We start from the raw sequence: 112,027 nt of genomic DNA, 5'->3' as shown, positions 1-112,027 counted from the left end.
GGCCGCGGTAGCCCTCGCGCTTGGCGCGCACCACGTAGGGGTCGTTGAGCTGGCGCTCCAGCCAGAGCTTGGAGGAGAGCTTGCGGCCCTTCGCGGTCTTCACCCGCACCTTCAGGTCGCGCTGTCCGCGGCCGGAGGTGTTGCCGCTCGAGGCGCCGGGGGTCTTCTTCTTGCCGTCGGTCATCGGGTCCCGTCCTCGAGAATGCCGTCTTCGTTCATCATGGCGTAGAGCAGCCCCTCGCGCAGCCCCCGGTCGGCGACGCGCAGGCGCTCCACCGGCCAGATGCGCAGCAGGGTCTGCAGGATCGCCGTGCCGGAAATGATCAGGTTCGCCCGGCTCTGGCCGATGGCGGGGTGGCGGCAGCGCTCCTGGTGGGAGAGGCCGAGGAACTGGTCGACCAGCCGCTCCACCTCCGCGGTGCGCAGCCAGGCGCCGTCCACCTTCTCGCGGTTGTAGCGCACCAGCCCCTGCTGGGCGGCGGCGAGGGTGGTGATGGTGCCGGAGGTGCCGATGATCTGCAGGCCTTCGGGCAGGGTCTCGCCCCAGTCCGCCGGTCGGAAGTTCTCCAGCATCTCCTCGAAGTACCAGGACATGAGCGCGAAGCGCGCCCGGTCGCCGTCGACGTCGGAGAAACGCTGCAGCAGCGTGGCCACACCCAGCGGCACCGAGATCCAGTCCACGATGCGCGCGCCGAGCGGGCTTGCGGCATGCAGCTTGCCGCGCAGGGGGGCGAGGCCCAGCAGCGCCTCGCGCTCCTGCCCCGGCGCCACCTGCGAAAGGTCGATCCAGATCAGCTCGGTCGAGCCGCCGCCGATGTCGAACACGAGAAGCTGCCGCGCCCCCGGCTCGACCAGCGGCGCGCAGGAGATCAGCGCCAGCCGCGCCTCCAGCTCCGCCGGGATGATCTCGAGGGTGAGCCCGGTCTCGCGGCGCACGGCGCGGATCAGCTCGCGCCCGTTGCGCGCCTGCCGGCAGGCCTCAGTGGCCACGAGATGCATGCGCTCCACCCGGTGGCGGCGCAGGCGCCCCGCGCAGAGATGCAGCGTGCGCAGCACCCGGTTCATGCCGGCGTTGGAGAGCGCGCCGGTCTCCTCCAGCTCGGGCCCCAGCGCGACGGAGCGCGAGATGCTCTCCATGATGGAAAAACCGCGGCCCGAGGGCTTGGCGATCAGCATGCGGCAATTGTTGGTGCCGAGGTCGAGCGCCGCGTAGGGCCGCTCACGGCGTCGGGCATCGGGAGGCGCGGACTCCTCCGCGCTGCGGGAGCCGTAATCGACCTCCCTCCCCGAAATGCCAGACCTCAGTCCCATCAGAAATATCCCCGGCCGGGCGGCGTGCCCGGTCTTCCTCGGTATCCGAGCCGGCCGGCAGGATCAAGCCGGGTCGCGCCGCGGCGCGGGCCCGGCCGGCCCTGCGCGGCGTCAGTTTCCGCCCTGCGCGGCCATGGAAAGCGGCTGCACTTCCACCCCGATCGCCCGGCAGATGTCGAAGGTGAGATCGGGGTTGTTGAGGGTGTAGAAGTGGAAATGCTCCACCCCCTCGGCCCGCAGCCGGTCACACTGGTCGGTGGCGATGGCGGTGGCGAGCACGGCCTTTTCCTCCGGCGTTCCGGCATTGCCGAAGGCGCGGTGCATGAACTCGGGCACCGAGGCGCCGCAGCGGCCGGCGAAGTTCACCAGCCGGTCGAAATTCTCCACCGGCAGGATGCCGGGGTGGATGGGCGCGGTGATGCCCGCGGCGGTGCAGCGGTCGCGGAAGCGCAGGAACAGCTCGCTGTCGAAGAAGAACTGCGTGAGCGCCGCGGTGGCCCCGGCGTCGAGCTTGCGCTTGAGATTGTCGATATCGGCCTCCGGCGAGGCGGCTTCGGGATGCACCTCCGGATAGGCGGCGACATAGATGTTCTGCACCCCGTCGGCGGCGAGCGCGGTCACCAGCTCGGCGGCGGAGGTGAAGCCGTCGGGATGCGGCACGAACCTGTCGGCCCCCTTCGGCGGGTCGCCGCGCAGCGCCACGACCGAGCGCGCACCGAGCTTGGCATAGCCGCGCGCCACGTCGAGCGTCTCCTCCCGGCTGGCGCCGACGCAGGTGAGATGCCCCGCCACGTCGAGCCGCGCACGGTCACGGATCGCGAGGATCGCGGCCATGGTGCGCTCGCGCGTGGTGCCGCCGGCACCGTAGGTCACCGAGACAAAGCTGGGCGCGAGCGGGGCGAGCCGCTCCACCGAGCGCCACAGGCGCAGCGAGGCCTCCGGGGAATGCGGCGGGAAAAACTCGAAAGAGATCGTCTGCCTGGGTCCGGCAACGGTCGGATCGGTCATGGGGCGATCTTTCTGAAAAGGGCTCAAACGACGCCTTATTTTACGGCCCTTGCCCCGGAGCTTCAACCGCATTTCCGTTGCCCTGCCCGCGCCGGGCCGCCCCGCTTGTTCAAATGCGACGCAAACCGGGCCCGCGTGTCGCAAATCCTGCCCCTTCGGTCGCGGCGGGAAGATGGCGGCCCGCGCGCAGGCGCTAGAATGGCCGGGCAACGGGGAGGCAGGATTGGCCGAGGTCACCATCGTCTACTGGCGGGACATCCCGGCGCAGGTCATCGCCGGCCGCGGCCGCCGGGGCGCCAAGCGCCCGCTCGCCGAGCGCTTCGAGCAGGCGATCGACCGCTGCGCGATGAAGACGGGTGCGGTGGGCACCGAGGCCTATCTCGCCGAATGGCGCCGCGCCACCCCCTACACGGTGGAGGGCGAGGACGCAGCTGCGGCCGAGGCGGAGGCGCAGCGGCTGGAGGCGGAATACGACACGGCGCGCATCCGGGCGCTGATCGCCAACGACGGCCGGGAACCCGCCCCCGGCGGCTGACGGAAAGACGCAGCCCCTGAGGGGCGCGAGAACACCGCCCCTGAGGGGCGCGAGAACACCGCCCCTGAGGGGCGCGATACGCCCGCCCCGAAGGGGCACCAGACGCCCGCCCCGGAGGGGCGCCAGACGGAGAACAGGCATGGCACGCATCCTTGGATTTCCGCGCCGCGGCGTGACGCCGAAGGGCTCCGCCGCCCTCGCCGGCTTCCTGCGCGGCTTCTCCATGGAGGTGATGCCGCGCACCGCGGCGAAGGTGCCCGATTTCCGCGAGGTGGTGCCCGAGGGCACCCGGCTCTACATCGCCCATGTCGACGGCACGCCCATCGAGGACATGGTGGCGACCGCGGCCCGCCTGCGCGCCGAGGGCTTCCCGGTGATGCCGCATGTCCCGGCCCGTGTCGTGGCCTCCCGCGCCCGGCTCGAGGACTGGCTGGCGCGCTACGGCGATGCCGGCGTGACCGAGGCGCTGCTGCTCGCGGGCGGCGTGTCGGAGCTGCGCGGCGAGCTGCACCATTCCATGCACCTGCTCGAGACCGGGCTCTTCGACGCCCGCGGCTTCACCCGCCTGCATGTCGCCGGCCACCCGGAGGGCAACCGCGACATTTCCCCCGACGGCTCCGACGAGAGCCTGATGCAGGCGCTGCGCTGGAAGGCCGCCTTCGCCGAGCGCACGGGGGCGGAGATGGCCGTGGTCACCCAGTTCGGCTTCGAGGCCGCCCCGATGATCGCCTGGGCCGGGCGGCTGCGCGCCGAGGGCATCCGCCTGCCGGTGCATATCGGCGTGGCGGGGCCCGCCAAGCTGCAGACGCTGGTGAAATTCGCCCTCTCCTGCGGCGTCGGCCCCTCCGTGCGGGTGCTCACCCGGCGGGCAGCGGATGTCTCGAAGCTGCTCCTGCCCTTCACCCCGCTCGAGCTGCTCACCGAGCTGGCCGAACACCGGGCCGCGAACCCGGGCTTTGCCATCGAGAGCGTGCATTTCTTCCCCCTCGGCGGCATCACCGCCACGGGGGCCTTCGTGGACGCGCACGGCCGGACGGCGGGCGGCGCCGCGGCCACCGCCTGACCCCCGCCGCCTGAGGGAGGGCGCCATGACCCGCACCATCGTCGAATCGCGCAGCGGCGCTGCGATCATCGGCTTCGACCAGCCCTTCTGCGTGATCGGCGAGCGGATAAACCCCACCGGGCGCAAGGCGCTGGCGGCGGAGCTGGAGGCCGGCGATTTCTCCACCGTCGAGCGTGACGCGCTCGAACAGGTGGCCTGCGGGGCCACCATGCTCGATGTGAACGCCGGCGTGGTCTACAACTCGAACCCCAATCCCAACGAGACCGAACCGCCGCTGATGCGCGCGATGATCTCGCTCGTGCAGGGGCTCGTCGACGTGCCGCTGTGCATCGACTCGAGCGTGCCGGCGGCGCTGGAGGCCGGGCTCGAGACCGCCCACGGCCGGCCGCTGGTGAACTCGGTCACCGGCGAGGAGGAGCGGCTGGAGCGCGTGCTGCCGCTGGTGGCGAAATACAACGTGCCGGTGGTGGCGATCTCGAACGACGATACCGGCATCTCGGAAGACCCCGACGTGCGCTTCGCCGTGGCGCGCAAGATCGTGCAGCGCGCGGCGGATTTCGGCATTCCCGCGCATGACATCGTGGTCGACCCGCTGATGATGCCGGTGGGGGCGATGGCCACCGCCGGGCTGCAGGTGTTCGCGCTGGTGCGGCGGCTGCGCGAGGAACTGGGGGTGAACACCACCTGCGGCGCCTCCAACGTCTCCTTCGGCCTGCCGAACCGCCACGCCATCAACGCCGCCTTCCTGCCCATGGCCATCGCCGCCGGCATGACCTCGGCGATCATGAACCCCGTGCGCCCGGCCGAGATGATGGCCGTGCGCGCCGCCAACCTGCTGATGAACAACGACCCCCACGGCGCCGCCTGGATCCGGGCCAACCGCGCCCCCGGCGCGGAGGAGGCCGGCACCGGCCGCCGCCGCGAGGGCCGCCGCCGGCGCGGCTGAAGCTTCCGGGGGAGCCACAGGATGAGCGAGACAGACCCGCTGGTCATCTTCACCCCATCGGGCAAGCGCGGCCGCGTGCCCGCAGGCACCCCGGTTCTCGCCGCCGCGCGCAGCCTCGGTGTCGACCTCGACTCGGTCTGCGGCGGCCGCGGCATCTGCTCGCGCTGCCAGGTGAGCCCGGGCACCGGCGCCTTCCCCAGGCACGGGATCACCGTGACGCAGGACGCGCTGTCCCCCTGGAACGCGGTGGAGGAGCGCTACCGCGAGAAGCGCGGCCTCGCCGCGGGCCGCCGCCTCGGCTGCCAGGCGCGCATCGAGGCCGACGTGGTGATCGACGTGCCCCCCGAGAGCCAGGTGCACCGCCAGGTGGTGCGCAAGCGCGCCGAGGCCCGCGCCATCACCCTCGACCCCGCCACGCGCCTGCAGCTCGTCGAGGTGGCGGAGCCCGACATGCACGAGCCCTCGGGCGATTTCGAGCGCCTCGCCGCCGCGCTTGCCGCGCAATGGGGCGTGGAGGGGCTCGTTGCCGGCCCTGCGGTGCTCGCCGCCCTGCAGGGCGCGCTGCGCAAGGGGGGCTGGAGCGTGACCTGCGCGGTGCATTCCGCCGGGGCGGCGCCGGAGCTCACCGCCGTCTGGCCGGGGTATTTCGCCGGGCCGGTCTACGGGCTTGCCATCGACCTCGGCTCCACCACCATCGCCGCCCACCTGTGCGACCTGCACTCGGGCGAGGTACGCGCCTCCGCCGGGCTGATGAACCCGCAGATCCGCTTTGGCGAGGACCTGATGAGCCGGGTCTCCTACGCGATGATGAACGCGGGCGGTGCGGCGGAGATGACCCGCGCCGTGCGCACGGCGCTGGGCACGCTCACGGCCGAAATCGCGGCCGAGGCGGAGATCGATCCCGCGCTGATCCTCGAGGCGGTGCTGGTGTGCAACCCGGTGATGCATCATCTCGCCCTCGGGATCGACCCGGCGGAGCTCGGCCAGGCGCCCTTCGCGCTCGCCGTCTCCGGGGCGCTGAACCTCGCGGCATCGGAGATCGGCCTGCCGCTCGCCCCCGCCGCGCCGCTCTACGTGCTGCCCTGCATCGCCGGCCACGTGGGGGCGGACGCCGCCGCCGTGGCGCTCTCCGAGGCGCCGGACCGCTCGGACGAGCTGATGCTGGTGGTCGACGTGGGCACCAATGCCGAGATCCTGCTGGGCAACCGGAGCCGCGTGCTCGCCTGCTCCTCGCCCACCGGGCCGGCCTTCGAGGGCGCGCAGATCTCCTCGGGCCAGCGCGCCGCCCCGGGCGCCATCGAGCGGGTGGAGATCGACCCCGCCACGAAGGAGCCGCGCTTCCGCGTCATCGGCTGCGATCTGTGGTCCGACGAGCCGGGCTTTGCCGAGGCCACCGCGGGCACGGGCATCACCGGCATCTGCGGCTCGGGCATCATCGAGGCGATCGCGGAGATGCGCATGGCCGGGCTGGTGGACGCGGGCGGGCTGATCGGGTCGGCCGAACAGGCCGGCACCGCGCGCCTGCTGCCGGAGGGCCGCACCCATGCCTACCTGCTGCATGACGGCAGCGCCTCGGGCGGGCCGCGCATCACGGTCACGCAATCCGACGTGCGGGCGATCCAGCTCGCGAAATCCGCGCTCTACGCCGGCGCGCGGCTGCTGATGGACCAGATGGGCGTGGAGCGGGTGGAGCGGGTGGTGCTTGCCGGGGCCTTCGGCGCCCACATCTCGCCGCGCCACGCCATGGTGCTGGGCATGATCCCCGATTGCCCGCTCGACAAGGTGACCAGCGCGGGCAATGCCGCGGGCACCGGCGCGCGCATCGCGCTGCACAATGTCGCCGCCCGGCGCGAGGTGGAGGCGCTGGTGCGCCGCATCGTGAAGGTGGAGACCGCGGTGGAGCCGCGCTTCCAGGAGCATTTCGTGGCGGCAAACGCCATCCCCCACGCGACCGACGCCTTCCCCAGCCTCGCCGCCGCCGTCACCCTGCCCGCCCCCTCCTTCAACGCCGCGCGCGGCGGCGCGGAGGGCGGCCGCCGGCGGCGGCGGGGCTGAGCCCCCGGCTTGCGCCCGCCCCTGCGCTGGCGCACACTGCGGCCCGTGAGGAGACCTGCCGCATGAGCCATGACCACGCACACGACCACCCCCGTGAGCGCAAGGACGCCCACGGCCAAGAGCATGATCACGATATGCCCGGGCGCGCGCACGGCCATGGCCGCGGGCACGGCCATCACCACGGGCATCACCACCTGAGCGCCGACGCGGGCGACAGGCGGGTGATCCTCGCCATTCTCGTCAACCTCGGCCTCACGCTGGTGCAGATCATCGGCGGCGTGGTCTCCGGTTCGCTCGCGCTGGTGGCCGACGCGATCCACAACCTGTCGGACGCGGTGTCGCTGGGCATCGCGCTGCTGGCGCGGCGGGTGGCCAAGCGGCCCTCGGATGCGCAGATGACCTTCGGGTATCGCCGGGCGGAGGTGGTGGCGGCACTGGTGAACTACACCACGCTCGTCGTGATCGGCGTCTGGCTGGCGGCGGAGGCGGTGTCACGCCTCTTCGACCCCCGCCCGGTGGAGGGCTGGACCGTGGTCTGGATCGCCGGCGTGGCGCTGGTGATCGACCTCGTGACCGCCCTGCTCACCTGGTCGATGTCCAAGGACAGCATGAACATCCGCGCCGCCTTCCTGCACAACGTCGCCGACGCGCTGGGCTCGGTGGCGGTGATCGTCGCCGGCACCCTGATCCTGCTCTACGACTGGCAGCTCGCCGATCCGGTCATCACCCTGTTCATCTCCGCTTACATCCTGTGGCACGCAGCGGTGGAGACCGGGCCCGTCATCCGCATCCTGATGCTCGGCTCGCCGCCGGAAGTCGATTCCGACGAGGTGCTGGCGGCGATGAACGAGGTCGGGGGGGTGGTCTCGGTCCACCACCTGCACCTGTGGCAGATGGACGAGAAGCGCAGCTCGGTCGACGCGCATGTCTGCCTGGCCGAGGGCGCCTGGGCGGAGGCGGACGCGATCAAGACCAGCATCCGCGAGGTGCTGCGCAGCCGCTTCGACATCACCCACAGCACGCTGGAGCTCGAATGCAGCCGCCACGGCTGTGTCGACCCCCAGCTGATCGGCCACAGCGACGCGGCGGCCTGAAGGCCCCGGGCCGGGGGCGTTGCGCGGGCGCGACAGGCGGCCGCTTAGTTGATCGGCGGAAATTGGCCGATTAACTCTCTCCGCCTGATCGTCTAGTCTCCGGTCGAGGATCGGACGAGAGGGGCGAAATGACTGACCTGACAGTACAACGCATGCAGTTCGTCTTTGCCCTCCGCTCCGCCGGGGTGACGGATGCCGCCGTGCTCACCGCCATGGAACAGACCCCGCGCGACGCCTTCCTCGACGGCACCTTCGTGGAGCGCGCCTACGAGGACGTGCCCCTGCCCATCCCCTGCGGCCAGACCATCAGCCAGCCCTCGGTGGTCGGGCTGATGACCCAGGCGCTGGAGGTGACGCCGCGCGCGAAGGTGCTGGAGATCGGCACCGGCTCGGGCTACCAGGCCGCGATCCTGGCCCGGCTGGCGCGGCGCGTCTACTCGGTCGAGCGGCATCGCCCGCTCGCACGCCGCGCCCGCGAGACCATCGACCGGCTGGGCATCAACAACGTCACCATCCTCATCGAGGACGGCACCCGCGGCGTGGAACTGCAGGCGCCCTTCGACCGCATCCTGCTCACCGCCGCGGCGGAAGACCCGCCGGTGACACTGGTCGAGCAGCTCCGCGTGGGCGGCATCATGGTTCTGCCGGTCGGCCAGTCCGACCGCATCCAGCAGCTCATAAAACTGGTCAAGACGCCGAACGGGCTGGAATATTCGGAGCTTGGCGATGTAAGGTTCGTCCCGCTGATCGAAGGGCTGGCCGAAGACATGACCGAGCGTTGAACCGCGCTTCCGCCGCCACTGACAGAAAGACGGATAAATGTTTGCAAACCATAGTAGAATTCGTTCTGTCCTGCTGACCGGCATCGCGTCTGTCGCCCTTGCCGCCTGCGGCGGCGGCGACCGCGACCAGCCTCCGGCGGATGTCACCTACCAGGGCAGTGCGCCGGGCTCCGCGGCGCCCGCTCCCGCAACCGGCGGGCAGCCGGATGCGCGCGGGGTGATCACCTACCCCGATTACCAGGTCGTCATCGCCCGCGACGGCGATACGCTCGACGCCATCGCCGCCCGCATCGGCCTGCCGGTGACCAGCCTCGCCTCCTACAACGGCCTGCCGACGAGCTGGCGCCCCCGCCGGGGCGACACGCTGGTCATCCCGCCCGATTCCCGGGTGCAGGCCGCGCCCGCGCCCGCCACCTCCTATGCCGGTACCTCGCCCGCCGTGGCGCCGCTGAGCGGTGGCAGCCCCTCGCCGAACCCCGGCCAGGGCGATCTCTACTCGGCCGCCCCGCTCACCGGGGCAAGCCCGCAGCCCGCCGCCCCGGCCGCCAGCGGCTCCGCCTGGTCGCCGGAACTGGCCGAGAGCGCCATCGAGCGGGCCGGCAGCGGGGCGACCCCCGTGCCCGGGCTCGCGCCCGCCGGCGCACCGGCCTCGCAGCTTCAGGCAGGGCTCCAGCCGGTCACCCACACGGTCACCCCCGGCGAGACGGTCTATTCCATCTCGCGGCTCTACAACGTGCCGGTGAACGCCATCGCCGACAGCAACAACCTCGGGCGGGACTTCACGGTGCGCCCGGGACAGCAGCTCAGCATCCCGCTCGCCAGCGCCGCGGCGCCGGGCGACGCGGTGAACCCGCCGGGCCAGCCGCAGGCGATCACCTCGCCCCCCAGCGGCGCCGACCCGTTGCCCGAACCCCTGCCCCAGGCCGAGACCCCGGCCTCGCCGCAGCTCGACCAGTATCGCAGCACCGCCACCGCCTCGGGGCGGCTGGTGACCCCGGTGCAGGGCAACGTGGTGAAGGCCTACGCCCCGTCGGGCGCCGACCGCAACGACGGCATCGACATCGCCGCCCCGGCCGGAAGCCCGGTCGTGGCCGCCGATGACGGCGAGGTGGCGCTGATCTCCAATTCGCTCGGCGGGTTCGGCAAGATCCTGCTGATCCGCCACGCCGGCGGACTCACCACCGTCTACGGCCGGGTCGACGACGTGCAGGTGTCCAAGGGCGACATCGTCGGCCGCGGCCAGGTGATCGGCAGCGTCGCCGCGTCCGACTCGCCCTCGCTGCATTTCGAGGTGCGCCGCGGCGCCGAGAGCGTCGATCCCGGCGGCTATCTCTGAACCGGACCGCACCGCCGCATGACCAGCGCGCGCCCCCCGGGCGCGCGTTCTGGTTTGTGCCTCCGACGCGCATTTCGCACCGGAAATGCGCGTCACCCGGCGCCAGAAAAGAGGGCCGGCCCCGCGCGGGGACCGGCCCTTCCGATGTCCTGGTGTCGGGGCCTCAGCCCAGGCGCACGCCGCGCCGGCCCGCGAGGTCGGTCACGTACTGCCAGGCCACGCGGCCCGAGCGCCCGCCCCGGGTCTGCTGCCACTCGATGGCCTCGGCGCGCAGGGCCTCGGGCGCGATCTCGATGCCGGCGGCGCGCACGTAGCCCTCGATCATGCCGAGATACTGCTCCTGCGAGCACGGGTGGAAGCCGAGCCACAGGCCGAACCGGTCGGAGAGCGAGACCTTCTCCTCCACCGCCTCGCCGGGGTTGATCGCGGTGGAGCGCTCGTTCTCGATCATGTCGCGCGGCATCAGGTGGCGGCGGTTCGAGGTGGCGTAGAACAGCACGTTCTCCGGTCGGCCCTCGATGCCGCCGTCGAGCACCGCCTTGAGCGACTTGTAATGCGCGTCGTCATGGCTGAACGACAGGTCGTCGCAGAACAGCAGGAAGCGCCGGTCGGAGCGGCGCAGGATGCCCAGCAGGCGGGAGATCGACGGGATGTCGTCGCGCTGGATCTCCACCAGAACCAGAGATCCGGGGTGGCGGCGCAGGATCTCGGCATGCGCGGCCTTCACCAGGCTCGACTTGCCCATCCCGCGCGCGCCCCAGAGCAGGGTGTTGTTGGCGGGATGGCCGAGGGCGAACTGCTCGGTGTTCTCCAGCAGCGTGTCGCGCGAGCGGTCGATGCCCACCAGCAGGCCGATGTCGACCCGGTTCACCACCGGCACCGGCTGCAGCCGGTCCGGGGCGGTGTGCCAGACATAGGCATCCGCCTCGGTGAAGCCCGGCTCCGGCGCGGGCGGCGGCGACATCCGCTCCAGCGCCTCAGCGATGCGCTTCAGCGCCTTGGTGGAGGAACTCACTTGCGGGCCTCTTCCTCGTCGTCCTCGTCCTCCAGCTCCTCGTCATCGACCCAGAGCCCCTCGGCGCGCAGGCGCTGCTCCTCCTTGCGCTCGATACCGGCCACGAGCCAGATCGAGATCTCGTAGAGCAGGTAGATCGGCAGCGCGAGGCCAAGCTGGCTGATCGGGTCCGGCGGGGTGAGCACGGCTGCGGCCGCGGCGATGCCGACGATGGCATACTTGCGCATGCGCTTCAGGCCGCCCGACGAGGTGAGCCCCACCCGCCCCATGAGCGTGAGCAGCACCGGAAGCTGGAAGCAGATGCCGAAGGCCAGGATGAAGGTCATCACCAGGCTGAGGTACTCGTTCACCTTGCCGAGGAACTCGATCTGCGTGCCCTCGCCGTCGCCCGTGCTCTGGAAGTCGAGGAAGAAGCTGATCGCCATCGGCATGATGAGGAAATACACCAGCGAGGCACCGGCGATGAACAGCACCGGCGTGGCGACGAGAAACGGCAGGAAGGCGCCGCGCTCGTTCTTGTAGAGGCCCGGCGCCACGAAGCGCCACACCTGCCAGGCGATCACCGGGAAGGCGAGGAACACGCCGCCGAACAGCGCGATCTTCAGGTGAACGAAGAACTTCTCGTAGAGCTGGGTGTAGATGAGCTGGGCCGGCTGGCCGCGGGCGAGCAGCTCGTCGCGCAGCGGGTGGGTGAGGAAATCGAAGATCTCGCGCGCGAAGAACGCGCAGAACACCACGGCGATCGCGAGGCCGATGAGGGCGTTGATGAGGCGCGAGCGCAGCTCGATCAGGTGCTCGATCAGCGGCGCCCGGCTGTCATCAAGGTTTTCTTCTGTCATTCTCGGGGGTCTCGCCTGGGCCCGGACGGGCCGCGATTATGCCTGTCCACCGGAAGCGGAGGGCTTCTGCGATGGCGCCTCCCCGGCCGAAGCGTCTGCGGGGGCTGCTGCAGGCGCAGGAGCGGAGACGGGAGCAGCGTCGGGCATGGGAGCCGCGGCGGCCGGCTCCGGCTCGGGGGCCGGTTCCTGGGTCGTCTTGGCGGTGGTGGCGGCGGTGACCGGCTTGTTGGTCTTGTCGAGACCGAATTTCGCCAGCCCGGCGGTGCCGCCCTTGGCGACGCGGCCCACGTCCTGCACCGAGCGCGCGGCCTTGGCCACGTCCTCCATGCCGGCCTCGCGTGCCGCGTCCTCCATGCTGCGCTGGAACTCCCGCGCCATGCCCCGGGCCCGCCCGACATACTGCCCGACGGTGTGGAACATGCGGGGAAGGTCCTTCGGTCCCACGACGAGGAGTGCCAGCACTCCGATCACGAGAAGCTCGGACCAGCCGATATCGAACATGGGCGCGGTCTCCCGACGGGGGTTCGGTTCAGACCTTGTCCTTCGCGGGGGTCACGTCGACGGCCTTGTCGGAGCGCTCGACCTGCTGGTGCTGGGGCTGCTCGTCCGGGTCTTCGGCCATGCCCTTCTTGAAGCTCTTGATGCCCTTCGCGACATCCCCCATCAGCCCGGAAATCTTGCCCCGGCCGAAGAGGAGCACCGCGAGGATCACGACGATCAGAATTTGCCAGATGCTCGGGCTCATTGTGTGTTCCTTCTGCTACGGGACGGGGGCCTACCCTGTCAGGCCCAAACCCGCTCCGCTCAACATCTATGGGATTTGAGGGCCGGGTTCAAACCCCAAACACCGCTTTGCGCGTTCAAATTTTCGCAGCCTGCGCCCGCGGCGCCTGCGGGGGCACCACGGGGAATACGAAACAGCGGTCGCGGCGCAGGGCGAGCCAGAGCGGCACGCCCGGGCGGGGCAGGAACACGCCGGGGATGGTGGCGCGCAGCGGGGTGCCGTCAAGGTCCATCGCGAGCTCCACGAGGCTCTCCGAGCCCATGAACCGCGCCCGCACCACCCGGCCACGCGCCCAGGAGCCGTGCTCGGTCGTCGGCGCCGGGCCCTGGCCCGCGCGGTCGAAGTCGATGCGCAGGTGCTGGGGGCGGATGACGATCTCCACCTCCTGCCCGTCGGCCAGCGCAGGCGTGAGGAACAGGCCGAAGGGAGTTTCCGTGCGCCCCTGCGCAACACGGCCGCGGATCACGTTCACGTCCGAGAAAAACCTTGCTGCGGCAAGATCATGCGGGGCGTTGTAGATGTTGTAGGGCGAGGCTTCCTGCACGATGCGCCCGCCGCGCATCAGCGCGATCGTGTCGGCCATGCGCATCGCCTCTTCCGGCTCGTGGGTGACCAGCAGCACCGCCGCGCCCTCGTCCTTGAGGATGGCGAGGGTCTCGTCGCGGATGCCGTCGCGCAGGCGGTTGTCGAGGCCGGAGAAGGGCTCGTCCATCAGCATCACCCGCGGCCGGGGGGCGAGCGCCCGGGCCAGTGCCACGCGCTGCTGTTCGCCGCCCGAGAGCTGGTGGGGGAACTTGTCGCCGAAGCTGCCGAGGCCCACGCGCTCGAGCAGCTCGCCCACCCGCGCACGGCCGGCGGCGCCCTTGTCGCGCAGCCCGAAGGCCACGTTCGCCGCCACGTCGAGATGCGGGAACAGCGCGAAATCCTGGAACATCAGGCCGATGGAGCGTCGCTCCGGCGGCAGGTGGCGCCGCGCGTCGGAGATGGTCACCCCGTCCACCGCCACGGTGCCGGTGCTCTGCCGCTCCACGCCCGCGGCGATGCGCAGCGTGGTGGACTTGCCGCAGCCCGAGGGGCCGAGCAGGCAGGTCACCTGCCCCTCCGACAGGCTCAGGGACAGGTCGTCGACCACGGTTGCGCCGTCGTAGACGCGGGAGATGTTGCCGAGGGCGAGCCTCGGGGCCGGGTTCGGCGGCAGGTCTGGCACGGGAGGCTATATCCGATCTGTTCCCTCAGCTATTGCCTGAGGTATCACCGCCGCCGCGGGCGGGCAAGCGGCGGCCCCCCGCGCGGGGGGCCGCCCAATGCTCAGGGAATAGCGCTCAGAGCATCATGTTGTTGGCGCCACCGTCGAGCAGCACGTTCTGCCCGATGATGAAGCCCGCGTGCTGCGAGCACAGGAAGGCGCAGGTCTGGCCGAACTCCTCGGCCGTGCCGTAGCGGCCGGCGGGCACCGTGGCGGCACGGCGGGCGCGGGCCTCCTCGATGGAGATGCCGGCGCTCTCGGCCACCTTGATGTCCAGCGCGTCGGCGCGGTCGGTGGCGTGGATGCCGGGCAGCAGGTTGTTGATGCACACGCCCGAGGAGGCCACCTGCCGCGCCGTGCCCGCCACGTAGCCGGTGAGGCCGGCGCGCGCGCCGTTCGACAGGCCGAGGTTGGCGATCGGCGCCTTCACCGCCTGGGAGGTGATGTTCACGATGCGGCCCCAGCCGCGCTCCATCATCCCCGGCAGCACCGCCTTGATGAGCATGATCGGGGTGATCATGTTGCCCTCGACGGCCTTCAGCCAGTCCTCGCGCTCCCAGTCCGACCACACGCCCGGGGGCGGGCCGCCGGCGTTGTTCACCAGGATGTCGGGGGTCTCGCAGGCGGCCAGAACCTTGTCGCGCCCGGCCTCGGTGGTGATGTCGCAGGCCACCGTGGTGACCGGCACCTGGAAGCGGGCGCGGATGCTTTCGGCCGTCGCCTCCAGCGGGCCCTCGCTGCGCGCGTTCAGCACCAGCCCCACGCCGGCTTCCGCCAGCGCCTCCGCACAGCCGCGCCCAAGCCCCTTCGAGCCGGCGCAGACGATCGCCGTCCTGCCCCTGATTCCGAGATCCATCGGTTCTGTCCTTTCCGTCGCGCGGCCCGTGATGGCCACGGAAGAATGTGTTTCAGAATTGTTCACAGAGGTCGATACCCGGAGCAATTGCCCCAGATTTATGCACAGGACTGCAAAAGCGCCCGTAGCTGACCTGGATCAATGTCATTCCGCCGCCGTCGGGGTGACACTGGCACCAGCAAGGCGCCCCGGTGCGCGCGAATCATCCGACCCGCGAAAGGAGCCCAGACATGGAAACCGCCCCCTTCCCGGACCTGCCCGGCCGCCCACTGATGCGGGTCGATCACGTCACCCTGCACGAGGGCAATGTCACGCCGCTGCGCGCGGTCTGCCTCTCGCTGCGCGCAGGCGAGTGCCTGTCGCTGATCGGGCCCAAGGGTGCGGGCAAATCCGAGCTTCTCGCCCTGCTCGGCCGCCGCCTCGCCGACAGTCCGGACTGCCGGCTGGAGGGCAGCGTGCGCCTCGACGGGCGCGACCTCATGGCCGACGGCCCTGCCCGCCCGGACCAGATTGCCTGGGTACAGGAGGCGGCTGCGCCGCTCGAGGGCTCGGTGCACGAGTGCATCGCCAGGGGCCTGCGCGCGGCCGGGCGCGCGCGCAACGAGGCGGAGGTCGATGTCGCCGTCACCGCCGCGCTGCGCCGTGCCGGGCTCTGGCCCGAGCTCACCGGCCGGCTGCAGAGCTTCGGCGCCGATCTCACCTTCGGCCAGCAGCGCCGCCTCGCCCTCGCGATGGCACTGGCCTGCCGGCCGGAGATCCTGGTGATGGGCGAGCCCTTCGTGAGCGACCCCGCCGAGGCCGACGCCATGCTCGGCGTGCTCGAGGGCTTGCGCGGCCGGCTCACCATCGTGTTCCAGAGCCGCGATCTGCCCCGCGCCCGCCGGCTGGCAGACCGCACGGCCTACATGCAGGCCGGCAAGCTGCTGGAGATCGGCGAGACGCGGCAGGTGTTCGACGCGCCCCGCAGCCCCGCCTGCGGCGCCTTCATCGCCCGCGCCTGGGGCTGAGGGGTCGGCCCCGGGCGCGCAGATAGGGCATTCCCTTCGCGCGCCCGCTCGCCTATATCCCGGCCATGCTGGACCGAGCCGACAACCAACCCGCCCTGCCGCCCGAGATCGGGCGCCGTCGCACCTTCGCGATCATCTCGCATCCCGATGCGGGCAAGACCACGCTGACCGAGAAGTTCCTGCTCTACGGGGGCGCCATCCAGATGGCCGGCCAGGTGCGCGCCAAGGGCGAGGCCCGGCGCACCCGCTCCGACTTCATGAAGATGGAGCAGGACCGCGGCATCTCGGTCTCGGCCTCGGCCATGTCCTTCGAGTTCGACCGCTGGTGGTTCAACCTCGTCGACACGCCGGGCCACTCCGACTTCTCGGAGGACACCTACCGCACCCTCACCGCCGTGGACGCCGCGATCATGGTGATCGACGGCGCGAAGGGCGTGGAGAGCCAGACCCGCAAGCTCTTCGAGGTCTGCCGCCTGCGCGACCTGCCGATCCTGACCTTCTGCAACAAGATGGACCGGGAGAGCCGCGACACGTTCGAGATCATCGACGAGATCCAGGAGATGCTGGCGCTCGACGTGGCCCCGGCAAGCTGGCCCATCGGCATGGGGCGCGAGTTCCTCGGCTGCTACGACATGATCAACGACCGGCTCGAGCTGATGGACCGGGCGGACCGCAACGTGAAGGCCGCCTCGATCGAGATGAAGGGCCTGGACGACCCGAGACTTGATGAGAAGATCCCCGCCCATCTGCTTGAAAAGCTTCGCGAAGAAGTGGAGATGGCGCGTGAGCTGCTGCCGCGCTTCGACGAGCAGGCCTTCCGCGACGGCGCGATGACCCCGATCTGGTTCGGCTCGGCGATCAACTCCTTCGGCGTGCGCGAGCTGATGGCCGGCATCGGCAATTACGGCCCGCCGCCGCAGGTGCGCCCGGCCGAGCCGCGCCAGGTTTCCGCCGACGAGACAAAGGTTTCCGGCTTTGTCTTCAAGGTCCAGGCGAACATGGACCCCAAGCACCGCGACCGCGTGGCCTTCCTGCGCATCTGCTCGGGCCATTTCACCCGGGGCATGAAGCTGCATCACGTGCGCTCGAAAAAGCCGATGGCGGTGTCGAACCCGGTGATGTTCCTCGCCGCCGAGCGCGAGATCGCCGAGGACGCCTGGGCCGGCGACATCATCGGCATCCCCAACCACGGCCAGCTGCGCATCGGCGACGCGCTCACCGAGGGCGAGGCGCTGCGCTTCACCGGCATCCCCTCCTTCGCGCCGGAGCTGCTGCAATCGGTGCGCGCGGCCGACCCGATGAAGGCCAAGCATCTCGACAAGGCCCTCACCCAGTTCGCCGAGGAAGGCGCTGCCAAGCTCTTCAAGCCGATGATCGGCTCGGGCTGGATCGTGGGCGTGGTGGGTGCGCTGCAGTTCGAGGTGCTGGCGAGCCGCATCGAGCTGGAATACGGCCTGCCGGTGCGCTTCGAGCCCAGCCAGTTCACCTCCGCGCGCTGGATCTCCGGGCCGAAGGACAAGCTCGAGGCCTTCACGAAGGTCAACAAGGGCCACATGGCCGAGGATCACGACGGCGACCCGGTCTACCTCACCCGCCTGCAGTGGGACATCGACCGGGTGGAGCGCGACTATCCGGAGCTGCGCCTCACCGCCACCAAGGAAATGCATACCTGATGCACTGCGGCGCGGGGTTGCACCTCGCGCCGCGATCCGTCAGGCTGCCCCCGTCCGGAGCCGGCCCGCAGTCCCTGCCAGCCCTTGCCCGGACATGACAGCGCCCCAACTGAAAATCCCGCGCGGGCGGCGCTTTCGCCGTGCCGCCGTTGCAAGGAAGGGTCCCGGACATGTGGGCTGACATCGGCGTTTTCTTCGGCATCTGGGCGGCGGTGTATCTCGTCACCCTCGCGCTCTACTTCGGCCAGGGCGGCCTGCTGATGTGGATCAACCGCCGCTTCCCGGACAGGCGCATCCAGCCCAACCGCCGCGGCGAGGACCGGGCGCGCGCCGAGATCATCCAGTCGGTGAAATCGCTGGTGGTCACCTGCGGCTGTCTCGCCGGGGGATTGTGGCTGCAGTACATGGGCTGGACCATCTGGGCGCCGCTCGAGCTCACCTGGGTGAGCGCCATCGGCATGTTCCTCGTCTCCATCCTGCTCTACGACACCTGGTTCTACTGGGGTCACCGGCTGATGCACACGAAGAAGCTCTACAAGCACCATTTCTGGCACCACCGCTCGGTGGCGCCCACCGTGTGGTCGAACTACTCCGACACGCTGACCGACGCCTTCGCCATGCAGTCCTACTACCTGATCGTGCCGATCTTCGTGCCGATCCCGCCGCTGGTGCTCATCGCCCACCGGGTCTGGGACCATATCAACGGCCAGATAGGCCATTCCGGCTTCGAGTATTTCGCCGACAAAAGCACCCGCTTCCCCTCGCCCATGGTCTGCGTGACCTTCCACGACCAGCACCACGAGCACTTCCGCTACAACTACGCGAATTTCTTCAGCTTCTGGGACCGGGTCTGCGGCACGCTGCACCCGAAATACGACGAGAAGGTGGAGAGCTACTCCCTGCCCGCCCCGGCGCCGGAGAAGACGCCGGCCGAGTGACGCTCAGCGCGCAGGACAGGAACAGGGGCGCCCCGGAGCGCCCCTTTTTCATGCCCGCCGCCCGCGCAGCAAAAAGGGCCCCGCAGGGCCCCTCGCGTGTCGCGCTTGCGGAAGGCTTCAGTCCACGAAGGCCTTCTCGATCACGAAATCGCCGGGCTCGGAGTTCGAGCCCTCCTTCATGCCGGCGGCCTCGCAGAGCTCCTTGTGCTCCTGCAGCATGCCCATCGAGCCGCAGATCATCACCCGGTCGGTCTCCGGCGAGAGCGGCGCGCCGGTGGCGGTGGCGAAGCGGCCGTCGCGGATCCAGTCGGTCATGCGGCCCATCTCCGGCGAGGGCTCACGGGTGGTGGTGGTGATCAGGCGCAGCTTGTCGCCCACCAGCTCGGCGAGCAGCTCGTCGTTGCGGATCGCCTCGACCAGCGCCTTGCCGAAATCGAGCTCGCCCACGTCGCGGCAGGTCTGGGTGAGGATCACCTCGTCGAATTTCTCGTAGGTCTCCGGGTCGCGGATCACGCTGGCGAAGGGCGCGATGCCGGTGCCGGTGGAGAACATGATCAGCCGCTTGCCGGGGGTGAGCGCGTCATGCACCAGCGTGCCGACCGGCTTGGGGCGCATCACGATATGATCGCCCGGCTTGAGGTGCTGCAGCCGCGAGGTGAGCGGGCCGTCCTGCACCTTGATGGAGTAGAACTCCAGCTCCTCGTCCCAGGAGGGCGAGGCGATGGAATAGGCGCGCACCAGCGGCTTGCCGTCGACCACGAGGCCGATCATCGCGAACTCGCCGGAGCGGAAGCGGAAGCTTTGCGGGCGGTCACAGGTAAAGGAGAAGGTGCTGTCGGTCCAGTGCCGCACGGCATGGACCTTGAGGGACACGAATCCTTTCGGGGCGGCCGGGGCCGCGTCGGCGATCGTCTGGGCGTCTTCGCTCATGTTGCACCTGCTCCATCACACGGGTTTCGGGGCATATAGCGCCTTGTGCCGGGCTGTGAAACCCCCGTGCGGTACATTTACGCGAAAAATTTCGGGGATAGCCATAAACCACACCTGAAAAATGTTTATATTGCGATGCAACCGGATCGGCCAGAATCCTTGACTTTTCCGCACTATCGCGCGATATGGGGCGCATCAGATGAGGGGACGGGCCAATCCGGGCTGCCCCGGGGCCGCATGGATCTTTCGCGGCCATTCCTGCCGCAACAGCCCCGAAGCGGGCCTGGATGAAAGAACCATGACCAGTTTTTCCGATCTCGACCTTGACCCCAAGGTACTCGAAGCCATTTCCGAAGCCGGCTACACCAGCCCCACGCCCATCCAGGAGCAGGCCATCCCGCACGCCCTCGTGGGGCGCGACGTGCTCGGCATCGCCCAGACCGGCACCGGCAAGACCGCCAGCTTCACCCTGCCGATGATCACCATTCTCGCCCAGGGCCGGGCCAAGGCGCGCATGCCGCGCAGCCTCATCCTCTGCCCCACGCGTGAGCTCGCCGCCCAGGTGGCGGAGAATTTCGAGATCTACGGCAAGCACCACCGCCTCTCCATGGCCCTGCTGATCGGCGGCGTGTCCTTCAAGGACCAGGACAAGCTGATCGACCGCGGCGTGGACGTGCTGATCGCCACCCCCGGCCGCCTGCTCGACCATTTCGAGCGTGGCAAGCTGATGCTCACCGGCGTGCAGATCATGGTGGTCGACGAAGCCGACCGCATGCTCGACATGGGTTTCATCCCCGACATCGAGCGCATCTTCGGCCTCACCCCCTTCACCCGACAGACGCTGTTCTTCTCCGCCACCATGGCGCCGGAGATCACCCGCCTCACGGAAACCTTCCTGCACAACCCGGTGCGCGTGGAAGTGGCCCGGCAGGCCACCGCCTCTGCCACCATCGAGCAGTCGGTGTGCAAGCACGCCCCCTCCCGCAAGGACCGCTCCGAGACCGAGAAGCGCGAGGTTCTGCGCCGGCTGATGGAGGCCGAGGGCGAGGAGCTGCGCAACGCCATCATCTTCTGCAACCGCAAGCGCGACGTGGACGTGCTGTTCAAGAGCCTGCAGAAGCACGGGTTCAACGTGGGCGCCCTGCACGGCGACCTCGACCAGGCGGTGCGCATGCGCGTGCTCTCCGGCTTCCGCGACGGCTCGATCCGGTTCCTCGTGGCGTCCGACGTGGCGGCCCGCGGCCTCGACATCCCGAACGTGAGCCACGTGTTCAACTTCGACGTGCCGATCCACTCGGAAGATTATGTCCATCGCATCGGCCGCACCGGCCGGGCCGGCCGGAAAGGGCGCGCCATCACCATCTGCCTGCCGCATGAAGCGAAATACCTCGCCCAGATCGAAGACCTGGTGAAGGCCGAGATCCCGGTTGTCGAAAGCCCGCTCGGCGGCGGCGAGGCCGAGGCCTTCCGCCCCGAGGCGACCGACCGTCGCGAGAAGGAGGGCAAGCCCTCCCGCTCCCGCCGTGGCGAGCGCAAGCCGCGCGCCCGCAAGGCCGACCGCGAGGAGGCCCAGGCCACCGAGCCCGTCACCGCCGAGGCCGCGACTCCCGAGCCGGAGGAGGCCGTGGCCGCCCCCGCGCCGGCGCCGGTCCCCGCGAAGCAGGAGGCCGAGGAGCGCAGCTCCGAGGGCCGCTCCTCGCGCGGCGGGCGTGGCGGCTCCTCCAAGGGCCGTGGCGGCAAGGGTGGCGGGCGCGAGGCGCCGGTCATCGGGCTGGGCGACCATGTGCCGGCCTTCCTGCTGCGTGAATTCAAGGTGAAGCCCTCCCGCTCGCGCTCCGAGGCCGAGCAGGAAGAGGAAGACGCCACCGCCTGATCCCCCCGCGGGGCACGAGAGAACAGGGCCGCAGTCCGGGCGCCGGGCTGCGGCCTTTTCGTGTCCGCCACCTGCCCTTGCGGCAGGCGCTTCACATGTTCACGAAACTGCTTGCCTGCCAACGATCCCCGCAGCACTGTCGCCGGCATCATGCAAGGCACGAATCCCATCAAGGCGGCCCTGTGGATGCTCGGGGCCATCGCATCCTTCTCGGCCATGGCGGTCGCCGGTCGCGAGATCGCGGCGGAGCTCGATACGTTCGAGCTGATGATGTACCGCTCGGCCATCGGCTTTCTCGTGGTGCTGGGGCTGCTCGCCCTGCCCCGCGGCGGCGGCTACGCGCAGGTGCGCACCGCCCATCCGGGCCAGCACCTCGCCCGCAACGTGGTGCATTTCGCCGGGCAGAACCTGTGGTTCTTCGGCGTCGCCACCATCCCGCTCAGCCAGCTGGTGGCGCTGGAGTTCACCAACCCGATCTGGGTGGCGCTGCTCGCGCCGCTGTTCCTCGGCGAGCAGATGACCCGGGTGCGGGTGCTCGCGGCCGGCATCGGCTTCATCGGCATCCTCATCGTGGCCCAGCCCGGGGTGGCGCCGCTGGAATGGGGCCATGCGGCGGGGCTGGGCGCGGCGGTGGGCTTTGCGCTCAACACGCTCTTCACCAAGCGCATCATGCGCCATGACACCGTGCTCTGCGTGCTGTTCTGGATGACCCTGCTGCAGGGGCTCTTCGGCCTCGCCCTCGCCCTTCCGGGCGGCATCGCCGTGCCCTCGCAGGCCATGCTGCCCTGGGTGCTCATCGTGTCGGTCTGCGGGCTCACGGCGCATTTCTGCCTCACCTCGGCGCTGCAGTTCGCGCCGGCCTCGGTGGTGGCGCCGATGGAGTTCCTGCGCCTGCCGGTGATCGCGCTGCTGGGCATGTGGGTGTACCACGAGCCGCTGATGGCGCCGGTGTTCGTCGGGGCGGCGCTGATCCTCGCGGGCAACGTGATCTCCGTGCGGGCCGAGCGCCGCCGCGCGGGGCGGGAGGCCGCCGGGGCAGTTCCACATTGACCATCTGGTAAATCTCTGGTTGTACCCGTGTCACAGCGAACACGACGAAAGAGGACCATCGGATGATTTCCCGAACCACGCTGGCCAGCCTTGCCTGCCTCTCTGCCATGGCGCTCACCCTCGGCGCCGGAGCGGCCTCGGCCGAAGGCTCCTGGCGCCGCGACGCGCTGCGCGCCCTCGGCTCGGCCGCCAACTCAGGGGGCAACCACAGCGGCCCGGCCGCCGAGGGCACAGTCTCCGCCGCCGATCCGCAGAGCCTGGTGGACGCGATCCTTGCCGAGGGCTACCGCGCCGAACTGAGCACGGATTCCGAGGGCGACCCGCATATCAAGAGCGGTGCGGCCGGCGTGAACTACGACATCGACTTCTACGGCTGCACCGAGGGCGAGAGCTGCGACACGATCTGCTTCACCGCCGGCTTCGACCTCGAGAACGGATCGACCCCGGACGTGGTGAACGACTGGAATTCCAACGAGTTCATCGGCCCGGCCTATCTCGATTCCGAGCTCGACCCCTACCTCGACTACTGCGTGGTGGGCGTGAACGGCATGCAGGCCGAAGGCTTTTCCTCCGTGCTCGACAACTGGTCGCGCGCGCTGGGGGATTTCCAGGGCAAGATCGGCTTCTGAGCCGCCTGCCCCGCGCCGCAGCCTCGGGTTGCGGCGCGGGGGCATGCTGCACCTGCACATTGAAGGGCTTGGAAGGGCGCGCGCGCCGTGCTAAGCGCGCCCGTGGAACCAACCGGACAGTGCGAGGAGCACAACCATGAACATCGACAAGATCCCGGCGGGCAAGAACCCCCCCTCCGACATCAACGTGGTCATCGAGATCACCGGTGGCGCGAACGGCGGCCAGCCGGTCAAGTACGAGCTCGACAAGGACTCCGGCGCCGTCTTCGTCGACCGCATCGTGAACACCCCGATGTTCTACCCCTGCAACTACGGCTTCGTGCCCAACACCCTGCATGACGACGGCGACCCGACCGACGTGCTGGTGCTGTGCGACTTCGCCCTGCAGCCCGGTGTCGTGATCCGCTGCCGCCCGGTCGGCGTGCTGAAGATGGAAGACGACGGCGGCATGGACGACAAGCTCATCGCCGTGCCCCACGTGAAGACCGACCCGTTCCAGGCCCATATCAACGACCTGGAAGACATCCCGGCCAAGACCCGCGACCGCATCAAGCACTTCTTCGAGCACTACAAGGACCTCGAGGCCGGCAAGTGGGTGAAGGTGATCGGCTGGGGCGACAAGGCCGAGGCCGAGACCATCCTGCAGAAATCCGTGGACGCCGTCGCCAAGGCCTGAGGCCCGGCCGACCCCACGATCCGGAGGGAGGCGGCGCGCCCGCCTCTCTCCCCGCCCCCCACGCCTCCACGGAGCGCCCCCGCATGATCTACTCCACCGGCCGTGACTGGCTCGGCGCCCGCCACAAGGCCGTGGCGCTCATCGGCATGTCGGGCGTGGGCAAGACCCGCATCAGCCAGTTGCTGCGCGATGACGGGGACTGGTTTCACTACTCGGTCGATTTCCGCATCGGCACGCGCTACCTCGGCGAATACATCGCCGACGATTTCAAGCGCGAGGCGATGAAGGTGCCGCTGCTGCGCGAGATGCTGCGCTCGGATTCGATCTACATCGGCTCGAACCTCTCGTTCCACAATCTCGCGCCGCTCTCGCACTGGCTGGGCAAGCCGGGCAACGCCGAGGCCGGCGGCATCCCCTTCGAGGAATATTGCCGCCGCCAGCGCCTGCACCGCGCCGCCGAGGCCGCCTCCATGCTTGATGCGGGCGAGTTCATCGAGCGTGCCGGCACGCTCTACGGTTACCCGCATTTCGTCTGCGACACTTCCGGCTCGATCTGCGAGGTGGTCGACCCGGCCGACCCCGAAGACCGCGTGCTGCGCGGCGTGAGCGAGGCGATGCTCATCGTCTACATCCGCGGCTCGGAGGCGCATGAGGACGCGCTGAAGGCCCGCTTCGACCGCGCGCCCAAGCCGATGTACTACCGCGAGGATTTCCTGCGCGCGCAGTGGAGCCGCTATCTCGCGGAGCGCGGCGTGGAGGAAGACGCGGTCGACCCCGACGATTTCATCCGCTTCGGCTTCGCCCAGCTTCTCGGCCACCGCCGCCCGCTCTACCAGGCCATCGCCGACAACTGGGGTGTCACGGTGGAGGCCGACGACATCGCCGAAGTCACCACCGCGGCCGAGTTCGACACCCTCGTCGCCCGGGCGCTCGACGCGCGCGGCTGAGCGCCCCGTCAAGCTTCCGTAAGGGAAAACCGTGCGCGGCATTTGCAATGCGCGCGCCGCTGGCCTATCTCCCTGCTCCTGACTGAAGGGAGCAAACGCGATGCCGATCAAGATCCCCGGAGACCTGCCCGCCTACGACGTGCTCAGCCGCGAGGGTGTGATGGTCATGTCCGAGGAGATGGCACTGCGCCAGGACATCCGGCCTTTGCAGATCGCGCTCCTGAACCTGATGCCCAAGAAGGTGCAGACCGAGACGCAGTTCGTCCGCCTCATCGGCTCCACCGCGCTGCAGGTGGAATTCAGCCTGATCCGGATGACCGAGCACCAGTCGCGCCACACCGCGCCCGCGCATATGGAGAGCTTCTACGCCACCTTCGAGGAGGCCCGGCACCGCAAGTTCGACGGGCTCATCATCACCGGCGCGCCGATCGAGCTGCTGGAATACGACCAGGTCACCTACTGGGACGAGCTGCGCCGCATCTTCGACTGGACCCAGACCAACGTGCACCGCACCCTCGGGGTGTGCTGGGGCGCGCAGGCGATGCTCAACCACTTCCACGACGTGCCCAAGCACACGCTGGACACCAAGAGCTTCGGCTGTTTCGAGCACCGGGTGCGGGTGCCCACCGCGCCCTGCCTGCGCGGCTTCGACGACAGTTTCATCGTGCCGGTGAGCCGCTGGACCGAGATCCGCGAGGCTGACCTGCCGCCCGGGCTCGAGGTGCTGGCGGATTCGGAGGAGAGCGGCCCCTGCCTGGTCGACGACCCCGCCCACAAGGCGCTCTACATGTTCAACCACCTCGAATACGAGACCGGCACCCTCAAGGAGGAGTACGACCGCGACGTGGCCGGCGGCAAGCCCATCCACGTGCCGGTGAACTACTACCCCAAGGACGACCCCTCCCGCCCGCCGCGCAACGGCTGGCGCAGCCATGCCCACCTGTTCTACGGCAACTGGGTGAATGACATCTACCAATCCTGCCCGTACGATCTGAACGACATCGGCCGCTGAAACCCGGCCCCGCTCCCGGGCGTTGCCCGGGCTGCGGCGGCCCCCCGGCCGCCTGACAGCATAGGGACGCAGCCGATGGCCGATACCAGCGCGACACAGGACACCCCGACCCCCGATGGCGTCGAGCCCGGGGCCATCGGCCGCTTCTTCCGCGAGGAGGCGCCGAAGGAAATCCGCCGGGCCATCGAGGAGGGGTCGAAGAAGGACATCCTCTCGCCCAGCTATCCCTACGACACCACCATCGACGGCGAGAGCTACGGCAAGCAGCTCGAGGCCCTGCAGATCGAGCTTGTGCGCATGCACGAGTGGGTGCGCCGCTCGGGGGCACGCGTCGTGGTGCTGTTCGAGGGCCGCGACGCCGCCGGCAAGGGCAGCACCATCAAGCGCTTCGCGGCAAACCTGAACCCGCGCACCGCCCGGGTCGTCGCCCTCGGCAAGCCCTCGGACGTGGAGGCGGGCGAGTGGTATTTCCAGCGCTACATCCGCCACCTGCCCACCGCCGGCGAGATCGCCTTCTTCGACCGCTCCTGGTACAACCGCGCCGTGGTCGAGCATGTCTTCGGCTTCTGCACGTCCCGGCAGCGGGCGCATTTCTTCGCCCAGGCGCCGCAGTTCGAGTCGATGCTCGTCGAGGATGGCATCCACCTCATCAAGATCTGGCTCACCGTGGGCCGGGCCGAGCAGCTCCGCCGCTTCCTCGCCCGCGAGGACGACCCGCTGAAGCACTGGAAGCTCTCGCCCATCGACGTGGAGGGCCTGTCGCGCTGGGACGCCTATTCCGCCGCCATCCGCGAGATGTTCGAGGCGACGCACAATCCCGTCACCCCCTGGACCGTGGTGCGCTCCGACGACAAGAAGCGCGCCCGCCTGCAGGCCATCCGCCACGTGCTGCGCGCCCTGCCCTACGACGGGCGCGACGAGGCCGCCATCGGCGAGAGCGACCCGGCGCTGTGCGGCGGCCCGGAGATCATGCCCGACGAGAACGTCTGAGCATGCCGGCCCCGCTTCCCTCCGCGCGCGCGCTCGGGTAGAGGGGGGCATGGCAGAGGATGAGAAGACCGGCCGGCGCGGCTATCACCACGGCAACCTGCGCGAGGCGCTGGTCGAGGCCGCCATCGCCCTGATCGAGGAGCGCGGGCCCCAGGGCTTCACCATCGCCGAGGCGGCGCGCGCCGCGGGCGTGAGCCCCGCAGCCCCCTACCGCCACTTCAAGGGCCGCGAGGAGCTGATCGCCGAGGTGGCCCGCCGCGGCTTCCTCATCTTCGCCGAGAAGCTCGAGGCCGCGCGCGCCCGTGCCCCCGGCTCGCCCCTGCGCGCCTTCGAGGCGGTGGGCCGGGCCTATCTCGACTTCGCCCGCACCCACCCCGGGCATTACATCGCCATGTTCGAATCCGGCCTCTCCATCGCCGGCAGCGCCGAGCTCAACGATGCCGCGGGCCGGGCCATCGGGGTGCTCAACCGCTCGGCGGAGGAGCTCTTCGCCCATCTGCCGCCCGAGAAGCGCCCGCCCACCAGCATGGTGAGCCACCATATCTGGGCGCTCTCGCACGGGGTGGTGGAGCTGTTCACCCGCGGCGGGCCCGGCCGCCGGGCGCCCTTCTCGCCCGAGGAGCTGCTCGAATCCGGCTCCGCCATCTACCTGCGCGGCCTCGGCCTGCTGCCGGATTTCGACTGACCCCCACCTTGCGTGATTTTTCGCCGGCCCCCTCTTGCGCGGCGCCTTGCGCTTCCCAAGTATGTAAATGTGATTAACATTCACATCGGAGCAAAGAGGACATGATCGACACACTCACCAACAGGTTGAAGGCCGTGGAAGACTGGCTCGACGCCAGGGGCAAGCCTGCATGGATCGCCAGCATGGTGCTGGGGTTCGTGGTGTTCTGGCCGCTGGGCCTCTTCCTTCTCGCATACATGATCTGGAGCAATCGCATGGGCTGCAAACGCAACGCCAAATCCTTCTGGGCCAACCGCCGCGCCGGGCATGAGAGCACCGGCAACGTCGCCTTCGACGAGTACCGCGCCGAGACCCTGCGCCGCCTCGAGGAGGAGCAGACCGCCTTCCGCGGCTTCATGGAGCGGCTGCGCCGCGCCAAGGACCAGGCCGAGTTCGAGCGCTTCATGGACGAGCGCCGCCGCGGCCGCGACGATGCCTCCGACGCCGAGGTGGTCGCCTGATCCCTCCCGCGCCCTCCTCCCGCTCGCCGGGCGGAGGACCCCGCGATGGACAGCCGGGGGCACCGCGTGCCACTGTGCCCCCGAATATTGCCCCTCGAGAGGATGACATGAACGGCCTGCCCGACCCCGACCGCGACCCCCAGTTCTACGACGGCGTGCCCCTGCGCCGCTTCATCGCCTGGATCATCGACATCGTGCTGGTGGGCATCTTCACCGCGCTGGTGCTGTTCATCCTCGCCCTGCCCAGCCTCGGCCTGGTGTTCTTCATCACCGCCGGTGTCTGGGCCGTGATCGACGTGCTCTACCGGGTGATGACCCTGTCGGGCGGCTCGGCCACGCTGGGCATGCGGATGATGGGCATCGAGATCCGCGCCGTCACCGGCGACCGGCTCACCACCGGGCTCGCGGCGGCGCACACCGTGCTCTACCTCATCTGCTACGCCTTCGTGCTGGTGCAGGTGGCCAGCGTCGTGCTGATGATCGCCGCCCGCCCGGGCCGCGGCATCCCCGACTTCATCCTCGGCACCGCCGCCATCAACCGCCCCGTCTGAGCCGCGCCCCCGCCTTACGCCACGTAGCCCGGCCCCGGCGGGTCCGGGCCGCCGGGAAAGCGGTTGTTCGGGCGGGGAATTTGCTGTTAGGCTTTTCTCAATCGAGATGCTGCACAACAGGGTCGCATGCGCCACACCGGTACTCTCACTCCGCAGTTCTTCGTCACGGCTCCCCAGCCCTGTCCTTACCTTGCCGGCCGGCAGGAGCGGAAACTGTTCACCGCGCTTTACGGTGACAACTCGGTGGCGCTGAACGACACGCTGTCGCGCAAGGGCTTCCGGCGCAGCCAGAACGTGCTCTACCGCCCCTCCTGCGCCGATTGTGCCGCCTGCCTCTCCGCCCGCCTGCCGGTGGCCGATTTCCGGCCCTCGCGCTCGCAGGCCAAGGTGCTGCGCCGCAATTCCGACATCGTGCGCCGCTCCAACGCCCCCTGGGCGACGGAGGAACAGTTCGAGCTGTTCCGCGCCTATCTCGACGCCCGCCATGCCGATGGCGGCATGGCCGAGATGGACGAGATCGAGTTCGCCGCCATGATCGAGGAGAGTCCGGTGCGCACCCGCGTGGTGGAATACCGGCTGCCGGAGGAGAACGACCGCCTCATCGCCGTCTGCCTCACCGACCTGCTGGCCGATGGCGTGTCGATGGTCTACTCCTTCTTCGACACCACGCTGGAGCGCCGCAGCCTCGGCGCCTTCATGATCCTCGACCACGTGCGCATCGCGAGCGATGCGCAGTTGCCCTACGTCTACCTCGGTTACTGGGTGCCCGGCAGCCCGAAGATGGCCTACAAGGCGCGCTACCGCCCCTTCGAGATCTACCAGGCCGGCCGCTGGCTGCGGGTGGACCGTCCCGAGGCCGTGCGGACCGACGAGCATCCGCTCTCCTCCACCCCCATCCTCGAACAGGTGGCCGAGATCACCTCGCGCGAGCTGCTCGACGACCGCTGAGCCGCCCGGCCGCCCCTCGCTTCCTGACAGTCTCCGGGCCCCGTGCACCCCTCCGGCGCATGGCGGACCCACCGGCAACGGGCCGCCGGCTTCGCGCGCGGCCCCGCGCCGGCCGGTTCGGCTTGACACCGCCGCGCGGTTGCGCATTTGTGGCGCTCCCACAAACCGGGCGTTTCGTAGGCGCCGAACCTGAAGGAGTCTCCCATGACCTCCCCGATCACGATCACCCTGCCCGATGGCGCCGCGCGCGAATACGAGGCCGGCGTGACCGGCATGGACGTGGCCGCCGACATCTCCAAGTCGCTCGCCAGGAACGCCATCGCCTGCACCGTGAACGGCACCTTCAGCGATCTCTCCCGCCCCATCGAGGCCGACGCCACCCTCGCCATCCACACGATGAAGGACGAGGCGCAGGCGCTTGAGCTCATCCGCCACGACGCCGCCCACATCATGGCCCGCGCCGTGCAGGAGCTCTGGCCCGACACGAAGGTCACCATCGGCCCGGTGATCGAGAACGGCTGGTACTACGATTTCGACCGCGACGAGCCCTTCTCCGCCGAGGACCTCGAGGCGATCGAGCAGCGCATGTGCAAGATCATCGACGCGCGCGACCCCGTGCGCACCGAGGTCTGGCCGCGCGACCGCGCCATCGCCTATTACGAGGAGCGCGGCGAGCCCTTCAAGGTGGAGCTGGTGAACGCCATTCCCGAGGGCCAGGCCATCCGCATGTACTGGCACGGCGACTGGCAGGACCTCTGCCGCGGCCCGCATCTCGTGCACACCGGCCAGGTGCCGCGCGACGCCTTCAAGCTGATGAGTGTCGCCGGCGCCTACTGGCGCGGTGACAGCCGCAACAAGATGCTCCAGCGCATCTACGGTGTCGCCTTCCGCAGCAAGGCCGACCTCACCGCCTATCTCACCATGCTCGAGGAGGCCGCCAAGCGCGACCACCGCCGCCTGGGCCGCGAGATGGACCTGTTCCACCTCCAGGAAGAAGCCCCCGGCATGGTGTTCTGGCACCCCAACGGCTGGTCGCTCTACTGCACGCTGGAAGACTACATGCGCCGCCGCCTCACCGCGGCGGACTACCGCGAGGTGCGCACCCCCCAGGTGGTGGACCGCAAGCTCTGGGAGGCCTCCGGCCACTGGGACAAGTACCGCGAGAACATGTTCATCACCGAGATCGATGAGGAACATGCCAACGAGAAGCGCGTGAACGCCCTGAAGCCGATGAACTGCCCCTGCCACGTGCAGATCTACAACCAGGGCCTGAAGAGCTACCGCGACCTGCCGCTGCGCATGGCCGAGTTCGGCGCCTGCCACCGCTACGAGAGCTCCGGCTCCATGCACGGGCTGATGCGCGTGCGCGGCTTCACCCAGGACGACGCGCATATCTTCTGCACCGAGGACCAGATCGAGGCGGAGACGGCGAAGTTCATCACCCTGCTCTCCGCCGTCTACCGCGATCTCGGCTTCGCCAGCTTCGACATCAAGTTCTCCACCCGGCCGGAGGTGCGCGCCGGCTCCGACGCGATCTGGGACAAGGCGGAGGCAGCCCTCGAGGGCGCGGTGCGCAAGGTCACCAACGATTACGTGGTCGACCCCGGCGAGGGCGCCTTCTATGGCCCGAAGCTCGACTTCAAGCTCACCGATGCCATCGGGCGCGAGTGGCAGTGCGGCACCTTCCAGGCCGATTTCGTGCTGCCCGAGCGGCTGGAGGCCGAGTATGTCGGCGAGGACGGCGCCAAGCACCGCCCGGTGATGCTCCACCGCGCCATCCTCGGCTCCTTCGAGCGCTTCATCGGCATCCTGATCGAGAACTACGCCGGCCGTTTCCCGCTGTGGCTCGCGCCGCGGCAGGTGGTGGTGGCCTCGATCGTCTCGGACGCGGACGACTACGTCGACGAGGTCGTGGCCGCCCTGCGCGCCCGGGGCCTGCGCGCCGAGGCCGACAAGCGCAACGAGAAGATCAACTACAAGGTGCGCGAGCACTCGGTGGGCAAGGTGCCGGTCCTGCTTGCGCTCGGCCGGCAGGAAGTGGAGGCGCGCAGCGTTTCCGTGCGCCGCCTGGGCGAGAACGGCCAGAAGGTGATGGGCCTCGACGAGCTACTCGCCGGGCTCGCCGAAGAGGCCACGCCGCCGGATCTGCGTTGATCGCAGCGTGTTTTGTTCAAGTTCCGGGCCGTTCGCGCCGGCCCGGAGCGAAACGGGCATTGCAACTGGCGCGGAATACACTATTTTTGCGTTCCTGAACTCCGGACGAGCCGTATTGCGCCCGGGCTCTCTTGAACAATCGAAGGATCCAGCACCATAGCTCGCAGACCTCAAAATGCGCCGCCCACCCGCGACACCGGCCCCCGTGTGAACGACCGGATTCGCGCTCCCGAAATCCGTCTGATCGGTGCCGACGGTGAGAATGTCGGCGTGGTTTCCCCGCGCGACGCCCTCTCCATGGCCCAGGAAGCAGGTCTCGACCTCGTCGAGATCTCGCCGAATGCCACGCCCCCGGTGTGCAAGATCATGGACTTCGGCAAGTTCAAGTATGAACAGCAGAAGAAGGCGGCCGAAGCGCGCAAGAACCAGCGGGTCATTGAAATCAAGGAAGTGAAGTTCCGTCCGAACATCGATCAGCACGATTACGATGTGAAGATGCGCAACGTCACGAAGTTCCTTGGCGAGGGCGACAAGGTCAAGGTCACCCTGCGCTTCCGTGGCCGCGAGATGGCGCATATGGAGCTGGGCTCCCAGCTTCTGCGCCGCGTGGCGGGCGATGTCGAGTCGCTGGGCAAGGTCGAGTCCATGCCCAAGCTCGAAGGCCGCCAGATGGTGATGGTGATCGGCCCCCTGCGCTGATCACCCGCCCGGGGCCTCTCCCACCGGGGGGGGGCCGGCCCGCCTGCCGGGCCACCCGCGGCATGCAGCTGCCCCTGCCGCGAAAGAGCATTGGACGGCGCCCCGGGGCGCCGCTAAGCTCCGCCCTCATGAGCAAGCAATCCGAAACCGATCTCCGCTACCACGACATGGGCGGCCTGCCTGCCGGCCCCGTCGAGCGGTCGGAGCATGACTATGCCCTGTGGGAAAAGCGCGTGGACGCGCTGATGGTGCTTTCCACGAGCCGCGGCCTGTTCACGGTCGACGGGCTGCGCCGCGCCATCGAGGACATGGGCCCTGACGCCTACGAGACCCGGAGCTACTACGAGCGCTGGATCTATGCCGTGAACCGCAACCTGATCGAGGCCGGCGCCTACACGCCCGACGAACTCGCCGCGCGCATGGAGGCGGTTGCCGCCCGCGGCGCGGACTATGCCACCTGCTCGCGCGCCGCGGAGCCCTCTGATGCCTGAGATCACGGTGCGCGTGAAGACCTGGCCCAGCCACGGGCTGCACGTGCGCACGCCGCGCTACCTGCGCGGCAAGCGCGGCGTGATCGAGCGGGAGCTCGGCCGCTTCCCCAACCCCGAGCAGCTCGCCTACGGCCTGCCCGCGCCGGAGCGCAAGCTGGTGCGCGTGCGCTTCACCATGGCCGAGGTCTGGGGGGCCGGGGCGGAAAATCCGGACGACACGCTGGACGCGGAAATTTACGAGCACTGGCTCGAAGCTGACGAGGGCTGAGACATGCCGCATGACGATCACGACCACGACCACGAGCACGTCCACCACGAGGGCATGAGCCCGTCCGGCCACCCTTACAGGGCGGATCAGGATGAGCCGCTTACCTATTGGCAGACAATGGAAATCGCCGTTCGCGAACTGCTGGAGGAGAAGGGCATCTTCTCCGCCGCCGAGATCGCAACGGCCATCGGGCGGATGGACGCCCGCTCGCCGGCCGACGGGGCGCGCGTGGTGGCGAAGGCCTGGACCGACCCCGCTTTCAAGGCGCGCCTGATGGCCGACGGCTCGGCCGCCGCCGCCGAGCTCGGCTGTGCCATCGACGCGCTGAAGCTGGTGGTGGTGGAGAACACCGCCGACACGCACAACGTCATCGTCTGCACCCTGTGCTCGTGCTACCCGCGAAACCTGCTCGGCCTGCCGCCCGACTGGTACAAGAACCGTGCCTATCGCAGCCGGGTGGTGAAGGAGCCGCGCAGCGTGCTGGCCGAGTTCGGCCTCGCCCTTCCGGACAGCATCCGGGTGCGGGTGCATGATTCCACCGCCGACATGCGCTACATCGTGCTGCCCGCCCGGCCCGCCGGCACCGAGGGCTGGAGCGAGGAGCGGCTGGCCGCCCTGGTGACCCGCGACAGCATGATCGGCGTGGGCCTGCCGCATGCCGCCGCCTGAGGTGGCGCTTGTGATCGGGGCGCCGGCGCTCTAGGGAGGGGGTCTCCCCGCCCCGGTGCGCCCGGGCCCCGCGCAGGACGAGCCCCGACATGCAACCCGCCGTCATCCGCTTCCGGCATCCGGGCCAGGACCCCGGCTTCGGCCCGCGCCTGCTCCGGCACTGGGCCGAGCTGTTCCGGCTCGCCTGGCCGGTGATGCTGGCGCGCACCGGCATCTTCACCCTGTCGCTCGCCGATATCGTGATGGTGGGCCAGCACGACACGGCGGCGCTGGCCGCTCTCTCCATGGGCTACGCGGTGTTCTTCCCGGTGATGATCACCGGCGTGGGCGCGATGTCGGGCATCGTGGCCGAGACGGCGCGGCACGCGGGCGCGGCCGATGCGCAGGGCGCGGCGGCCACATGGCGCCGCGGCGTGGCCTGGTCGCTCGCGGTCGGGCTGGGCTGCACGGTGCTGGCGCTGTTCTCGGAAACCTGGCTGGAGCTGATCGGCCAGGCGCCGGAGCTGGTCTCGGGCGGCGGCAGCGTGGCGCGATGGCTCGCGCCGGGCGCGGTGCTGCAGATCGTCTTCGTCGCCTCCTGCTTCTACCTCGAGGGGCGCTCGCGGCCCCTGCCCGGCCTGGTGCTGATGGCGCTGGCCAACGTGGTGAACATCGCCGGGAACCTCGCGCTCATCGACGGCGCGGCCGGGCTCCCGGCCCTGGGTGCCGAGGGCGCGGCCATCGCCTCCACCGCGGCGCGGGCGGTGATGGCGCTCGGCATCCTCGCCTGGATCCTCCGGCTGCCGGAGGTGCGGCGCCTGCCGCGCTGCGGCTTCTGGGGCCCGGGCGGCTGGGCCGCGGGGCGCGAGATCCGGGTGATCGGCGTCGCGGCCGGCGCGGCCTTCTTCTTCGAGACCATGGCCTTCGCGGCGCTTTCGCAGGTGGCGGGGCTGATCTCGCCCGAGGCGCTCGCGGCCTACACCATCGCCCACCAGGTGGAGGCGACGGTGTTCATGGTGGCCCTCGGCCTGTCGGTGGCGACGGCGGTGCGGGTGGCGGCCGCGCGCGGCGCCGGCAACATCGCCGAGGCGCGCTTCGCCGGGTGGTCGGGTCTCTCGGCCACGGCGGGCACCATCGCGCTCTGTGCCGGGGTCGTGGTGTGGCAGGCGCCGCTGCTCGGCAGCCTGTTCACCGGCGATCCCGAGCTGCTGGGCCGGCTCACGCCGCTCTTCGCCATCCTCGCCCTGTCGCTGGTGTTCGACGGCGGGCAGGTGGTGGCGGGCCAGTGCAACCGCGCGCTCGGCGACAGCTGGGGCACCACGCTGCGCTTCTTCATCGGCTTCTGGCTGGTGATGCTGCCGCTGGGCATCGTGCTGGGCCTGCATACGCCGCTCGCCGAACGGGGCCTGTTCATCGCCACCGCGCTCGGCTGCTTCGCCGCGGTGCTGATGCTCAGCCTGCGCTTCCATACCCTGCTGCGTCGACTGGAGAGCCGTGCATGACCCCTGCCTCGTCCCGCCCCCTGCGCCAACGCCTCGGCTTCGCGGCCGAATACGCCGTGCTGCGCGTGGCGCTGGCGCTCCTCGGCTGGCTGCCGCTGAACCGGCAGATCGCCATCGCCGGCCGGCTGGGGGCCACGCTGGTGCCGAACGTCGCCAGCCTGCGCAAGCGGATGAGCCGCAACCTCGACCTCGCGCTGCCCGGCACCCCGCCGGAGCGCCAGCGCGAGATCATGCACGAGCTGGGCGACAATTTCGGCCGGCTGCTGATGGAATACGCCCTGCTGGCCGAGCTGGTGAAGGACCACGACCGCGTCACCCTGCACGGGCCCGGGCTGGAGGCGATCCGCGCCTCGCAGGCCGAGGGACGCGGCGCGCTGCTGGTCTCGGCGCATTTCGGCAACTGGGAGAGCATCCGCATGGGGCTCAAACTGGCCGGCATCGAGTGCGGCATGATCTATCGCGCCTTCAACAACCCGAAGTTCGACGAGCTGGTGCGCGGCCGCATGGTGGCCGCCGGCGCGCCGGTGGTGGTGAAGGGCCGCTCGGGCATGCGCGCCTTCGTGGAGCATCTCGCGAAGGGCGGCGTGGCGCTGATCCTCGTCGATCAGAAGCAGACCGGCGCGCCCCGCCTGCCCTTCATGGACATTCCCGCCGAGACCGTGCCGGCCGCCGCACAGCTCGCGATGCGCTACCGCATCCCCATGGTGCCCGCCTTCGGCCGGCGGCTGGAGGACGGGGTGAGCTTCGACGTGACGCTGGAGGAACCGATCACCGAGGGCGATGCCACCGAGCGGATGATCACCATGAACGCGCGCATCTCGGATTGGATCCGGGCGTGGCCGGGCCAGTGGCTCTGGCTGCACCGGCGTTGGCGCTGACCGCGCGCGGGGCTGCGGCGGCCGCGTGTCCCGCCCCGTCTCGCGGGGCTGTCGGCATGCCGTCTCGGGGGAACGGAAGTGCGCCGCTTCCAGCGAGAAGAACTGTGCCGCTTCCAGCGAGAAGAACTGTGCCGCTTCCAGTGAGAAGAGCTGTGCCGCTTCCAGCGAGAGGAAATATGCCGCTTCCAGCGGCGGGCCACCCCGCTCTCAGGGCTCGATCCAGGCCGCGCCGAGGATGGGGCCCACCTTGCCGTCCTGCAGGATGACCGCGAGCCCCTTGCCCATCGAGGGCATCGGCGCGCTGAAGGTCACCGGGCCGCGGCCATCCCACACGCCGAGCTTCATCCAGTCGCGCACCACGTTGGTGTAGACCACGGTCTTGCCGGCATTCTCGCCGCGCTCGATACGCACGGTCTGCGGCTCGTCGTAGGTCACGAGGTGCAGGATGCCCTTGGCGCGGAACTGCAGCGGCATGCGGGGAGTGAGCTTCACGTCGATGGAATCGGAGCGGCGCACCAGCTCGATCTGCGCAGGCGAGGGCATGGCCCGCTGTGCCCGCACCGCTGCCGCGATCGCCTGCGCATCGGACCCCACCATCCGCTCCACGCCCTGCACGATGGCCTGGGGCGTGTAGATGGACCGGGCATGGAACATCGAGGTATAGGCCTTCTGCCGCCGGGTGTTCTCGGGCCGGGCGAAACGGTCGCGCCAGCCGAGGTAGTCCCAGTAGTCGACATGCAGGGTGAGCACCAGCAGGCCCGGCTCGCGCGCCAGAGTGTCGGCCAGCGCATCGGCCGGCGGACAGGCGGAACATCCCTGGCTGGTGAAGAGCTCGATGACCACCGGCTTCTCTTCGGCCGCGGAGGGCATCACCGTCATGGGAAGAAGGCTCAGGGCGGTGAGCAGGGCGAGAAAGCGGCGCATGTGATCCTCGGATTTCCGTTGGCCCTCAAGCTAGGCGCGCGGAGCGTCACGTGCCAGTCAAGCTTTCGGGAGAAGCCGGCCACCCTGCGAGAATATCGGCACACCTGTGACATCTGCGCCGCAGCCGCCTCGCTTGCGTGGCGCGGCGGGCGGCGGAGAGCGCCGCAACAGCCCGCCTCGCCGCCCCGCCTGCTGCCGGAGGCGCCCGCCGCCACGCCGCGCATGTGGCGGAGGGCAAAGGAAAAAGCCCGCCTCCGGGGGCGGAGGCGGGCCATTTTCCTGTCGGGTGCGGCCCCGGGGGGCCGCGCCGGTCGGCGCCGGATCAGGCGGCCTTCGCGAGGCTGCGCAGCACGTAGTGCAGCACGCCACCGTTCTCGACGTACTCGATCTCCACCGCGGTATCGATGCGGCAGCGCAGGGTGATCTCCTTCACCGTGCCGTCGGCGTAGGTGATGGTCGCCGGCACGTTGGCCTGCGGCTTCAGATCGCCCTCGAGCCCGGTGATCGACACGGTCTCGTCGCCGGTGAGGCCCAGCGACTTGCGGGTGTCGCCGCCGGTGAACTCGAACGGGATCACGCCCATGCCCACCAGGTTGGAGCGGTGGATGCGCTCGAAGCTCTCCGCGATCACGGCCTTCACGCCGAGGAGCGCGGTGCCCTTTGCCGCCCAGTCACGCGAGGAGCCGGTGCCGTACTCCTTGCCCGCGATGACCACGAGCGGGCTGCCCTGCTCGATGTACTCCATCGCCGCATCGTAGATCGAGGTGGTCTCGCCGTCGGGGCCCTTGGTGTAGCCACCCTCGACGCCGTCGAGCATCTCGTTGCGGATGCGGATGTTGGCGAAGGTGCCGCGCATCATGATCTCGTGGTTGCCGCGGCGCGAACCGTAGGAGTTGAAGTCGCGCACCGGAACCTGGCGGTCGATCAGGTACTTGCCCGCCGGGTGGTCGGCCTTGAAGGAGCCGGCCGGGGAGATGTGGTCGGTGGTCACCGAGTCCGCGAGCAGGGCGAGGATCTTGGCGCCCTTCACGTCCGCGATGGTGCCCGGCTCCATGCCCATGCCCTCGAAGTAGGGCGGGTTCTGCACGTAGGTCGAGCTCGCCGGCCAGGAGTAGGTGAGCCCCTCGCCGCCGTCGACCTTCTGCCAGTGCTCGTCACCCTTGAACACGTCGGCGTACTTGGCCTGGAAGGCCTCGCGCGTGACGGTCTTGGCCACGAGGTCGGCGACTTCCTTCTGGGTCGGCCAGATGTCCGCGAGGAACACCGGCGTGCCGTCCGCCTTGTGGGCGATCGCGTCTTCCATGATGTTGATGTTCATGTCGCCGGCGATGGCATAGGCCACGCAGAGCGGCGGCGAGGCGAGGTAGTTCGCCCGCACGTCGGGGTTCACGCGGCCCTCGAAGTTGCGGTTGCCCGAGAGCACCGAGCAGGCAACGATGTCGGCATCGCTGATCGCCTTGGAGATCTTCTCCGGCAGCGGGCCCGAGTTGCCGATGCAGGTGGTGCAGCCGTAGCCCACGAGGTTGAAGCCGAGGGCGTCGAGATCGTCCTGCAGGCCGGCGTCGCGGAGATATTCGGTCACCACCTGGCTGCCGGGGGCGAGCGAGGTCTTGACCCAGGGCTTGCGGGTGAGGCCGAGGGCGTTCGCCTTCTGCGCCACCAGGCCGGCCGCGATCATCACGTAGGGGTTGGAGGTGTTGGTGCACGACGTGATGGCCGCGATCACCACGGAGCCGTCATGGATGCGGTAGTCCTCGCCCTCCACGGCAACCCAGTAGCCGCCGGAGCCGCTGCCCTCGTGCTTGCCCGGCACGTCCGTCGGCTCGGGCGCGCCGCCCTCGCCTTCCCAGCGCACCTCGGAGCGGTAGCCCACGTTGCTGCGGTGCTGCTCGACGACCTTGGCGAACTCGGGTGCGGCCGCGGAGAGCGGCACGCGGTCCTGCGGGCGCTTCGGGCCGGCGAGCGAGGGCTCGACGGAGGACATGTCCAGCTCGAGCGTGTCGGTGTAGACCGGGGCGTAGTTGGCACCGCGCCAGAAGCCGTTCTCCTTCGCATAGGCCTCGACGAGCGCGATGCGCTCCTCGTCACGGCCCGAGGTGCGCAGGTAGTTCAGCGTCTCGTCGTCGATGGGGAAGAAGCCGCAGGTGGCGCCGTATTCCGGGGCCATGTTGGCGATGGTCGCGCGGTCGGCCAGCGGCAGGTGGTCAAGGCCCTCGCCGTAGAACTCGACGAACTTGTTCACCACGCCCTTCTTGCGCAGCATCTGCGTGACCGTGAGCACGAGGTCGGTCGCGGTCATGCCTTCCTTGAGCTTGCCGGTGAGCTTGAAGCCCACGACCTCGGGGATCAGCATGGAGATCGGCTGGCCGAGCATCGCGGCCTCGGCCTCGATGCCGCCCACGCCCCAGCCGAGGATCGCGAGACCGTTGACCATGGTGGTGTGGCTGTCGGTGCCCACCAGCGTGTCCGGGTAGGCCACCTCGACACCGTCCTGGTCCTGGTCGGTCCAGACGGTCTGGCCGAGGTACTCGAGGTTCACCTGGTGGCAGATGCCGGTGCCGGGGGGGACGACGCGGAAGTTGTTGAACGCGCCCTGCCCCCACTTGAGGAACTCGTAGCGCTCGCCGTTGCGCTCGTACTCGCGCTCCACGTTCATCTGGAAGGCGCGCGGGTTGCCGAACTCGTCGACCATCACCGAGTGGTCGATCACGAGGTCGACCGGGTTCAGCGGGTTGATCTTCTCCGGGTCGCCGCCGAGGGCCACCATCGCGTCACGCATCGCGGCGAGGTCGACCACGGCGGGCACGCCGGTGAAGTCCTGCATCAGCACGCGGGCGGGGCGATAGGCGATCTCGCGGGGGTTCTTGCCACCCTTGTCGGCCCATTCGGAGAAGGCCTTGATGTCGTCCACGGTGACGGTCTTCCCGTCCTCGAACCGCAGCATGTTCTCGAGCACGACCTTCAGCGCCGCGGGAAGGCGGGTGAAGTCGCCAAGGCCCGCTTCCTGGGCCGCCGGGATCGAGTAATAGGCATAGGTCTTGCCGCCGACGCTGAGCTCGCGGCGAGTCTTGCTCGTGTCTGATCCGGTGAAGATGGTCATGTGGCCTCCGTCTGGCTGAGACCCGCCAAGCGCTGGCGCGGCGGGGCGGGCTGGGGTCTCGCTGTGCACCTCATGGCTCATATCTGGGCGCAATTCAAGTGTGTGCAATGGTATACACTGCCCCTCCGGCACATTTTTTCGCGTGAATGCAGCGGGTTTGCGAAACCTTGCGTTCACCGCGGCGCCGGGGCGGGCCCGGTTTGGCACTTTCGCAGCCATCCGCTTCGCGCTAGAGGAAGCGGATGAGCCTTGTCGTGCACGATCTGAGCGTGGCCCGCGGCGGCCGCATGGTCGTCTCCGGGCTCGGGTTTTCCCTCTCCCCCGGCGAGGCGGTGCTGCTGCGCGGGCCCAACGGCGCGGGCAAGTCCACCCTGCTGCGCGCGCTCGCCGGGCTGCTGCCCATCGCCGGCGGCACCGCGCGGCTGATGGGCGCCGATCTCGCCCGCGCGCCGGAGGAGGTGCAGGAGCATCTCGCCTATGCCGGGCATCTCGACGCGGTGAAACCGCAGCTCACCGTGGCGGAGAACCTCGCCTTCCAGGCCCGGCTCTTCGGCTCCCCGGGGCCGGAGCGCGCCCTCGCCCTCTTCGGGCTCGCGGCCCTGGCCGACCGGCCGGCCGGCGCCTGCTCGGCCGGGCAGAAGCGGCGCCTGGGCCTTGCCCGCCTCGTGCTGGCGGAGCGCCCGCTCTGGCTGCTCGACGAGCCCACCGTCTCGCTCGACACCGACACGGTGGCGGAATTCGCAGCCCTGGTGCGGGCGCATTGCGCGGGCGGCGGCATGGCGCTTCTGGCCACACATATAGACCTCGGCCTGCCCGATGCGAGGGAGCTGCGGCTGGAGCCGGTGGCAGCGGCCGTGCGCGACTCGGCCGATCCGTTCCTCGATGACGGCTGGGGTGCCGGCTCGTGATCCGCGCCATGGCGGCCCTCCTGCGGCGCGAGCTGCTGCTGGCCCTGCGCTCGGGCGGCGGCGCGGGGCTGGGCGTGTCCTTCTTCCTCGTCACCATCCTGCTGATGCCACTCGGGATCGGGCCGGAGAGCGGGCTGCTCGCGCGCATCGCGCCGGGGGTGATCTGGGTTGCCGCCCTGCTCGCCTGCCTGCTCTCGCTCGACCGGCTGTTCCAGGCCGACCACGAGGACGGCACGCTCGACATCCTCGCCCTCGCCCCCCTGCCGCTCGAGGCGGTGGTGGCGGTGAAGGCGCTGGCGCACTGGCTCACCACCGGGCTGCCGCTGCTGGTGGTGGCGCCGGTGCTGGCGGTCACCCTCGCGCTGCCCGGCGCCGCGATGCCCTGGCTGGTCGCGGCCCTTGCCGCCGGCACCCCGGCGCTGAGCTTCATCGGCGCCACCGGGGCCGCGCTCACCGTGGGGCTGCGCCGTGGCGGGCTGCTGCTCTCGCTGCTCGTGCTGCCGCTCTACATCCCCACGCTGATCTTCGGGGCCCGTGCGGTCGACCTTGCGGCCCGGGGGCAGAGCCCGGCCACCGCCTTCCTGCTGCTCGGCGCGGTCAGCCTCGGCACGCTCGCGCTCGGGCCCTTCGCCGCCGCCGCCGCACTGCGGATGAACCTGCGCTGACCGCGCCCCGCGCCCCCCTCGCCACCCTGTGACCAACGGCCCATTGCGCGCGCCCGGGCGCGGGGCTATTCACATCGCCATGTCATTCTGGGAATACGCGAACCCGACCCGTTTCATGCGCCTCTCCGGCGCGGCCCTGCCCTGGGTGGCGGGGCTCGCGGCCTTGAGCCTCGCGGCCGGGCTCATCTGGGGCTTCTTTCTCACGCCGGACGATTTCCGGCAGGGCTCGACGGTGAAGATCATCTTCATCCACGTGCCGGCGGCGATGATGGCGATCAACATCTACGTGATGATGTTCGCGGCCTCTCTGGTCTGGCTCATCCGCCGGCACCATGTCTCGGCGCTCGCGGCCCGGGCCGCCGCCCCGGTGGGCGCGATGATGACGGTGATCGCGCTGCTCACCGGCGCGCTCTGGGGCCAGCCGATGTGGGGCTCGCCCTGGGAATGGGACCCGCGGCTCACCTCCTTCTTCGTGCTGTTCCTGTTCTACCTGGGCTACATCGCGCTCTGGGCCGCGATCGAGGACCCCGACAAGGCCGCCGACCTCACCTCGGTGCTGGCCATGGTGGGCTCGGTCTTCGCGGTGCTGTCGCGCTACGCGGTGAACTTCTGGTCGCAGGGGCTGCACCAGGGCGCCTCGCTGTCGATGGACCGGCAGGAGAATGTCTCCAACGTGTTCTGGTACCCGCTGCTGCTGTGCATCGCAGGGTTCTTCCTCACCTTCCTCGCACTCCTGCTGCTGCGCACCCGCACCGAGATCCGGGCGCGGCGCATCCGGGCGCTGCACCAGCGCATGGCGGCGGGCTGATGCTGCCGGAGCTGGGCAAATACACCGTCGCGGTGCTGGGCGCCTACGGGGTGACGCTGGCAGGCTTCGCGCTGCTGGTCGGCGCCTCGCTGCTGAGGCACCGCAGGGTCAAATCCGAACTGGCGCGGCTCGAGGCCGCGCGGAGGCAAGCCGATGAGCGATGACACCACCACCGCGCCGCGCGGCAGCGGCGGCTTCCGCCCCTGGATGCTGGCCCCGGTGGCCTGCGCCGCGATCTTTCTCGGCGTCGGCTACTGGGCGCTGAGCCGGCAGAACCCCGACGAGTTGCCCTCCGCCCTGGCCGAGCGCGCGGCGCCCGAGCTGTCGCTCCAGCCGCTGGTCGACGGCCGGGAGGTGCCCGGCGCGGCCGACCTCACCGCCCCCGGCGTGAAGCTGGTGAACTTCTGGGCGAGCTGGTGCGCACCTTGCCGGGCCGAACACCCGATGCTGATGGAGATCGCGCAATCCGGCGTGCCGATCCTGGGCGTGAACTACAAGGACAAGCCCGACGCCGCGCGCGGCTTCCTCGACGAGCTGGGCGACCCGTTCTCGAAGATCGGCGCCGATGCGTCGGGGCGCAACGGCATCAACTGGGGGCTCTACGGCGTGCCGGAGACCTTCGTGATCGACGGCGAGGGCAAGGTGCTGCTGCGCCACCCCGGCCCGATCACCCGTAGCATCCTCGAAACCCGGATCCTGCCGCTGCTTGAGGCGAACTGACCGCGCGAGGATATCGACGGGCCCCTGCGGGGCCCGACGCCCCCGAGCCTGCCGGCCGCGGCAGCGGCCGTCAGGCGAGACAGGAGGCGCGAGCCGCCGCAGGTGGCTCTCCGCATCGCTACGGCAGCCCCCCTACTCGTCCTTCTCCATGTAGCGGCCCAGCAGCGGCGCCTGGGTGAGGATGAACACGAAGGTGGTGAGCGGCAGCACGAAGGTGCGGAAGTTCACCCAGGTGTCTGTGTCCTGGCTGCGCCACACCACCTCGTTCACCACCGCAAGGCACGCGAAGAACAGCGCGAAGCGCCGGGTGAACAGCATCCAGCCCTCGCGCTTCATGCTGAACACCTCGCCCATCAGGTATTGCAGGTAGGACTGGCCGCGCATCAGCCCGATGCCGAGGATCACCGCGAAGAGCCCGTAGATGATCGTGGGCTTCATCTTGAAGAACGTGTCGTCGCGCAGCGCGATGGTGAGGCCGCCGAACACCACCACCACCAGCGCCGTGAGCGCCGCCATCTTCGGCAGGCTGCGCGTGAGCCACCAGGACACGGCGAGCGAGGCCAGCACCAGCGGGATGAACACCGAGGTGGCGAAGATCATCCGGCTGAGCTCGGCCTTCTCCGGGGTGAGCCCGGGGTCGGCCGAGCTCAGCCGGTAGGTGAGAAAGAAGGCGAAGACCGGCCCGAGCTCGAGCGCCAGTTTCACCACCGGGTTGAGCGGCTTTTCCGCCATGGTCTGTCTCCCGTCGGGTTTGGTTGTCATGTGGTCTCAGGCGCCTCCGAATTCCACCAGCACCGCGCCCGCGGCGATCAGCGCCATCAGCGCGCCGCGCACCGGGCCGACCGTGTCCTTGAGCACCAGCCAGCCGATGAGGGCGGCGAAGACGGTGGAGGTCTCGCGCAGCACCGCCGCCTCGCCCACCTTGTCGAGCCGGGTCGCGAGCATCACCGAGCCGAAGCTGAGGAAGGCGATCACCGCGCCGGAGACCCCGCGCAGCATCAGCGGGCCCATGGCGGGCCGCAGCTCCATGCGCTGCCAGCGCGCGAGCGCGATCACCGGAAAGGCCAGCCCGTCGATCACGAAGAACCAGAACAGGAAGGTGAACGGGTCGGGTGCGGCGCGGATGCCGAAGGCGTCGTAGGTGGTGTAGAGCGCCACGAACAGCCCGGTGACGAAGGCGAGCCCGAGGGCCTGCAGCAGCGTGTCGCGCCCCACCTCGACATGGCGCAGGTTGAACAGCGCCAGCGCGAAGATCCCGCCCGAGAGCAGCAGCACGCCCAGCCATTGCAGCGGCCCGAACAGCTCGCCGAACACGAAGCCGGCCGCGATCACCGTCACCAGCGGCCCGGTGCCGCGCACCACGGGGTAGACCACCGTGTAGGCCGCGCGCTCATAGGCCATGGCCATGCACAGCTTGTAGCCCATGTGGATCACCCAGGCGCCGAGCAGGACGAGCCAGAGCCCGCCCTCCGGCCAGGGCACCACGAAGAGCGCCACCGGCAGCGCCATCGCCATGTAGCAGAAATCGATCGCCCCGCGCGACATCCAGGGGTCGTGCCGCCCCTTCTGCAGCGCGCCGAACACCGCATGCGCCACCGCCGAGCCGAGGGCCAGCAGCATGGCGAGATGCGCCCCCGCCGGCGTGCCCTCGATCGACAGCAGCCAGCCTGTCACGCGTCGAGGCCGGTGAGCGCGCGGGCGAACTCCTCGGGGTCGAAGGGGGCGAGATCGTCGATCTGCTCGCCCACTCCGATGGCGTGGATCGGCAGGCCGAAGCGGTCGGCCAGCGCCACGAGCACGCCGCCCTTCGCCGTGCCGTCGAGCTTGGTCATCACCAGGCCGGAGACATCGGCGATCTTGCGGAAGATTTCCACCTGGTTCAGCGCGTTCTGGCCGGTGGTGGCGTCGAGCACCAGCAGGGTGTTGTGCGGCGCGGACGGGTCCTTCTTGCGGATGACGCGGACGATCTTCGCCAGCTCCTCCATCAGGTCGGCGCGGTTCTGCAGGCGGCCGGCGGTGTCGATCAGCAGCAGGTCGGCGCCCTCGGCCTCGGCCTTGGTCATCGCCTCGAAGGCGAGGCTCGCGGGGTCGGAGCCCTCGGGCGCGGTGAGCACCGGCACGCCGGCGCGCGTGCCCCATACCTGGAGCTGTTCCACCGCCGCGGCGCGGAACGTGTCGCCGGCCGCGATCACCACCGACTTGCCGGCGGCGCGGAACTGGCTGGCGAGCTTGCCGATGGTCGTGGTCTTGCCCGAGCCGTTCACGCCCACCACCAGCACCACCTGCGGCTTGCGCGGGGTGAGCGGCATCGGCCGGGCCACGGGCTCGAGAATGCGGCTCACCTCGGCGGCGAGCAGGCGCTTGATCTCGTCGGCCGAGAGCCTGCGCCCGTAGCGCCCCTCGGCCATGTTGGCGGCGACGCGCAGCGCGGTCTCCACGCCCATGTCGGACCGGATGAGCAGCTCCTCGAGGCTCTCGAGCATCTCGTCGTCGAGCGTCCGGCGCAGCACGGCTTGCGGCGCCGCCGGAGCCGCCCCGCGCCCGGTGAGACGCGAGAACAGCCCGCGCCGCGCCGTCTCGGCCTGCACCTGCTCCACCGGGATCGGCGCGGGCGCCTCGGGCGCCGGCCGCGGTGCCTCCGGCACGGGCGGGGCTTTGGGTGCCTCCGGCACGGGCGGGGCTTTGGGTGCCTCCGGCACGGGCGGAGCCTTCTGTGCTTCAGGCTCCGGCACGGCTTTCGGCGCTTCGGGGGCGGGGCGCGGCGCCTCGGGAGCCTTTGCGGGCGGGGCTTCGGGTGCGGCGCCGGTCGCGGGTGCAGGCTCCATGACACCGCCGTCCTGCAGGATGGCGTCCAGCCCCTCGTCGAGCTTGGAGGAGGACTTGAACAGGCGGTCCTTGAGCTTTCCGAAAAGCGACATCGGGCGGGTTTCTCCGTCTTCCTGGCCGGCGGCGTGACCCCCTTCCCCTACCGCCAAGAGCCGCGAAGCGAAAGGGAAAAGCGGGCAAATCCCGGAGCCTCGCTTGCCGCTGCGCGCCGCAGGGCCTAAGTTCTCCCCCAAACACCCGGGAGATCTGCATGTTCCGTACCCTGGCTTTCGCCGCCCTGGCCCTTTTCGGCGCAACCCTGGTTCCGCCGCTGGCGGCATCGGCCCAGGACACGCCCATTCCGGAAAGCGAATGGCGCGACCTCACCCGCGGCAAGACGGTGTACTACTACATCGACGGCACGTATTTCGGCCGCGAATACTACTGGCCCGGCCAGGACATGGTGACCTTCCAGCACGCCTCGGGTGTCTGCGCCAACGCGCGCTGGACCTACTCTTCCGGCGAATACTGCTTCTTCTTCGACCGCCCGCATTGCTTCGCCCATGTGCGGCGCGACGGCGAGATCATCATCATCCCGCAGAGCGCGGAGGCCGGCGGCGAGCAGGAGCAGCTGGTGCAGTCGATCTCGCCCACCAGCTTCACCTGCACCCCCGGCCTGACGAGCTGAGCCCATGTCCCGCACCCCGCCGCAAGCCGACCGCAGCCCCGACCTGCAGGAGGCGCTCGACACGGCGCTCGCAGCCCTGGGCCCCGGCCACCGCCCGCGCACCCACCTCATGGACGCAGGCGCCCCGCGCTACGTGAACCGGCTGGTGCGCGAGGCCTCGCCCTACCTGCTCCAGCACGCGCACAACCCGGTGGACTGGTGGCCCTGGGGCGAGGAGGCGCTCGCCGAGGCCGCGCGCCGCGACGTGCCGGTGTTCCTCTCCGCCGGCTACGCCACCTGCCACTGGTGCCACGTGATGGAGGAGGAGAGCTTCGATGACGAGGAGATCGCCGCCCTCCTCAACGCGCATTTCGTGCCCGTGAAGCTCGACCGCGAGAGCCGGCCCGACATCGACCAGATCTACATCGCCGCCACCAGCCTGCAGAACGGCCACGCCGGCTGGCCCAACTCCGCCTGGCTGCTGCCCGACGGTCGGCCCTTCCACACCGGCACCTACTTCCCCAGGCCGCAGTTCGCCCAGGTGCTCGGCGCCATCGCGAACGGCTGGCGCGGCCCCGGCCGGGCCGAGTTCACCTCGCTCGCCGGCCGGCTCTCCGACGCCATTGCCGCCATCACCTCCGAGCGCAAGGATGCCGTGCCCCTCGACACTGCGCCCGAGGCCGCCTTCGGCCGCCTGCAGCGCATGTTCAACCCGGTGGAGGGCGGCTTCTCCAAGGGCACGCAGTTTCCGCAGGAAGGCTTCCTGCTGTTCCTGCTCGACCACTGGCGCCGGGGCGGCCCGCCGGAAGCCCTCGCCATCGCCGAGCACACGCTCTCCGCCATCTCCGCCGGCGGCATCCACGACCAGGTGGGCGGCGGCTTCCACCGCTACACGGTGGACGTGAACTGGCGCACCCCGCATTTCGAGAAAATGCTGTATAACCAGGCCCTTCTGCTGCGCTGTTACACCGAGCTCCACCAGGTGGCGCATTGGGGCGGCCACGAGGCGGGCTGCTGCATCCGCTACGTGGAGGCGCTGATGACAGCGCCCGACGGCGCCTTCTACTCCGCCGAGGACGCGGATTCGCTCGATGCTTCGGGCAAGCTCGAGGAAGGCGCCTTCTACGCCTGGACCCCGGAGCAGATCCGCGCGCTGCTGCACCGCGATCTTGCCGACAAGGCCATCGCCATGCTGGGGCTCGACCAGACCCCCACGCTCGAGGCCGGCGCCGTGGCCCACCGGGTGCCGGAGGAGGCCGTCCCGGCAGAACTCCACGACCCCGAGGCCCTGCAGGTGATCCTGCGCCAGCTCAACGACTACCGCGCCGAGCGCCCTCGCCCGCTGCGCGACGAGAAGGTGATCGCCGGCTGGAACGGGCTGATGATCCGCGCCCTTGCCGAGGCGGCGCTCGAGTTCCACAACCCCGACTGGGCAGCCATGGCGGCGCGGGCGGCGGAGGCGGTCTTCGCGCGGCTCGACGGGCCCGAGGGCCTCTCCCGGGTGCATGCGGGCGGCAAGGCACAAGAGCCGGCGCTGCTCTCGGACTATGCCTGGCTCGGCCTCGCCTGCCTTGCCCTGCAGGACGCGACCGGCGCCACCGCCTGGGCCGATCGCGCGCAGGCGCTGGCCGAGGCGATGGTGGAGCGGTTCGACGACGGCCGCGGCCGGCTGGCGAGCGGCTTCGGCCCCGGCCCCTTCGCCCGCATCTACGAGACCGAGGACGGCGCGGTGCCCTCCGGCGAATCCTCGGCGCTGGAGCTGCTCGCCCGCCTCGCCGAGCGCCGGCCACTGCCGCTCTTGCGCGCCCGGGCCGAGGCGCTGCGCGACGCGCTCTCGGCGCGGATCTCGGACTATCCCTCGGTCTGGCCAACCGCGCTCTCGGCCGTGCGCATCCTCGAGGCGGGCGAGGCCGGCGCGGTGCGTGTCTGCGCCGGCGGCGCGCTGCGCGTGCGGCTCGAGACCTACCACGCCACCGGGGCGCACAAGCTCATCGTCACCGTGGCGCCGGGCTGGCATCTCGCCGTCGCCGGGGCCGAAGGGCTCTCGGGCGCCGTGCTGGAGGGGGCGGAGACCGTCTGGCCCGCGCCCGAGCCCTGGGAGAACCCGCACACACCGGCCCCGGTGCCGGTGCACACCGGCACGCTGTCGCTGCCGCTCAACCACCCGGAGGAGGAGGTGCGCCTCACCCTCCAGCCCTGCAACGAGGCCGCCTGCCAGCTGCCCGTCACCCTGCGGTTCCGCATCCGATGAAACAGTTTCTCGTCGCGGCGCTGCTGTGCGCCGCTGCTCCGGCACTTGCCGATGACCCGATGAGCGCGGAGGAATTCCGCCAGTTGTCCGAGGGTTACACGCTGACCTTCGAGCGAGATGGCGAGTTTTACGGCGCCGAGCAATACATGCCGGGCAACCATTCCCGCTGGCAGGACGGCTCGGGCGAATGCCAGGAGGGCCGTTGGTTCGAGCTCAACGGCGCGCTGTGCTTCACCTACGAGGGCAACCCGATGCCGCAGTGCTGGCATGTCTACCGGCGCGACGGCGAGGTGGTGGTGCGCTCCGAGCGCGACCCCGACGGGCTGGCCGAGCTGCAGATGAGCGGCCGCGACACGAAGCCGCTCAACTGCCCCGGGCCGCGCACCGGCGTCTGAGCTCAGAACAGCGATCCCTGCGGGTCGTCGTCGCTGCGCTTGCGCCCGGGGCTGGGTTTCGCGGTGCCCACGGTCACCGTGCCGTCGCGGAACTCCAGCTCCAGCAGCGTGGCGCGGCGGGCGCGCTCGGCGTCGGAGACCAGCGCGCCGCCCGGCTCGCGCACCACGGCATAGCCGCGCTCCAGCGTGCGGTGGTAGCCCAGCGTCTCGAGCAGGCGCGCCGCGCGCTCCAGCCGCTCGCGCCGCCGGGCCATCAGCTCGCGCCCGGCGCGCTCGAAACGTGCGCCCCGGTCATCGAGCCGCTCGGCAAGGTCCGTCCGCCTGCGCAGCAGCGCCGCCGGGCTGAGCCGGGCCGAAACGGAGGCCAGCCGCTCCGCCCGCCGCCCCATCAGCCCGGAGAGCAGCTGCGGCCCGAAGCGCCCGGCGCTGCTGCGCCCCAGCTCGCTGCGCTTGCGGCTGAGCGCGAAGGCGAGCAGCCGCGGCCCGAACTCGCCGGCCCGGCTGCGGGTGAGCTGCAGCCGCTTGCCCTGCGCATAACCCGAGAGCGCGCGCGGCAGGCGGGAGGCCATCTCGTCGAGCCGCTGGGCGCGCTCGGCCACCAGCATCTCCGGCCGGGGCAGCAGGCGCGAGAGGTCGCGCAGCCGCTGCTGCCGCTCGGTGAGCAGGCGGGCGAGCGCGCGGCGCCGCCGCTCCTCCGCCGCCGCCAGCGTGGCCATCAGCTCGGCGCGCACCGGCACGGCGAGCTCTGCCGCCGCGGTGGGCGTGGGGGCGCGCAGGTCGGCGGCGAAGTCGATCAGCGTGGTGTCGGTCTCGTGCCCCACGGCGGAGATCAGCGGGATGGCGCTCTCCGCCGCGGCGCGCACCACGATCTCCTCGTTGAAGCCCCAGAGGTCTTCCACCGAGCCGCCGCCGCGCGCCACGATCAGCACGTCCGGCCGCGGCAGCGCCCCGCCGGGGGTGAGCGCGTTGAAGCCGCGGATGGCGGCCGCCACCTCCGGCGCGCAGCGATCGCCCTGCACCACCACGGGCCAGAGCAGCACCTTGCGGGGAAACCGGTCGCGCAGCCGGTGCAGGATGTCGCGGATCACCGCGCCCGAGGGCGAGGTCACCACGCCGATCACCTCCGGCAGGTAGGGGGGCCGGCGCTTGCGCGCCGCGTCGAACAGCCCCTCGGCGGCCAGCGCCGCCTTGCGCTTCTCCAGCATCGCCATGAGCGCGCCGAGGCCCGCGGGCGCGATGCTCTCGATGATGAGCTGGTAGCGCGACTGGCCGGGGAAGGTGGTGAGCCGGCCGGTGGCGATCACCTCCATCCCCTCCTCGGGCTTCGTGGCGAGGCTGCGCGCCGTGCCCTTCCAGATCACCGAGGACAGCACCGCCCGGTCGTCCTTCAGGTCGAGGTAGAGATGGCCCGAGGCGGGGCGGGAGACACGCCCCACCTCGCCGCGCACGCGCACATGCCCGAATCCGCCCTCGATGGCGCGTTTCACCGCGCCGGACAGTTCGGAGACGGTGAATTCGGGCGCATTGCCCGGGGCCTCGCCCGCCTCGGGGCCCTCGTCGTCGAAAAGGTCGCTCATCGGGCCTGAATAGCGGCTTTGCGCGCCAAACCAAAGGGCGCATTCCGCTTGCGGCACGGGCACCCTCCCCCTAGAACGGCGGCGGGACTTCAGACGGCCAAGCGGAGGGCTCTCGCGTGAACATCCTCATTCTCGGTGGCGGCGGGCGCGAGCATGCGCTGGCCTGGGCGATCAGCCGCAACCCCCTGTGCGAAAAGCTCTATTGCGCGCCGGGCAATGGCGGCATCGCCGATGTCGCCGAGTGCGTGGCGCTCGATGCCGAGGACGGTGCGGCGGTGCGCGACTTCTGCCGCGAGGCGGGGGTGGAGTTCGTGGTCGTCGGCCCCGAGGCGCCGCTGGCCGCCGGCGTGGCCGACGTGCTGCGCGAAGCCGGCATCCTCACCTTCGGCCCCGGCCGGGAGGCGGCGCAGCTAGAGGCCTCGAAGACCTTCACCAAGGAAATCTGCGACGCCTGCGGCGCCCCCACCGCCGCCTGGGCCCGCTTCACCGATGAGGCAGAGGCTCTGGCCTACGTCCGCGCGCAAGGCGCGCCCATCGTGATCAAGGCCGATGGCCTTGCCGCCGGCAAGGGCGTGGTGGTGGCGATGAGCCTGGCCGAGGCCGAGGCCGCGATCACCGACATGCTGGGCGGCGCCTTCGGCGCGGCCGGCGCCTCGGTGGTGGTCGAGGAGTTCATGCAGGGCGAGGAGGCCTCGTTCTTCGTGCTCACCGACGGCCGCGACGTGCTGGCGCTGGCCACCGCGCAGGACCACAAGCGCGCCTTTGACGGCGACGAGGGCCCGAACACCGGCGGCATGGGCGCCTATTCCCCCGCCCCGGTGATGACGCCGGAGATGGAAGCCCGCGCGCTCGACGAGATCGTGAAGCCCTGCATCGCCGAGATGGCCCGCCGCGGCACGCCCTACCAAGGGGTGCTCTATGCCGGGCTGATGATCGGCCCCGAGGGCCCGCGGCTGGTGGAGTACAACGTCCGTTTCGGTGATCCCGAAGCCCAGGTGCTGATGCTGCGCGCAGGTGCGGGCATGCTCGACGCCCTGCTCGCCGCCGCGCGCGGCACGCTGGGCGGCTTTGCCATCGACTGGGCGGATGACCCCGCCCTCACCGTGGTGATGGCCGCGAAGGGTTACCCCGGCGCCTATGCCAAGGGCGAGGCGATCGGCGGGCTCGCCGCGGCCAATGCCGTGGAGGGCGTCACCGTGTTCCACGCCGGCACGAAGGCCGAAGGCGGCGCCATCCTCTCCAACGGCGGCCGGGTGCTCAACGTCACCGCCACCGGCCCGACGCTGGCCGAGGCCCGCGCCCGCGCCTACCGCGCGGTGGAGGCGATCGACTGGCCCGGCGGCTTCTGCCGCACCGACATCGGCTGGCGGGCGCTGGCGCGCGACTGAGCCGCCCCGCGCCGACGCGCCCCGGCCTCCCAGCCGGGGCCTCTCTCACCATGCCCGGCCGTCCGGTGGTTCACCATTTCGGAGGTTTCCCGTTCACCGGTGCGGCAGGTGTCCCTCCCGAAGCCACTCCGCAGCGCCCGCCGCCGGGTGGCGTTCCGGGCTGGTCGGCCAGCCTTGCTCCGTGCCTGCTCCACCAGCTGCGCCGGCCCATCACGCGTGCTCGCATCCCGGTGACCCAGGGCCCGACCGAGCTTCCTGCGTGACAGCCAGGGCTCTGCCCCGTCGGTTTCCGTCTCACTCGGCTCTACGGCGGAGCCAGGTGCCGAGGGCCGCGCCCGACCCTGGGTGGGCGCGAGCCACGCCCGTGATCAGCGCTTTATCTCAAAAGCCCCGGACGAGGGCTGTGCGGCACCCGGCATCGCCATCGCGCCCTCCCGGGGGAGGGTCCGGGCGCGGCCCGGGCTGGTCGCCCGGGCGGGATGGGCACGATGGCGGGCGGAGCGCCTCGCCGGCGTCCGGGCTCCGGGGCTGCCACAGCGCGCAACGCGGCATACGGTACGGGCTCTCCCGGCCCCGGCGCCGGACAGGACACGTCACCATCGGCACGTCGGGCCCGGCGCCCGGCACGAAAAAGGCCCCTTCCCGCGGGAAGAGGCCTCGTGGGCAGCGGCGCGGCCGGGCGCGGGCCCGGGGGCGGGAGCCGTCAGATCTGCTTTTCGGGCATGCGCACGACGAGACCGTCGAGCGCGTCGGTCACCCGCAGCTGGCAGGTGAGGCGCGAGGTCTCGCCCGGGTTCCAGGCGAAATCGAGCATGTCGATCTCCATGTCGTCCTTGGCCGGCAGGCGGTCGGTCCAGGCGGGGTCGACGTAGACATGGCAGGTCGAGCAGGCGCAGGCACCGCCGCAATCGGCATCGATGCCGGGAATGCCGTTGTCACGGGCGCCTTCCATCACGGTCATGCCGTTGGGCACGTCCACGACATGTTCGGTTCCGTTGTGCTCGATGTAGGTAATCTTAGCCATGCTTTGCCTTTCCCGATGCGCGTTGCGGATAAGTCTTAATGCAGCCCGCCGGGGCCTGCCAGTGGGAATTAGGCCATCCACCAGCGGTGAACGGGCCATGAAAAAGGGGCCCCCTCGCGGGGGCCCCGGACCGGCGCGGGACCATTCGGTCCCTTGGCGTCACTCGTCGATCTTGAGGGCCACGAAGCGCGGCTCGCCCTCGCGCTCGACCAGCAGCAGGATCGAGGTGCGGCCGGCTTCCTTCGCCGCCTTCACCCGGGCCTCGGCATCGGCCGGCGAGGACACCGGCTGCTGCCCGACCTCGGAGATCACGTCGCCGGGGCGCAGGCCCTTCTCGAAGGCGGCCGAGGTCGCGTCCATGTCGGAGACGATCACGCCCTCCAGCTCGTCGGGCAGGTTGAACTGCTCGCGCATCTCCGGGGTGATGGAGGACAGGGTCATGCCCAGCACCTCGGCATTCGCGGTCTGCTCCGGGGCGGTGTCGCCGCTCGGGCCTTCCATGGAGGCGTTGATCTCGTTCTCCTCGAGGCGGCCGAGGGTGACGAGCACGGTCTGGGTGCTGCCCTCGCGGAACACCACCACGCGCACGGCCTTGCCCACCTTGGTGTCGGCCACCATGCGCGGCAGGTCGCGCATCTCCTGCACGTCCTGGCCGTCGAAGGACAGGATCACGTCGCCGCCCCTGATGCCGGCCTCGGCGGCGGGGCCGCCCTCGGTCACGCCGGCCACGAGCGCGCCGGAGGCTTCCTCGAGCCCGAGCGCCTCGGCCATGGACGGGTCCACCGGCTGAATGCGCACGCCCAGCCAGCCGCGGCGGGTCTCGCCGAAGTCCTTGAGCTGGTCGACCACGTTCTTCACCACGTTGGAGGACATGGAGAAGCCGATGCCGATGGAGCCGCCGTTGGGCGACAGGATGGCGGTGTTCACGCCGATGACCTGGCCGTCCATGTTGAACAGCGGGCCGCCGGAGTTGCCGCGGTTGATGGCGGCGTCGGTCTGGATGAAGTCGTCGTAGGAGCCGCGCAGCGAGCGGTTGCGCGCCGAGACGATGCCGGCAGACACGGAGAAGCCCTGGCCCAGCGGGTTGCCGATCGCCATCACCCAGTCGCCCACGCGGGCGAGGTCGCTGTCGCCGAAGTTGACGAAGGGCAGCGGCTCATCGCTCTCGACCTTGAGGAGGGCGATGTCGGTCTTGGGGTCGGTGCCGACCAGCTTGGCGTCGAGGTTCTGGCCGGAGAAGAGTTCGATGGAGATCTCGTCGGCGGATTCGATCACGTGGTTGTTCGTGACAATGTAGCCGTCGGCGGAAATGATGAAGCCGGAGCCGAGGGCCGTGGCCCGCTCGGGGCTCTGGCGCTGGCGGTCACGGAAGTTCTTGAAGAATTCCTCGAAGGGCGAGCCCTCGGGAACCATGGGGGTCGGACCGTCGTCGCGGCGGGCGACGATCTGGCTGGTGGTGATGTTCACCACGGCCGGGCTGAGCTGGGACGCGAGGTCCGCGAAACTGTCCGGTGCGGCACGGGCCTCGACCATCGGGGCCTGGGCGACCGCGACGGTCGCCGCCATCATCCCGACGGCGAGAACCTTGCGCAGCGGTCCGAAGGACTGGCCACGGGACTGGCCGAAGGACTGGATTGCGTCGGCCCGTCTTGCAACGGACCTTGCTACGGTGGGCAGTAGAGCCAAGGTCTTTCTCCTCTATCGAACGCCGCCCGTGGCCGGCCGGGGCATGTGCCGGCGCTGCAGGTCTGGCCATGCAGGTCGGGATGCCGCTTCTGCTCCGTCATGCGGCGCAGGTCAGCCTCAGGCTCGAGACGGACTTTCTCACCAATGCAGGCGTGATGCGAGGGATTTGTGATCATGATAGATCACCATCCGGTTAGCAATCGAGAGCCGGGCGTGACAAAATGCCCCGCCCCTCTTGCGGGCCGGTCCGGGGGCCGCGCGGGCGGCCCCCGGTGTTCCGTGTCACTCGGTCGGAACGGCGGGCGCGGCGGGCGCCGCGGCAGGGGCCGCAGGGGCCGGGGTTGCGGACGCGTCGGGCCCCGGGGGGGTCTCCGGCGCGGCCTCGTCCTGCGGCGCCGTGCCGCTGTCGTCGCCGGTGCCGAGATCGATCTCGCCCTGCCCCGGCGTGGCGATGCCGGCGGAGCGCAGATACTCGAAGAACTCGCTGTCAGGCGAGATCACCATGGTCGACCTGCCGGACTCGAGCGCCCGGGTATAGGCCTCCAGCGAGCGGTAGAAGGCGTAGAATTCCGGATCGCGGCCATAGGCTTCGGCGTAGATCCGGTTGCGCTGGCCATCGGCCTCACCGCGCACGATCTCGGACTCGCGCCGGGCCTTGGAGAGGGTCTCCACCGCCGAGCGGTCGGCCTGGGCGCGGATGATCTGCGCCGCCTCCTGGCCGCGGGCGCGCTCGTCCGCCGCCTCCTGCTCGCGCTCGGCCTTCATGCGGTTGAAGGTGGCGGCGAGGTTCTGGCGCGGCAGGTCGGCGCGGCGGATGCGCACGTCGATGATCTCCACGCCCAGCCCCTCGGAGGAGGTGCGCGCCACGTCCCGGATCCGCGTCATCAGCGACTGGCGGTCGGAGGAGAGCACCTCGTTGGAGGTGACCGAGCCGAGCTCCTGGCGCAGCGAGGCGTTGAGGATGCGCTCCAGGCGCACGTTCGCCTCGTCCTCGCTGCCCACCGCCTGGCGGAAGCGCTCGGGCGAGGTGATGCGCCAGCGGGCGAAACCGTCGACCACCAGGCGGCGGTCGTCGAGCGGGGTGACCTCGAGCTCGCGCGTCTCCAGCGACAGGATGCGCTTGTCGAACTTCACCACGTTCTGGATGAACGGGATCTTGAAGCCGATGCCGGGGTCGGTGCGCTTTTCCACCACCTCGCCGAACTGCAGCACGAGGGCCTGCTCGCGCTCGTCGACGATGAAGACGGACGAGGCGCCGGCGATCACGACGACGGCGGCGACGCCGAGAAGAAGGGTGCTGCGTTTCACTGGTTGGTCTCCCCGTTGCCGTTGCCGGGCCGCGAGCGAAGCTGGTCGAGCGGCAGGTAGGGCACGACGCTCTCACCCACGGAGGGGTCGATGATCACCTTGTCCACCTCGCCGAGCACCTTCTCCATGGTCTCGAGGTAGAGGCGCTTGCGGGTGACCTCCCTGGCGTTCACGTATTCGTCGTAGATCGAGGTGAAGCGCGACGCCGCACCCTCGGCCTCGTTGACCACGCGGGAGCGGTAGGCCTCGGCTTCCTGCACGATCTGGGCGGCCTCACCGCGGGCGGCGGCGAGCTTCTCGTTGGCGTAGCGCTGCGCCTGCTGCTCGAAGCGGTTGCGCTCCTGCTCGGCGGCCTGCACGTCGCGGAAGGCGTCGATCACGTCGGCCGGCGGGTCGGCCCGGTCGAAGTTCACGCGCACGATGTGGATGCCGCTGTCGTAGCTGTCGAGCGTGCTCTGGATGATGTCGTAGACCTCCTGGCTCACCTGCGCGCGGTCGCGGTTGAGGATCGGGGCCAGCTCGGAGCGGCCGATCACCTCGCGCATCGCGGATTCGGACACCGCGGCGATGGTGGCGTCGGGGTCCTTGAGGTTGAACAGGAATTCCCGCAGGTCATTCACGTTCCAGACCACCTGGAAGTCGATGTCGACGATGTTCTCGTCGCCGGTGAGCATGAGCCCCTCCTCGACCATCTGGCCGCGACGGGTCTCGTTCACGCCCACGTTCACCACGCGCTCGCGGGTGACCGGCTCCACCTCGTGGGTGACGACGGGCCAGGGCGCGAAGTTCAGGCCGGGCCCGGTGGTGTTGGAATACTTGCCGAGGAACAGTTCCACGGCGCGCTCCTCCGGCTTCACGGTGTAGAAGCTGGCGAAGAGCCACACGCCCACGGCCGCGAGGCCGATCAGCGCGATGCCGCCGCGCCCGAGACCGGTGCCGCCACCGCCGCCGCCGGAGGGCGGACGGCCGTTGCCGTTGCCGCCCTTGCCGCCCATGAGGACGCGAAGCTGCTCCTGCCCCTTCTTCACGATGCGGTCGATGTCGGGAACCTGGGTGTTGCCGCCGCCCGGGCGGTTGCCGTTGCCCCAGGGGCCACGGTCGTCTCCGCCCTTCTTGTCGTCACCACCGCCGCCTCCCCAGGGGCCGCCATTGTTGCTATAGGGCATCTCGCTTCATGTCCTCCGCTGTGATTGTCCCCAGAAATGGGGGTTAGTGACCGGCGATCAAGTCTCCGCGACAGGTTCTCGCATGGTCACCAGTTCTTCCGCCGCCGTGGGGTGAACGGCACAGGTGCGGTCGAAGTCTTCCTTGGTGGCGCCCATCTTCACCGCGACGCCGGCGAGCTGGATCATCTCGCCCGCGCCGTGGCCCACGATGTGGCAGCCGAGCACGCGCCGGCTCTCCTTGCCCACGACGAGTTTCATCAGCATGCGCTCGTCGCGCCCCGAGAGCGTGTGCATCATGGCGCGGAAGGTGGAGCGGTAGATCTCCACCGGCTCCAGCGCGCGGGCGTCCTCCTCGCTCAGCCCCACGGTGCCGATTTCCGGCTGGGTGAAGACGGCCGTCGGCACCAGGTCGTGGTCCGGGCTCACCGGGGTGCCACGGAACACGGTGTCGACGAAGGCCATGCCCTCGCGGATCGCGACGGGGGTGAGGGCGAGCCGGTCGGTCACGTCGCCCACGGCGTAGATCGAGGGCACGGTGCTCTGCGAGTAGGCGTCCACCTGCACGGCGCCGCCGGGGGTGAGGGCGACACCCGCCTCCTCCAGCCCCAGACCCTTCGTGTTGGGCACCCGGCCGGTGGCGAAGAACACGAGGTCGGTCTCGAGATGGCGGCCGTCGCCCATCTCCACCGCGAAGGCGCCGCTCTCCAGCCGCTCGATGCGCGCCGGCTCCGCACCGTAGCGGAAGGCGATGCCCTTCTTCGCCATCTCGGCGGAAGTGTGGGTGCGCAGGTCCATGTCGAAGCCGCGCAGCACCAGGTCGCGCCGGTAGGCGAGGGTCACCTCGGAGCCGAGCCCGTTGAAGATGCCGGCAAACTCGCAGGCCACGTAGCCGCCGCCCACGATGAGCACGCGCCTGGGCTGCGCGGGCAGGTTGAACACCTCGTTCGAGCTCACCGCGTGCTCGATGCCCGGGATGTCGGGCATGAAGGGCCAGCCGCCGGTGGCGATGAGGATGGTGCGGGCCGAGAAGGTCTCGCCCGTGGCCAGCCGCACCTCATGCGCCGAGGCGACGGTGGCGCGGGCCGAGAAGCTGTGCACGCCCGTGCGGTCGAGATTGGCGCGGTAGATGCCTTCCAGCCGGGTGATCTCGGCGTCCTTGGCCGCGATCAGCGACGTCCAGTCGAAGGTCGGCTTCTGCGGAACCGACCAGCCGAAACCCTCGGCGTCCTCGAAGGCCTCGGAGAAGGCGGAGGCATAGACCATCAGCTTCTTGGGCACGCAGCCCCGGATCACGCAGGTGCCGCCGTAGCGGAATTCCTCGGCCAGCCCCACGCGCGCACCGGTGAGGGCGGCCATGCGCGCGGCGCGCACGCCGCCGGAACCGCCGCCGATGACGAAGAGATCGAAGTCGTAGTCGGCCATCAGTCCTCCAGCCTTTCGATGAGCTGCCGTTCCTCCTCGGGGCTCGGCGGCGCGATGAGGCGGTCGTCCTCGTCGAGCGTCATCTGGATGACGGTGCCGCCCGGCTCCCCGATCACCGCCGCCTGGGCGATGCCGATGAACAGCCCGGTCTCGACCACGCCCGGAATGTCGGTGAGCAGATGCGCGAGCGCCGTCGCGTCGCCGATCCGGCCCAGGTGCAGGTCGATGATGAAATGGCCCTCGTCGGTGACGAAGGGCTCGGAATTCGCCAGCCGCAGGGTGGAGTTGCGGCCGTCCACGTCGAGATCGGCCAGCGCCTCCTCCACGATCGCCTTGGTGGTCTTCCAGCCGAAGGGCACGATCTCCACCGGCAGCGGGAAGGCGCCCAGCGTGTGGACGCGCTTCGCCCCGTCCGCGATCACCAGCATGCGGTCGGAGGCGGTGGCGACGATCTTCTCGAGCAGCAGCGCCCCGCCGCCGCCCTTGATGAGGGTGAGGTTCTCGTCGAGCTCGTCGGCCCCGTCGACCGTGAGGTCGAGCCAGCCGGCATCGTCGAGCGTGGTGAGCGGCACGCCGAGGCTCAGGCACAGGTCGCGCGTGCGCGAGGAGGTGGGCACCCCGATCACGTTCAGCCCCTCGCGGTGGATGCGCTCGGCCAGCAGCCGGTGGAACCAGGCGGCGGTCGAGCCGGTGCCCAGGCCCAGCCGCATCCCGTCTTCCACGAAGGTGAGCGCCTGGCGCGCGGCCAGGAATTTGGCCCGGTCGGGCGGAGAAAGTTCGCGGCTCATCGTCAACCTCGGCGCGTTGGGCTGCCGGCCCGGGGGGCGTCCCGGTCCGCAGGTCTCTATACTGGTTACCGCACCCGGTTGCGAGACGAAATGCCCGCGTCGCTCTGTCCCGTTTCGGCCACCGAGTGTCGCTCCGCGACTGTTGGCGGGGGGCGCGGGCGCTATGATCCGGGGCCAGGCCAGCAAGGGAGAGTGCGGGATGTTCCTCAGCGTGTTCGACATGTTCAAGATCGGGGTCGGGCCGTCGAGTTCGCACACGATGGGGCCGATGCTGGCCGCGGCGCGGTTTCTCGAGGCGCTGCGCGGCGGGCGCGACCGCATCCCCGGCGCGGGCGCGCCGGCGGCGCTGCGCTGCACGCTGCACGGCTCGCTCGCCTTCACCGGCAAGGGCCACGCCACGGACCGCGCGGTGACCCTGGGCCTGATGGGCTACGTGCCCGCCACGCTCGACGCATCGCAGGCCGCGGCGGCGGAGGCGGCGCTTGCCCAGAGCCACACCCTTACCCCCGAGGGCCTGCCCGAGCTTGCCTTCGACCCCGCGCGCGACATCGTGTTCGACTATGGCCCGCCCCTGCCCGGCCATGCCAACGGCATGGTGCTGGAGGCGATGGACGCCGCCGGAAACCTCGCCCTGCGCGAGACCTACTACTCGGTGGGCGGCGGCTTCGTGCTCACCGAGCGCGAGCTGGAGCGCCCGGCCGAGGAGGCGCCGCGCGCGGTGCCCTACCCGTTCCGCTCCGCCGCCGAGATGCTGGAGATGGCGGCCGCCTCCGGCCTCTCCGTCGCGGCGATGAAACGGGCAAACGAGATGGCCGCCACCCCCGGCCTCGCGCTCGACCGCGAGCTCGACCGGATCTGGGAGGTGATGCGCGACTGTATCGAGCGCGGGCTCGAAGGCACCGGCGCCCTGCCCGGCGGCCTCGGCGTGAAGCGCCGCGCCGGCGCCATCCGCGCCCAGCTCGAGCATGAGCGCGGCCTCAACCTCGCGCCGCCGCATGTGACCAACGACTGGATCTCGGTCTATGCCATGGCGGTGAACGAGGAGAACGCCGCCGGCGGCCGGGTGGTGACCGCCCCCACCAATGGCGCCGCCGGCGTGGTGCCCGCCGTCATCCGCTACTGGCTCGACCATGTGCCGGGCGCGCAGGGCCGCGGGGTGCGCGACTTCCTGCTCACCGCCGCGGCGGTGGGCGGCATCATCAAGACCAATGCCTCGATCTCGGGCGCCGAGGTGGGCTGCCAGGGCGAGGTGGGCTCCGCCGCCGCGATGGCGGCCGCCGGGCTCTGCGCCGTGCTGGGCGGCAGCCCCGAGCAGGTGGAGAACGCCGCCGAGATCGCGCTCGAGCATCACCTGGGCATGACCTGCGACCCCGTGCGCGGTCTCGTGCAGGTGCCCTGCATCGAGCGCAACGGGCTGGGGGCGGTGAAGGCGGTGGCGGCGGCCTCGCTGGCGCTGCGCGGCGACGGCTCGCATTTCGTGCCGCTCGACGCCTGCATCGAGACCCTGCGCCAGACCGGGCGCGACATGGATGCGCGCTACAAGGAAACCTCGCTCGGCGGCCTCGCGGTGAACATCCCGGAATGCTGAGGGCCCGGGCCGCCTACCAGGGGGCGCAGCGCAGCATGGCGGCGGCCTGGCCCAGCTCGGAGGCGGGCAGGAACACCATCATGCCGGGGTTGGCGAAGGCGAGGCGCACCGGCCCGCCCTTCGCCGCGTTCGAGGTGCCGATGCGCCCGTCCGGCGCCATCTCCATGCCGCGGGCCGACCAGACCAGCCCCTCGCACTCGGTCACCCGCGTGGGCGCCACGGGCCAGAGCGATACCCGCGTGCCCGCCGCGAGGTCGAGCGACAGCGGGCCGGAGGCGAGGAAGCACAGGTCCTCCGGGCCGAGCAGCAGCACCCGGCGCGCGGGCCGCGCCGCCATGGCCGAGAGCACGGCCAGCATGTGATCGACCCGCCCGCCGGTGAACCCCACCGCGATCACCAGCCGCGAGGCGACATGGGCGAGGCATTTCTCGAAATCGGTGCTGTCCTGCTCGGCGACGGCGCGGATCTCCACCCCGGCGGCGCGGAAGCCTTCCTGCGGGCCCAGCGAGTCGATGTCGCCGATGATCGCCTCGGGCAGGCGGCCGAAGGCCTGCAGCCGGTCGGCCCCGCCATCGGCGGCAAACAGGCGCGGTGCCAGTGCCTCGGCGGCCGCGAGCGTGGGCTCGCGGAGCTCGCCGCCACCGACGAGCGTGACCATCGCCTCCGGGTCACCGAGGCGCGGCAAGGGGGTTGACGGATCGCTGGTCACGGGGACGGTGCCTCCTGCAGGCGGGCGGTCGGGTCTGCCCGGCGTGGTGCCGGGCTCCGAGTCGGCTGGCGCAAGGATGCTGCCGGGCCGGCGGACTTGCCAAGTCGCATCGGCGCGATCGGGGCGAAATTGCGGCAACGCGCGCGGCTCAGGCGTCGGGGTCTTCCCGGCCGACCCCCTTGAAGACGAAGCGGAACGGCAGCGCCCAGAGCACGCCGAGCGCCACGTAGATGCCGAGCTCGACCGCCCAGTGCGGCCGGTCGAGCAGCGACATCACCGTCACGGCCACCACGACATAGGCCGGCATGCCCACCAGCAGGAGCAGGAGGGCAAGACGTCTGCGCGTGCGCCATGACAGGGCCATCTCAGCCCTCGAACGGATCGGTGACGAGGATGGTGTCGTCCCGCTCCGGGCTGGTGGAGAGGATGGCGACCGGGCAGCCGATCAGCTCCTCGATGCGGCGCACGTACTTGATGGCGGCGGCCGGCAGGTCGGCCCAGGAGCGCGCGCCCTCGGTGCTCTCCGACCAGCCCTCGAGCTCCTCGTAGACCGGCTTGACGCGGGCCTGCTGGGCGGCGGCGGTGGGCAGGTGGTCGATGAACTTGCCGTCGAGCTCGTAACCGGTGCAGATCTTCAGGGTGTCGAACCCGTCGAGCACGTCGAGCTTGGTGAGGGCAATGCCGGTCACGCCACCGGTGGTGCAGGTCTGGCGCACCAGCGCCGCATCGAACCAGCCGCAGCGGCGCTTGCGCCCGGTCACGGTGCCGAACTCATGGCCGCGCTCGCCCAGCCGCTGGCCGGTCTCGTCGGTGAGCTCAGATGGGAAGGGCCCCTCGCCCACGCGGGTCGTGTAGGCCTTCACGATGCCGAGCACGAAGCTGATCGCGTTGGGCCCCATGCCGGAGCCGGTCGCGGCCATGCCCGACATGGTGTTGGAGGAGGTCACGTAAGGATAGGTGCCGAAATCGACGTCGAGCAGCGCGCCCTGCGCACCCTCGTAGAGGATGCGGTCACCCTTGCGGCGGTGCGCATCGAGCACGCGCCAGACCGGCTTTGCGTAGGGCAGCACCTGCGGGGCGATCTCGAGCAGCATGGCCTTGAGCGCCGCGCGGTCGATCTCCTCGAGGCCGAGGCCCCGGCGCAGGGCGTCGTGATGGGTGAGCAGCCGGTCGAGGCGGGTGTCGAGCGTCTCCTCGTCGGCGAGATCGGCGACGCGGATGGTGCGGCGGCCGACCTTGTCCTCGTAGGCCGGGCCGATGCCGCGCCCGGTGGTGCCGATCTTGGCGGTCGAGTTCGCCTGCTCGCGCGCGCGGTCCAGCTCGCCGTGCAGCGGCAGGATCAGCGGGGTGTTCTCGGCGATCATCAGGCTCTCGGGGGTGATCTCCACGCCCTGCCCGCGCAGCTTCTCGATTTCCGAGACCAGCGCCCAGGGGTCGAGCACCACGCCGTTGCCGATGGCCGAGAGCTTGCCCGGCCGCACGATGCCCGAGGGCAGCAGCGAGAGCTTGTACACCTTCCCGTCGATCACGAGCGTATGACCCGCGTTGTGCCCCCCCTGGAAGCGGACAATGACGTCGGCGCGCTCGCTGAGCCAGTCGACGATCTTCCCCTTGCCCTCGTCGCCCCACTGGGCGCCGACAACGACTACATTGGCCATGACTCTCTCCTGCCGGAAAAACCGCCGCCTTATACCGCCCGGGGCGCGCGGGTGAAACCTCCAAATGGTCGCGCGGCCCGCCTTCGGGACAGAAGGCGGGCCGCGGAAGGTTCGAGGGGCGCAGAGGTGCCCGGGATCAGAAGCGCAGGAACTTCGCCTGGCGCACCTGCGGCAGGGCCTCGATGCGCGCCAGCGTCTCCTTGTCGAGTTCGCCGTCGATGCCGAGGAAGGCGATCGCCTCGCCGCCCTTCTCGGACCGGCCGAGGGCGAAGGTGGCGATGTTCACGTCGAGCGTGCCCAGCGTGGTGCCGAGCGCGCCGATGTAGCCCGGCGTATCGGTGTTGGTGGTGTAGAGCATGGTGGGCTGCAGCTCCGCCTCCAGGCCGATGCCCTTGATCTGGATGAAGCGCGGCTTGCCGTCGGAGAAGATGGTGCCGGCCACCGAGCGGGTCTGGTTCTCGGTGGTGACCACGAGGCGCATGTAGGTGCCGTAGGCGCCCTGCTCGTCCTTGCGGGTCTCGGCGATCTTGATGCCACGCTCGCGCGCGACCACCGGGGCGGAGACCATGTTCACCCCGCCTTCACCCACCAGCGGTTTCAGCAGGTTGGCGGTGAGTGCCGCGGTGAGCGGCTTGAGGTTGAGCTGGCCCACGCGGCCGACGAACTCGATCTCGATTTCCTTGATCGCGCTCTCGGTCACCTGGCCGGCGAAGCCGCCGAGCATCTCGGCCACCGTGATCCAGGGCTTGAGCACCGGGGCTTCCTCGGCGGTCACCGAAGGCGCGTTGAGCGCGTTGGAGATCGCGCCCTTCATCAGGTAGTCCGACATCTGCTCGGCCACCTGCAGCGCCACGTTCTCCTGTGCTTCCGAGGTGGAGGCGCCGAGATGCGGGGTGCAGACGATGTTGGGAGCGGAGAACAGCACGTTGTCCTTCGCCGGCTCCTCGGCGAACACGTCGAAGGCAGCCCCGGCGAGATGGCCGGATTTCAGCGCCTCGGCGACCGCAGCCTCGTCGACCAGCCCGCCGCGGGCGCAGTTGATCAGGCGCGCGCCCTTCTTCATCTTGGCGATGCGGTCGGCGTTGAGCAGGTTTGCCGTGGTCTGGGTCTTGGGCAGGTGCAGGGTGACGAAATCGGCGCGGGCCAGCAGGTCTTCCACGTCCTCGATCTTCTCCACGCCCATCTCGGTGGCGCGCTCGGCGGAGAGGAACGGGTCATAGGCGATGACCTTCATCCGCAGGCCGATGGCGCGCGAGGCCACGACCGAGCCGATGTTGCCGCAGCCGATCACGCCCAGGGTCTTGCCGGTGATCTCCGAGCCCATGAACTTCGACTTCTCCCACTTGCCGGCCCGGGTGGAGGCATCGGCCTCCGGGATCTGGCGCGCGCAGGCGAACATCATCGCGATGGCGTGCTCGGCGGTGGTGATCGAGTTGCCGAAGGGCGTGTTCATCACCACGATGCCCTTGGCGGAGGCGGCGGGGATGTCGACATTGTCGACCCCGATGCCGGCGCGGCCGATGACCTTGAGGTTGTCGGCCTTCGCGATCAGATCCGCGGTGGCCTTGGTGGCCGAGCGGATGGCGAGACCATCGTAGTTTCCAATGATTTCAGCGAGCTTGGCGGCGTCCTTGCCGAGGTCGGGCTGGAAGTCGACCTCCACGCCATTGTCGCGGAAGATCTGCACGGCGGCGTCCGAGAGCTTGTCGGAGATGAGTACCTTGGCCATCTGGGGCATCCTTGGAATGATGTGAACCGGCGCCCCGGGCCATGACCCGGGGCCTCTGCGGCAGGCCGGCCCGCGGGCCGGCCGGAATGTGAGGGGCTGCCTCAGGCGGCGGCGCGTTCGGCCTTCACGGCCTCATAGGCCCAGTCGAGCCAGGCGGTGAGCGCCTCGACATCGGCGGTGTCCACCGTGGCGCCGCACCACACGCGCAGGCCGGCGGGGGCGTCGCGGTAGCCGTTGATGTCGTAGCCGGCGTCGGCCTTCTCGATCAGGCTCACCATCTCCTTCACGAAGGCGCGCTGGCCGGCGTCGTCGAGGGCGGCCACCTCCGGATCGGTGATCTTGAGGCAGACGGAGGTGTTGGAGCGCGCCTGCGGCGCCTCCACCAGGTTGGCGATCCAGTCACGGCCGTCGGCCCAGGCCTGGAGGGCGGCGAAATTCGCGTCGGCGCGGGCGCGGATGGTCGCGGGGCCGAGCTCTTCCATCCAGTCGAGCGCGTCCTCGGCATCGGCCACGCAGAGCATGGAGGGGGTGTTGATGGTCTCGCCCTTGAACACGCCCTCGATGAGCTTGCCGCCCTTGGTGAGGCGGAAGATCTTCGGCAGCGGCCGGTCGGGGGTGAAGGTCTCGAGCCGCTCCACCGCGCGGGGCGACAGGATGAGGATGCCGTGCGCGCCCTCGCCGCCCATCACCTTCTGCCAGGAGAAGGTGATCACATCGAGCTTCGCCCAGTCGAGGTCCTGCGCGAAGGCGGCGGAGGTCGCGTCGCAGATGGCGAGGCCCTCGCGGTCGGCCGCGATCCAGTCGGCGTTCGGCACGCGGGCGCCGGAGGTGGTGCCGTTCCAGGTGAACACCACGTCGGCGTCCTTGCGGACGGCGGCGAGATCGGGCAGCGCGCCGTACTCGGCCTTCAGCACGTTCACGTCATCGAGCTTGAGCTGCTTCTGGATGTCGGTCGCCCAGCCGGCGCCGAAGCTTTCCCAGACCAGCACGTCCACCGGCCGGGGGCCAAGCAGCGACCACAGCGCCATCTCCACGGCACCGGTGTCGGACGCGGGCACGATGCCGACGCGGTAGCCCTCGGGCACGCCGAGGAACTTCGCGGTGCGGTCGATGACGGATTTCAGCTGCGCCTTCGGCTTCGAGGCGCGGTGCGACCGGCCGAGGAAGGCCTTCGCGGCGACGCTTTCCAGCGTCCAGCCGGGGCGCTTGCCGCAGGGACCGGAGGAGAATTCAGGGCGCGCGGGCTTGACCTGCGGCTGCGAGGGGAGGCTCATGGACGGCTCCGTCGTCAGGGTGAAATTCCTGAGCCTGCCCCCGCTCACCCATAACCCGGGAACCGGCCCGGGAGTGGAGGTACTCCTGCTTCCCCGGCCGGTCAATATGGAAATTGCGACACATTGCGCGAATTCAGCGACGCGGATTTCCGATAGGAAACCCCTGCCCCGCGCGGTGTCGCGGCGCCCCGATCAGGCCCGCCAGAACGGCTTCGCGGCCTCGTCCAGCGCCATCTCCCGGGTGAGACCGATGTCGGCCAGCCGGGCGGTGTCGAGCTGTGACAGTGCGCGGCGGGTTCGGGCACGATGGGACCAGATGAGAGTGAGTCGGGCAAATCGCACCAGCACATCCGCCAGCGCGGGCAGACGGGTCTGCCGGTCGAGCACGAGGAGTTCGGAAGACTGCAAAGGCATGGCTGCCTCCTTTGTCATGGTACAATGTTGCAATCGGGTCCCGTTTGTGGGATGAATGATTGATACAATGCCGCCATCACCCACCGCCAGAGGTATATTGTGACGGATACAAAATGGCTTCCGGACATCCAGGGCGCCGAAGGGCCGAAATACCGCGCCCTGGCCGACGCCCTGCGCCATGACGTGCGCGAGGGCACGCTGGAGCCCGGAACCCGCCTGCCCCCGGTGCGCGACCTTGCCTGGCGCCTGAACGTAACTCCGGGCACGGTGGCGCGCGCCTACCAGATCGCGACCGACGCCGGGCTGCTGGAGGCCACGGTGGGCCGCGGCACCTTCGTGCGCGGCACCCGCCACGAGGAGGCCGATTCGAGCATCCTCATCATGCCCGAGCCCGAGGCGCCCGGGATGTACGACCTGCTCGCCAGCCGCGCGGTGGAGGTGGGCCAGAGCACGGTGATCGGCGAGCGCGCGGCGCAGGTGGCGACCTCGGGCATCTCCTTCATCCGCTACGCCGCCGAGCCCACCGACCTGCTGCCCTGCAAGCAGGCCGCCTGCGACTGGCTGGTGGCCCAGGGCATCAATGCCACGGTGGAGAACCTCGTGCTCACCGAGGGCGCGCAGAACGGCATCTTCGGCGCGCTGCAGATGATCCTGGAGGGGCGCGACCCGGTGGTGCTCACCGAGCAGCTCACCTACCCCGGCTTCCGCCGTGCCATCCGCGGCTGCCGCGGCCGGCCGGTGGCGGTGCCGAGCGACGCGGAGGGCCTGATCCCGGAGGCGCTGGAGGAGGCCTGTGCGCGCCACCCGGTACAGGCCATCCTGCTCTCGGCCAACGTGCACAACCCCACCACCGTGCACACGCCCATGCACCGGCGCGAGGCCATCGCCGAGATCGCCCGCCGCCATGACGTGCAGGTGATCGAGGACGATGTCTACGGCGTGTCGGTGCCCGGCCGGCTGCCGGGCTTCGACCGGCTCTGCCCCGAGCGCGCCTGGGTGACGACCTCGCTGTCGAAATGCGTGGCGGCGGGGCTGCGCATGGGGTTCCTGTGCTGCCCGCCGGGGCGCGGCCAGCACGCGCCGCGCGCGCTGCGCGGCATCGGCCTCTCCACCTCGCTGCTCATCGCCGGGCTGGTGGAGAACCTCATCACCACCGGCGAGGCCGACCGTATCCGCGACCAGGTCTGGACCGAGCTCGACGCCCGGCGCAACATCGCGGCGGAGAAGCTGCAGGGGCTGAACTTCCACTCCCGCCGCGGCCTGAACTTCATCTGGATCCCGCTGCCGCCGGCCTGGCGGGTGACCGCCTTCGTCACCTCCTGCGAGCGCAACGGCGTGCTGGTGGCGGGCTCGGACGTGTTCACCGCCTCGGAGGACAAGGCGCCGGCCGCGATCCGCATCGCACTCTCCGGCCCGCCGAACCGCCGGCGGCTGGAGCACGCGCTCACCCGTGTCGCCGCGCTGCTGCGCGAGCCGCCGCCCGACCTGATCGCCTGAGCCCGGGATGTCCGACACCCCTGCCCGGCCCGCCGGCCGCGACACCGTGATCGACGCGAAGAGCTGGGCCACCATGGCGGTGCTGGTGGTGGTCTGGGGCTCGTCCTTCCTGTTCATCTCGCTGGCGCTGGAGAGCCTCAGCCCCTGGTTCGTCACCGGCGCGCGGCTGGCGCTGGCCGCGGCCGTGGCCTGGCCGCTCACACGGGCGGTCACGGGGCCGTTTCCACGCGGCGCGGGCTTCTGGCTCTGGTCCTGCCTCTACGGGTTCCTCGCCCTCGCGCTGCCCTTCTCGCTCTACACCTGGGGCCAGCAGGAGGTGCCGAGCGGTGTGGTGGCGCTGTTCATCACCGCCTCGCCGCTCTTCGTGCTGCTGCTGAGCCATCTCGCGGGCGACGAGCGGATGACCGGGCTGCGGGTGGCGGGGTTTCTCACCGGCTTTCTCGGCGTGGGGCTGCTGGTTCTGCGCGATGCCTCCGGCGGGGCCTCGCTGTGGCATGCGCTGGCCTGCGCGGCCTCCGGCCTCGGCTTTGCCCTCGGCTCGATGACCGTGCGCTTCATGCCCGGCTACCACCCGCTGCAGGCCACGGCGGCGGCACTCGTCGCCTCGGCGGTGATGTACCTGCCGCTCACCCTCGCGCATCTGCCGCAGGGCGTGCCGCCGGCACCCGCGCTCATCGCCGTCTGCGTGCTGGGGCTGGCGCAGACCGGGGCGGCGCAGGTGCTGCGCTTCGTGCTCATCCGGCGCTCGGGGGCGGTGTTCGCCTCTTCCACCAGCTTCCTGCTGCCGCTCTGGGCGCTGGTGCTGGGCTGGCTGTTCCTGGGCGAGCGGCTGGGCTGGGCCGAGGCCGCGGGGCTGGTGCTGATCCTTGGCGGGCTCGGCATCACCCGGCTGCGGCGGGCGAAGCCGAAACGCTGAGGCTCAGCTCGCCTTTTCCACCGCGGCGCAGATGCCGTCAATCACCTCCTCGAGCAGCACGGGGTCTTCCGCCTCGCCCATCACCCGCACCAGCGGCTCGGTGCCCGAGCGGCGGATCACCAGCCGGCCGGTGCCGGCCAGCCGGGCCTCGCCCGCGGCGATCTCGGCCTTCACGGCGTCCGTCTCCAGCGGCTCGGTGCCCGGCGTGTAGCGCATGTTCTTCAGCAGCTGCGGCACGGGGGTGAACATCTGGCCGATCTCGGAGAGCGGCTTCACCGTTTCCACCAGCGAGGCGAGCACCTGAAGGGCGGCGATCAGCCCGTCGCCCGTGGTGGTGTAATCCGACATCACGATATGGCCGGACTGCTCGCCGCCGAGGTTGCAGCCGGCGCGGCGCATCTCCTCCACCACGTAGCGATCGCCCACCTTCGTGCGGCGCAGGCCGATGCCGCGGCCGGCGAGGAAGCGCTCCAGCCCGAGGTTCGACATCACGGTGGCCACCAGCGCGTCGCCGCGCAGCCGGCCCTCGGCCGCCCAGCGGGAGGCGATGAGCCCCATGATCTGGTCGCCGTCGATGATGCGGCCGGTCTCGTCGATCACGTGCACCCGGTCGGCGTCGCCGTCGAGCGCGATGCCGATGTCCGCCCCGGTCTTGAGCACCATCGCCTGCGCGGCCTCGGGGTGGGTGGAGCCCACGCCCGCGTTGATGTTGAACCCGTCCGGCGCGGTGCCCAGGGTGATCACCTCGGCGCCCAGCTCCCACAGCACGTCCGGCGCGGTGCGATAGGCGGCGCCGTTGGCGCAATCCACCACGATCTTCAGCCCGTCGAGGCGCAGGCCACGCGGAAAGGTGGTCTTGGCGAACTCGGTGTAGCGGCCGTAGGCCACGTCGATGCGCTTGGCCCGGCCGATGTCGGAGGGTTCGGAGAGGGTCGGGTCCTCGGCGAGGTAGCCTTCGATCTCGGCCTCCGCCTCGTCGGAGAGCTTGTAGCCATCAGGCCCGAAGAACTTGATGCCGTTGTCCTCGAACGGGTTGTGCGAGGCGGAGATCATCACCCCGAGGTCGGCGCGCAGCGAGCGGGTGAGCATGGCCACCGCCGGCGTGGGCATCGGCCCGAGCAGGAACACGTTCATGCCCACCGAGGTGAAGCCGGCGGTCATCGCGGTCTCGAGCATGTAGCCCGAGCGGCGGGTGTCCTTGCCGATGATCACCCGGTGCTCCTGGTGGCCGTTGCGGAAGTAGCGCCCGGCGGCCATGCCGAGGCGCATGGCCATCTCGGCGGTCATCGCGCCCGAGTTGGCGCGGCCACGCACCCCGTCGGTTCCGAACAGCTTGCGGGTCATTCTGTCTCTCCCAAGGTGCTGGCGCGCCAGAGGCGCAGGGCCTGGATGGTGGCTTCCACGTCATGCACGCGCAGGATCTGGGCGCCCTGCCCGAGCCCGGCAAGCCCGGCGGCGATGGAGCCGGGGAAGCGCTCCTCCGCCCGCTCCGCGCGGCCGATGCTGCCGATGAAACGCTTGCGCGACACGCCCAGCAGCAGCGGGTAGCCGAGCGCGTGGAAGGCGGCGAGGCCGCGGATGAGGGTGAGGTTCTGTGCCGCGGTCTTGGCAAAGCCGATGCCGGGGTCGAGCAGGATGTTCTCGCGGCGGATGCCGGCGGCGCGGCAGGCCTCGGCGCGGGTGCCCAGCCAGTCCACCACCTCGCCGAGCACGTCATCGTAATCGGTGAGGCCGGTCATCGTCTCGGGCGTGCCGCGGAAATGCATCAGGCACACCGGGGCGTCGAGGGCGGCGGCGGTCTCGAGGCTCCCGGGGGCCCAGGTGAGCGCGGTCACGTCGTTCCAGAGATCCGCCCCCGCGGCATGGGCGGCGCGGAAGACGGCGGGCTTGCGGGTGTCGACCGAGATCGGCATTGTGATGCCGGCGGCGCGGATCGCCTCGATCGCGGGCACCACGCGGGCGATCTCCTCGGCGTCCGGCACCGTGACGGAGCCGGGGCGGGTCGACTCGCCGCCGATGTCGATCATGTCGACCCCTGCCGACACCATCTCCTGCGCGCGCGCCAGCGCACGCGCGGTGCCGTAATTCTGACCGCCGTCGGAGAAACTGTCGGGCGTGACGTTGAGAATGCCCATCACCCGGGGGCGACGCAGGTCGAGCCCGCAGAGCGCCGGCCGCGGCGCGCTGAGTGCGGCGCGCCCGGCGGCATCAAGCGCCGAGGCCGCCACCACGCCATCCGCCGTCTCGACATGGGCAAAGCACAACGGCCCGCCGGCCAGCGGCAGTGCCCCGGGGGTCGCCGGGTCGCAGACCAGCGGGCGCAGGGTATGTCGGGTGTCTGTCATGGTATTGAGGCTGGTAAAGAAGCCGGGGGCCGGCTTCAATCCAATTAACGTTGCACCCTATTTCACACCCACATGCGTGTAATCTTTCGTGAGAGTTTTTCGCTGTGTGAATTATTGTAATCCACGGCGGCTTCCTCCATATTGCAATGCAATCAGTCACCCAGGGTGCGGGACGATTCCGCGCACCGACAGGCAGGAGGTCCCGCCATGGCCCGTGCATTCCGCCCCGTTGTCCTCACCGCGAACGACCTCGTGGAGGGCGATGTCGTCTGGTGGACCGGAGCGGTCTGGAGCCGCGACGTGTCCGACGCCGAAGTCTTCGACACACCCGAGGCCGCCGAGGCTGCCGAAGCCGCGCTGAACACGCCGGAGCACGCGGCCTGTACCGTGGGCATCGTGCGCGTGGAAGTGGAGATGCGCGACGGCGCGCCCTTCCCCACCCTGCGGCGCGAACAGATCCGCGCCGAACGCCGCCCGACCTTCGATTACCTGCCGACCTCCAAGGTCAGCGAAGCCGCCTGAGGCCAGCCATGTACAGCTATGACGAATTCGACGAACGCTTCGTTCGTGAGCGTGTCGCCCAGTTCCGCGACCAGGTCGCCCGCCGCCTCGACGGCAGCCTGACGGAGGAGGAGTTCCGGCCCCTGCGGCTGATGAACGGCCTCTACCTGCAGCTGCACGCCTACATGCTGCGCATCGCCATCCCCTATGGCTCGATGAACGGCAGGCAGATGCGCATGCTCGGCACCATCGCCGAGAAATGGGACCGTGGCTACGGCCATTTCACCACCCGCCAGAACATCCAGTTCAACTGGCCCAAGCTCAAGGATATCCCCGATATCCTTGACGCGCTGGCCGATGTCGGCATGCACGCCATCCAGACCTCGGGCAACTGCATCCGCAACACCACGTCCGACCCGTTCTCCGGTGTGGCCACCGACGAGATCGAGGACCCGCGCGCCACCTGCGAGCTCATCCGCCAGTGGTCGTCGCTGCACCCGGAATTCACCTTCCTGGGCCGCAAGTTCAAGATCGCCGTCACCGGCGCCTCGAGCGACCGTGCCGCCATCCGCGTGCATGACATCGGCATCGAGATCGTGAAGAACGAGGCCGGCGAGACCGGCTACCGCATCCTCGTGGGCGGCGGCCTGGGCCGCACGCCGATGATCGGCAAGGAGCTGCGCGCCTTCCTGCCGCGCGAGGAACTGCTGCCCTACCTCGAGGCCTGCCTGCGCGTGTACAACATGCACGGCCGGCGCGACAACAAGTACAAGGCCCGCATCAAGATCCTGGTGCACGAGCTGGGCATCGACACCTACCGCGAGCACGTGGAGGCCGAGTACGCCCGCATCGACCGCTCGAACACCGCGGCCGACATGGCGGAGTTTGCCCGCATCGCCGAGCAGTTCGCCCCGCCCGCCTACCCGGAGCTGCCCGAGCAGAGCGCCATCTTCGAGCGCGCGCTGAAGGCACACCCGGATTTCGCCCATTGGGTGGAGCAGAACGGTTTCGCGCATCGCGTGCCCGGCTTCATGGCGGTCACCGTGTCCTTGAAGCCGGTGGGCGGCGCGCCGGGCGATGCCACCTCCGAGCAGCTGCGCGTGCTGGCCGAGGCCGCCGAGCAGTATTCGATGGACGAGCTGCGCATCACCCACGAGCAGAACGTGGTGCTGCCCAACGTGAAGAAGGACGAGCTCTTCGCCCTCTGGACCCTGCTGAAAAGCCAGGGCCTGGACGCGCCGAACAAGGGGCTGGTGACCGACATCATCGCCTGCCCGGGGCTCGACTACTGCGCGCTGGCCACTGCCCGCTCCATCCCCGTGGCGCAGGAGATCTCGAAGCGCTTCTCCGACCCGGCCCGCATGGCCGATATCGGGCCGCTCGCCATCAAGATCTCCGGCTGCATCAACGCCTGCGGCCACCACCACGTGGGCCACATCGGCATCCTGGGCCTCGACAAGGCCGGGGTGGAGAGCTACCAGATCACCCTTGGCGGCGACCCCGCCAATGACGCGAGCCTCGGCGAGCGCACCGGCCCCGGTTTCTCCTACGACCAGGTGCCCGGCGTGATCGAGACGCTGGTCGAGACCTATCTCGGCCTGCGCGAGCCGCGCGAGACCTTCCTGCAGACCTACCGTCGGGTCGGAATGGCCCCGTTCAAGGAGGCGCTCTATGCCGACGCTGCGTGACATCACCGGCATCCTCGAGGATGCCTGGACCCGGCTCGACGAGGGCGCGGACGCCCCCGCCGGCCCGGCGATCTACCCCTTCCCGGGCGACGTGGCCGGCAACGACCCCGCGCTCACCGGCATCCATATCGCCAACGACGTGGACCCGGAGAGCGTGGTGCCGATGTTCGACCGCGTGTCGCTGATCTCGGTCGCCTTCCCGGCCTTCACCGACGGGCGGGGCTTCTCCATCGGCCGCCGGCTGCGCGAGGCGGGCTACACCGGCCGGCTGCGCGCCACCGGGCCGGTGCTGGCCGACCAGTTCCGCTACCTGCTCGAATGCGGGTTCGACGAGGTCGAGGTGCCCGATGCGCTGGCCGCGCGCCAGCCGCAGGAGCAGTGGGAGCGCGCGGCCGATGCCGTGACGCTCAACTACCAGCGCGGCTACGCCGGGCGGAGAAACATCCTGGAGGCGCGCCGCGAGGCGCGAGGCGTGTGATGACAGATCCGAATTCCGTGAAGGGCGACAAGCTCGTCTCGCTGCCGGCGCCCACCGTGGCGCGCGCGCTGTCGCGCCTCGCCGAGGGCAGCACCCCGCAGCAGATCCTGCAGACCGCGCTCACCCGCGACTTTCCGGGCCGCATCGCGCTCGTCTCGTCCTTCGGGGCGGAGAGCGCGCCGCTGCTGCACATGGTCTCGCAGATCGACAAGTCGACGCCGGTGCTGTTCCTTGAGACCGGCATGCTGTTCCCGGCCACGCTGAGCTACCAGCAGGACCTGTCGGAGGCGCTGGGGCTCACGAATGTCCGCGTCATCCGCCCCGCGCGCGAGGACCTGCTGGAGGCCGACCCGAAGGGCGACCTGCACCGCGAGGACCCCGACAGCTGCTGCGCCATTCGCAAGACCCTGCCGCTGAACCGGGCGCTGGAGGGCTTCTCGGCCTGGATCACCGGGCGCAAGCGCTACCAGTCCTCCAGCCGGGCCGAACTCGAGTTCTTCGACGCCGATGCCGACGGGCGCATCAAGGTGAACCCGCTGGCGATGTGGGACGCGCACCAGATCCGCGCCTACATGGAGGAGCACCAGCTGCCCCTGCACCCGATGGTGAGCGAGAACTTCCCCTCCATCGGCTGCGCGCCCTGCACCACGCCGGTGGCCCCGGGCGAAGACCCGCGCGCCGGGCGCTGGCGCGGCCGCGAGAAGGTGGAATGCGGCATCCACATCGTGGATGGCAAGGTGGTGCGCGAGCAGAAGCGCGAGCACGAAGGCGTTGTCGCCTCCTTCATGTGAGCCCTGCCGGCTACCCGGCTCCCTGCGCAATTCCGAAAGCCGCCGCTCTCCGAGCCGGCGGCTTTCGCATATCCGGAGGCCGCGCGGGGCCTAGCTGCTGACGTCGAGCAGCGTGCCCTCGGCCGGCTCGGCGCGCGTCCAGGAGACAGCGCCGAGATACTGGCTGCGCGCCAGAACTGAAACCTCCACCCCCGGCGGGGCATCCACCGCCACCCGGCCCGGACCGCCCGGCAGCCGGTGTGCCGTGACGGTCACCGATATCGCGCCGCTGGCAATATCCTGTTTCATCTGGGAAATCATCTCGCCGCGCCGGCCCAGCCGCTCCGCGAAGCGGCCCAGCATCACTGCCCGCTCCGTCCCGGCCATCTGCCGCCCGGCATCGCCGAACAGCGCCAGCACCGCCATGCGCCGGGCAAACTCCGCCTCGTCCATCGCGGTTTCGGCGGCGAGCTTTGCATCCACCTGGTCGATCACCGCGCGCTCGATCAGCGCGCGCGTCTCCTCCGGCCCGGGCGGTTCGGCCTCGGCGGAGGGGGCGAGACCGGAGGCGGTCTCCACCGCCTTCGACCAGGCCTTGAGCGCCGCCGCGAGCTTCTCCGGCAGGGCGGAGAGCCGCTCGGGCTCGAGCAGGGTGGACAGCGGCTGGTCGGCGCCGAGCGCCGGCCCGCCGGTGAGCCGGTAGGTGCGGCGCAGGCTGGTCTCCACCCGGGCAAGCTGCCGCTCCATCCGGGCCTGCGCCTGGTCGAGCAGGAAGGCGCGCAGCGCCGCCCCGTCGGGCAACATGCCGTCGCGCGCGAGCAGCGGCTGGCCATACCCCTCCTTCCAGGGCGCGGCGCGGCCGACCCGCACGGGCTCGGTCACCGGTTCACGTGAGAAGCTCACCACCGCGACATCGCTCGCGCGCCCGATCTGCAGCGCGGCGCTTCGGCCGGGTGAGCTGAGCCCCGTCAACGACGGGGCAAGGGAAGGCACTGCAAGCATTCCGGACCTCCCGCCAGTGAGATTGACAGGCATCCACTGAAGCATGGAAACATGAACGAAACCTTGCGGCCTCAGCCCAGCCGCAGCGGCTCCGCTCCGGCCTGGGGAGCTGCCAGCACGGCGAGGATGCGCGGCACCGCCTCCGCCCAGGTGGCGAAATGCGCGGCGTGGGCGATCTCGGCCCAGGGGCGCTTGCGGTAGCCGTGCTCGTGGATGACGAAGGGACAGCCGAAATTCGCCGCGGTGGCCGCGTCCGTCTCGCTGTCGCCCACGAAGACCACCGGGCCGGGGCCCATGTCCTTGAGCGTGTTGCGGATCATCTCCGGGTCGGGCTTCATCACCGCGATGGTGTCGCCGAAGGTGAAGCCGTCGAAGAGCGGCGAGAGGCCGAGCCCGCCGAGCACCCGGCGCCCCGGCTCGGTCGGTTTCTGGGTGCAGATGCCGAGACGGTGGCCGGCGGCGCGCAGGGCCGCGAGCGCCTCGGCCACGCCTTCGTAAGGTCGGGTCGCAACCAGCGGATTTTCATCGTAGATCTCGCGAAACCGCGCCACGTGGGCGGAGAGGTCGCCGGGCACGCCGCCGGTGTGTTCCAGCAGGCCCTCGACCTGTTTGGGGATGCCGCGGCCGACGAAGCGCTTGTAGGTTTCCACGTCGACCGGGGCGCGGCCCAGCTCCTCCGTCAGCCGGTTTCCCGCCGCGCAGAGCGAGGGCGCGCTGTCGACCAGCGTGCCGTCGAGATCGAAGATGATGTTTGCGCTCATGCTGCCCGCCACTTGATGGAACATCCGATGGAGGCGACCTGCTCGGCCGGGCCGGTGCCGCGCTCGGCCACGCCGCGCATGGCCTCGAAGAGGTCGCGGCGCAGATCCGGCGGGCCGGCTTCCTTGCGGCTCGCGTCCAGGCGGCCGCGGTACTGCAGCCCCCCGCCCGCGTCATAGCCGAAGAAGTCGGGCGTGCAAACCGCGCCGAAGGCCCGGGCCACCGACTGGTCGGCATCCACGAGATAGGGAAAGGTGAAGCTGTGATCCGCGGCGAAGCCGGCCATCTTCTCCGGCGCGTCTGCCGGATAGGTGTCCCAGTCGTTCGACATCACGGCGGCGACGCCGATCCCCAGGCCCTGCAGCTCGGCCGCGTCGCGCACGAAACGGTCGATCACCGCGCGCACGTAGGGGCAATGGTTGCAGATGAAGGCGATGAGCAGGCCCTTCGGCCCCATCAGATCCGCGCTGCCGCGCAGCCTTCCGGTGGTGTCCGGCAGCGTGAACCGCGGCAGCGGGGCGCCGAAATCGCAGACAGGCGGGTTGAGCGAGGCCATGGCGTTCTTCCTCCTGTTGTTCTGATTGGACCCAGGATAGCCGGGGCGGGCTCAGTAGCCGAGTTCGCGCATTGCCGCATGGGCGCCGGGCTTGGTGGCGCATTCGTGGAACAGGCGGATGCGGCAGCCGCGGCAGATCTCGTTGTCGGCATCGGCCACGGCGGCGGCGATGGCCTCGCCCTTGTTGGCGTGCAGCTTGTCGGGGCCGAGCTCCTCGATCACCTGCAGGCGGCGCAGGCGGTTCAGCATCGGCGTGCTCTGGGCGATGAGGTGAAAGTCGCCGCCCTTGCGCCGCGCGGTGCGGATCTCGTCGATCAGCAGGTCGGCGCCGGCGAGGTCTATGTCGCCGACCGACTTGAGGATCAGCACCTTGATGCGCTGTTGCGGGTGCTCGCGCTCGACCTTGCGGAACTCGCGCTCGATATGCTCGACCGAGCCGAAGTAGATCAGCCCGTCGATGCGGATGATGGTGATCTGCGGGCACTCGGAGAGGTTCGCGTCCTTCGCGCCGACGAACTTGCGCGCGCCGTTCACCAGCTTGGGGGCGCCCACCATCACCGCGGGCTGCGAGGACTTGTGCAGGAACAGAAGGAGCGAGGCGATGACGCCCACGTAGATGGCGAAATCGAGCTCGATGAGCAGGCCGGAGAGGAAGGTGACCCCGAGGATCGCGCTCTCTCCGCGCGAGGAGCGGATGACATGGCGGATCTCGCGCTGGTCGATCAGCCGGTAGGCGACATAGAGGATGAGCCCGGCCATGGCGGGGCGCGGGATATGGGCGATGAGCGGCAGCACCAGCAGCATCATCGCCGCGAGGAACACGCTGGCGAGGATGGTGGCCATCGGCGTGCGGGCCCCCATCTCCACGTTCACCCCGGTGCGGGTGAAGGAGCCGGAGGAGGCGTAGTTCTGGAAGAAGCCGCCGACGATGTTGGAGATGCCCTGCCCGAAGATCTCCTGCGTGGGGTTGAAGCGCTCGCGCCGGCGGATGGCCATGGCCCGGCCGATGGACACCGCCTCCAGCAGGCCGATGAGCGCGATGGCGAAGGCGCCCTTCGCGAGGTCGGGCGTGTCGGCGCTGTTGAAGGCGGGGATGCGGAAATCGGGCAGCGCGCCGGGCAGCGCGCCCACCATGCTCACCCCGAGCGCGTCGGCCGAGAGCACCCAGCCCAGCAGCGAGCCGATGACGAGCGCGAGCAGGAAGCCGGGGATCACCCGCGAGTAGCGCTGGAGCAGGATGACCGAGCCCAGCGTGACGCCCGAGAGCAGCAGCGCCGTGAGGTTGGTCTGCGGCAGGGCGAGCAGCACCCGCTCCATGCGTTCGAAGACCGATCCGCCACCGGGCAGCACCAGCCCCAGCGCCGCGGGAAGCTGGCTGACCACGATGAGGATGGCGGCAGCGGCGGTGAATCCGGTCATCACCGAATGCGAGACGAAGGACACCACCGAGCCCATGCGCGCGAAGCCCGCGGCCACCTGCACCACCCCCACCATCACGGTGAGCTGGAGCATCAGCTCGATGTAGGGCGGCGTGCCCGGCTCCGCGAGCGGCGAGAGCGTGGTGAAGATGATGACCGAAAGCGCCGTCGTCGGCCCGCTCACCATCACCATGGAGGAGCCGAAGAGCGCCGCGACGAGGGCCGCGACGATGGCGGTATAGATGCCGTATTCCGGTGGCAGCCCGGCGATGGTGGCGAAGGCCACCCCTTGCGGCAGCACCACGGCGGCGCCCGTGAAGCCGGCAACGAGATCCGCCCGCAGGGACGTGCGGGTCATGCCCCGCATCCAGCCCAGGAAGGGGAGCGCTTTCGCCAGGCCCGGTTTCACATCGGGGTCCTTCTGATCTGCTGCGGCCCTTCGGCCGCCCGGCTCCGGGCCGCATTCCGGCACCGGCGAGGGCGGATTCTCCGCCCCGCCTCACCCTCCCCGGGTTACCTTGTCCGACTCACCTTGTCCGATTCACCTTCCCCGCCTCACCTTCCGCGGGTCGCGGTCTCCCGGCCATCCGGGTTCGGCCTAGCACCTTGCAGGGAACTTGTTAAGTAGTCGTGTCCGCTCGGGCTTCCGCCCAGGACAGGAACCGGGAAACGTCGCAGGGCGCGAAGGGTTCCTCGCCCGCCGCGGGCGCGGTCCACAGGGCCGCCTGCCCGCGCGCCCCGAGCTGCCCGGCAGCCCAGGCGGCGAGTGCCGGGGCGGCGCCGACGGAGGGCACCGGCCGCGCCGCCATCACCAGGCGCGCCGGCGCCCAGACCGCCAGCAGGCCGGTCTTCAGCGCATGGTCGATCTCGGTGCGGGTCTCGGTGACGGTGAGGCGCGCATCGGCCCCCGCCAGCCTCCAGGCTGCCTGTTCCATCGCCAGCAGGCCGATGCGCAGCGCGCCTTCCGGGCCGGCTCCCGCCGTGTCCGGCGCCTCCGCCTCGGCCAGCAGCAGCACAGGCAGCCCGCAGGCGGCGAGCGCGTCGAGCCAGGCCTCGCGCTCGGGGGCCGTCGCGAAACCGGCGCCGAGGCGCAGCACCAGCGGGCGGGCGGCAGCCGCCTGCGGCGCCGGTCGCTCCCGGCGGACCGGGCGCAGCATCGGCGCGTCGGCCGGCAGCGTGCCGCGGACGATCTCCACCCCGAGCGAGCCGGGGATGCGGTCGAGCTTCTCGATGCGCACGAAGGCGCGCACGGCGCGGGGGTCGGCGAGGCAGCGCGCGGCGAGACGCTCGGCCAGGGTCTCGAGCAGGTTGATGCGCTCGGCGGCGAGCTCGGCATCGAGCGCCTCGAGGATGGTGTCGTAGGAGAGCACCTTGTCCACGTCGTCGTCCTGCGCGGCGGTGTGGTGCGACACCTCGAGCGTGACATTGAAGCGCAGCCGCTGCTCCACCCCGCGCTCGGAGCGGAAGGCGCCGATCTCCACCGAGCGCACGTGGTCGCGCACCGAAATGCGGTCCAGCGGCTGCCCCGCGGCGGGCCGCGCCTGCGGAGATTCATAGGCCAGGACGGGATCTTCGGTCATGGGCTGCCCTTCGCGCTTCAGCTTCGGATCGGCCCCCTGATACGTGCCGCGGCAGGGGGAGACAAGGCGCGGGCCGACACCTCGTGCCCCGCCCGCGACATGTGGTGTCTGCCCCGCGCCCCTGCCACCATGTGCCGCGCGATTGCTGCAAAACGGGGGTTTGACATTGCCCGAAAACCCCCCAAATGTAGACGGAACTGAATGGGAGAGGAACAGCGTGAATCTGAGCCCGCGGGAAAAGGACAAGCTTCTGGTGTCCATGGCAGCAGAGGTCGCCCGGAAACGGCTGGAACGGGGGGTAAAACTCAATCACCCCGAGGCCATTGCCCTTATTACCGATTTCGTGGTCGAAGGTGCGCGCGACGGCCGGACGGTCGCCGATCTCATGTCCAGTGGTGCCGAAGTCATTCGTCGGGACCAGTGCATGGAGGGCATCGCCGAGATGATTCCCGAAGTGCAGGTTGAAGCGACGTTTCCGGACGGGACGAAGCTCGTCACCGTCCACCAGCCGATCCGGTAGGGAGGCCGTGCGCATGAACAAACTGCTTGATTACCTGAAGGAACTGGTCGGGGCCCTGCTTCCCGAGCCCCAGCCCCAGCCCCAGCCCATCCCCGTCCGCGTGAACGACGGCCGCCGCCGGCCCGGGCGCCGCTGACATTCCCGCAGACCGGACGCAGATCGGACCCCGCATGATTCCCGGAGAAATCTTCCCTCTGCCCGGCGAGATCGAGCTCAACGCCGGCGCGGAAGTGACCGTGCTCACCGTGGCCAACACGGGCGACCGGCCGGTGCAGGTGGGCAGCCACTACCATTTCGCCGAGGCGAACAGCGGGCTGGAGTTCGATCGCGAGGCCGCGCGCGGCAAGCGGCTCGACATCCCGGCCGGCACCGCGGTGCGCTTCGAACCGGGGCAGACCCGGGAGGTCTCCCTCGTGCCCTTCTCCGGCGACCGCAAGGTCTACGGCTTCAACGCGAAGGTGATGGGCGCGCTCTGAGCGCCCTGCCCGACCTTATCCACAGCAACAGGCCCGGCCGGTAAACGGCCGGGCCTGTTGCGTTTTTCAGGGCTGCTCGGGTGTCGCCAGCGGCGGCAGCGCGCGCAGGTAGGCGATGATGGCGGAGATGTCCTCCGGCTTTGCATGCGCATAATATCCGTAGCCCATGGGCGGCAGCATCGGCGTGCCGTCCGGCCGGTGCCCGGTGGTGATCATCTGCGCAAGCTCCGCGTCGCTCCACCGCGCGATGCCATCCTCGTGCGGCGTGATGTTGGAAGCGACGGATTCGCCCCAGGGGCCCGCGAACACCGCGCCGCCGGCCCCGGGGCGGGAATGGTCCGGCCCCTGCGGCGTCATCGGCGAGTGGCACTCGATGCAATGCGCCACCGGCCCGGCGAGATAGGCGCCGTAGGCCACGGTCACCCCCTCGGGCACGGCGGCCACATGCTCCACCGGCGGCCCCCAGGCGGGCGGCAGCGGGATGCGGTAGTCCGAGGCGGGCACCGCGTTCTCCACGGCCGGCACGCTGCGCAGGTAGGCGACCATCGCGGCGAGGTCCTCGTCGGACAGGCCGCGGTAGAGCGCGAAGGGCATCGGCGGCCCGATCAGCGAGCCATCGGGCCGGATGCCCTCGCGGATGGCGCGGGCCAGTTCCGCGTCGCTCCAGCGCCCCGAGGGGCCGGCCGGGGTGATGTTCGGCGCATAGGCGGTGAAGGCGGCGTTGTCCTCCACCAGCCGGCCCGAGAGCGCACGCGCCTGGTCCGGCCCCTGCGGACCGAAGGGCGTGTGGCAGTTGCCGCAGGCCCCTATCGCCTCGACGAGATAGGCGCCGCGGGCGAGATCCGCCGCGGCGCGGGCGGGCGGCGACGCGACCGTCGCCAGCACCAGGGCCCCGAGCAGGGCCATGCCGCCCGGAGCGAGAGAGCGCAGGAAAAGCGTCTGGATCAAGGGTTTAATTTCGACCTCCCGAAATGGCACATGCGTGCATCGTGAAAACCGAGCGCTGAGTATCAGGCCAGAATGCACCAGAATGTGAGAATCATCACTCGACATGTCGATCCGTGCATGCAACATGCCGCTCCGCTGTCGGCAGCCGCGCTAACACCCGGTTTCCTTTTGACTTTCGCTGCCAGAAATTGCCTCATCCCCCGGAGAGTCTGAGGAGGAGCCACGCCATGCCCTATCGCCTTCCCCGCGCGGATTACGCCGAGATGTACGGACCGACGGTGGGAGACCGGGTCCGGCTCGCCGACACCGATCTCATCATCGAGGTGGAGAAGGACCTCACGCTCTACGGCGAGGAGGTGCTGTTCGGCGGCGGCAAGGTGATCCGCGACGGCATGGGCCAGAGCCAGACCCCCCGCGCCCACGGCGCCGTGGACACGGTGATCACCAACGCGCTGATCATCGACTGGACCGGCATCATCAAGGCCGATGTCGCCATCAAGGACGGCCGCATCGCCGGCATCGGCAAGGCGGGCAACCCCGACACCCAGTCCGGCGTGGACATCATCATCGGCCCCGGCACCGAGGTGATCGCCGGCGAGGGCCGCATCCTCACCGCGGGCGGCATCGACAGCCACGTGCATTTCATCTGCCCCCAGCAGTTCGACGACGCGATGCATTCCGGCGTCACCACGCTGATCGGCGGCGGCACCGGCCCCTCGCACGGCACGATGGCGACCACCTGCACCCCCGGCCCCTGGCACATCGGGCGGATGCTGCAGTCGATGGACGCCTTCCCGATCAACATCGGCATCGCCGGCAAGGGCAACGCCTCGCTGCCCGCCGCCCTCGAGGAGATGATCCTCGGCGGCGCCTGCGCGCTGAAGCTGCACGAGGACTGGGGCACCACGCCCGCGGCCATCGACTGCTGCCTCACCGTGGCCGATGCCTACGACATCCAGGTGATGATCCACACCGACACGCTCAACGAGAGCGGCTTCGTGGAGAACACCCTCGCCGCCATCAGGGGCCGCACCATCCACGCCTTCCACACCGAGGGCGCGGGCGGCGGCCATGCGCCGGACATCATCAAGCTCGCCGGCGTGGAGCACGTGATCCCCTCCTCCACCAACCCCACGCGCCCCTTCACCACCAACACGATCGACGAGCATCTCGACATGCTGATGGTCTGCCATCACCTGTCGAAGTCGATCCCCGAGGACGTGGCCTTCGCCGAGAGCCGCATCCGCCGCGAGACCATCGCCGCCGAGGACATCCTCCACGACATGGGCGCGATGTCGATCATCGCGTCTGACAGCCAGGCCATGGGCCGCGTGGGCGAGGTGCTGATCCGCACCTGGCAGACCGCGGACAAGATGAAGCGCCAGCGCGGCCGGCTCTCGGAGGAACAGGGCGACAACGACAACCTTCGGGTGCGCCGCTACATCGCGAAATACACCATCAACCCCGCCATCGCGCATGGCATCTCGAAGGAGGTGGGCTCGCTCGAGGTGGGCAAGCGCGCCGATCTGGTGCTGTGGAGCCCGATGTTCTTCGGGGTGAAGCCGGAGCTGGTGCTGGTGGGCGGCACCATCGTGGCCGCGCAGATGGGGGATCCCAACGCCTCCATCCCCACGCCGCAGCCGGTGCACAGCCGGCCGATGTTCGGCGCCTTCGGCGGCTCGCGCACTTCCGGTGCGGTGAGCTTCGTCTCCGCCGCCTCGCATGACGCGGGCATCGGCCGCTCGCTCGGCCTCGCCAAGGCGACGGTGCCGGTGGAGAACACGCGCGACGGCATCGGCAAGTTCTCCATGCGGCTCAACGACGCCTGCCCGCACATCGACGTCGACCCCGAGACCTACGAGGTGCGGGCCGACGGCGAGCTGCTGACCTGCGAGCCGGCCACCGAGCTGCCGATGGCACAGCGCTACTTCATGTTCTGAGCCGCCCGGGCCCGGCCCCTCCCGCTGCCGGGCTTGCGCCGGCACGGCGCGGCCTCGCCCCGAGCGCGTGGCAGCCCCCGGCTCGCCGGCTTCGAACGCCCCTGCCCGGCCGCGGCGGCCTCCTGCGGCCGCGCCGGAACCCTCGATCGACCAGAGGTTAATATTCCGTTACCTCGGAGCGCAGGAGAGCGCCGGAGAGCGCCGGAGCGGCGCGCTGAGCCGGGAAGCCGTGGCGCCGCCACCCGGACGACAGCGGCGCGCGAGCCCGGCCCCCTGGAGGGCCGCTCAGCGCCGCGTGCCGCGATCGGCCGGATTTCGGGGATGAAGGGATACCGCCTCGCCGGCGGGGGCCGCCCGGCGCGCCGGCCGGGCGATGCCTGGCGCCGCGCGGCGCTCAGGCGTTGTTGCGGTAGAACACGTGCGCGCCGATGCGGGCGGTGCGCGCGAGGCTCCTGGTCCAGCGCGGGCGCACCTGCAGCGTGTGATAATGCGTGGCACCGCCGGTGAGCATGCGCGGCTGGCCATCCATCATGATGCGCGCGACCTTGGCCACACGCTCGTAGGCGGCCTGGTTGCGCACCCGGTCGGACCGGCCGTCGCAGGTGTAGCTGAACTGGCACTGGTGCAGCTTGCCGGTACCCTGGTTGACCACGCCGCAGACCGTGTCGGGGAAGTCCGAGCTCTCGACACGGTTCAGGATCACTTCCGCGACCGCCACCATGCCGGCGATCGACTCGCCGCGGGCCTCGAAGTAGAGCGCCTGGGCGAGGCACTTGAACTGCTCGTCGCCCTTCGCGGTGGGCAGCAGATCGATCTCGTCCGGGGTGAAGGACAGGATGGACTGCCGGTCCTCGGCGGAGATCGCGCGCTGCTGGGCGCTGGAGACCAGCATCGAGGCCTCCGCGTCGGCCCGGTTCAGCGCCGACACCTCGGCGTGCAGGCGGGTGCCGCGCGGGCGGCTGGAGCCGGTCGCCGGAGACCCGGCGCCGCCGAGCTCGACCAGCCGGTCGGCGTTCAGCGCCGTGAGCGCCGTGCGCTCCTGTGCCATCACCGAGGCGATCTGAAGGGCAATCTGGTCACCGCCCCCCGGGGGCGTCGCATCGCCCGTCTCGCCCGCTGCCACACCTGCCGCACAGATTACGGTACTCGAGGTCATGGCGACAGCACAGACGAGACTCCTCATGCGGGCCCCGTGGGGCCCTCCGAGTGATCGTGCTTTCATGGTCATTCCCACCGTCGTCCGGAGTGCTCAATGCGCCAACTGAATGGCCGCTGCACCACCTATCGCTATTATTAAACGCCTCGAGACCATAGCCATCGCGTCCGCCGTGTAAACGGTCGTTTCGCCACGCATGGTTTCGCGATCGTGATGGGCCGTGAGATTGTCGCTGAAACAACCGCCAATTCAGCCGGTTACCGGGCAGGCTGAAGACGCTGCCACAAGCTGGCCGAAAGTGCCGCACGGGCCTCGAACGGGCGTTCGGGGGCGGAACCGAGGCCTCCGGAGAGGAGTTGAAGTCCGAATCGCCCCCAATCCGTCCGAATCTGCGATTGCAGCCATGCCGCCGCTGCATGCCCCCGATGCGTGTCGCTGCACTGCGATGCACGTTCACGAACAATGGCCAGCGCCTCGTCCAGACCACTCCCGTCGTTTGCGGAAACAATCACCACCCGCGGCGCCGGAGTACCGGTCTGCCGGGCCACCAGGGAGAGCGCTCCCGCAAGGTCGGAGGCGGTGCGCCGTGCCGGCGCCCCGGTGTCGCCCTTCGTGACCAGCACCAGGTCCGGGGTCTCCATGATGCCGGCCTTCATGAACTGCAGCGCATCCCCCGCACCGGGCTGGGAACAGAGCAGCGTGAGGTCGGCGAGTTCCGAAACTTCGGTCTCGGATTGCCCCACCCCGACAGTCTCCACGATCACGATATCGAAGAGCGCGCGCATCAGCACCATGGCCGGAAAGGTGACCTCCGCCACCCCGCCCAGCCGGTCGCGCGCGGCCATGGAGCGGATGAACACGCCCTGGTCCTCGGGGTCATGGGTCATGCGCGTGCGGTCGCCCAGCAGCGCGCCGCCGGAGCGGCGCGACGAGGGGTCGACCGCGATGATGCCGAGCGTCAGCCCCGCCGCCCGCACCCGGGGCACCAGTGCGTTCACCAGCGTCGACTTGCCCACCCCCGGCGGGCCGGTGATGCCCAGCGACACGCCGCGCGGCGCGGCGAAGGCGGCATCGAGCAGTGCTACCGTGTCCTCCGCCTCCGGCGCGCTCTCGATGCGCGAGAGCGCGCGTGCGAGCCCGGCCTTGCCGGCGCCGCGCAGGGCCTCCAGCGCTTCGGCGGTCATCTCGTGTCCCGCACCAGGATGGCGGCCTGCGCCGCGGCCAGCCGGGCGATGGGCGTGCGGAACGGCGAGCAGGACACGTAGTCGAAGCCCAGCAGCTCGCAGAAACGCACCGAGGCGGGGTCTCCCGCATGCTCGCCGCAGATGCCCAGCACCAGTTCCGGGCTCGCCTTGCGCCCGCGCCGCGAGGCGATGAGCAGCAGCTCACCCACCCCCTCGAGGTCGAGCGCATGGAACGGGTCTTCCGGGTAGACGCCCTGGTTCACGTAGTCGCGCATGAAGCGGCCGGCGTCGTCGCGGCTCAGCCCGTAGGTCATCTGGGTGAGGTCGTTGGTGCCGAAGCTCATGAAGCTCACGTTGCGCGCGAGATCGCCGGCGCGCAGGGCGGCGCGCGGGGTCTCCACCATCACGCCCAGCCGGTATTCCAGCCGCGCCCCGGTCTCGCGCTCCACGTCGCGGGCCACGGCCTCGATGCGCGCCTTCACCAGCTCCACCTCCCGCGCGGCAGAGACCAGCGGGATCATTATCTCCGGGATCACAGGGGCTTCGGCGCGGGAGTTCACCTCCAGCACCGCCTCGAAGATCGCCCGCGCCTGCATCTCGTAGATCTCCGGCATGGTGACCGCGAGGCGCACGCCGCGCATGCCGAGCATGGGGTTGAACTCCTGCAGCTGCTCGGCGCGGTGGATTATGTGGCTCACCGGCAGGTCCATCTGCTCGGCAAGTTCGCGCATCTCGTCACGCGAGTGCGGCAGGAACTCGTGCAGCGGCGGGTCGAGCAGGCGGATGGTCACCTGCAGCCCGGCCATGATCTCGAACAGCTCGACGAAGTCGCCCCGCTGCATCGGCAGCAGCCGGTCGAGCGCGCGGCGACGCTCCTCGGCGGTCTCGGCCAGGATCATCTCGCGCATCACGTTGATGCGCGCCTCGTCGAAGAACATCTGCTCGGTGCGGCACAGCCCGATGCCGTCCACCTCGAAGGCGCGGGCGGTGCGGGCGTCCTGCGGGGTGTCGGCATTGGCGCGCACCCGCATGCGGCGGATCTCGTCGGCCCAGCCCATCAGCGTGCCGAAGGCGCCCGAGATCTCCGGCTGGATCATCTCCGCCGCGCCCGCCAGCGCCTCGCCGCGCGAGCCGTCAACCGTGATCACGTCGCCCTCGTGGAACACCCGGCCATCGGCGCAGCGCAGGGTGCCAGCCTTCAGGTCGAGCCTGATGTCGGTCACCCCCACCACGCAGGGCAGCCCGAGGCCTCGGGCGATCACCGCCGCATGGCTGGTCATGCCGCCGCGCACGGTGAGCAGGCCGGAGGCCGCGTGCATGCCGCGGATGTCCTCCGGGCTGGTCTCGACGCGCACGAGGATGGCCTCCACCTCCTGCGCCGCCAGCGACATCGCGGCCTCCGGGGTGAAGACGATGCGCCCCGAGGCGGCGCCGGGGCTGGCGGCGAGGCCGCGGCCGATCGGGTCGCGCCGGTGCGAGGGGTCGATCTGCGGGTGCAGGTGCTCGTTGAGCGAGCGCGGGTCGATGCGCAGCAGCGCCTGCTCGCGGGTGATGGCGCCCTGCTCCACGAGGTCGACCACCACGCGCACCGCGGCGCGGGCCGAGCGGCGGGCCGGCACGGCGTCGAGCACGTGCAGCGCGCCGTTCTCGATGGTGAACTGGAAGTCGAACACGTCGCCCAGCCCCTGGGCGGCGAGACGGCCGGCGGCGTGCAGCGCCTCGGTCGCCTCCGGGCAGCTCTCCTCCAGCGACAGGCCGGCAAAGCCCTGCGCCTCGCGCTCGGCCTTGCAGAGCAGGATCGGGGTGCGCAGGCCCATCATGGCGTCGAGCCCCTGCGCCTGGGCGAGGTAGCGGCCGTTCAGCCCCGGCTTGCCGGATTTCTCCTCGATGAAATGCGCGATGCCGGCGCCCGAGTTGCCGGCGCAAAGGCCAAGGGCCATGCGCTGCGCGATGAGGGCGAGCCCGGCCTCGGGCGGCGCGCCCTTGGCCTGGCGCAGGAGCTTCGCCGAGGGGCGGTTCCAGCCCTTCGCCGCCGCCTCCAGCGCCGCCTTGAGCTGGGTCGCGGGGTCTTGCGGGAAGGGCTGACCCACCTCCTCGAGGTAGAAGGCGCGGTAATCGTCGAGCAGCACCTTCAGGTCACCCACGGAAAGCGCCTCCTCGCTCTCCACCCCGGCGAGCTTCAGCCGGTCGTAGAGGATGTTCTCGAGGTCTTCCGCGTCGATCCCCGCCACGCCGGCGCCCCAGGACTGGATGAGCCGGCGGTAGAGGTCGAGCGCCTGGCGCTGGCCCACGCGGGCGGCGAGCGCGGGCAGGTTCGTGTCGGTGATGCCGATGTTGAGGATGGCCTGCGGGCCGCCCCAGTCCTGCTGGAGGGGGCTGGAGCGCACGGCGAGCAGCGTGTCGGCCCCGAGGCTCTCGAGGGCAGCACTCAGGTGCGGCTCGAGCACCGCGTCGGCGCCCTCGCGGCCCATGTCGGCCACCACGTCGAAGGGGAGCACCACGCCGCGGGGCACCGGCAGGCCGAGCTGAGCCATGCGCGCCAGCCGCGCGCCGCGCTCACCGGTGCGCTCGGGGTCGCGGGCCTCGGGGTCACGCAGGTTCAGGGTTCTGTCAGTCACGGTCGGCTCCCCATCCCGGCTTGCCCGGGCTTGTTTTCATTGCAGTGCAGCATAAGGGGGAAAGCCGCCCGCGTGAAGGCCCGACGATGGTCGGGCCCCCGGGGCCGGGTTTCGCGCCGCGCGGGCCGGCGCGCCGGGCGCCGGCCGGTCTCAGCCCTCGATGGCCGAGAGCACCGCTGCCTGTTCCATCACCTTGCGCACCCGGTGCAGCAGGCAGAGCCGGTTGCGGCGCACGATCTGGTTGTCCGAGTTCACCACCACCTTGTCGAAGAAGGCGTCGATGGGCGCGCGCAGGGTGGCGAGCGCGCCCATGGCGGCGGTGAAATCCTGGGCGGCGAGCGCCTCGACGATACTCGGCTCGGCGGCATCGAGGGCGGCGAACAGCGCCTTCTCCTCGTCGCCCTCGGCGAATTTCGGGTTGGGGTCGAGCGAATACTCCACCCCGTCCTTCTTCTCCTCGGCGGTGAGGATGTTGTTGGCGCGCTTGTAGCCGGCGAGCAGGTTTGCCCCCTCCTCCGTCTCAAGAACCGCCTGCAAGGCCTTGACGCGCTTGACAAGAAGCACGAGGTCGTTCTGCCCGCCAAGCTGGAAGCAGGCGTCGATGATGTCATGCCGCACGCCCTCGCCGCGCAGGTGCACCTTCAGCCGGTCGGCGAAGAACGAGAGCAGGTCGGCGCGCACCGCCTCGAAGCGGGCGTCGAGCTTGAAATTGTGCAGGCCCATCTGCCGGTCGGCGATGAACTCGGCCTGCTCGTAGCTCGCCTCCAGCGTCTCCAGCTCGGCCTTGTCCTCCTCCGAGAGGAAGTGCGAGAGGTCGGCGGCGCTGGCGAGATCGGCGCGGATCTGCTCGATAAGCCGCGGCCGGCCGATGCGCTGGTACACGCCGACATAGGCGTCGCGCGCCATGTTCACCAGCGCGTCGAGCGGCACGGAGACGCCGTTCTCCAGGATCAGCCGGATCACGCCGAGGGCGGCGCGGCGCAGGGCATAGGGGTCCTTCGAGCCGGTGGGCTTCTCGTCGATGGCCCAGAAGCCGGCGAGCGTGTCGATCTTGTCGGCCAGCGCCACGGCGACGGAGACCGGCGCGGTGGGCACCGCGTCGGACGGGCCGAGGGGCGAGTAATGCTCCTGCGCCGCGGCGGCCACGGCCTCGTCGAGCCCGGCATGGCGGGCATAGTAGCGGCCCATCAACCCCTGAAGCTCGGGGAACTCGTAGACCATCTCCGAGCAGAGATCGGCCTTGGCCACCTTTGCGGCCTGGGCGGCCATGTCGGCATCCGCGCCGACCAGCGGGGCGATGGCGCGGGCGAGCACGGTGAGGCGCTCCACGCGCGCGCCCTGCATGCCCAGCCGGTTGTGGAAGGTCACGTTCATCAACGGGGCGGCCATGCCCTCCATGCCCTGCCGCTCCACCGTGCGCAGGTCGTTCTCCCAGAAGAACTTGCCGTCGGAGAGGCGGGCGGCCAGCACCTTGCCGTTGCCGTGCAGGATGGTGGCGCCGCCGTCGGCGGTCTCGCGGTTGGCGACGGTGACGTATTTCTCGATGCGCCCGGTCTTGGGGTTCTTCACCGAGAAGAACTTCTGGTGCTCGCGCATCGAGGTCTGCAGCACTTCGGGGGGCAGGCCAAGGAACTCCTCGCGGATCTCGCCCATCAGCACCACCGGGAACTCGACGAGGCCGGAGACCTCGGCGAGCAGCGCCTTGTCCTCGACGATCTCCAGCCCCTGGGCGAAGGCCTGCGAGGTGGCGTCGGACCAGATGTGCTCGGCGCGGTCCTGCGGGTTGAGCATCACCTTCGCCGCCGAGAGCTTCGCCGCGTAATCCTCGAAGGAGGTGACGGAGAAGCGCCCCGGCGCCATGAAGCGGTGGCCCTCGGTGCTGTCCCCCGCCGTGATGCCCTCGACCTCGAGCGGCACCACACGGGCGCCGGCCTCATCGGTCAGGATGCACAGGATGGAGTGGAGCGGGCGCACCCAGCGCAGGTTGCCCGCGCCCCAGCGCATCGACTTCGGCCAAGGGAAGTTGCGGATGGCGGCCTCGAGCACCTCGGCGATCACCTCCTCGGCGGCGCGGCCGGGGCGGTCGATCACGGCGAACCAGACCTGGCCCTTCTTGTCGTCCCGCGCCTCGAGCTGGTCCTTCGTGAGGCCGGTGGAGCGCAGGAAGCCCTCCAGCGCCTTCTCCGGCGCGTCCACGCGCGGGCCCTTGCGCTCCTCGCGGGTGGCGCGGGTCATGGCGGGCAGGTCGGAGAGGGCGAGCGTGAGCCGGCGCGGCGTGGCGAAACCGGCGGCCGAGGAATAGGTGAGGCCGGCCTCCACGAGACCATCGGTCACCAGCTTGCGCAGGTCGGCGACGGCGCCCGCCTGCATGCGGGCGGGGATTTCCTCGGAGAAGAGCTCGATCAGAAGGTCAGCCATGGGGTCAGTCCCGGTACTTTTCGTTGAGCTGGCGCCAGAGATAGGCGCGGCCGTCGGGGTAGACGGCGATGATGCGTTCGAAGTCCTGCGGCTCGTTGTTGCCGGCAAGATAGGGGGTGGCGCGGCCGGCGGCGAGATCGTCGGTCAGCGCCGCCTCGTCGTAGCAGCCGAACCAGTCGGGGGTGCCGAGGGGGGTGGCGTCGGTCGCCACGGGCACGCCCTCGAAATCGGCGGGGTCGACCGTGAAGCAGGCGCGCAGCTTCAGCGGGCTGTTGCCGTCGAGGCCCTGGTAGCCCGAGACCGGGATCTCCCGGCCATCGGCGCGCACCAGGTCCACGCCGGTCACCTCCTCGTACCAGGCATGGGTCTGGTTCCACCACAGCGCGACACCGAAGATGAGCGCGAAGCCGAACAGGCCGATGGCCAGCGTGCGCCCCGAGAGCGAGGCGGAACGCCCCTCCGGGCGCCCTGCCCGCCGCCGCTCGGTGAGGGAGATCAGCGTCACCACGCTGATCACGATCACCGCCAGCGGCAGCAGCACCCAGAGCCCGAACCAGGAGAGGAAGCCGAGAAGGTTCATCGCCGCCTCAGGCCGCCTGCCCGTCGAAGCCGCCGGCCTCGGTGGTCACGAAGGCGTCGGCGCAGAGCCTGGCGAGCGCGCGCACCCGGCCGATATAGGCCTGCCGCTCGGTCACCGAGATCACGCCGCGGGCGTCGAGCAGGTTGAACAGGTGACTGGCCTTGATGCACTGGTCATAGGCCGGGTGGGCCATCACGATGCGCCGGCCGGTCTTGGGATCCTCCGCGGGGGCCTCGATGATGCGGCGGCACTCGGCCTCGGCGTCCTCGAAATGCTTCAGCAGCGTGTCGGTGTCGGCCTGGTCGAAGTTCCAGCGGCTGTATTCCTGCTCGGTCTGGCGGAACACGTCGCCATAGGTGAGCGGGATGGGCGCCGAGGGGTCGTTGAAGGGCATGTCCATCACGTGGTCGATGCCCAGCACGTACATGGCGAGGCGCTCGAGCCCGTAGGTGAGCTCGCCCGAGACCGGCTTGCAGTCATGCCCGCCGACCTGCTGGAAATAGGTGAACTGCGAGACCTCCATGCCGTCGCACCACACCTCCCAGCCAAGGCCCCAGGCGCCGAGCGTCGGGCTCTCCCAGTCGTCCTCCACGAAGCGGATGTCGTGCAGAGCCATGTCGATGCCGATCGCCTCGAGGGAGCCGAGGTAGAGGGCCTGCAGGTCGGGCGGGCTCGGTTTGATCAGCACCTGGTACTGGTAGTAGTGCTGCAGGCGGTTGGGGTTTTCGCCGTAGCGCCCGTCGGTGGGGCGGCGGGAGGGCTGCACGTAGGCGGCCGCCCAGGCCTTCGAGCCGAGCGCGCGCAGGGTGGTGGCCGGGTGGAAGGTGCCGGCGCCCACTTCCATGTCGTAGGGCTGGAGGATGGCGCAGCCCTTGCCGGCCCAGTAGGTCTGCAGTCGCAGGATGATTTCCTGGAAGGAACGCGGTGCGGTCGTGGTCATGGTCTGGGCCTCCTGCCCCCCGTGTCTCGGGCCTGTCTCGGGCGCGCGGACCATAGGCGTGCCGCCCCCGGGGGTCAATCGGACTTGCGCGCCGGGCGGGCCGGGCGCGCCGGGGGGGGCGCGCTTCAGTCCCGCCAGAACCGGGTGGTGAAGAGCACGTAGACCGCGAAGATCTCCAGCCGCCCGATCAGCATGGCGGCGGAGAGCACCCATTTCACCGGCGCGTCGAGGGTGGCGAAATTGCCCGCCGGCCCGATGATGCTGCCCAGCCCCGGGCCCACGTTCGCCAGTGCCGTGGCGGCGCCGGAGACCGCGGTGATGGTGTTGAGGCCCAGCAGGCCCAGCACCACCGAGAGTGCCGCGAGCGTGAAGCCGAAGAGCACGAAGAAGGCCATCACCGAGTCGATCACGTCGCGCGGCACCGGCCGGCCGTCGTAACGCGGCACGAACACGCCGTGCGGCGAGTGGATGGTGCGGATCTGGCTCGAGATGGCCGAGAGCGCGATCTGGAAGCGGAAGATCTTGATCGAGCAGCAGGTGGAGCCGGTGCAGCCCCCCAGCAGGCCGATGAAGAAGAACAGCGCCACGGGGAAGTTGCCCCATTGCATGTAGTCGACCGAGGCAAAGCCGGTGCCCGAGATGATCGAGGTGATGTTGAACAGCGCCTCGCGCAGCGCGGGCTCGGGGTCGTCGCCCAGGGTGATCATGCGGTAGAGCGCCACCACCACCACGAGCCCCGCCACGATGCCGAGGAAGGCGCGCACCTGGGGGTCGCGGAACAGCGGCCGCGCGGTGCCGGCCAGGATCTGCACGTAGCGCACGAAGGGCAGGCTCGCGAGCAGCATGAACACCGAGGCCACGTATTCCGGCCGGCCCTGGAACACGCCGAAGGAGGCGTCGTAATTGGCGAAACCGCCGGTGGAGATGGTGGTCATCGCGTGCACGGTGGCGTCGAAGAAGCTCATCCCCACCGCCTCGTAGGCCAGCAGGCAGGCGAAGGTGAAGATGAGGTACACCCAGAACACCGAGCCCGCGATCTCCGCCGCGCGCGGCAGGATCTTGCCCATGGTGTCGAAACCCTCGGAGCGGAAATACTGCATGCCGCCCACCTTCATCGAGGGCAGGAACGCGATGGCGACCACGATGATCCCGATACCGCCCAGCCATTGCAGCAGCCCGCGCCACAGCCGGGTGCCCTGCGGCAGCGCCTCGAGCCCGGTGAACACGGTGGAGCCGGTGGTGGTAAGGCCCGAGACCGCCTCGAAATACGCATCGGTGAAGCTCGCCCCCGGCGCGCCCGCCATCATCGGCATGGCGGCGAAGATCGGCAGGATCACCCATGTGAGCGTGGTGAGCAGGAAGGTCTGCTGGATGCTCAGCCCCGGCCGGCGCGCCTCGCGGCAGCCCAGGATCAGCCCCGCCCCGGTGAGCATGGTCAGGAAGCCGCAGATGGCGAAGGCGCCCCAGTTGCCGTTTCCGGCCAGCAGGTCGGCGAGCATCGGCAGCAGCATCACGGCCCCGAGGCCCGCAATCAGGATTCCGATGACGAAGAGAACGGGGCGCGGGTCGATCATGCGGCAGCCTTGGCGGCAGGGCCCCGGCCTGTCAAGCAGCCGCGGTTGCGCCCGAGGGTCGCGCGGGGGCCGGCGGGGGGCGATTCGCGCAAGGCTGTGCGCGGACCCCGCCGCCAAACCGGGCCGGTGCGGAGGGGGGGTGGAGAAGCCATGCGCGCCGCCCCGGCGGGCGGCGGGCGGGAGGCGGGCGGCCTGTGCGGCCGCCCTGCCCGGTCTCAGCTCATCCGGTTGGTCGGGTTGCCGATGATGGAGAGGAATTCCTTCCGCGTGCGGTCATCCTCGCGGAAGATGCCCAGCATGGTGGAGGTCACCATCGAGACGCCGGGCTTGTGCACGCCGCGGGTGGACATGCAGTGATGCTCGCCCTCCACCACCACCGCGACACCGATGGGCCGCAGCACCTCGTAGAGCGTCGTGGCGATCTGGGCGGTCATCTTCTCCTGCACCTGCAGGCGCTTGGAGAAGGCGTCCACCACGCGGGCGAGCTTGGAGATGCCCACCACCCGGTCGGTGGGAATGTAGCCGACATGGGCCTTGCCGATGATCGGCGCCATGTGGTGCTCGCAGTAGCTCTCGAATCGGATGTCGCGCAGCACGACCATCTCGTCGTAGCCCTCGACCTCCTCGAAAGTGCGCTTGAGCATCAGCGCCGGGTCCTCGGTGTAGCCGCGGAACCACTGCTCGTAGGCCCGCACCACGCGGCCGGGCGTGTCGAGCAACCCCTCCCGGGTCGGGTCGTCCCCGGCCCAACGCAGCAGGAGGCGCACGGCGGCCTCGGCTTCCTCGCGGGACGGACGCTCCTGCGTCGCCCCTTCCTGATCCGGGTCTATCCCGGCATGCTGTACATTCATTCTCAATCCCCTTGGGCAAGCCGCAGCCATGCACGACATCGCCCCAATGACTACGCAGGCTCACCTCTTCCGGTTCACCCGCCGAATAAGCTCAACGACAGGTTGCCAGCCAGAGTTAGCAGATCCGTGATCCGCGAACACCCCTCAATCGCGCCGACTGTCGAAGAAGTCGGCGCGTGACGTCGGGGCGTTCGGGCCGAACCCGCCTGCCGTTACTTGCTTAGCCGGCGGCGGCGTCGAGCGCGCGGGTGATGTCGGCCACGAGGTCTTCCGGCGCCTCGATGCCCACCGAGAGGCGCAGCAGGCCCGGGGTGATGCCGAGCTCGGCGCGCAGCTCCTCGCTCAGCCGCTGGTGGGTGGTGGTGGCGGGATGGGTGATGAGGCTCTTCGCATCCCCGAGGTTGTTGGAGATCAGCACCAGCTCCAGCGCCTTGAGGAAGCGGAAGGCCGCCGCCTTGCCACCCTTGAGATCGAAGGAGAGCATGGTGCCACCGGCGCTCATCTGCCGCGCGGCGACGGCGTTCTGCGGGTGGTCGGCGCGGCCCGGGTAGAGCACCTTCGCCACCGCCGGATGCGCGGAGAGCGCCTCGGCCACGGCGGCGGCGCCCTCGGCCTGGGCACGGCAGCGCAGATCGAGCGTCTCCAGCCCCTTGAGCATCACCCAGGCGTTGAAGGGCGAGAGCGAGGCGCCGGTGTGCTTGAGATAGGTCTCGAGCTCCTCGCGGATGAACTTCTGCGTGCCCAGCACCACGCCGCCGAGGCAGCGGCCCTGCCCGTCGATGTGCTTGGTGGCGGAGTACACCACCACGTCGGCGCCGAGCGCGAGCGAGCGCTGGAAGATCGGCGTGGCGAAGACGTTGTCGACCACCACCCGCGCGCCCACGGCATGGGCGATTTCGGCCACCGCCGGAATGTCGATCACCTCCAGCGTCGGGTTGGAGAGCGCCTCGAAGAACACCAGCTTCGTGTCGGGGCGCACCGCGGCGCGCCAGGCCTCGATGTCGGTGCCGTCGACCAGCGTCACCTCCACGCCGAAGCGCGGCAGCAGGGTCTCGACGATGTAGAGGCAGGAGCCGAACAGCGCCTTCGCCGAGACGATGTGATCGCCGGCCCTGAGTTGGCAGAACAGCGCGCCGTTCACCGCCGCCATGCCGGTGGCGGTGGCGAAACAGTCCTCCGCCCCCTCCAGCGCCGCGACACGCTCCTCGAACATCCGCACCGTGGGGTTGGCGTAGCGCGAATAGACGAAGCCCTCCTCCTCGATCTCGCCCTTGAAACGGGCCTCGGCGGTCTCGCCATCGGGGTAGACATAGCCCTGCGTGAGGAAGATCGCCTCGGAGGTCTCGCCATACTGGCTGCGGCGGGTGCCGGCGTGGACGAGGTTGGTGCGGGTGTTCCAGCTGTTGGTCATCGCGCTGTTACCGGGCACGCGCCCGGCCTTTCATAGTCAAAAGCCCCGACCGTCGGATCGGGGCTGAAGCGCCTCGACCTCTTTAGCGGCATGTTTAACGTGGCCCGCAATCCGGTCATCCAAATCGCCACAGGATGCTCTGTAGAACCTTTCCGGAAACTGTGCAAGCGCGCGGGCCGGCCCGGCCCGGGCGGGCTTCAGAGCACGATCGCGCGCAGCAGCAGAAAGAGCAGCCCCGAGAGCAGTGCCGAGGCCGGCACCGTGACCGCCCAGGCGGCGAGGATGGTGACCACATGCGAGCGGCGCACCAGCCGGCGGTTGTGCATGTCCTCGAGATTGGCTTCCCGGCCCGCGCCCTTGCCGCCCTGCTTGCGCCGCCGGCCGCGCCCGAGGAACCACTCGCGGCAGAAGCCGACGCCGAAGAGCGCGCCGATGGCCGTATGCGTCGAGCTCACCGGCAGCCCGAGCGAGGAGGCCGCCAGCACGGTGAGCGAGGAGGCCAGCAGCACGCAGAAGCTGCGCGCCGCGTTCAGCCGGGTGATCTCGTGGCCCACCAGCCGCACCAGCCGCGGCCCGAACAGCAGCATGCCCACCGAGATGCCCCCGGCCCCCACGGCCATCGCCCATCCGGGCAGCACCGCGCTGCCGCCCTCGCCGGCGTTGCGCAGGATGGCGTTGAGCGGGCCGACCACGTTGGCCACGTCATTGGCCCCGTGCGCGAAGGACAGCAGGGCGGCCGCCAGCACCAGCGGCAGCGCGAAGAGCCGGGCGAGATCGCGGTTGCGGTCCTCCAGCCCCCGGGACTGGCGCCGGGTTATCGGCAGCATGCCCAGGAAGCCCGCCGCGCCGAAGCCGAGCCCCGTCAGTGCCACGGCGCGCAGGCCACCGCCCGGCGCCAGCAGCCCCCTTGCGGCGAGGAAGGCGGCGAAGCTCGCCAGCGTCACCCCCGTCATCACCGGCACCCAGAAGCGCGCGGCGGCGATCTTCGCCTCGCGCGAGAGGACGACGGCGTGCACGAAGAGCAGCATGCCCGCCGCCACGGCGCCGCCCAGCAGCGGCGAGGCGAGCCAGGCGGAGGCCACCAGCCCCAGCGCGCCCCAGTGCACCGCCCCGGCCCCGGCCATCATGAAGCCGCTGCCGGTGACCGCGCCTACCACCGCGTGGGTCGTCGAGACCGGCGCGCCCAGCAGCGTGGCGATGTTGAGCCAGAGCGCCGAGGCCGCGAGCGCCGCGATCATCGCGAGGGTGAAGACCTGCGGGTCGGCCCCCACCGGCGCGCGCACCAGGCCCGAGCCGACGGTCGCCGCCACGTCCGACCCGGCCAGCACCGCGCCGAGCACCTCGCACACTGCCGCGAGCGCCAGGGCGCCGCCCATCGAGAGCACCCGCGCGCCCACCAGCGGCCCCATGTTGTTGGAGACGTCGTTGGCCCCGATGTTGAGCGCGAGGAAGGCGCCCAGCGTCACCGCCACGGGCAGCAGCAACCCCTGGGCCGACCCCTGGAACACCACCATCGCCCCCAGGGCCGCGAAGAGCAGCACCACCAGCGCGATGCTGGGCGCCACCAGCGGGCGCGAGAGGTAGAGCGTCGCCTGCTCGAGCCGCCCGATGCGGCGCAGGTCCTTGTCCACGGTCAGGATCTTGTCGTCGGGGCCGGCGGGCGGGCGCGTGCGCCTGGGGTCAGCCATGGCGGCCTCCCCCGGCGGGGCGCCGGCTTCCGCGTGTCGCCCGCGCCGGGCGCAAGGTCGGACACGCCCCCCCGGCGGGGGTCAGGACACCGCCCCGAGTGCGGCCGGCGGTTCTGTCCCGCCTGTGCCGGGGCCCGGCCCGGTGAAGGCGCCCGGCCCGCTCCCGCGCTCCTGCGCCGCGGCCGCGGGCGGCGCGGTGAAGCGGCGCAGCAGGGCCTGCAGCCCCGGCTCGGCCACCAGTTCCGCGGCCCGTGCGGGCCGTTGCCAGGCAAGCCGGCGCTGCCCCGCCTCCGGGTAGCTCTCCAGCATCCCGGTCACCTGCACGGCATAGACCGCCGCCTCGCAGGGCAGCGGCAGGCCGCTGTCGAGGATCTTGTCGTAGCCGTAGCGCCCCACCGGCTCGGCCAGCGCGATGCCCTGCACCCCGGCCTCCTCGTAGGCCTCGCGCAGTGCCGCGCCTGCGCCGCTCAACCCCTTGATCGGCCACCCCTTCGGCAAAACCCAGCGCCCGGTGCCACGGCTGGTGATCAGCAGCACCTCGGTCTCGGCTCCGCTGCCGCGATGACACAGGGCGGCCACCTGCAGCGCAGGCGGACGGGGAGAGATCATCGCTTTCAGGAGGGAGATCAGGCGGTGGAACATGGATGGAAAAGCAGCCTCGTCTGTCAGTGTCCTTGTCTGCGCAACGCCGGTACCTGCTCCGGCACGAGATCGCGGCGCCCGCTGCCGGGCCCTGCACGAACGGTATGCCGCGCGCTTCGAACTTAGGTCAGAAAGATGACCTGAATGTGACCGTTGTCCAGCCCGTTATGTCCGTCCCGGCGTCCCCGCGGGCGGAATCCTGCCCCCCGGCAGCCTCGGGCCGAGCGGCAGGCCGCTCCGGCGAGCACTTCCGGGGCCGCGCAGCGGCCTCCGGTCATTCCCCCCGGGCCCGCCCCCAGCCGCTGCTCACCGGAGGGACGCCGCCGGCGCCCGGCGCACGGCGGTCGATTCTCCTGCGCAGCGCGGCCGCCCCCCGCCGTCGTGGCGCCGGGGGCGACAACCTCGGGTGACGCGCAGGGCCGCCGGCCGCCCCGCGGCCGGTGGCGAGCGCCGGGGAGGGCTCGATGCCCTCCTCGGCGCTGGTGCCCCCCGCGCCCGCTTCGGGTCAGGGCGGGCCGAACGCCGCGTCGGCCAGCGCCGCGCCGCCGCGCGCGCTCGCGCCCGCCAGGGCCAGTTCGCCCGGCAGTGCCGCCAGCCGCACCGCCCCGAGCGCGGCGAGCCGCGGCGCCCTGCCCCCGAGGCGCAGGAGCCGCAATGCCATCCAGGCCGAGGTCGCACACCAGGCGGCGCGCAGGAAGCCGTCGGCTCCCGCCTCCGCGTCGCGCGGACACTCGCGCAGCGCGTCCATGTCGGCCGCGAGCGCCAGGACCCCGTCGAGCAGCGCCCGGGCCTGCGCGGCCGGCCCCGGCGGCGCGGCCGCGATCTCCGCCTCCATCGCCCGCCGGAAGGCCGCAAGGCCGCGTCCCTCGTCGCGCCACAGCCGGCGGGTGAGCAGATCGAGCGCCTGCATGCCGGTCGTCCCCTCGTAGATCGCGAAGATCCGGCTGTCGCGCAGGCCCCGTTCCACCGGCCACTCACGCGTATATCCCGCCCCGCCCAGCACCTGGATCGCGGCGGAGGCCACGTCGAAGCCGGTCTCGGCACCGAAGGTCTTGGCCTGCGGCAGCAGCCAGCCGGCCAGTGCTGCCCGCTCGGCCCGGGCTCCGGGCTCCGGCTCCATCCGCGCAAGGTCGAGCGTGGTGGCAAGCTCGAGCACCAGCGCGCGCAGCACCTCGGTGCGCGCGCCCATGCCGGCGAGCTGCCGGCGCACGTCCGGATGCGTGTCGATCGGCACCGCCGGCGCCTCCGGCCGCCCGCCCTGCCGGCGCTCGGCGGCATAGGCGCGCGCGGTCTCGCAGGCGGAGGTGGCGATGCCCAGCCCCTGGTTCGCCGTGAGCAGCCGCATGCGCTCGATCATGGTGAAGAGCTGCGCCAGCCCGCGCCCCTCCGCCCCCACCAGCCAGCCCTCCGCCTCCTCGAAGCCGAGCGCGCAGGTGGGCGAGCCGTGCAGGCCCAGCTTCTCCTCGATCCGCCGGGTGACCACGCCGTTGCGGCTGCCGTCCTCGCGCACCGAGGGCACGAGAAACAGCGACAGCCCGCGCGTGCCCTCCGGCGCGCCCTCCGCCCGCGCCAGCAGGCAATGCCCGATGCGCGGCGCGAGGTCATGGTCGCCGAAGCTGATCCAGATCTTCTCGCCGCTGATGCGCCAGCTGCCGTCCGGCCCGCGCCGCGCCCGGGTGCGGATGCGCCCCACGTCCGAGCCCGCGTCCGGCTCCGAGATGCAGATCGTCGCCGCCCGGTCTCCCGCCGCAAGCCCCGGCACCCAGGCATCGCGCAGCGCCTCCGAGCCGTGTTCGGCCAGCAGCACCGCGGCGCAGCGGCTCGGGCCCGGCGCCATCACGAAGGCCGGGCAGGCGCGGTCGAAGAAGGTCTGGCAGGCGGTCTGCAGGGTGAGCGGCAGCCCCTGCCCGCCGAGCGCCTGCGGCACGTCCATCCCGATCCAGCCGCCCTCTCCCAGCGCGCGGAACGCCTCGCGAAAGCCCGCCGGCGTGCGCACCCGGCCCTGCTCCAGCCGGCAACCCTCGCGATCCGCCACGGCGTCGAGCGGGGCGATCACCGCCTCCGCCAGCTTCGCCGCCTCGCCGATCACCGCCTCGGCCAGCGTGTCATCCACCTCGCCGTGCAGCGCCGCCACCCGGGCCCAGCCCGGCGTGTGGCGCAGCATGAGGCATGTGGTCTCGAGCTGTGTTGCAAAGGACATCCCGGCCCTCTCCCGCATCGCGTTTCCCTGGCGAGGGACGTTGACATGCGCCCGCTATTTTGTCTACATGGAAACAATCCACGCGGAAACAGACACCAACCGCCGCGACCAGACCTGCCGGAGGCCCCATGTCGGACGAGTTTCTCACCTATGCGCTGGAGGGCGAGATCGCCTTCGTCGGGCTCAACCGCCCCGAGAAGCGCAACGCCATCTCCGACCGGTTCGTGGAGGCCATCGCCCAGGCCGCGCTGCGCGCCGAGGCGGAGGCGAAGGCGGCGGTGATCTTCGGCCACGGCAAGCATTTCTGCTCCGGGCTCGACCTCTCGGAGCATGCGAAGAAAACCCCCATCGAGGGCGTGCACGGCTCCCGCCGCTGGCACCGGGTGTTCGACCTCATCCAGCGCGGCACCATCCCCTGGGTCTCGGCGCTGCACGGCGCGGTGGTGGGCGGCGGGCTCGAGCTCGCAGCCTCCACCCACCTGCGCGTGGCCGACGAGAGCGCCTTCTTCGCCCTGCCCGAGGGCCAGCGCGGCATCTACGTGGGCGGCGGCGGCTCGGTGCGCATCGCCCGGCTGATGAGCGTGGCGCGGATGACAGACCTGATGCTCACCGGCCGGGTGCTCTCGGCCGCCGAGGGCGAACGCTGGAACCTGGTGCAATACGTGGTGCCGGAGGGCGGCGCGCTGGAAAAGGCCACCGAGCTCGCCCGCAAGGCCGCGGGCAACGCCTTCCTCTCCAATTACGCGGTCATCAACGCCCTGCCGCGCATCCAGGACATGAGCCAGGAGGACGGGCTCTTCGTGGAGAGCTTCATCTCCTCCTTCACCGCCACCAGCCCGGAGGCGGAGGAGCGCCTGCGCGCCTTCCTCGAGAAACGCGCGGCGAAGCTCGACCGGCCGGCATGAGCGGGGCCGCGCCCGGGGTCGACCTCTCGCGCTTCGAGAGCAGCCTGGGCTTCCTCCTGCGCCTGTCGCAGCAGAAGATCTTCGCGCGCTTCTTCGCCACGCTGGGCCCGCTCGACCTGACGCCCGGCGCCTTCACCATCCTGCTCGCGCTGCGCGACAACCCCGGCCTGCGCCAGGGCGTGCTCGCGAACGCTCTGATGATCAAGCGCGCCAACATGGCCAAGATCGTGCGCGCGCTGGTCGACCGCGGCCTCGTCTCGCGCCATGTGCCGGAGGATGATCGCCGCGCGATCGAGCTGAACCTCACCCCCGAGGGCGCCGCCTTCGTGGCCGCTCGCGAGGGCGCCTTCTTCGCGCATGATGACGAGAGTTCCCCGGAACTCACTGACAACGAACGAGAAACGCTGCTCGGCCTGTTGCGCAAGCTCGCCGGCACGCAGGGAGAGACCCCATGAATTTCGACGACATCATCGCCCTCGACATCCACACCCATGCCGAGGAGCCCTGCGGCTGTCACCCCGATGACGGCTACGACGACTTCCAGGCCGGAATGTCGAAGTATTTCAAGACCTGGTACGATCATCCTCCCACGGTGGTCGAAACCGCCCGCTACTACCGCGAGCGGCGCATCGGCTGCGTGATCTTCCCGGTCGACGCCGAGCGCGAGACCGGGTTCCGTCGTTACAGAAACGAGGAAGTGGCGGAAATCGCTGCGGAAAACTCCGACGTGATGATCCCCTTCGCCTCCATCGACCCGCACAAGGGCAAGCTCGGCGCCCGCGAGGCCCGGCGGCTGGTGCGCGAATTCGGCGTGAAGGGCTTCAAGTTCCACCCCACCATGCAGGGTTTCTACCCCAACGACCGCATGGCCTACGGGCTCTACGAGGCGATCGTGGAGGAAGGCGGTATCTGCCTGTTCCACACCGGCCAGACCGGCGTCGGCTCCGGCATGCCCGGCGGCATGGGCATGCGGCTGAAGTACTCCAACCCGATGTATCTCGACGACGTGGCGGTGGATTTTCCCGACATGAAGATCATCCTCGCGCATCCCTCGTTCCCCTGGCAGGAAGAGGCGCTCTCCGTGGCGCAGCACAAGCCGAACGTCTACATCGACCTCTCCGGCTGGTCGCCGAAATACTTTCCGAAGATCCTCGTGCAATACGCGAATTCGATCCTGAAGAAGAAGATGCTCTTCGGCTCCGACTGGCCGGTGATCACGCCCGACCGCTGGCTGGCCGATTTCGAGAAGATCGACATCCGCGAGGAGGTGCGCCCGCTGATCCTGAAGGAGAACGCCCGCCGCCTGCTGGGCATGTGAGGGGCTCAGAGCAGCTCCAGCACGCCCTTCACCCCCGTGGCGGCGGCCATCACGCCCAGCATGCCGAGGGCGGCGGCCCGGTAGCCCCGGTCCGAGGTGCGGCGGAAGATCCAGGCCCCCAGCGCGGTGCCGGCCAGCAGGCAGGGCAGCGCCACGGCCGTCTCGATCAGCGCCTCGCGGTCGATCCGCCCCTGCCAGGCGAGCCCGGGCAGCGCGAAGAGCGAGGTGATGAAGAAGAACACCATGAGCGAGGCGCGCGCCGTGGCCGGCGGCGTGGGCGCGCTGAGGTAATAGGCCACCGCCGGCGGCCCCGGCATGGCCGCGATGCCGGAGAACAGGCCGGAGAGGAACCCCGCCGGCAGCGCCACGCGCCGCCCGCCCATCACCGGCAGCGCCGGCTTGCGCACGAGGAACACCAGCGCCGCACTCACGATCAGAGCGATGAGCACCCGCATGGTCGCGGGGTCCGCCCGGTCGAGCACCGCGAGGCCGAAGGGCGTGCCGACGAGCGCGCCTGCCGACAGCATCGCCACCGAACCGCGGTGCACCTGGTGGCGCATGGCCACGCAGTCCCGCACCCCCACGAGGCATTGCAGCAGGATGGCGATGGGAATGGCCCGCTCCGGGGGCAGGACCAGCCCGATCATCGGCACCGCCGCCATTGCGAAGCCGAAGCCGGTGATGCCGCGCAGCACCGCGGCGAGGAAGGTGGCGACGGCGATCAGCGCGAGCGTCCCGAGGCTCAGCACGTGCAGCCCCCGCACGGCGCGCCCCGGTCCGCGCACCCGACCCGCCGACGCAGGCCCCCGATCACCGCGTTGGACCGCGTTCCGGCCCGCGCATTGACCGGCTGGCCAGCAGTTGCCCGCCCCGTGACCGCCTGCCCCGCTTTCGCCTGCATCGTATTTGCTTGCACCGTGTTTACCCGCGCCGGTATGGCCCGCGCCCTGACCGCCCGTGCCGGGGCCCGACTGCACCGGCAGGCCCGCACCTTAGGCCTGGCCGGGCCCGGCGCACAGGGCCAGCGGGGTCTGACCGGCTGGGCCAGCGCGCCGCCGCGCGCCCCGCGCGGTGGCGAGCGCCGAACGGGGGCTCGATGCCCCCTGAGGCGCTGGTTCCCCGGCCGTCACCCCGCGCCGAGCTCGGCGGCCGCGCGCGCCAGCAGCTCCAGCCCCGGCCCGATGCGCGCCTTGTCGATGTAGGAGATGCCGAGGCGGATGAAGCGGCCCCGCGCCTCCGCACCCACGAACGGATCGCCGGATTCCACCATCACCCCGTGTGCCGCCGCCCGCGCCGCGAAGGCCCGCGCATCCACCGGGCACTCGAGCCAGAAGGCGGTGCCGCCGGTGGCGGGCGCCCGGCGGAAGCGCGGCAGGAGCCGGTCGAGCCCCGCATCCACCAGCCGCCAGCGCTCCTCCAGTGCCGCGCGCATGCTGCGCACCAGCCCGAGGTAATGCCCCTCGGCGAGGAAGATCGCCGCCGTGCGCTGGTTGTTGAGCGGCGCCGAGCGGTGCATCAGCCGGCGCAGCGCCCGCGCCTCGGCCAGCAGCGGCGCGGGAGCCACCATGTAGCCCAGCCGCACCCCCGGCGCGAGGATCTTGGAGAGCGTGCCGAGATAGACCACCCGCCCGTCCCGGTCCGCCGCCTTCAGCGCCGGGCGCGGCGCGCCGAAGCAGATTTCGCCCTCGTAATCATCCTCGATCACCACCGTGTCGTGTCGTCGGGCGAGGGCCAGCAACTCCGCCCGGCGCGCGTCGCTCAGCGTCACCATGCTGGGGCAGTGATGCGCGGGCGTGACCACCAGCGCCGCGAGGCCGCGCATCGCCGCGTCGTCCATCCGCAGCCCCTCGCCGTCCACCGGCAGCGGGCGCAACCGCGCGCCGCCGAGCTGGAAGACGTTGCGCGTATCGGGGTAGCCGGGCAGCTCGACGCCGACCTCGGTGCCCGGCCCGGCAAGCAGGCGCGAGAGCAGGTAGAGCCCGTGCTGGGCGCCAAGGGTGATCATCACCTCGTCGCGCGCTGCAAAGATGCCGCGCGCCGGCAGCACGTGGCGGCGGATCTGCTCGAGCAGCATCGGGTCGTCCTCCATCGCCCGGTCCGCCGCCCAGTAATCGAGCGCCGAGCGGCCGAGGGCCGCGCGCGAGCAGCCGCGCCAGACCGAGATCGGGAACAGCCCGGGGTCGACCTGGCCGTAGATGAAGGGATAGGGATAGGCCTGCCAGTCCGCCGGTTTCTCGATCTGCGGAAGGGCGCCCGGCGCGATCCGCAGCCGTGCCCCCCAGTCCACCCCCGGGGCGGCAGCGGCAGCGGGCCGCGCATCGAGCCCCTCGGCCACGAAATACCCCCGCCGTTCGACGGAATTCACGTAGCCGCGGGCCACCAGCTCGTCGTAGGCCGCCGTCACCGTGTTGCGCGCCACGCCGAGCTGGCCCGCGAGCGCGCGCGGCGGCGGCAGCTTCTGCCCGGCCGTGAGCCGGCCCTCGCCGATGGCGAGCACCAGCGCCTGGCGCAGCGCCGACTGGATGGGCACCGACCGCTCGCGCAGCCCGGGGATCTGAAGCTCCAGCATCGGCGTTCCGCCCGGCCTCCTCGCTCAACTCGCTGAGGCTTCTATGAGGACAGGAGCGCCCCGGCAAGGTCAAGCGCGGGGCCCGGGCGCGCCCCGCCTGCCACACGCGCCCGCCCGGGTGCCGTCCGGTCGGTCAGTCCCAGTTGCGGGAGGGAACGGTGCCGAAGAAGGCCTCGAAGGGCGGCAGGATCACCCCCAGCCCGAGCAGCTCGCCCGCGAACCCGTGCCCGGTGAGCGGGGCGACGGAGGTGAATTCCCCGGTCTCGAAGGAGCGCTGGCGATCGGAGATGTTGAACAGGCAGAGCATGTCCGCCTCCTCGCCCTGGCGCAGGAAGGCCAGCACGTCGGGGTCGGAGTCGAGGAAGCGGATGTCGCCCTTGCGCAGCTGGTCGAAGCCGCCGCGCCAGCGCAGGAAGCGCCGCACCCGGTTGAGCACCGAGCCCTCGTTCATGTCCTGGTCGTTGACCGAGAGCGGCCCGTGCTCGGGCGCCGTGGGCAGCCAGGGGGTCGCGTCGGAGAAGCCGTAATGTGCTGCGCCGGAGGCCCAGGGCATCGGGGTTCGGCAGCCGTCACGGCCCTGGTACTCGGGCCAGAAGCGCTTGCCGTAGGGGTCCTGCAGCAGCTCGTAGGGGATGGTCGCCTCCGTGAGGCCCAGCTCCTCGCCCTGGTAGATGCAGGGCGTGCCGCGCAGCGAGCAGAGCACCGCCATCAGCAGCGGCGCCGCGGTCTGGGAATTGTGCCCCAGCCGCCAGCGCGAGATGGCCCGGGCCACGTCGTGGTTCGACAGCGCCCAGGAGGGCCAGCAATCGCCGGCGCGGCGGCTCATCCGCTCGGCGGTGCGGCGGAAGAACCCGGCCTTGAACTCACCGCCCAGCAAATCGAACGAGTAGGCCATGTGCAGCCGCCCCGGGGCCGTATACTCGGTGAGCGAGGCATACATGTCCGGCACCACGCCCAGCTCGCCCACCAGCGTGGTGGCGCTGAACTCGTCGGTGAGCTTGCGCAGCCGCTCGTGGAATTCCAGCGTCTCGGGGCGGTTGATGTTGTGGATCGGCTCCTGCATCGCGTAGGGGTTCTGCTCCGGCACGCCCGGCACCGCCGGCTGGCTGCGCGGCGGGTTGTCAGTGAGCGCGGGGTCATGCGCGTACATGTTCGCCGTGTCGAGGCGGAAGCCGTCCACCCCGCGCTCGAGCCAGAAGCGCGCCACGTTGAGCATCGCCTCCTGCACCTGCGGATTGTGGAAGTTCAGGTCCGGCTGGGCGGCGAGGAAATTGTGCATGTAGTACTGGCGCCGGCGCGTGTCCCATTCCCAGGCCGGGCCGCCGAAGATCGAGAGCCAGTTGTTCGGCGCCGTGCCGTCGGGCTTGGGATCGGCCCAGACATACCAGTCCGCCCGGGAGTTGGTGCGGTCCACCCGGCTTTCCTGGAACCAGGAGTGCTGGTCGGAGGTGTGCGACAGCACGAGGTCGAGCAACACCCGCAGGCCCTTCTCATGCGCCGAGGAGAGCAGGTTGTCGAAATCCTGGATGGTGCCGAACAGCGGGTCGACGCCCCGGTAGTCCGAGACGTCGTAGCCGAAATCGGCCATCGGCGAGGGGAAGAACGGCGAGATCCAGATCGCGTCCACCCCGAGGCCCGCCACATGGTCGAGCCGCGAGTTGATGCCGGCGAGATCGCCCACCCCGTCGCCGTTGAGGTCGACGAAGGAGCGCGGGTAGATCTGGTAGATCACCCCGCCGCGCCACCAGTCCGGGTCCCCGCCGAGCTGTCCGGTCTGCACGGGGCTGGCGCTCATGGCGCCGAAGGGCATTCCCGCCTGCATCGGCGTCAGCCCACGAGAGCGAGCGCGGGGGTGCGGCGCTCGGCCATCAGGCCGCGCATGTTCGCCACGTGCAGGGTGGCCTGCAGCATGCCCTCCTGCGAGCCGCAGTCGAAGCGGATGCCCGAGAAGCGGTAGCCGGCGAGGCCCACGGCCCCGGTGGTGGCGGCGATGGCGTCGGTGAGCTGGATCTCGTTGCCATGGCCGCTCTGCTGCACGGCGAGCTGGTCGAAGATCGCGCTGTCGAGCACGTAGCGCCCCACCACGCCGAGGTTCGACGGCGCCTCGGAGGCCTTCGGCTTCTCCACCATGCCGGTGGCATGGGTGAGCCGCTCGCCCTGCCCGCCGCGCGGCACCAGCACGCCGTATTTCGAGATGCGGTCCGCATCCACCTCCATGGTGGCGACCAGGTGGCCGCCGCAGCGCGCATGCGCCTCGATCATCTCGCCGATGCAGCCCTTCTCGCCCAGGATGAGGTCATCGGGCAGGATCACGGCGAAGGCCTCCTCCTGCACGTAGGGCCGGGCCTGCAGCACCGCGTGGCCGAGGCCGAGGCGCTCGGTCTGCATCACGAAATGCGCGCGGTCGCCCTCGTCGAGCGAGAGCGTGTCGAGCTTGTCGGCGAAGTCGTGCTTGCCGGCGGCGCGCAGGTGGGCGCAGAGCTCGGGGTCGTGGCGCACGTAATCCTCGATGCTGCCCTTGTCGGGGTGCGAGACGAAGACCATGCGGTCGATGCCCGCGGCGCGCGCCTCGTCGATGGCAAACTGGATCAGCGGCGTGTCCAGCACCGGCAGCAGCTCCTTCGGGGTCGACTTGGTCGCCGGAAGGAAGCGCGTGCCGAGCCCCGCCACCGGGAATACCGCGGTACGGATGCGTTTCGTCGCCATGTCTGCCATTCTCACTTTCCTTTCATTCACTCGGCCACATCTACCACGCGAACGGGTTGTCTTCGCGGCCCCCTGCTGCGGCGCGGGAGCGGCCTTCGCCGATCAGCAGGTAGAAGGCTTGCTCCGAAAAACAATACAAAAATTTTCCATATCGTTAACCGGCCTGCTGTGCGCGGCATATGTCGGGGGCGGCCGGGGTGTTCCGGCCAAGAATGCACAGAATGTTGTGCGATGCAACATTGACATTGCACCGTACCGTTACATATCCTGCCCCGGACAGACGGCAACGGCAAGGAGCCGATGCTGTCGGGAGGTCCGGGCATACAGTGTGCACCGCTTCGTTTTACTTACGTTACGGGCGGCGCATCTGTAGTCCGCGATAAGTAAAACAGGAGTTTGTTCCCAGTATGAAGGACCGCTCAGTCGAGTTCTCTCAGTCTTCGAACACGGGGCCATACGAAAACGTGGCCGTGATCGGCGCCGGTGCATGGGGCACGGCGCTGGCGTCCGTCCTGGTGCGGGCCGGGCGCAATGTCACCCTCTGGGCGCGGCGGCCCGAGCTGGCCGAGGAAATCAATTCCACCCGCCGCAACCAGCGCTACCTGCCCGACATCCCCCTGCCCGAGCGGCTGCGCGCCGTGTCGGACATGCGCGAGGCCATGGCGGGCGCGGAAGCCGTGCTGATCGTCACGCCCTCCACCTCGATCCGCGAGATTTCCGAGCAGGCCCATGCGCTTGCCGCCCCCGAGGTGCCGCTGTTCATCTGCGCAAAGGGCGTGGAGAAGGGCACCCACCTGCTGATGAGCGGCATCGCCGAGGATGCAGCCCCCGGCCGGGTGATCGGGGTGATCTCCGGTCCGACCTTCGCCGTGGAAGTGGCCGCCGACGCGCCCACCGCCGTCACCATCGCCTCCAACGAGCCGGAGTGGGACAAGGACATCGAGCGCCACGCGGCCGCCCGCATGGCACTGTCGATGGGCACCTACAGCTTCCGCCCCTACGTGTCGAACGACATGGTGGGCGTGGAGATCGGCGGCGCGGTGAAGAACGTGATCGCCATCGCCTGCGGCATCCTCGAGGGTGCCGGCTTCGGCATGAACGCCCGCGCCGCCCTCATCACCCGCGGCCTCTCCGAGATCAAGGAACTCGCCGTCGCCATGGGCGGCACCCGCGAGACCGTGACCGGCCTCGCCGGCATGGGCGACCTGATGCTCACCTGTTCCTCCACCAAGTCGCGCAACTTCTCCTACGGCAAGCAGCGCGGCTCCGGCATCGCCCATGACGCGGTGTTCGACGGCAAGCCCGTGGTGGTGGAGGGGCATGGCAACGCCCTCACCGTGACCGACCTCGCCCGCGCGCTCGGCGTGTTCATGCCGATCTGCGAGATGACCCGGTCTATCCTGCATGACGATGTGCCCATCGGCCATGCCTTCGCCGAATACTGGGCTTCGCCCCTGCAGGCAGAGCCGCGCGCCCTCGACATCGAGATCGCCCATCCTGCCGCCGAAGCCGCCTTCACCCATTACGGGAGCGAACTGCCTTGACCACCGACACCCTGAACCCCGCCACCGCCATCACCGGCTGGAAGAGCATCCTCGCCACCGACCTCGACGGCACCTTCCTCGGCGGCTCCGAGGCGGACCGGCGTGAGCTCTACGACTACATCGAGGCCAACCGCCGCCATTTCGGCCTGATCTTCGTCACCGGGCGTGACCCGAAGTTCATCGGCGAGCTGTGCGACGGCGGCGTGCCCTGGCCGCTCTACGTGGTGGGCGACGTGGGCACCACCATCGCCCGCGTGGCGGACGGCCGCATCGAGATGATCGAGGAGCTGGAGCGCGAGATCGCCGAGAACTGGGACGACCGCGGCGCCTTCTTCCGCGAGCTCCTGGCCGATGCGCCGGGGCTCGAGCCGCAGGCCACCCCCTTCCGCTACCGCCAGAGCTTCCATTACGACCCGCAGGCCTTCGACGACACCTGGGTGCCGAAGATCGAGGAACACGGCGTCGACGTGCTGATCTCCGACAACAAGTATCTCGACGTGCTGCCCAAGGGGGTCTCGAAGGGCCCCTCGCTGCTGCGGCTCATCGACCATCTCGGCCTGGACGCCGAGCGGGTGCTGGTGGCCGGCGACACGCTCAATGACCTGAGCATGTTCCAGACCGGCCTCAAGGGCGCCGTGGTGGGCGGCGCCGAGCCCGCGCTCACCGCCCATACCGACAAGCTCCCCAACGCACTGGCCTGCCGCCGCATCGGCGCCGGCGGCATCACCGAGGCGCTGGAGCGCTTCGGCCTCACAAATCTGGAGAATTGATGTGAAGTCCGATCTCGTCATCGTCTATCACCGCGAGCCCTACGAGGAGGTGGAGATCGACGGCCAGATTGTCCGCCGCGAGAACAAGAGCCCCAACGGCATCGTGCCCACCATGAAGAGCTTCTTCGGGCAGGTGTCGAGCGGCTCGTGGATCGCGTGGAAACTGGCCGAGGACACCGCCAACCCGGATTTCGAGCGCGTGGTCACCATCGAGGACAGCTACGGGAAGTACCGCGTCTCGCGCCTGCCGCTGCGCGCGGAGCAGGTGTCGAGCTTCTACCACGTGAGCTCGAAGGAGGCCTTCTGGCCCATCCTCCACTCCTTCAAGGAAAAGTACAACTACGACCCGGTGGACTGGCCGGCCTTCCGCGAGGTGAACTGGGCCTTCGCCGAGGCTGCCGCCGCCGAGGCCGATGACGACGCGGTCATCTGGATCCACGACTACAACCTGTGGCTGGTGCCGGGCTACGTGCGCCAGCTCAAGCCGAACGCGAAGATCGCCTTCTTCCACCACACGCCCTTCCCATCGGCCGACCTGTTCAACGTGCTGCCCTGGCGCGAGGAGATCCTGCGCAGCCTGCTGTCGTGCGATATCGTGGGCTTCCACATCCCGCGCTACGCGGCGAACTTCGCCTCCGCCGCGCGCAGCCTCACCTCGGCCGATGT

General features: G+C 70.3%; 106 protein-coding genes and 1 riboswitch (2 of these 107 cut by a window edge). Of the genes, 54 read left to right on the top strand and 52 right to left on the bottom strand.

Features of this window, described 5'->3' with window-relative positions; all coding sequences use genetic code 11:
• The 3 genes from D3P35_RS01030 to metF form a co-directional block, all read right to left on the bottom strand.
• Nucleotides 1–184 carry the start of an RlmE family RNA methyltransferase gene (locus D3P35_RS01030; protein WP_118132589.1) on the bottom strand. 596 nt of this gene lie to the left of the window's left edge, so 184 of the gene's 780 nt are visible here — the first part of the coding sequence; the start codon lies at nt 182–184; its stop codon lies beyond the left edge, outside the window.
• A complete protein-coding gene (locus D3P35_RS01025; RefSeq protein WP_232830322.1) occupies nt 181–1,311 on the bottom strand; it encodes a Ppx/GppA phosphatase family protein in 1,131 nt (376 codons plus the stop codon). The genes D3P35_RS01030 and D3P35_RS01025 overlap by 4 nt, the downstream gene beginning before the upstream one ends.
• Nucleotides 1,312–1,422: 111 nt before the next feature.
• Nucleotides 1,423–2,319, bottom strand: a complete 897-nt coding sequence (metF, locus tag D3P35_RS01020; RefSeq protein ID WP_118132587.1) for a methylenetetrahydrofolate reductase [NAD(P)H] — start codon at nt 2,317–2,319, stop codon at nt 1,423–1,425.
• Between the two features lie 223 nt (nt 2,320–2,542).
• Between metF and D3P35_RS01015 the strand changes: the two genes are divergently transcribed.
• The 7 genes from D3P35_RS01015 to D3P35_RS00985 all read left to right on the top strand — a co-directional run bounded on the left by D3P35_RS01015 (nt 2,543) and on the right by D3P35_RS00985 (nt 10,130).
• The gene (locus D3P35_RS01015; RefSeq protein WP_118132586.1) at nt 2,543–2,854 is read left to right on the top strand and encodes a virulence factor; all 312 of its coding nucleotides are present in this window, start codon (nt 2,543–2,545) and stop codon (nt 2,852–2,854) included.
• A 139-nt stretch (nt 2,855–2,993) separates the two neighbouring features.
• Nucleotides 2,994–3,917, top strand: a complete 924-nt coding sequence (locus D3P35_RS01010; protein ID WP_118132585.1) for a methylenetetrahydrofolate reductase — start codon at nt 2,994–2,996, stop codon at nt 3,915–3,917.
• Between the two features lie 25 nt (nt 3,918–3,942).
• On the top strand, nt 3,943–4,863 hold the full coding sequence (locus tag D3P35_RS01005; protein WP_118132584.1) for a methyltetrahydrofolate cobalamin methyltransferase: 921 nt from the start codon (nt 3,943–3,945) through the stop codon (nt 4,861–4,863).
• Nucleotides 4,864–4,884: 21 nt separating this feature from the next.
• The gene (locus D3P35_RS01000) at nt 4,885–6,918 is read left to right on the top strand and encodes an ASKHA domain-containing protein (protein ID WP_118132583.1); all 2,034 of its coding nucleotides are present in this window, start codon (nt 4,885–4,887) and stop codon (nt 6,916–6,918) included.
• Nucleotides 6,919–7,052: 134 nt separating this feature from the next.
• A complete protein-coding gene (locus tag D3P35_RS00995; RefSeq protein ID WP_118132787.1) occupies nt 7,053–8,012 on the top strand; it encodes a cation diffusion facilitator family transporter in 960 nt (319 codons plus the stop codon).
• A 128-nt stretch (nt 8,013–8,140) separates the two neighbouring features.
• Complete coding sequence (locus tag D3P35_RS00990) at nt 8,141–8,794, top strand: protein-L-isoaspartate(D-aspartate) O-methyltransferase (protein ID WP_118132582.1); 654 nt, start codon at nt 8,141–8,143, stop codon at nt 8,792–8,794.
• A gap of 37 nt (nt 8,795–8,831) precedes the next feature.
• Nucleotides 8,832–10,130 (top strand): peptidoglycan DD-metalloendopeptidase family protein, encoded by a 1,299-nt coding sequence (locus D3P35_RS00985; protein WP_118132581.1) that lies wholly within the window; start codon nt 8,832–8,834, stop codon nt 10,128–10,130.
• Between the two features lie 163 nt (nt 10,131–10,293).
• On the opposite strand, the gene D3P35_RS00980 is transcribed toward D3P35_RS00985, so the two are convergent.
• From D3P35_RS00980 to D3P35_RS00955, 6 genes are all read right to left on the bottom strand, one after another.
• Nucleotides 10,294–11,094, bottom strand: a complete 801-nt coding sequence (locus D3P35_RS00980) for an ATP-binding protein (RefSeq protein ID WP_118132786.1) — start codon at nt 11,092–11,094, stop codon at nt 10,294–10,296.
• 47 nt (nt 11,095–11,141) lie between these two features.
• On the bottom strand, nt 11,142–11,984 hold the full coding sequence (tatC, locus tag D3P35_RS00975) for a twin-arginine translocase subunit TatC (RefSeq protein ID WP_118132580.1): 843 nt from the start codon (nt 11,982–11,984) through the stop codon (nt 11,142–11,144).
• Between the two features lie 36 nt (nt 11,985–12,020).
• The gene (gene tatB, locus D3P35_RS00970; protein WP_118132579.1) at nt 12,021–12,485 is read right to left on the bottom strand and encodes a Sec-independent protein translocase protein TatB; all 465 of its coding nucleotides are present in this window, start codon (nt 12,483–12,485) and stop codon (nt 12,021–12,023) included.
• Between the two features lie 28 nt (nt 12,486–12,513).
• On the bottom strand, nt 12,514–12,729 hold the full coding sequence (locus D3P35_RS00965) for a twin-arginine translocase TatA/TatE family subunit (RefSeq protein WP_118132578.1): 216 nt from the start codon (nt 12,727–12,729) through the stop codon (nt 12,514–12,516).
• A 115-nt stretch (nt 12,730–12,844) separates the two neighbouring features.
• On the bottom strand, nt 12,845–13,966 hold the full coding sequence (locus tag D3P35_RS00960; RefSeq protein WP_370029857.1) for an ABC transporter ATP-binding protein: 1,122 nt from the start codon (nt 13,964–13,966) through the stop codon (nt 12,845–12,847).
• A gap of 124 nt (nt 13,967–14,090) precedes the next feature.
• Complete coding sequence (locus D3P35_RS00955) at nt 14,091–14,870, bottom strand: SDR family oxidoreductase (protein ID WP_118132576.1); 780 nt, start codon at nt 14,868–14,870, stop codon at nt 14,091–14,093.
• Nucleotides 14,871–15,100: 230 nt separating this feature from the next.
• Between D3P35_RS00955 and D3P35_RS00950 the strand changes: the two genes are divergently transcribed.
• The 3 genes from D3P35_RS00950 (at nt 15,101) to D3P35_RS00940 (ending at nt 18,488) form a co-directional block, all read left to right on the top strand.
• Entirely contained in the window at nt 15,101–15,877 is a 777-nt protein-coding gene (locus D3P35_RS00950; protein ID WP_118132575.1) for an ATP-binding cassette domain-containing protein, read from the top strand.
• Nucleotides 15,878–15,942: 65 nt separating this feature from the next.
• Nucleotides 15,943–17,550, top strand: coding sequence for a peptide chain release factor 3 (locus D3P35_RS00945; protein WP_118132574.1), 1,608 nt, complete (start codon nt 15,943–15,945; stop codon nt 17,548–17,550).
• A gap of 170 nt (nt 17,551–17,720) precedes the next feature.
• Nucleotides 17,721–18,488, top strand: coding sequence for a sterol desaturase family protein (locus D3P35_RS00940; protein WP_118132573.1), 768 nt, complete (start codon nt 17,721–17,723; stop codon nt 18,486–18,488).
• A gap of 117 nt (nt 18,489–18,605) precedes the next feature.
• Here D3P35_RS00940 and D3P35_RS00935 read toward each other — a convergent pair whose 3' ends face one another.
• On the bottom strand, nt 18,606–19,418 hold the full coding sequence (locus tag D3P35_RS00935; protein WP_118132572.1) for a ferredoxin--NADP reductase: 813 nt from the start codon (nt 19,416–19,418) through the stop codon (nt 18,606–18,608).
• 298 nt (nt 19,419–19,716) lie between these two features.
• Here D3P35_RS00935 and D3P35_RS00930 point away from each other — a divergent pair, with 298 nt between their 5' ends.
• The 18 genes from D3P35_RS00930 (at nt 19,717) to D3P35_RS00845 (ending at nt 35,919) form a co-directional block, all read left to right on the top strand.
• Entirely contained in the window at nt 19,717–21,291 is a 1,575-nt protein-coding gene (locus D3P35_RS00930; RefSeq protein WP_118132571.1) for a DEAD/DEAH box helicase, read from the top strand.
• Nucleotides 21,292–21,441: 150 nt separating this feature from the next.
• Nucleotides 21,442–22,341, top strand: coding sequence for a DMT family transporter (locus D3P35_RS00925; RefSeq protein WP_118132785.1), 900 nt, complete (start codon nt 21,442–21,444; stop codon nt 22,339–22,341).
• Nucleotides 22,342–22,403: 62 nt separating this feature from the next.
• Nucleotides 22,404–22,970 carry a YbjN domain-containing protein gene (locus D3P35_RS00920; protein WP_118132570.1) on the top strand — a complete coding sequence of 189 codons (567 nt, stop codon included), beginning with the start codon at nt 22,404–22,406 and terminating at the stop codon, nt 22,968–22,970.
• A gap of 136 nt (nt 22,971–23,106) precedes the next feature.
• Nucleotides 23,107–23,646 (top strand): inorganic diphosphatase, encoded by a 540-nt coding sequence (gene ppa / locus D3P35_RS00915; protein ID WP_118132569.1) that lies wholly within the window; start codon nt 23,107–23,109, stop codon nt 23,644–23,646.
• A gap of 83 nt (nt 23,647–23,729) precedes the next feature.
• A complete protein-coding gene (locus D3P35_RS00910; RefSeq protein WP_118132568.1) occupies nt 23,730–24,593 on the top strand; it encodes an ATPase in 864 nt (287 codons plus the stop codon).
• A 100-nt stretch (nt 24,594–24,693) separates the two neighbouring features.
• Nucleotides 24,694–25,605 carry a homoserine O-succinyltransferase gene (metA, locus tag D3P35_RS00905; RefSeq protein ID WP_118132567.1) on the top strand — a complete coding sequence of 304 codons (912 nt, stop codon included), beginning with the start codon at nt 24,694–24,696 and terminating at the stop codon, nt 25,603–25,605.
• Between the two features lie 75 nt (nt 25,606–25,680).
• Complete coding sequence (ppk2, locus tag D3P35_RS00900; protein ID WP_118132566.1) at nt 25,681–26,595, top strand: polyphosphate kinase 2; 915 nt, start codon at nt 25,681–25,683, stop codon at nt 26,593–26,595.
• A 49-nt stretch (nt 26,596–26,644) separates the two neighbouring features.
• Nucleotides 26,645–27,280 (top strand): TetR/AcrR family transcriptional regulator, encoded by a 636-nt coding sequence (locus D3P35_RS00895; protein WP_118132565.1) that lies wholly within the window; start codon nt 26,645–26,647, stop codon nt 27,278–27,280.
• A 101-nt stretch (nt 27,281–27,381) separates the two neighbouring features.
• A complete protein-coding gene (locus D3P35_RS00890) occupies nt 27,382–27,780 on the top strand; it encodes a DUF2852 domain-containing protein (RefSeq protein WP_118132564.1) in 399 nt (132 codons plus the stop codon).
• A gap of 107 nt (nt 27,781–27,887) precedes the next feature.
• Nucleotides 27,888–28,331, top strand: a complete 444-nt coding sequence (locus D3P35_RS00885) for an RDD family protein (RefSeq protein ID WP_118132563.1) — start codon at nt 27,888–27,890, stop codon at nt 28,329–28,331.
• A gap of 126 nt (nt 28,332–28,457) precedes the next feature.
• Nucleotides 28,458–29,279, top strand: coding sequence for an arginyltransferase (locus D3P35_RS00880; protein ID WP_118132562.1), 822 nt, complete (start codon nt 28,458–28,460; stop codon nt 29,277–29,279).
• A 204-nt stretch (nt 29,280–29,483) separates the two neighbouring features.
• A complete protein-coding gene (thrS, locus tag D3P35_RS00875) occupies nt 29,484–31,433 on the top strand; it encodes a threonine--tRNA ligase (RefSeq protein ID WP_118132561.1) in 1,950 nt (649 codons plus the stop codon).
• A gap of 156 nt (nt 31,434–31,589) precedes the next feature.
• A complete protein-coding gene (infC, locus tag D3P35_RS00870; RefSeq protein WP_118132560.1) occupies nt 31,590–32,132 on the top strand; it encodes a translation initiation factor IF-3 in 543 nt (180 codons plus the stop codon).
• A gap of 128 nt (nt 32,133–32,260) precedes the next feature.
• Complete coding sequence (locus D3P35_RS26880) at nt 32,261–32,623, top strand: SH3-like domain-containing protein (protein ID WP_255418331.1); 363 nt, start codon at nt 32,261–32,263, stop codon at nt 32,621–32,623.
• Nucleotides 32,616–32,891 (top strand): SH3-like domain-containing protein, encoded by a 276-nt coding sequence (locus D3P35_RS26875; RefSeq protein WP_118132559.1) that lies wholly within the window; start codon nt 32,616–32,618, stop codon nt 32,889–32,891. Before D3P35_RS26880 ends, D3P35_RS26875 begins: the two co-directional genes overlap by 8 nt.
• A gap of 3 nt (nt 32,892–32,894) precedes the next feature.
• Nucleotides 32,895–33,560 (top strand): nitrile hydratase subunit alpha, encoded by a 666-nt coding sequence (gene nthA, locus D3P35_RS00855; RefSeq protein ID WP_118132558.1) that lies wholly within the window; start codon nt 32,895–32,897, stop codon nt 33,558–33,560.
• 89 nt (nt 33,561–33,649) lie between these two features.
• Nucleotides 33,650–35,041: an MATE family efflux transporter gene (locus D3P35_RS00850; RefSeq protein WP_118132557.1), complete on the top strand. Its 1,392-nt coding sequence runs from the start codon at nt 33,650–33,652 to the stop codon at nt 35,039–35,041.
• Nucleotides 35,038–35,919 carry a lysophospholipid acyltransferase family protein gene (locus tag D3P35_RS00845; protein ID WP_118132556.1) on the top strand — a complete coding sequence of 294 codons (882 nt, stop codon included), beginning with the start codon at nt 35,038–35,040 and terminating at the stop codon, nt 35,917–35,919. Before D3P35_RS00850 ends, D3P35_RS00845 begins: the two co-directional genes overlap by 4 nt.
• Before the next feature lie 207 nt (nt 35,920–36,126).
• Here the strand turns inward: D3P35_RS00845 and D3P35_RS00840 are convergent, their stop codons facing one another.
• Together D3P35_RS00840 and acnA are read right to left on the bottom strand one after the other, a co-directional pair.
• Nucleotides 36,127–36,843 carry a thioredoxin family protein gene (locus tag D3P35_RS00840; protein ID WP_118132555.1) on the bottom strand — a complete coding sequence of 239 codons (717 nt, stop codon included), beginning with the start codon at nt 36,841–36,843 and terminating at the stop codon, nt 36,127–36,129.
• 322 nt (nt 36,844–37,165) lie between these two features.
• The gene (gene acnA, locus D3P35_RS00835) at nt 37,166–39,943 is read right to left on the bottom strand and encodes an aconitate hydratase AcnA (RefSeq protein ID WP_118132554.1); all 2,778 of its coding nucleotides are present in this window, start codon (nt 39,941–39,943) and stop codon (nt 37,166–37,168) included.
• Nucleotides 39,944–40,185: 242 nt separating this feature from the next.
• On the opposite strand from acnA, the gene ccmA reads away from it, so the two are divergent.
• The 5 genes from ccmA (at nt 40,186) to D3P35_RS00810 (ending at nt 43,044) form a co-directional block, all read left to right on the top strand.
• Nucleotides 40,186–40,851 (top strand): heme ABC exporter ATP-binding protein CcmA, encoded by a 666-nt coding sequence (gene ccmA, locus D3P35_RS00830; protein WP_118132553.1) that lies wholly within the window; start codon nt 40,186–40,188, stop codon nt 40,849–40,851.
• An 8-nt stretch (nt 40,852–40,859) separates the two neighbouring features.
• A complete protein-coding gene (ccmB, locus tag D3P35_RS00825; RefSeq protein ID WP_118132552.1) occupies nt 40,860–41,516 on the top strand; it encodes a heme exporter protein CcmB in 657 nt (218 codons plus the stop codon).
• Between the two features lie 79 nt (nt 41,517–41,595).
• Nucleotides 41,596–42,324, top strand: coding sequence for a heme ABC transporter permease CcmC (ccmC, locus tag D3P35_RS00820; RefSeq protein WP_118132551.1), 729 nt, complete (start codon nt 41,596–41,598; stop codon nt 42,322–42,324).
• Entirely contained in the window at nt 42,324–42,488 is a 165-nt protein-coding gene (ccmD, locus tag D3P35_RS00815; RefSeq protein ID WP_118132550.1) for a heme exporter protein CcmD, read from the top strand. Before ccmC ends, ccmD begins: the two co-directional genes overlap by 1 nt.
• The gene (locus D3P35_RS00810; RefSeq protein ID WP_370029776.1) at nt 42,478–43,044 is read left to right on the top strand and encodes a DsbE family thiol:disulfide interchange protein; all 567 of its coding nucleotides are present in this window, start codon (nt 42,478–42,480) and stop codon (nt 43,042–43,044) included. Before ccmD ends, D3P35_RS00810 begins: the two co-directional genes overlap by 11 nt.
• Nucleotides 43,045–43,176: 132 nt before the next feature.
• Here the strand turns inward: D3P35_RS00810 and D3P35_RS00805 are convergent, their stop codons facing one another.
• From D3P35_RS00805 to ftsY, 3 genes are read right to left on the bottom strand one after another with little or no spacing between them, the layout of a single operon-like run.
• Nucleotides 43,177–43,806, bottom strand: a complete 630-nt coding sequence (locus D3P35_RS00805; RefSeq protein WP_232830319.1) for a septation protein A — start codon at nt 43,804–43,806, stop codon at nt 43,177–43,179.
• A 6-nt stretch (nt 43,807–43,812) separates the two neighbouring features.
• Nucleotides 43,813–44,718: a DMT family transporter gene (locus D3P35_RS00800; protein ID WP_118132548.1), complete on the bottom strand. Its 906-nt coding sequence runs from the start codon at nt 44,716–44,718 to the stop codon at nt 43,813–43,815.
• Nucleotides 44,715–45,962, bottom strand: coding sequence for a signal recognition particle-docking protein FtsY (gene ftsY, locus D3P35_RS00795; RefSeq protein ID WP_118132547.1), 1,248 nt, complete (start codon nt 45,960–45,962; stop codon nt 44,715–44,717). Before ftsY ends, D3P35_RS00800 begins: the two co-directional genes overlap by 4 nt.
• Before the next feature lie 158 nt (nt 45,963–46,120).
• Here ftsY and D3P35_RS00790 point away from each other — a divergent pair, with 158 nt between their 5' ends.
• From D3P35_RS00790 to D3P35_RS00780, 3 genes are read left to right on the top strand one after another with little or no spacing between them, the layout of a single operon-like run.
• Nucleotides 46,121–46,537: a hypothetical protein gene (locus D3P35_RS00790; RefSeq protein WP_118132546.1), complete on the top strand. Its 417-nt coding sequence runs from the start codon at nt 46,121–46,123 to the stop codon at nt 46,535–46,537.
• A gap of 4 nt (nt 46,538–46,541) precedes the next feature.
• Entirely contained in the window at nt 46,542–48,767 is a 2,226-nt protein-coding gene (locus D3P35_RS00785) for a thioredoxin domain-containing protein (RefSeq protein WP_118132545.1), read from the top strand.
• On the top strand, nt 48,764–49,162 hold the full coding sequence (locus D3P35_RS00780) for a hypothetical protein (protein WP_157981995.1): 399 nt from the start codon (nt 48,764–48,766) through the stop codon (nt 49,160–49,162). Before D3P35_RS00785 ends, D3P35_RS00780 begins: the two co-directional genes overlap by 4 nt.
• Nucleotides 49,163–49,164: 2 nt before the next feature.
• Here D3P35_RS00780 and xseA read toward each other — a convergent pair whose 3' ends face one another.
• Nucleotides 49,165–50,739 carry an exodeoxyribonuclease VII large subunit gene (xseA, locus tag D3P35_RS00775; RefSeq protein ID WP_118132543.1) on the bottom strand — a complete coding sequence of 525 codons (1,575 nt, stop codon included), beginning with the start codon at nt 50,737–50,739 and terminating at the stop codon, nt 49,165–49,167.
• Between the two features lie 116 nt (nt 50,740–50,855).
• On the opposite strand from xseA, the gene purD reads away from it, so the two are divergent.
• On the top strand, nt 50,856–52,127 hold the full coding sequence (purD, locus tag D3P35_RS00770) for a phosphoribosylamine--glycine ligase (RefSeq protein WP_118132542.1): 1,272 nt from the start codon (nt 50,856–50,858) through the stop codon (nt 52,125–52,127).
• Nucleotides 52,128–52,830: 703 nt separating this feature from the next.
• On the opposite strand, the gene D3P35_RS00765 is transcribed toward purD, so the two are convergent.
• The 6 genes from D3P35_RS00765 to rpiA form a co-directional block, all read right to left on the bottom strand.
• Entirely contained in the window at nt 52,831–53,151 is a 321-nt protein-coding gene (locus tag D3P35_RS00765) for a 2Fe-2S iron-sulfur cluster-binding protein (RefSeq protein ID WP_118132541.1), read from the bottom strand.
• A 159-nt stretch (nt 53,152–53,310) separates the two neighbouring features.
• On the bottom strand, nt 53,311–54,720 hold the full coding sequence (locus D3P35_RS00760; protein WP_118132540.1) for a DegQ family serine endoprotease: 1,410 nt from the start codon (nt 54,718–54,720) through the stop codon (nt 53,311–53,313).
• Nucleotides 54,721–55,119: 399 nt separating this feature from the next.
• Nucleotides 55,120–56,145, bottom strand: coding sequence for a protease modulator HflC (hflC, locus tag D3P35_RS00755; protein WP_118132539.1), 1,026 nt, complete (start codon nt 56,143–56,145; stop codon nt 55,120–55,122).
• Nucleotides 56,142–57,311 (bottom strand): FtsH protease activity modulator HflK, encoded by a 1,170-nt coding sequence (gene hflK, locus D3P35_RS00750; protein ID WP_118132538.1) that lies wholly within the window; start codon nt 57,309–57,311, stop codon nt 56,142–56,144. Before hflK ends, hflC begins: the two co-directional genes overlap by 4 nt.
• Before the next feature lie 57 nt (nt 57,312–57,368).
• Entirely contained in the window at nt 57,369–58,733 is a 1,365-nt protein-coding gene (gor, locus tag D3P35_RS00745) for a glutathione-disulfide reductase (RefSeq protein ID WP_118132537.1), read from the bottom strand.
• Nucleotides 58,733–59,521: a ribose-5-phosphate isomerase RpiA gene (gene rpiA / locus D3P35_RS00740; protein WP_118132536.1), complete on the bottom strand. Its 789-nt coding sequence runs from the start codon at nt 59,519–59,521 to the stop codon at nt 58,733–58,735. Before rpiA ends, gor begins: the two co-directional genes overlap by 1 nt.
• Nucleotides 59,522–59,720: 199 nt before the next feature.
• Between rpiA and D3P35_RS00735 the strand changes: the two genes are divergently transcribed.
• Nucleotides 59,721–61,109, top strand: coding sequence for an L-serine ammonia-lyase (locus D3P35_RS00735; protein WP_118132535.1), 1,389 nt, complete (start codon nt 59,721–59,723; stop codon nt 61,107–61,109).
• A gap of 13 nt (nt 61,110–61,122) precedes the next feature.
• Here D3P35_RS00735 and D3P35_RS00730 read toward each other — a convergent pair whose 3' ends face one another.
• The 6 genes from D3P35_RS00730 to D3P35_RS00705 all read right to left on the bottom strand — a co-directional run bounded on the left by D3P35_RS00730 (nt 61,123) and on the right by D3P35_RS00705 (nt 66,893).
• Nucleotides 61,123–61,818 (bottom strand): thiamine diphosphokinase, encoded by a 696-nt coding sequence (locus D3P35_RS00730; RefSeq protein ID WP_232830318.1) that lies wholly within the window; start codon nt 61,816–61,818, stop codon nt 61,123–61,125.
• A 148-nt stretch (nt 61,819–61,966) separates the two neighbouring features.
• Nucleotides 61,967–62,182 (bottom strand): DUF2842 domain-containing protein, encoded by a 216-nt coding sequence (locus D3P35_RS00725; protein WP_118132534.1) that lies wholly within the window; start codon nt 62,180–62,182, stop codon nt 61,967–61,969.
• A gap of 1 nt (nt 62,183) precedes the next feature.
• Complete coding sequence (locus D3P35_RS00720; protein WP_118132533.1) at nt 62,184–63,476, bottom strand: adenylosuccinate synthase; 1,293 nt, start codon at nt 63,474–63,476, stop codon at nt 62,184–62,186.
• Nucleotides 63,477–63,612: 136 nt separating this feature from the next.
• Nucleotides 63,613–65,205 (bottom strand): phosphoglycerate dehydrogenase, encoded by a 1,593-nt coding sequence (gene serA / locus D3P35_RS00715; RefSeq protein WP_118132532.1) that lies wholly within the window; start codon nt 65,203–65,205, stop codon nt 63,613–63,615.
• A gap of 101 nt (nt 65,206–65,306) precedes the next feature.
• Entirely contained in the window at nt 65,307–66,479 is a 1,173-nt protein-coding gene (locus D3P35_RS00710) for a phosphoserine transaminase (protein ID WP_118132531.1), read from the bottom strand.
• A 192-nt stretch (nt 66,480–66,671) separates the two neighbouring features.
• Entirely contained in the window at nt 66,672–66,893 is a 222-nt protein-coding gene (locus D3P35_RS00705) for a DUF1127 domain-containing protein (protein WP_118132530.1), read from the bottom strand.
• A gap of 99 nt (nt 66,894–66,992) precedes the next feature.
• Here D3P35_RS00705 and D3P35_RS00700 point away from each other — a divergent pair, with 99 nt between their 5' ends.
• Both D3P35_RS00700 and D3P35_RS00695 read left to right on the top strand, forming a co-directional pair.
• Nucleotides 66,993–68,390 carry a PLP-dependent aminotransferase family protein gene (locus tag D3P35_RS00700; protein ID WP_118132529.1) on the top strand — a complete coding sequence of 466 codons (1,398 nt, stop codon included), beginning with the start codon at nt 66,993–66,995 and terminating at the stop codon, nt 68,388–68,390.
• A gap of 7 nt (nt 68,391–68,397) precedes the next feature.
• Nucleotides 68,398–69,306: a DMT family transporter gene (locus D3P35_RS00695; RefSeq protein WP_118132528.1), complete on the top strand. Its 909-nt coding sequence runs from the start codon at nt 68,398–68,400 to the stop codon at nt 69,304–69,306.
• 3 nt (nt 69,307–69,309) lie between these two features.
• Here D3P35_RS00695 and glmM read toward each other — a convergent pair whose 3' ends face one another.
• Nucleotides 69,310–70,650, bottom strand: coding sequence for a phosphoglucosamine mutase (gene glmM, locus D3P35_RS00690; protein WP_118132527.1), 1,341 nt, complete (start codon nt 70,648–70,650; stop codon nt 69,310–69,312).
• Entirely contained in the window at nt 70,647–71,651 is a 1,005-nt protein-coding gene (folP, locus tag D3P35_RS00685; protein WP_118132781.1) for a dihydropteroate synthase, read from the bottom strand. The genes glmM and folP overlap by 4 nt, the downstream gene beginning before the upstream one ends.
• 207 nt (nt 71,652–71,858) lie before the next feature.
• On the opposite strand from folP, the gene D3P35_RS00680 reads away from it, so the two are divergent.
• From D3P35_RS00680 to D3P35_RS00665, 4 genes are read left to right on the top strand one after another with little or no spacing between them, the layout of a single operon-like run.
• Nucleotides 71,859–72,173 (top strand): DUF2849 domain-containing protein, encoded by a 315-nt coding sequence (locus tag D3P35_RS00680; protein WP_118132526.1) that lies wholly within the window; start codon nt 71,859–71,861, stop codon nt 72,171–72,173.
• An 8-nt stretch (nt 72,174–72,181) separates the two neighbouring features.
• Nucleotides 72,182–73,840: a nitrite/sulfite reductase gene (locus tag D3P35_RS00675; RefSeq protein WP_118132525.1), complete on the top strand. Its 1,659-nt coding sequence runs from the start codon at nt 72,182–72,184 to the stop codon at nt 73,838–73,840.
• The gene (locus D3P35_RS00670; RefSeq protein ID WP_118132524.1) at nt 73,824–74,318 is read left to right on the top strand and encodes a DUF934 domain-containing protein; all 495 of its coding nucleotides are present in this window, start codon (nt 73,824–73,826) and stop codon (nt 74,316–74,318) included. The genes D3P35_RS00675 and D3P35_RS00670 overlap by 17 nt, the downstream gene beginning before the upstream one ends.
• On the top strand, nt 74,318–75,109 hold the full coding sequence (locus D3P35_RS00665) for a phosphoadenylyl-sulfate reductase (RefSeq protein ID WP_118132523.1): 792 nt from the start codon (nt 74,318–74,320) through the stop codon (nt 75,107–75,109). Before D3P35_RS00670 ends, D3P35_RS00665 begins: the two co-directional genes overlap by 1 nt.
• 90 nt (nt 75,110–75,199) lie before the next feature.
• On the opposite strand, the gene D3P35_RS00660 is transcribed toward D3P35_RS00665, so the two are convergent.
• From D3P35_RS00660 to D3P35_RS00640, 5 genes are all read right to left on the bottom strand, one after another.
• Nucleotides 75,200–76,090, bottom strand: a complete 891-nt coding sequence (locus D3P35_RS00660; protein WP_157981994.1) for a hypothetical protein — start codon at nt 76,088–76,090, stop codon at nt 75,200–75,202.
• A 71-nt stretch (nt 76,091–76,161) separates the two neighbouring features.
• The gene (locus D3P35_RS00655) at nt 76,162–76,851 is read right to left on the bottom strand and encodes an HAD-IA family hydrolase (protein ID WP_157981993.1); all 690 of its coding nucleotides are present in this window, start codon (nt 76,849–76,851) and stop codon (nt 76,162–76,164) included.
• Nucleotides 76,848–77,405 (bottom strand): thioredoxin family protein, encoded by a 558-nt coding sequence (locus tag D3P35_RS00650; protein ID WP_118132520.1) that lies wholly within the window; start codon nt 77,403–77,405, stop codon nt 76,848–76,850. The genes D3P35_RS00655 and D3P35_RS00650 overlap by 4 nt, the downstream gene beginning before the upstream one ends.
• Nucleotides 77,406–77,456: 51 nt before the next feature.
• Complete coding sequence (locus D3P35_RS00645) at nt 77,457–79,181, bottom strand: SulP family inorganic anion transporter (protein WP_232830317.1); 1,725 nt, start codon at nt 79,179–79,181, stop codon at nt 77,457–77,459.
• 262 nt (nt 79,182–79,443) lie between these two features.
• On the bottom strand, nt 79,444–80,403 hold the full coding sequence (locus D3P35_RS00640; RefSeq protein ID WP_198670413.1) for a dihydroneopterin aldolase: 960 nt from the start codon (nt 80,401–80,403) through the stop codon (nt 79,444–79,446).
• Nucleotides 80,404–80,620: 217 nt separating this feature from the next.
• Between D3P35_RS00640 and D3P35_RS00635 the strand changes: the two genes are divergently transcribed.
• Genes D3P35_RS00635 through D3P35_RS00630 form a run of 3 tightly spaced genes read left to right on the top strand, consistent with a single transcriptional unit; the run spans nt 80,621 to nt 81,399 of the window.
• Nucleotides 80,621–80,923: an urease subunit gamma gene (locus tag D3P35_RS00635; RefSeq protein WP_118132518.1), complete on the top strand. Its 303-nt coding sequence runs from the start codon at nt 80,621–80,623 to the stop codon at nt 80,921–80,923.
• Nucleotides 80,924–80,936: 13 nt separating this feature from the next.
• On the top strand, nt 80,937–81,059 hold the full coding sequence (locus D3P35_RS26870; RefSeq protein ID WP_255418330.1) for a hypothetical protein: 123 nt from the start codon (nt 80,937–80,939) through the stop codon (nt 81,057–81,059).
• A 34-nt stretch (nt 81,060–81,093) separates the two neighbouring features.
• Nucleotides 81,094–81,399: an urease subunit beta gene (locus D3P35_RS00630; RefSeq protein WP_118132517.1), complete on the top strand. Its 306-nt coding sequence runs from the start codon at nt 81,094–81,096 to the stop codon at nt 81,397–81,399.
• A gap of 66 nt (nt 81,400–81,465) precedes the next feature.
• Here the strand turns inward: D3P35_RS00630 and D3P35_RS00625 are convergent, their stop codons facing one another.
• Nucleotides 81,466–82,347 (bottom strand): cytochrome c, encoded by an 882-nt coding sequence (locus D3P35_RS00625; RefSeq protein WP_232830316.1) that lies wholly within the window; start codon nt 82,345–82,347, stop codon nt 81,466–81,468.
• Between the two features lie 227 nt (nt 82,348–82,574).
• Between D3P35_RS00625 and ureC the strand changes: the two genes are divergently transcribed.
• The gene (gene ureC, locus D3P35_RS00620) at nt 82,575–84,287 is read left to right on the top strand and encodes an urease subunit alpha (protein WP_118132516.1); all 1,713 of its coding nucleotides are present in this window, start codon (nt 82,575–82,577) and stop codon (nt 84,285–84,287) included.
• Between the two features lie 394 nt (nt 84,288–84,681).
• Here ureC and D3P35_RS00615 read toward each other — a convergent pair whose 3' ends face one another.
• The 12 genes from D3P35_RS00615 to D3P35_RS00560 form a co-directional block, all read right to left on the bottom strand.
• Nucleotides 84,682–85,335 carry a cell wall hydrolase gene (locus D3P35_RS00615; protein WP_118132778.1) on the bottom strand — a complete coding sequence of 218 codons (654 nt, stop codon included), beginning with the start codon at nt 85,333–85,335 and terminating at the stop codon, nt 84,682–84,684.
• A 365-nt stretch (nt 85,336–85,700) separates the two neighbouring features.
• The gene (locus D3P35_RS00610) at nt 85,701–86,627 is read right to left on the bottom strand and encodes an ArgK/MeaB family GTPase (RefSeq protein ID WP_118132515.1); all 927 of its coding nucleotides are present in this window, start codon (nt 86,625–86,627) and stop codon (nt 85,701–85,703) included.
• On the bottom strand, nt 86,624–89,245 hold the full coding sequence (gene ppdK / locus D3P35_RS00605; RefSeq protein WP_118132514.1) for a pyruvate, phosphate dikinase: 2,622 nt from the start codon (nt 89,243–89,245) through the stop codon (nt 86,624–86,626). The genes D3P35_RS00610 and ppdK overlap by 4 nt, the downstream gene beginning before the upstream one ends.
• 150 nt (nt 89,246–89,395) lie before the next feature.
• On the bottom strand, nt 89,396–91,663 hold the full coding sequence (gene glyS / locus D3P35_RS00600) for a glycine--tRNA ligase subunit beta (protein ID WP_118132513.1): 2,268 nt from the start codon (nt 91,661–91,663) through the stop codon (nt 89,396–89,398).
• 4 nt (nt 91,664–91,667) lie between these two features.
• Nucleotides 91,668–92,243, bottom strand: coding sequence for a DUF6446 family protein (locus D3P35_RS00595; RefSeq protein WP_118132512.1), 576 nt, complete (start codon nt 92,241–92,243; stop codon nt 91,668–91,670).
• A 7-nt stretch (nt 92,244–92,250) separates the two neighbouring features.
• Nucleotides 92,251–93,183, bottom strand: a complete 933-nt coding sequence (locus D3P35_RS00590) for a glycine--tRNA ligase subunit alpha (protein ID WP_118132511.1) — start codon at nt 93,181–93,183, stop codon at nt 92,251–92,253.
• A 125-nt stretch (nt 93,184–93,308) separates the two neighbouring features.
• Complete coding sequence (locus tag D3P35_RS00585; protein WP_118132510.1) at nt 93,309–94,757, bottom strand: TrkH family potassium uptake protein; 1,449 nt, start codon at nt 94,755–94,757, stop codon at nt 93,309–93,311.
• Nucleotides 94,758–94,972: 215 nt separating this feature from the next.
• Nucleotides 94,973–95,608 carry a GTP cyclohydrolase I FolE gene (gene folE, locus D3P35_RS00580; protein WP_118132509.1) on the bottom strand — a complete coding sequence of 212 codons (636 nt, stop codon included), beginning with the start codon at nt 95,606–95,608 and terminating at the stop codon, nt 94,973–94,975.
• A gap of 220 nt (nt 95,609–95,828) precedes the next feature.
• Complete coding sequence (gene metZ, locus D3P35_RS00575) at nt 95,829–97,019, bottom strand: O-succinylhomoserine sulfhydrylase (protein ID WP_118132508.1); 1,191 nt, start codon at nt 97,017–97,019, stop codon at nt 95,829–95,831.
• Between the two features lie 61 nt (nt 97,020–97,080).
• Nucleotides 97,081–97,160: riboswitch (SAM riboswitch) on the bottom strand.
• Between the two features lie 56 nt (nt 97,161–97,216).
• Entirely contained in the window at nt 97,217–98,707 is a 1,491-nt protein-coding gene (locus D3P35_RS00570) for an inorganic phosphate transporter (protein WP_118132507.1), read from the bottom strand.
• Nucleotides 98,708–98,788: 81 nt separating this feature from the next.
• Complete coding sequence (locus D3P35_RS00565; protein WP_370029757.1) at nt 98,789–99,316, bottom strand: NUDIX hydrolase; 528 nt, start codon at nt 99,314–99,316, stop codon at nt 98,789–98,791.
• 538 nt (nt 99,317–99,854) lie between these two features.
• The gene (locus D3P35_RS00560; protein WP_118132505.1) at nt 99,855–101,549 is read right to left on the bottom strand and encodes an acyl-CoA dehydrogenase family protein; all 1,695 of its coding nucleotides are present in this window, start codon (nt 101,547–101,549) and stop codon (nt 99,855–99,857) included.
• Between the two features lie 128 nt (nt 101,550–101,677).
• Here D3P35_RS00560 and D3P35_RS00555 point away from each other — a divergent pair, with 128 nt between their 5' ends.
• From D3P35_RS00555 to D3P35_RS00545, 3 genes are read left to right on the top strand one after another with little or no spacing between them, the layout of a single operon-like run.
• A complete protein-coding gene (locus D3P35_RS00555) occupies nt 101,678–102,454 on the top strand; it encodes a crotonase/enoyl-CoA hydratase family protein (RefSeq protein WP_118132504.1) in 777 nt (258 codons plus the stop codon).
• Nucleotides 102,451–102,909 carry a MarR family winged helix-turn-helix transcriptional regulator gene (locus tag D3P35_RS00550; protein WP_118132503.1) on the top strand — a complete coding sequence of 153 codons (459 nt, stop codon included), beginning with the start codon at nt 102,451–102,453 and terminating at the stop codon, nt 102,907–102,909. The genes D3P35_RS00555 and D3P35_RS00550 overlap by 4 nt, the downstream gene beginning before the upstream one ends.
• Nucleotides 102,906–103,772: an amidohydrolase family protein gene (locus D3P35_RS00545; RefSeq protein ID WP_118132502.1), complete on the top strand. Its 867-nt coding sequence runs from the start codon at nt 102,906–102,908 to the stop codon at nt 103,770–103,772. The genes D3P35_RS00550 and D3P35_RS00545 overlap by 4 nt, the downstream gene beginning before the upstream one ends.
• Before the next feature lie 5 nt (nt 103,773–103,777).
• Here D3P35_RS00545 and D3P35_RS00540 read toward each other — a convergent pair whose 3' ends face one another.
• From D3P35_RS00540 to D3P35_RS00525, 4 genes are all read right to left on the bottom strand, one after another.
• Nucleotides 103,778–104,521: a sulfite exporter TauE/SafE family protein gene (locus D3P35_RS00540; protein ID WP_232830315.1), complete on the bottom strand. Its 744-nt coding sequence runs from the start codon at nt 104,519–104,521 to the stop codon at nt 103,778–103,780.
• A gap of 377 nt (nt 104,522–104,898) precedes the next feature.
• Entirely contained in the window at nt 104,899–106,341 is a 1,443-nt protein-coding gene (locus tag D3P35_RS00535; RefSeq protein WP_118132501.1) for a PLP-dependent aminotransferase family protein, read from the bottom strand.
• Between the two features lie 133 nt (nt 106,342–106,474).
• Nucleotides 106,475–108,136: an alpha-glucosidase family protein gene (locus tag D3P35_RS00530; RefSeq protein WP_118132776.1), complete on the bottom strand. Its 1,662-nt coding sequence runs from the start codon at nt 108,134–108,136 to the stop codon at nt 106,475–106,477.
• 32 nt (nt 108,137–108,168) lie between these two features.
• Nucleotides 108,169–109,056, bottom strand: a complete 888-nt coding sequence (locus D3P35_RS00525) for a UTP--glucose-1-phosphate uridylyltransferase (protein ID WP_118132500.1) — start codon at nt 109,054–109,056, stop codon at nt 108,169–108,171.
• Between the two features lie 398 nt (nt 109,057–109,454).
• On the opposite strand from D3P35_RS00525, the gene D3P35_RS00520 reads away from it, so the two are divergent.
• The 3 genes in view from D3P35_RS00520 to ggpS are tightly spaced (at most 1 nt apart) and all read left to right on the top strand, a layout consistent with a single transcriptional unit that may run on beyond the window.
• Complete coding sequence (locus tag D3P35_RS00520) at nt 109,455–110,591, top strand: NAD(P)H-dependent glycerol-3-phosphate dehydrogenase (RefSeq protein WP_118132499.1); 1,137 nt, start codon at nt 109,455–109,457, stop codon at nt 110,589–110,591.
• Nucleotides 110,588–111,361: an HAD-IIB family hydrolase gene (locus tag D3P35_RS00515; RefSeq protein ID WP_232830314.1), complete on the top strand. Its 774-nt coding sequence runs from the start codon at nt 110,588–110,590 to the stop codon at nt 111,359–111,361. Before D3P35_RS00520 ends, D3P35_RS00515 begins: the two co-directional genes overlap by 4 nt.
• 1 nt (nt 111,362) lies before the next feature.
• A protein-coding gene (gene ggpS / locus D3P35_RS00510; RefSeq protein ID WP_118132498.1) for a glucosylglycerol-phosphate synthase crosses the window boundary here: on the top strand, nt 111,363–112,027 show its start. 838 nt of this gene lie beyond the right edge of the window; only the first 665 of its 1,503 coding nucleotides appear in the window; it begins with the start codon at nt 111,363–111,365; the stop codon falls past the right edge of the window.

The organism is Oceanicella sp. SM1341, from assembly GCF_003448965.1.
Lineage (GTDB): Bacteria > Pseudomonadota > Alphaproteobacteria > Rhodobacterales > Rhodobacteraceae > Paroceanicella.
This window is presented reverse-complemented; position numbering and strand designations above follow the sequence as displayed.

Bases quoted from the DNA above. Each gene is read 5' to 3' on its own strand.
- D3P35_RS00555 (WP_118132504.1), top strand. From the start codon at position 101,678: ATGTCGGACGAGTTTCTCACCTATGCGCTGGAGGGCGAGATCGCCTTC.
- D3P35_RS00980 (WP_118132786.1), bottom strand. From the start codon at position 11,094: ATGTCGCCGCCGCCCGCGCCGGAGCCGGGCTTCACCGAGGCGGATGCC.
- D3P35_RS00585 (WP_118132510.1), bottom strand. From the start codon at position 94,757: ATGATCGACCCGCGCCCCGTTCTCTTCGTCATCGGAATCCTGATTGCG.
- D3P35_RS00615 (WP_118132778.1), bottom strand. From the start codon at position 85,335: ATGGCACAGGAGCGCACGGCGCTCACGGCGCTGAACGCCGACCGGCTG.
- D3P35_RS00665 (WP_118132523.1), top strand. From the start codon at position 74,318: ATGACAGATCCGAATTCCGTGAAGGGCGACAAGCTCGTCTCGCTGCCG.
- ureC (WP_118132516.1), top strand. From the start codon at position 82,575: ATGCCCTATCGCCTTCCCCGCGCGGATTACGCCGAGATGTACGGACCG.
- ftsY (WP_118132547.1), bottom strand. From the start codon at position 45,962: ATGTCGCTTTTCGGAAAGCTCAAGGACCGCCTGTTCAAGTCCTCCTCC.
- ccmA (WP_118132553.1), top strand. From the start codon at position 40,186: ATGAGCCTTGTCGTGCACGATCTGAGCGTGGCCCGCGGCGGCCGCATG.
- tatC (WP_118132580.1), bottom strand. From the start codon at position 11,984: ATGACAGAAGAAAACCTTGATGACAGCCGGGCGCCGCTGATCGAGCAC.
- D3P35_RS00565 (WP_370029757.1), bottom strand. From the start codon at position 99,316: ATGATCTCTCCCCGTCCGCCTGCGCTGCAGGTGGCCGCCCTGTGTCAT.
- D3P35_RS01000 (WP_118132583.1), top strand. From the start codon at position 4,885: ATGAGCGAGACAGACCCGCTGGTCATCTTCACCCCATCGGGCAAGCGC.
- D3P35_RS00595 (WP_118132512.1), bottom strand. From the start codon at position 92,243: ATGAACCTTCTCGGCTTCCTCTCCTGGTTCGGGCTCTGGGTGCTGCTG.
- D3P35_RS00940 (WP_118132573.1), top strand. From the start codon at position 17,721: ATGTGGGCTGACATCGGCGTTTTCTTCGGCATCTGGGCGGCGGTGTAT.
- D3P35_RS00525 (WP_118132500.1), bottom strand. From the start codon at position 109,056: ATGGCAGACATGGCGACGAAACGCATCCGTACCGCGGTATTCCCGGTG.
- D3P35_RS00890 (WP_118132564.1), top strand. From the start codon at position 27,382: ATGATCGACACACTCACCAACAGGTTGAAGGCCGTGGAAGACTGGCTC.
- D3P35_RS00570 (WP_118132507.1), bottom strand. From the start codon at position 98,707: ATGGCTGACCCCAGGCGCACGCGCCCGCCCGCCGGCCCCGACGACAAG.
- D3P35_RS00560 (WP_118132505.1), bottom strand. From the start codon at position 101,549: ATGTCCTTTGCAACACAGCTCGAGACCACATGCCTCATGCTGCGCCAC.
- D3P35_RS00630 (WP_118132517.1), top strand. From the start codon at position 81,094: ATGATTCCCGGAGAAATCTTCCCTCTGCCCGGCGAGATCGAGCTCAAC.
- D3P35_RS00675 (WP_118132525.1), top strand. From the start codon at position 72,182: ATGTACAGCTATGACGAATTCGACGAACGCTTCGTTCGTGAGCGTGTC.
- D3P35_RS00805 (WP_232830319.1), bottom strand. From the start codon at position 43,806: ATGACAACCAAACCCGACGGGAGACAGACCATGGCGGAAAAGCCGCTC.
- D3P35_RS00660 (WP_157981994.1), bottom strand. From the start codon at position 76,090: ATGCTTGCAGTGCCTTCCCTTGCCCCGTCGTTGACGGGGCTCAGCTCA.
- D3P35_RS00920 (WP_118132570.1), top strand. From the start codon at position 22,404: ATGATTTCCCGAACCACGCTGGCCAGCCTTGCCTGCCTCTCTGCCATG.
- D3P35_RS00985 (WP_118132581.1), top strand. From the start codon at position 8,832: ATGTTTGCAAACCATAGTAGAATTCGTTCTGTCCTGCTGACCGGCATC.
- D3P35_RS26875 (WP_118132559.1), top strand. From the start codon at position 32,616: ATGCCTGAGATCACGGTGCGCGTGAAGACCTGGCCCAGCCACGGGCTG.
- serA (WP_118132532.1), bottom strand. From the start codon at position 65,205: ATGGCCAAGGTACTCATCTCCGACAAGCTCTCGGACGCCGCCGTGCAG.
- D3P35_RS00670 (WP_118132524.1), top strand. From the start codon at position 73,824: ATGCCGACGCTGCGTGACATCACCGGCATCCTCGAGGATGCCTGGACC.
- glyS (WP_118132513.1), bottom strand. From the start codon at position 91,663: ATGGCTGACCTTCTGATCGAGCTCTTCTCCGAGGAAATCCCCGCCCGC.
- nthA (WP_118132558.1), top strand. From the start codon at position 32,895: ATGCCGCATGACGATCACGACCACGACCACGAGCACGTCCACCACGAG.
- D3P35_RS00995 (WP_118132787.1), top strand. From the start codon at position 7,053: ATGCCCGGGCGCGCGCACGGCCATGGCCGCGGGCACGGCCATCACCAC.
- D3P35_RS00810 (WP_370029776.1), top strand. From the start codon at position 42,478: ATGAGCGATGACACCACCACCGCGCCGCGCGGCAGCGGCGGCTTCCGC.
- rpiA (WP_118132536.1), bottom strand. From the start codon at position 59,521: ATGAGCCGCGAACTTTCTCCGCCCGACCGGGCCAAATTCCTGGCCGCG.
- D3P35_RS00925 (WP_118132785.1), top strand. From the start codon at position 21,442: ATGCAAGGCACGAATCCCATCAAGGCGGCCCTGTGGATGCTCGGGGCC.
- D3P35_RS00965 (WP_118132578.1), bottom strand. From the start codon at position 12,729: ATGAGCCCGAGCATCTGGCAAATTCTGATCGTCGTGATCCTCGCGGTG.
- D3P35_RS00945 (WP_118132574.1), top strand. From the start codon at position 15,943: ATGCTGGACCGAGCCGACAACCAACCCGCCCTGCCGCCCGAGATCGGG.
- acnA (WP_118132554.1), bottom strand. From the start codon at position 39,943: ATGACCATCTTCACCGGATCAGACACGAGCAAGACTCGCCGCGAGCTC.
- D3P35_RS01010 (WP_118132585.1), top strand. From the start codon at position 2,994: ATGGCACGCATCCTTGGATTTCCGCGCCGCGGCGTGACGCCGAAGGGC.
- D3P35_RS00610 (WP_118132515.1), bottom strand. From the start codon at position 86,627: ATGACCGCCGAAGCGCTGGAGGCCCTGCGCGGCGCCGGCAAGGCCGGG.
- D3P35_RS00695 (WP_118132528.1), top strand. From the start codon at position 68,398: ATGTCCGACACCCCTGCCCGGCCCGCCGGCCGCGACACCGTGATCGAC.
- metF (WP_118132587.1), bottom strand. From the start codon at position 2,319: ATGACCGATCCGACCGTTGCCGGACCCAGGCAGACGATCTCTTTCGAG.
- D3P35_RS00950 (WP_118132575.1), top strand. From the start codon at position 15,101: ATGGAAACCGCCCCCTTCCCGGACCTGCCCGGCCGCCCACTGATGCGG.
- D3P35_RS01025 (WP_232830322.1), bottom strand. From the start codon at position 1,311: ATGGGACTGAGGTCTGGCATTTCGGGGAGGGAGGTCGATTACGGCTCC.
- D3P35_RS00645 (WP_232830317.1), bottom strand. From the start codon at position 79,181: ATGACCCGCACGTCCCTGCGGGCGGATCTCGTTGCCGGCTTCACGGGC.
- ppa (WP_118132569.1), top strand. From the start codon at position 23,107: ATGAACATCGACAAGATCCCGGCGGGCAAGAACCCCCCCTCCGACATC.
- gor (WP_118132537.1), bottom strand. From the start codon at position 58,733: ATGGCCGACTACGACTTCGATCTCTTCGTCATCGGCGGCGGTTCCGGC.
- xseA (WP_118132543.1), bottom strand. From the start codon at position 50,739: ATGAGCGACCTTTTCGACGACGAGGGCCCCGAGGCGGGCGAGGCCCCG.
- tatB (WP_118132579.1), bottom strand. From the start codon at position 12,485: ATGTTCGATATCGGCTGGTCCGAGCTTCTCGTGATCGGAGTGCTGGCA.
- D3P35_RS00550 (WP_118132503.1), top strand. From the start codon at position 102,451: ATGAGCGGGGCCGCGCCCGGGGTCGACCTCTCGCGCTTCGAGAGCAGC.
- folP (WP_118132781.1), bottom strand. From the start codon at position 71,651: ATGACAGACACCCGACATACCCTGCGCCCGCTGGTCTGCGACCCGGCG.
- D3P35_RS00765 (WP_118132541.1), bottom strand. From the start codon at position 53,151: ATGGCTAAGATTACCTACATCGAGCACAACGGAACCGAACATGTCGTG.
- D3P35_RS01005 (WP_118132584.1), top strand. From the start codon at position 3,943: ATGACCCGCACCATCGTCGAATCGCGCAGCGGCGCTGCGATCATCGGC.
- D3P35_RS26870 (WP_255418330.1), top strand. From the start codon at position 80,937: ATGAACAAACTGCTTGATTACCTGAAGGAACTGGTCGGGGCCCTGCTT.
- D3P35_RS00935 (WP_118132572.1), bottom strand. From the start codon at position 19,418: ATGAGCGAAGACGCCCAGACGATCGCCGACGCGGCCCCGGCCGCCCCG.
- D3P35_RS00840 (WP_118132555.1), bottom strand. From the start codon at position 36,843: ATGCGCCGCTTTCTCGCCCTGCTCACCGCCCTGAGCCTTCTTCCCATG.
- D3P35_RS00790 (WP_118132546.1), top strand. From the start codon at position 46,121: ATGTTCCGTACCCTGGCTTTCGCCGCCCTGGCCCTTTTCGGCGCAACC.
- D3P35_RS00850 (WP_118132557.1), top strand. From the start codon at position 33,650: ATGCAACCCGCCGTCATCCGCTTCCGGCATCCGGGCCAGGACCCCGGC.
- D3P35_RS00720 (WP_118132533.1), bottom strand. From the start codon at position 63,476: ATGGCCAATGTAGTCGTTGTCGGCGCCCAGTGGGGCGACGAGGGCAAG.
- glmM (WP_118132527.1), bottom strand. From the start codon at position 70,650: ATGACCCGCAAGCTGTTCGGAACCGACGGGGTGCGTGGCCGCGCCAAC.
- ppk2 (WP_118132566.1), top strand. From the start codon at position 25,681: ATGGCCGATACCAGCGCGACACAGGACACCCCGACCCCCGATGGCGTC.
- D3P35_RS00545 (WP_118132502.1), top strand. From the start codon at position 102,906: ATGAATTTCGACGACATCATCGCCCTCGACATCCACACCCATGCCGAG.
- ccmB (WP_118132552.1), top strand. From the start codon at position 40,860: ATGGCGGCCCTCCTGCGGCGCGAGCTGCTGCTGGCCCTGCGCTCGGGC.
- D3P35_RS00680 (WP_118132526.1), top strand. From the start codon at position 71,859: ATGGCCCGTGCATTCCGCCCCGTTGTCCTCACCGCGAACGACCTCGTG.
- D3P35_RS00705 (WP_118132530.1), bottom strand. From the start codon at position 66,893: ATGCCTTTGCAGTCTTCCGAACTCCTCGTGCTCGACCGGCAGACCCGT.
- D3P35_RS00885 (WP_118132563.1), top strand. From the start codon at position 27,888: ATGAACGGCCTGCCCGACCCCGACCGCGACCCCCAGTTCTACGACGGC.
- D3P35_RS00640 (WP_198670413.1), bottom strand. From the start codon at position 80,403: ATGACCGAAGATCCCGTCCTGGCCTATGAATCTCCGCAGGCGCGGCCC.
- D3P35_RS00650 (WP_118132520.1), bottom strand. From the start codon at position 77,405: ATGGCCTCGCTCAACCCGCCTGTCTGCGATTTCGGCGCCCCGCTGCCG.
- D3P35_RS00590 (WP_118132511.1), bottom strand. From the start codon at position 93,183: ATGACCACGACCGCACCGCGTTCCTTCCAGGAAATCATCCTGCGACTG.
- D3P35_RS00535 (WP_118132501.1), bottom strand. From the start codon at position 106,341: ATGCTGGAGCTTCAGATCCCCGGGCTGCGCGAGCGGTCGGTGCCCATC.
- thrS (WP_118132561.1), top strand. From the start codon at position 29,484: ATGACCTCCCCGATCACGATCACCCTGCCCGATGGCGCCGCGCGCGAA.
- metA (WP_118132567.1), top strand. From the start codon at position 24,694: ATGCCGATCAAGATCCCCGGAGACCTGCCCGCCTACGACGTGCTCAGC.
- ccmD (WP_118132550.1), top strand. From the start codon at position 42,324: ATGCTGCCGGAGCTGGGCAAATACACCGTCGCGGTGCTGGGCGCCTAC.
- D3P35_RS00845 (WP_118132556.1), top strand. From the start codon at position 35,038: ATGACCCCTGCCTCGTCCCGCCCCCTGCGCCAACGCCTCGGCTTCGCG.
- D3P35_RS00725 (WP_118132534.1), bottom strand. From the start codon at position 62,182: ATGGCCCTGTCATGGCGCACGCGCAGACGTCTTGCCCTCCTGCTCCTG.
- D3P35_RS00990 (WP_118132582.1), top strand. From the start codon at position 8,141: ATGACTGACCTGACAGTACAACGCATGCAGTTCGTCTTTGCCCTCCGC.
- folE (WP_118132509.1), bottom strand. From the start codon at position 95,608: ATGAATGTACAGCATGCCGGGATAGACCCGGATCAGGAAGGGGCGACG.
- D3P35_RS00895 (WP_118132565.1), top strand. From the start codon at position 26,645: ATGGCAGAGGATGAGAAGACCGGCCGGCGCGGCTATCACCACGGCAAC.
- D3P35_RS00735 (WP_118132535.1), top strand. From the start codon at position 59,721: ATGTTCCTCAGCGTGTTCGACATGTTCAAGATCGGGGTCGGGCCGTCG.
- D3P35_RS00910 (WP_118132568.1), top strand. From the start codon at position 23,730: ATGATCTACTCCACCGGCCGTGACTGGCTCGGCGCCCGCCACAAGGCC.
- D3P35_RS00530 (WP_118132776.1), bottom strand. From the start codon at position 108,136: ATGAGCGCCAGCCCCGTGCAGACCGGACAGCTCGGCGGGGACCCGGAC.
- D3P35_RS00520 (WP_118132499.1), top strand. From the start codon at position 109,455: ATGAAGGACCGCTCAGTCGAGTTCTCTCAGTCTTCGAACACGGGGCCA.
- D3P35_RS00760 (WP_118132540.1), bottom strand. From the start codon at position 54,720: ATGATGGCGGCGACCGTCGCGGTCGCCCAGGCCCCGATGGTCGAGGCC.
- D3P35_RS00930 (WP_118132571.1), top strand. From the start codon at position 19,717: ATGACCAGTTTTTCCGATCTCGACCTTGACCCCAAGGTACTCGAAGCC.
- D3P35_RS00955 (WP_118132576.1), bottom strand. From the start codon at position 14,870: ATGGATCTCGGAATCAGGGGCAGGACGGCGATCGTCTGCGCCGGCTCG.
- ccmC (WP_118132551.1), top strand. From the start codon at position 41,596: ATGTCATTCTGGGAATACGCGAACCCGACCCGTTTCATGCGCCTCTCC.
- D3P35_RS00780 (WP_157981995.1), top strand. From the start codon at position 48,764: ATGAAACAGTTTCTCGTCGCGGCGCTGCTGTGCGCCGCTGCTCCGGCA.
- D3P35_RS00655 (WP_157981993.1), bottom strand. From the start codon at position 76,851: ATGAGCGCAAACATCATCTTCGATCTCGACGGCACGCTGGTCGACAGC.
- D3P35_RS00710 (WP_118132531.1), bottom strand. From the start codon at position 66,479: ATGAGCCTCCCCTCGCAGCCGCAGGTCAAGCCCGCGCGCCCTGAATTC.
- metZ (WP_118132508.1), bottom strand. From the start codon at position 97,019: ATGACCAACAGCTGGAACACCCGCACCAACCTCGTCCACGCCGGCACC.
- D3P35_RS00785 (WP_118132545.1), top strand. From the start codon at position 46,542: ATGTCCCGCACCCCGCCGCAAGCCGACCGCAGCCCCGACCTGCAGGAG.
- D3P35_RS00880 (WP_118132562.1), top strand. From the start codon at position 28,458: ATGCGCCACACCGGTACTCTCACTCCGCAGTTCTTCGTCACGGCTCCC.
- D3P35_RS26880 (WP_255418331.1), top strand. From the start codon at position 32,261: ATGAGCAAGCAATCCGAAACCGATCTCCGCTACCACGACATGGGCGGC.
- hflK (WP_118132538.1), bottom strand. From the start codon at position 57,311: ATGCCCTATAGCAACAATGGCGGCCCCTGGGGAGGCGGCGGTGGTGAC.